The sequence below is a fragment of the Conchiformibius steedae genome (assembly GCF_014054725.1).
Lineage (GTDB): Bacteria > Pseudomonadota > Gammaproteobacteria > Burkholderiales > Neisseriaceae > Conchiformibius > Conchiformibius steedae.
The window spans coordinates 1891744-2006272 of record NZ_CP059563.1 but is presented as its reverse complement, the minus strand read 5'-3'; the positions used below and the strand labels follow the sequence as shown (position 1 = coordinate 2006272).

The 114529-nt window shown below is 52.8% G+C and carries 111 protein-coding genes, 1 tRNA gene and 1 pseudogene (2 of these 113 running past the window's edge); 53 read left to right on the top strand and 60 right to left on the bottom strand.

Annotation, left to right across the window (positions count from 1 at the left end; genetic code table 11):
- On the top strand, positions 1-485 hold the 3' portion of the coding sequence (locus tag H3L98_RS10240; RefSeq protein WP_027021946.1) for a DNA adenine methylase. Its footprint begins 346 nt before the window's first position; 485 of the gene's 831 nt are visible here — the last part of the coding sequence; the start codon falls outside the window, past its left edge; the stop codon is at positions 483-485.
- A gap of 51 nt (positions 486-536) precedes the next feature.
- On the opposite strand, the gene H3L98_RS10235 is transcribed toward H3L98_RS10240, so the two are convergent.
- A complete protein-coding gene (locus H3L98_RS10235; protein ID WP_027021945.1) occupies positions 537-905 on the bottom strand; it encodes a hypothetical protein in 369 nt (122 codons plus the stop codon).
- Between the two features lie 144 nt (positions 906-1049).
- Here H3L98_RS10235 and H3L98_RS10230 point away from each other — a divergent pair, with 144 nt between their 5' ends.
- Complete coding sequence (locus H3L98_RS10230) at positions 1050-1781, top strand: tetratricopeptide repeat protein (RefSeq protein ID WP_084481864.1); 732 nt, start codon at positions 1050-1052, stop codon at positions 1779-1781.
- Here the strand turns inward: H3L98_RS10230 and H3L98_RS10225 are convergent.
- The gene (locus H3L98_RS10225) at positions 1778-2632 is read right to left on the bottom strand and encodes a mechanosensitive ion channel family protein (protein WP_051532040.1); all 855 of its coding nucleotides are present in this window, start codon (positions 2630-2632) and stop codon (positions 1778-1780) included. The genes H3L98_RS10230 and H3L98_RS10225 overlap by 4 nt on opposite strands.
- Before the next feature lie 177 nt (positions 2633-2809).
- Here H3L98_RS10225 and miaB point away from each other — a divergent pair, with 177 nt between their 5' ends.
- From miaB to H3L98_RS10205, 4 genes are all read left to right on the top strand, one after another.
- Entirely contained in the window at positions 2810-4129 is a 1320-nt protein-coding gene (gene miaB / locus H3L98_RS10220) for a tRNA (N6-isopentenyl adenosine(37)-C2)-methylthiotransferase MiaB (RefSeq protein ID WP_027021943.1), read from the top strand.
- Between the two features lie 34 nt (positions 4130-4163).
- Positions 4164-4931: an ankyrin repeat domain-containing protein gene (locus H3L98_RS10215; RefSeq protein ID WP_084481863.1), complete on the top strand. Its 768-nt coding sequence runs from the start codon at positions 4164-4166 to the stop codon at positions 4929-4931.
- 147 nt (positions 4932-5078) lie between these two features.
- Positions 5079-7043, top strand: coding sequence for a DNA topoisomerase IV subunit B (gene parE, locus H3L98_RS10210; protein ID WP_027021941.1), 1965 nt, complete (start codon positions 5079-5081; stop codon positions 7041-7043).
- A gap of 31 nt (positions 7044-7074) precedes the next feature.
- A complete protein-coding gene (locus tag H3L98_RS10205; protein ID WP_051532039.1) occupies positions 7075-7644 on the top strand; it encodes a hypothetical protein in 570 nt (189 codons plus the stop codon).
- Between the two features lie 104 nt (positions 7645-7748).
- On the opposite strand, the gene H3L98_RS10200 is transcribed toward H3L98_RS10205, so the two are convergent.
- The 7 genes from H3L98_RS10200 to ybeY all read right to left on the bottom strand — a co-directional run bounded on the left by H3L98_RS10200 (position 7749) and on the right by ybeY (position 11950).
- Positions 7749-8225, bottom strand: coding sequence for a DUF4303 domain-containing protein (locus H3L98_RS10200; protein ID WP_051532038.1), 477 nt, complete (start codon positions 8223-8225; stop codon positions 7749-7751).
- 105 nt (positions 8226-8330) lie between these two features.
- Positions 8331-8810 carry a hypothetical protein gene (locus H3L98_RS10195; RefSeq protein ID WP_027021939.1) on the bottom strand — a complete coding sequence of 160 codons (480 nt, stop codon included), beginning with the start codon at positions 8808-8810 and terminating at the stop codon, positions 8331-8333.
- A 26-nt stretch (positions 8811-8836) separates the two neighbouring features.
- A complete protein-coding gene (locus tag H3L98_RS10190; RefSeq protein WP_156932256.1) occupies positions 8837-9418 on the bottom strand; it encodes a hypothetical protein in 582 nt (193 codons plus the stop codon).
- Between the two features lie 31 nt (positions 9419-9449).
- Positions 9450-9929, bottom strand: coding sequence for a hypothetical protein (locus H3L98_RS10185; protein WP_027021937.1), 480 nt, complete (start codon positions 9927-9929; stop codon positions 9450-9452).
- 18 nt (positions 9930-9947) lie between these two features.
- Positions 9948-10436 (bottom strand): hypothetical protein, encoded by a 489-nt coding sequence (locus H3L98_RS10180; RefSeq protein ID WP_027021936.1) that lies wholly within the window; start codon positions 10434-10436, stop codon positions 9948-9950.
- A gap of 42 nt (positions 10437-10478) precedes the next feature.
- A complete protein-coding gene (locus H3L98_RS10175) occupies positions 10479-11315 on the bottom strand; it encodes an HlyC/CorC family transporter (RefSeq protein WP_027021935.1) in 837 nt (278 codons plus the stop codon).
- A 116-nt stretch (positions 11316-11431) separates the two neighbouring features.
- Entirely contained in the window at positions 11432-11950 is a 519-nt protein-coding gene (ybeY, locus tag H3L98_RS10170) for an rRNA maturation RNase YbeY (RefSeq protein WP_034333185.1), read from the bottom strand.
- Positions 11951-12041: 91 nt separating this feature from the next.
- On the opposite strand from ybeY, the gene trmB reads away from it, so the two are divergent.
- From trmB to galE, 3 genes are read left to right on the top strand one after another with little or no spacing between them, the layout of a single operon-like run.
- Positions 12042-12755 (top strand): tRNA (guanosine(46)-N7)-methyltransferase TrmB, encoded by a 714-nt coding sequence (trmB, locus tag H3L98_RS10165; protein ID WP_027021933.1) that lies wholly within the window; start codon positions 12042-12044, stop codon positions 12753-12755.
- 41 nt (positions 12756-12796) lie between these two features.
- On the top strand, positions 12797-14104 hold the full coding sequence (gene mltA, locus H3L98_RS10160) for a murein transglycosylase A (protein WP_027021932.1): 1308 nt from the start codon (positions 12797-12799) through the stop codon (positions 14102-14104).
- 29 nt (positions 14105-14133) lie between these two features.
- On the top strand, positions 14134-15150 hold the full coding sequence (gene galE / locus H3L98_RS10155) for a UDP-glucose 4-epimerase GalE (RefSeq protein ID WP_027021931.1): 1017 nt from the start codon (positions 14134-14136) through the stop codon (positions 15148-15150).
- 228 nt (positions 15151-15378) lie between these two features.
- Here the strand turns inward: galE and H3L98_RS10150 are convergent, their stop codons facing one another.
- From H3L98_RS10150 to H3L98_RS10125, 6 genes are read right to left on the bottom strand one after another with little or no spacing between them, the layout of a single operon-like run.
- Positions 15379-16797, bottom strand: a complete 1419-nt coding sequence (locus tag H3L98_RS10150) for a leucyl aminopeptidase (RefSeq protein WP_027021930.1) — start codon at positions 16795-16797, stop codon at positions 15379-15381.
- A 54-nt stretch (positions 16798-16851) separates the two neighbouring features.
- Positions 16852-18390, bottom strand: coding sequence for a DUF4178 domain-containing protein (locus tag H3L98_RS10145; protein WP_027021929.1), 1539 nt, complete (start codon positions 18388-18390; stop codon positions 16852-16854).
- A complete protein-coding gene (pdxH, locus tag H3L98_RS10140; protein ID WP_027021928.1) occupies positions 18387-19022 on the bottom strand; it encodes a pyridoxamine 5'-phosphate oxidase in 636 nt (211 codons plus the stop codon). The genes H3L98_RS10145 and pdxH overlap by 4 nt, the downstream gene beginning before the upstream one ends.
- A gap of 45 nt (positions 19023-19067) precedes the next feature.
- Positions 19068-19508, bottom strand: a complete 441-nt coding sequence (nusB, locus tag H3L98_RS10135; RefSeq protein ID WP_027021927.1) for a transcription antitermination factor NusB — start codon at positions 19506-19508, stop codon at positions 19068-19070.
- Between the two features lie 26 nt (positions 19509-19534).
- Positions 19535-20002: a 6,7-dimethyl-8-ribityllumazine synthase gene (ribH, locus tag H3L98_RS10130; RefSeq protein WP_027021926.1), complete on the bottom strand. Its 468-nt coding sequence runs from the start codon at positions 20000-20002 to the stop codon at positions 19535-19537.
- Positions 20003-20044: 42 nt separating this feature from the next.
- Positions 20045-20365: a DUF2185 domain-containing protein gene (locus H3L98_RS10125; protein WP_027021925.1), complete on the bottom strand. Its 321-nt coding sequence runs from the start codon at positions 20363-20365 to the stop codon at positions 20045-20047.
- Between the two features lie 209 nt (positions 20366-20574).
- Here H3L98_RS10125 and rpsO point away from each other — a divergent pair, with 209 nt between their 5' ends.
- From rpsO to glnE, 8 genes are all read left to right on the top strand, one after another.
- On the top strand, positions 20575-20844 hold the full coding sequence (rpsO, locus tag H3L98_RS10120) for a 30S ribosomal protein S15 (RefSeq protein WP_027021924.1): 270 nt from the start codon (positions 20575-20577) through the stop codon (positions 20842-20844).
- A 123-nt stretch (positions 20845-20967) separates the two neighbouring features.
- Positions 20968-21516, top strand: a complete 549-nt coding sequence (locus H3L98_RS10115; RefSeq protein WP_034333180.1) for a glutathione peroxidase — start codon at positions 20968-20970, stop codon at positions 21514-21516.
- Positions 21517-21518: 2 nt separating this feature from the next.
- Entirely contained in the window at positions 21519-22472 is a 954-nt protein-coding gene (locus tag H3L98_RS10110) for a D-2-hydroxyacid dehydrogenase (protein ID WP_027021922.1), read from the top strand.
- A 169-nt stretch (positions 22473-22641) separates the two neighbouring features.
- Complete coding sequence (gene minC, locus H3L98_RS10105; RefSeq protein ID WP_027021921.1) at positions 22642-23574, top strand: septum site-determining protein MinC; 933 nt, start codon at positions 22642-22644, stop codon at positions 23572-23574.
- Positions 23575-23720: 146 nt separating this feature from the next.
- Positions 23721-24533: a septum site-determining protein MinD gene (minD, locus tag H3L98_RS10100; RefSeq protein ID WP_027021920.1), complete on the top strand. Its 813-nt coding sequence runs from the start codon at positions 23721-23723 to the stop codon at positions 24531-24533.
- 3 nt (positions 24534-24536) lie between these two features.
- Positions 24537-24821 carry a cell division topological specificity factor MinE gene (minE, locus tag H3L98_RS10095; protein ID WP_027021919.1) on the top strand — a complete coding sequence of 95 codons (285 nt, stop codon included), beginning with the start codon at positions 24537-24539 and terminating at the stop codon, positions 24819-24821.
- A complete protein-coding gene (locus tag H3L98_RS10090; protein WP_027021918.1) occupies positions 24818-25744 on the top strand; it encodes a LysR substrate-binding domain-containing protein in 927 nt (308 codons plus the stop codon). The genes minE and H3L98_RS10090 overlap by 4 nt, the downstream gene beginning before the upstream one ends.
- A gap of 66 nt (positions 25745-25810) precedes the next feature.
- Complete coding sequence (glnE, locus tag H3L98_RS10085; RefSeq protein WP_246327819.1) at positions 25811-28483, top strand: bifunctional [glutamate--ammonia ligase]-adenylyl-L-tyrosine phosphorylase/[glutamate--ammonia-ligase] adenylyltransferase; 2673 nt, start codon at positions 25811-25813, stop codon at positions 28481-28483.
- 274 nt (positions 28484-28757) lie between these two features.
- Here the strand turns inward: glnE and H3L98_RS10080 are convergent, their stop codons facing one another.
- Positions 28758-29924, bottom strand: a complete 1167-nt coding sequence (locus H3L98_RS10080; protein ID WP_034333500.1) for a polyamine ABC transporter substrate-binding protein — start codon at positions 29922-29924, stop codon at positions 28758-28760.
- A gap of 282 nt (positions 29925-30206) precedes the next feature.
- On the opposite strand from H3L98_RS10080, the gene H3L98_RS10075 reads away from it, so the two are divergent.
- On the top strand, positions 30207-31349 hold the full coding sequence (locus H3L98_RS10075) for an ATP phosphoribosyltransferase regulatory subunit (protein ID WP_027021914.1): 1143 nt from the start codon (positions 30207-30209) through the stop codon (positions 31347-31349).
- A 60-nt stretch (positions 31350-31409) separates the two neighbouring features.
- Here the strand turns inward: H3L98_RS10075 and H3L98_RS10070 are convergent, their stop codons facing one another.
- The 3 genes from H3L98_RS10070 to H3L98_RS10060 all read right to left on the bottom strand — a co-directional run bounded on the left by H3L98_RS10070 (position 31410) and on the right by H3L98_RS10060 (position 35075).
- Positions 31410-32813 (bottom strand): dihydrolipoyl dehydrogenase, encoded by a 1404-nt coding sequence (locus H3L98_RS10070; protein WP_027021913.1) that lies wholly within the window; start codon positions 32811-32813, stop codon positions 31410-31412.
- 88 nt (positions 32814-32901) lie between these two features.
- Positions 32902-34380 (bottom strand): 4-hydroxy-3-polyprenylbenzoate decarboxylase, encoded by a 1479-nt coding sequence (ubiD, locus tag H3L98_RS10065; protein WP_027021912.1) that lies wholly within the window; start codon positions 34378-34380, stop codon positions 32902-32904.
- A gap of 26 nt (positions 34381-34406) precedes the next feature.
- Positions 34407-35075, bottom strand: coding sequence for a hypothetical protein (locus H3L98_RS10060; protein WP_156932252.1), 669 nt, complete (start codon positions 35073-35075; stop codon positions 34407-34409).
- 136 nt (positions 35076-35211) lie between these two features.
- Here H3L98_RS10060 and H3L98_RS10055 point away from each other — a divergent pair, with 136 nt between their 5' ends.
- On the top strand, positions 35212-35778 hold the full coding sequence (locus tag H3L98_RS10055; RefSeq protein ID WP_027021910.1) for a DUF1877 family protein: 567 nt from the start codon (positions 35212-35214) through the stop codon (positions 35776-35778).
- A 61-nt stretch (positions 35779-35839) separates the two neighbouring features.
- Positions 35840-38080 carry a DNA internalization-related competence protein ComEC/Rec2 gene (locus H3L98_RS10050; RefSeq protein WP_027021909.1) on the top strand — a complete coding sequence of 747 codons (2241 nt, stop codon included), beginning with the start codon at positions 35840-35842 and terminating at the stop codon, positions 38078-38080.
- 52 nt (positions 38081-38132) lie between these two features.
- On the opposite strand, the gene H3L98_RS10045 is transcribed toward H3L98_RS10050, so the two are convergent.
- The 4 genes from H3L98_RS10045 to H3L98_RS10030 all read right to left on the bottom strand — a co-directional run bounded on the left by H3L98_RS10045 (position 38133) and on the right by H3L98_RS10030 (position 43454).
- Positions 38133-39431, bottom strand: coding sequence for an adenylosuccinate synthase (locus H3L98_RS10045; RefSeq protein ID WP_027021908.1), 1299 nt, complete (start codon positions 39429-39431; stop codon positions 38133-38135).
- A 149-nt stretch (positions 39432-39580) separates the two neighbouring features.
- Positions 39581-40582, bottom strand: a complete 1002-nt coding sequence (locus H3L98_RS10040; RefSeq protein WP_338025823.1) for a PDDEXK family nuclease — start codon at positions 40580-40582, stop codon at positions 39581-39583.
- Positions 40583-40635: 53 nt separating this feature from the next.
- A complete protein-coding gene (gene tilS, locus H3L98_RS10035) occupies positions 40636-41940 on the bottom strand; it encodes a tRNA lysidine(34) synthetase TilS (protein WP_051532037.1) in 1305 nt (434 codons plus the stop codon).
- Positions 41940-43454 carry a polyamine aminopropyltransferase gene (locus H3L98_RS10030; protein WP_027021906.1) on the bottom strand — a complete coding sequence of 505 codons (1515 nt, stop codon included), beginning with the start codon at positions 43452-43454 and terminating at the stop codon, positions 41940-41942. Before H3L98_RS10030 ends, tilS begins: the two co-directional genes overlap by 1 nt.
- A 112-nt stretch (positions 43455-43566) precedes the next feature.
- Between H3L98_RS10030 and tpiA the strand changes: the two genes are divergently transcribed.
- The 3 genes and pseudogenes from tpiA to H3L98_RS10015 all read left to right on the top strand — a co-directional run bounded on the left by tpiA (position 43567) and on the right by H3L98_RS10015 (position 45006).
- The gene (gene tpiA / locus H3L98_RS10025) at positions 43567-44343 is read left to right on the top strand and encodes a triose-phosphate isomerase (RefSeq protein ID WP_027021905.1); all 777 of its coding nucleotides are present in this window, start codon (positions 43567-43569) and stop codon (positions 44341-44343) included.
- A gap of 3 nt (positions 44344-44346) precedes the next feature.
- Positions 44347-44679, top strand: a pseudogene (gene secG, locus H3L98_RS10960) (preprotein translocase subunit SecG); the annotation flags it as partial.
- 241 nt (positions 44680-44920) lie between these two features.
- Positions 44921-45006, top strand: a tRNA-Leu gene (locus H3L98_RS10015).
- A 48-nt stretch (positions 45007-45054) separates the two neighbouring features.
- Here the strand turns inward: H3L98_RS10015 and H3L98_RS10010 are convergent.
- The 5 genes from H3L98_RS10010 to H3L98_RS09990 all read right to left on the bottom strand — a co-directional run bounded on the left by H3L98_RS10010 (position 45055) and on the right by H3L98_RS09990 (position 49462).
- Entirely contained in the window at positions 45055-45240 is a 186-nt protein-coding gene (locus tag H3L98_RS10010; RefSeq protein ID WP_027021904.1) for a PspC domain-containing protein, read from the bottom strand.
- 37 nt (positions 45241-45277) lie between these two features.
- Positions 45278-46282, bottom strand: coding sequence for an SPFH domain-containing protein (locus tag H3L98_RS10005; protein ID WP_027021903.1), 1005 nt, complete (start codon positions 46280-46282; stop codon positions 45278-45280).
- A gap of 33 nt (positions 46283-46315) precedes the next feature.
- Positions 46316-46714 carry a DUF350 domain-containing protein gene (locus H3L98_RS10000; RefSeq protein ID WP_027021902.1) on the bottom strand — a complete coding sequence of 133 codons (399 nt, stop codon included), beginning with the start codon at positions 46712-46714 and terminating at the stop codon, positions 46316-46318.
- A gap of 133 nt (positions 46715-46847) precedes the next feature.
- Positions 46848-47870 carry an ABC transporter ATP-binding protein gene (locus H3L98_RS09995; protein ID WP_034333174.1) on the bottom strand — a complete coding sequence of 341 codons (1023 nt, stop codon included), beginning with the start codon at positions 47868-47870 and terminating at the stop codon, positions 46848-46850.
- Positions 47867-49462 carry an ABC transporter permease gene (locus H3L98_RS09990; RefSeq protein ID WP_034333172.1) on the bottom strand — a complete coding sequence of 532 codons (1596 nt, stop codon included), beginning with the start codon at positions 49460-49462 and terminating at the stop codon, positions 47867-47869. Before H3L98_RS09990 ends, H3L98_RS09995 begins: the two co-directional genes overlap by 4 nt.
- Before the next feature lie 187 nt (positions 49463-49649).
- On the opposite strand from H3L98_RS09990, the gene H3L98_RS09985 reads away from it, so the two are divergent.
- From H3L98_RS09985 to H3L98_RS10840, 13 genes are all read left to right on the top strand, one after another.
- Positions 49650-50642: a Fe(3+) ABC transporter substrate-binding protein gene (locus H3L98_RS09985; protein WP_027021900.1), complete on the top strand. Its 993-nt coding sequence runs from the start codon at positions 49650-49652 to the stop codon at positions 50640-50642.
- Between the two features lie 93 nt (positions 50643-50735).
- Positions 50736-50930, top strand: coding sequence for a hypothetical protein (locus H3L98_RS09980; RefSeq protein WP_182078432.1), 195 nt, complete (start codon positions 50736-50738; stop codon positions 50928-50930).
- Positions 50908-52836 (top strand): molecular chaperone DnaK, encoded by a 1929-nt coding sequence (gene dnaK / locus H3L98_RS09975; RefSeq protein ID WP_027021899.1) that lies wholly within the window; start codon positions 50908-50910, stop codon positions 52834-52836. Before H3L98_RS09980 ends, dnaK begins: the two co-directional genes overlap by 23 nt.
- A 189-nt stretch (positions 52837-53025) precedes the next feature.
- A complete protein-coding gene (locus H3L98_RS09970) occupies positions 53026-54459 on the top strand; it encodes an MBOAT family O-acyltransferase (RefSeq protein ID WP_027021898.1) in 1434 nt (477 codons plus the stop codon).
- Positions 54446-55582 (top strand): SGNH/GDSL hydrolase family protein, encoded by a 1137-nt coding sequence (locus H3L98_RS09965; RefSeq protein WP_051532036.1) that lies wholly within the window; start codon positions 54446-54448, stop codon positions 55580-55582. The genes H3L98_RS09970 and H3L98_RS09965 overlap by 14 nt, the downstream gene beginning before the upstream one ends.
- 130 nt (positions 55583-55712) lie before the next feature.
- On the top strand, positions 55713-57038 hold the full coding sequence (locus tag H3L98_RS09960) for a GDSL-type esterase/lipase family protein (RefSeq protein ID WP_246327818.1): 1326 nt from the start codon (positions 55713-55715) through the stop codon (positions 57036-57038).
- 64 nt (positions 57039-57102) lie between these two features.
- Entirely contained in the window at positions 57103-59115 is a 2013-nt protein-coding gene (locus H3L98_RS09955) for a prolyl oligopeptidase family serine peptidase (RefSeq protein WP_027021896.1), read from the top strand.
- Positions 59112-60884 (top strand): DNA primase, encoded by a 1773-nt coding sequence (gene dnaG / locus H3L98_RS09950; protein ID WP_027021895.1) that lies wholly within the window; start codon positions 59112-59114, stop codon positions 60882-60884. The genes H3L98_RS09955 and dnaG overlap by 4 nt, the downstream gene beginning before the upstream one ends.
- Before the next feature lie 319 nt (positions 60885-61203).
- Positions 61204-62874, top strand: coding sequence for a formate--tetrahydrofolate ligase (locus H3L98_RS09945; RefSeq protein WP_027021894.1), 1671 nt, complete (start codon positions 61204-61206; stop codon positions 62872-62874).
- A 112-nt stretch (positions 62875-62986) separates the two neighbouring features.
- Positions 62987-63226, top strand: a complete 240-nt coding sequence (locus tag H3L98_RS09940; protein WP_027021893.1) for a hypothetical protein — start codon at positions 62987-62989, stop codon at positions 63224-63226.
- Positions 63227-63372: 146 nt separating this feature from the next.
- The gene (locus H3L98_RS09935; protein ID WP_034333170.1) at positions 63373-63816 is read left to right on the top strand and encodes a hypothetical protein; all 444 of its coding nucleotides are present in this window, start codon (positions 63373-63375) and stop codon (positions 63814-63816) included.
- 248 nt (positions 63817-64064) lie between these two features.
- Entirely contained in the window at positions 64065-64682 is a 618-nt protein-coding gene (locus H3L98_RS10845) for an ABC transporter permease (protein ID WP_246327817.1), read from the top strand.
- A complete protein-coding gene (locus H3L98_RS10840; protein ID WP_211247096.1) occupies positions 64679-65575 on the top strand; it encodes a glycine betaine ABC transporter substrate-binding protein in 897 nt (298 codons plus the stop codon). Before H3L98_RS10845 ends, H3L98_RS10840 begins: the two co-directional genes overlap by 4 nt.
- A 130-nt stretch (positions 65576-65705) precedes the next feature.
- On the opposite strand, the gene H3L98_RS09925 is transcribed toward H3L98_RS10840, so the two are convergent.
- From H3L98_RS09925 to H3L98_RS09865, 13 genes are all read right to left on the bottom strand, one after another.
- Positions 65706-66281 (bottom strand): hypothetical protein, encoded by a 576-nt coding sequence (locus H3L98_RS09925; RefSeq protein ID WP_027021889.1) that lies wholly within the window; start codon positions 66279-66281, stop codon positions 65706-65708.
- 141 nt (positions 66282-66422) lie between these two features.
- Entirely contained in the window at positions 66423-67205 is a 783-nt protein-coding gene (gene fabI / locus H3L98_RS09920; RefSeq protein WP_034333167.1) for an enoyl-ACP reductase FabI, read from the bottom strand.
- A 37-nt stretch (positions 67206-67242) separates the two neighbouring features.
- The gene (locus H3L98_RS09915) at positions 67243-67947 is read right to left on the bottom strand and encodes a beta-ketoacyl synthase chain length factor (protein WP_182078431.1); all 705 of its coding nucleotides are present in this window, start codon (positions 67945-67947) and stop codon (positions 67243-67245) included.
- The gene (locus H3L98_RS09910) at positions 67910-68923 is read right to left on the bottom strand and encodes a beta-ketoacyl synthase N-terminal-like domain-containing protein (RefSeq protein WP_027021887.1); all 1014 of its coding nucleotides are present in this window, start codon (positions 68921-68923) and stop codon (positions 67910-67912) included. The genes H3L98_RS09915 and H3L98_RS09910 overlap by 38 nt, the downstream gene beginning before the upstream one ends.
- Positions 68913-69185: an acyl carrier protein gene (locus H3L98_RS09905; protein WP_027021886.1), complete on the bottom strand. Its 273-nt coding sequence runs from the start codon at positions 69183-69185 to the stop codon at positions 68913-68915. Before H3L98_RS09905 ends, H3L98_RS09910 begins: the two co-directional genes overlap by 11 nt.
- A gap of 29 nt (positions 69186-69214) precedes the next feature.
- Positions 69215-70459 (bottom strand): ABC transporter permease, encoded by a 1245-nt coding sequence (locus H3L98_RS09900; protein ID WP_027021885.1) that lies wholly within the window; start codon positions 70457-70459, stop codon positions 69215-69217.
- On the bottom strand, positions 70453-71361 hold the full coding sequence (locus H3L98_RS09895) for an ABC transporter ATP-binding protein (RefSeq protein ID WP_027021884.1): 909 nt from the start codon (positions 71359-71361) through the stop codon (positions 70453-70455). Before H3L98_RS09895 ends, H3L98_RS09900 begins: the two co-directional genes overlap by 7 nt.
- Entirely contained in the window at positions 71358-72362 is a 1005-nt protein-coding gene (darH, locus tag H3L98_RS09890) for a BtrH-related acyltransferase DarH (RefSeq protein WP_027021883.1), read from the bottom strand. The genes H3L98_RS09895 and darH overlap by 4 nt, the downstream gene beginning before the upstream one ends.
- Positions 72362-72790: a DarG family dialkylresorcinol biosynthesis protein gene (locus tag H3L98_RS09885; protein WP_027021882.1), complete on the bottom strand. Its 429-nt coding sequence runs from the start codon at positions 72788-72790 to the stop codon at positions 72362-72364. Before H3L98_RS09885 ends, darH begins: the two co-directional genes overlap by 1 nt.
- On the bottom strand, positions 72780-73931 hold the full coding sequence (locus tag H3L98_RS09880) for a beta-ketoacyl-ACP synthase III (protein WP_246327816.1): 1152 nt from the start codon (positions 73929-73931) through the stop codon (positions 72780-72782). Before H3L98_RS09880 ends, H3L98_RS09885 begins: the two co-directional genes overlap by 11 nt.
- A gap of 56 nt (positions 73932-73987) precedes the next feature.
- Positions 73988-74899, bottom strand: a complete 912-nt coding sequence (locus H3L98_RS09875) for a hypothetical protein (protein ID WP_027021880.1) — start codon at positions 74897-74899, stop codon at positions 73988-73990.
- Positions 74900-75100: 201 nt separating this feature from the next.
- Complete coding sequence (locus H3L98_RS10955; RefSeq protein ID WP_027021879.1) at positions 75101-76036, bottom strand: hypothetical protein; 936 nt, start codon at positions 76034-76036, stop codon at positions 75101-75103.
- A 58-nt stretch (positions 76037-76094) separates the two neighbouring features.
- On the bottom strand, positions 76095-76814 hold the full coding sequence (locus H3L98_RS09865) for a 16S rRNA (uracil(1498)-N(3))-methyltransferase (RefSeq protein ID WP_027021878.1): 720 nt from the start codon (positions 76812-76814) through the stop codon (positions 76095-76097).
- 113 nt (positions 76815-76927) lie between these two features.
- On the opposite strand from H3L98_RS09865, the gene H3L98_RS09860 reads away from it, so the two are divergent.
- On the top strand, positions 76928-77719 hold the full coding sequence (locus H3L98_RS09860; protein WP_027021877.1) for an inositol monophosphatase family protein: 792 nt from the start codon (positions 76928-76930) through the stop codon (positions 77717-77719).
- A gap of 159 nt (positions 77720-77878) precedes the next feature.
- Here H3L98_RS09860 and H3L98_RS09855 read toward each other — a convergent pair whose 3' ends face one another.
- The gene (locus H3L98_RS09855) at positions 77879-78661 is read right to left on the bottom strand and encodes a TrmH family RNA methyltransferase (RefSeq protein WP_027021876.1); all 783 of its coding nucleotides are present in this window, start codon (positions 78659-78661) and stop codon (positions 77879-77881) included.
- Between the two features lie 177 nt (positions 78662-78838).
- Here H3L98_RS09855 and trkA point away from each other — a divergent pair, with 177 nt between their 5' ends.
- The 7 genes from trkA (at position 78839) to H3L98_RS09825 (ending at position 84319) form a co-directional block, all read left to right on the top strand.
- Entirely contained in the window at positions 78839-80245 is a 1407-nt protein-coding gene (trkA, locus tag H3L98_RS09850) for a Trk system potassium transporter TrkA (RefSeq protein WP_027021875.1), read from the top strand.
- A 63-nt stretch (positions 80246-80308) separates the two neighbouring features.
- Positions 80309-81271 carry a hypothetical protein gene (locus tag H3L98_RS09845; RefSeq protein WP_034333163.1) on the top strand — a complete coding sequence of 321 codons (963 nt, stop codon included), beginning with the start codon at positions 80309-80311 and terminating at the stop codon, positions 81269-81271.
- Positions 81268-81597, top strand: coding sequence for a manganese efflux pump MntP (locus H3L98_RS09840; RefSeq protein WP_051532034.1), 330 nt, complete (start codon positions 81268-81270; stop codon positions 81595-81597). Before H3L98_RS09845 ends, H3L98_RS09840 begins: the two co-directional genes overlap by 4 nt.
- The gene (locus H3L98_RS11060; protein WP_420838873.1) at positions 81585-81755 is read left to right on the top strand and encodes a manganese efflux pump; all 171 of its coding nucleotides are present in this window, start codon (positions 81585-81587) and stop codon (positions 81753-81755) included. The genes H3L98_RS09840 and H3L98_RS11060 overlap by 13 nt, the downstream gene beginning before the upstream one ends.
- A gap of 176 nt (positions 81756-81931) precedes the next feature.
- Positions 81932-82669 (top strand): methionine ABC transporter ATP-binding protein, encoded by a 738-nt coding sequence (locus H3L98_RS09835; RefSeq protein WP_034333485.1) that lies wholly within the window; start codon positions 81932-81934, stop codon positions 82667-82669.
- 21 nt (positions 82670-82690) lie between these two features.
- Positions 82691-83356, top strand: a complete 666-nt coding sequence (locus H3L98_RS09830; RefSeq protein ID WP_027021874.1) for a methionine ABC transporter permease — start codon at positions 82691-82693, stop codon at positions 83354-83356.
- Positions 83357-83383: 27 nt separating this feature from the next.
- Positions 83384-84319: a MetQ/NlpA family ABC transporter substrate-binding protein gene (locus H3L98_RS09825; protein ID WP_027021873.1), complete on the top strand. Its 936-nt coding sequence runs from the start codon at positions 83384-83386 to the stop codon at positions 84317-84319.
- A gap of 53 nt (positions 84320-84372) precedes the next feature.
- Here the strand turns inward: H3L98_RS09825 and H3L98_RS09820 are convergent, their stop codons facing one another.
- The 4 genes from H3L98_RS09820 to upp all read right to left on the bottom strand — a co-directional run bounded on the left by H3L98_RS09820 (position 84373) and on the right by upp (position 87230).
- On the bottom strand, positions 84373-85167 hold the full coding sequence (locus tag H3L98_RS09820; RefSeq protein WP_027021872.1) for a thymidylate synthase: 795 nt from the start codon (positions 85165-85167) through the stop codon (positions 84373-84375).
- A 1-nt stretch (position 85168) separates the two neighbouring features.
- The gene (gene gshB / locus H3L98_RS09815) at positions 85169-86113 is read right to left on the bottom strand and encodes a glutathione synthase (protein WP_027021871.1); all 945 of its coding nucleotides are present in this window, start codon (positions 86111-86113) and stop codon (positions 85169-85171) included.
- A 131-nt stretch (positions 86114-86244) separates the two neighbouring features.
- Complete coding sequence (locus tag H3L98_RS09810; RefSeq protein WP_027021870.1) at positions 86245-86565, bottom strand: DUF2322 family protein; 321 nt, start codon at positions 86563-86565, stop codon at positions 86245-86247.
- Positions 86566-86594: 29 nt separating this feature from the next.
- On the bottom strand, positions 86595-87230 hold the full coding sequence (gene upp / locus H3L98_RS09805) for a uracil phosphoribosyltransferase (RefSeq protein WP_034333480.1): 636 nt from the start codon (positions 87228-87230) through the stop codon (positions 86595-86597).
- 251 nt (positions 87231-87481) lie between these two features.
- Between upp and H3L98_RS09800 the strand changes: the two genes are divergently transcribed.
- Positions 87482-87907 carry an MliC family protein gene (locus tag H3L98_RS09800; RefSeq protein WP_027021868.1) on the top strand — a complete coding sequence of 142 codons (426 nt, stop codon included), beginning with the start codon at positions 87482-87484 and terminating at the stop codon, positions 87905-87907.
- 63 nt (positions 87908-87970) lie between these two features.
- Here H3L98_RS09800 and H3L98_RS09795 read toward each other — a convergent pair whose 3' ends face one another.
- The 7 genes from H3L98_RS09795 to dksA form a co-directional block, all read right to left on the bottom strand.
- A complete protein-coding gene (locus tag H3L98_RS09795) occupies positions 87971-89263 on the bottom strand; it encodes a sigma-54-dependent transcriptional regulator (RefSeq protein ID WP_027021867.1) in 1293 nt (430 codons plus the stop codon).
- Positions 89264-89265: 2 nt separating this feature from the next.
- Positions 89266-91377: a sensor histidine kinase gene (locus H3L98_RS09790; RefSeq protein ID WP_027021866.1), complete on the bottom strand. Its 2112-nt coding sequence runs from the start codon at positions 91375-91377 to the stop codon at positions 89266-89268.
- Between the two features lie 127 nt (positions 91378-91504).
- Positions 91505-92146 carry a DUF4390 domain-containing protein gene (locus H3L98_RS09785; protein ID WP_246327815.1) on the bottom strand — a complete coding sequence of 214 codons (642 nt, stop codon included), beginning with the start codon at positions 92144-92146 and terminating at the stop codon, positions 91505-91507.
- Positions 92147-92387: 241 nt separating this feature from the next.
- The gene (gene rsmB / locus H3L98_RS09780; RefSeq protein ID WP_027021864.1) at positions 92388-93650 is read right to left on the bottom strand and encodes a 16S rRNA (cytosine(967)-C(5))-methyltransferase RsmB; all 1263 of its coding nucleotides are present in this window, start codon (positions 93648-93650) and stop codon (positions 92388-92390) included.
- 76 nt (positions 93651-93726) lie between these two features.
- Positions 93727-95523 (bottom strand): BCCT family transporter, encoded by a 1797-nt coding sequence (locus H3L98_RS09775; RefSeq protein WP_034333159.1) that lies wholly within the window; start codon positions 95521-95523, stop codon positions 93727-93729.
- Positions 95524-95621: 98 nt separating this feature from the next.
- A complete protein-coding gene (hpnC, locus tag H3L98_RS09770; protein ID WP_027021863.1) occupies positions 95622-96431 on the bottom strand; it encodes a squalene synthase HpnC in 810 nt (269 codons plus the stop codon).
- Between the two features lie 5 nt (positions 96432-96436).
- On the bottom strand, positions 96437-96853 hold the full coding sequence (dksA, locus tag H3L98_RS09765; RefSeq protein WP_027021862.1) for an RNA polymerase-binding protein DksA: 417 nt from the start codon (positions 96851-96853) through the stop codon (positions 96437-96439).
- Positions 96854-96866: 13 nt separating this feature from the next.
- Here dksA and H3L98_RS09760 point away from each other — a divergent pair, with 13 nt between their 5' ends.
- Positions 96867-97064 carry a hypothetical protein gene (locus tag H3L98_RS09760; RefSeq protein ID WP_027021861.1) on the top strand — a complete coding sequence of 66 codons (198 nt, stop codon included), beginning with the start codon at positions 96867-96869 and terminating at the stop codon, positions 97062-97064.
- Here the strand turns inward: H3L98_RS09760 and H3L98_RS09755 are convergent.
- The 5 genes from H3L98_RS09755 to tsaD form a co-directional block, all read right to left on the bottom strand.
- Positions 97054-98481 (bottom strand): hypothetical protein, encoded by a 1428-nt coding sequence (locus tag H3L98_RS09755; protein ID WP_051532033.1) that lies wholly within the window; start codon positions 98479-98481, stop codon positions 97054-97056. The two genes, H3L98_RS09760 and H3L98_RS09755, sit on opposite strands and share 11 nt — an antisense overlap.
- A gap of 34 nt (positions 98482-98515) precedes the next feature.
- The gene (locus H3L98_RS09750) at positions 98516-98980 is read right to left on the bottom strand and encodes a hypothetical protein (protein WP_027021859.1); all 465 of its coding nucleotides are present in this window, start codon (positions 98978-98980) and stop codon (positions 98516-98518) included.
- A 54-nt stretch (positions 98981-99034) separates the two neighbouring features.
- Entirely contained in the window at positions 99035-102532 is a 3498-nt protein-coding gene (gene smc, locus H3L98_RS09745) for a chromosome segregation protein SMC (protein ID WP_027021858.1), read from the bottom strand.
- A gap of 106 nt (positions 102533-102638) precedes the next feature.
- A complete protein-coding gene (locus tag H3L98_RS09740; RefSeq protein WP_051532032.1) occupies positions 102639-104081 on the bottom strand; it encodes a CAP domain-containing protein in 1443 nt (480 codons plus the stop codon).
- 273 nt (positions 104082-104354) lie between these two features.
- A complete protein-coding gene (tsaD, locus tag H3L98_RS09735) occupies positions 104355-105401 on the bottom strand; it encodes a tRNA (adenosine(37)-N6)-threonylcarbamoyltransferase complex transferase subunit TsaD (protein WP_027021857.1) in 1047 nt (348 codons plus the stop codon).
- 186 nt (positions 105402-105587) lie between these two features.
- Between tsaD and murC the strand changes: the two genes are divergently transcribed.
- The 7 genes from murC (at position 105588) to H3L98_RS09700 (ending at position 112894) form a co-directional block, all read left to right on the top strand.
- The gene (gene murC, locus H3L98_RS09730; protein ID WP_027021856.1) at positions 105588-107000 is read left to right on the top strand and encodes a UDP-N-acetylmuramate--L-alanine ligase; all 1413 of its coding nucleotides are present in this window, start codon (positions 105588-105590) and stop codon (positions 106998-107000) included.
- Positions 107001-107040: 40 nt separating this feature from the next.
- Positions 107041-107964 carry a D-alanine--D-alanine ligase gene (locus H3L98_RS09725; protein WP_027021855.1) on the top strand — a complete coding sequence of 308 codons (924 nt, stop codon included), beginning with the start codon at positions 107041-107043 and terminating at the stop codon, positions 107962-107964.
- Positions 107951-108781 carry a cell division protein FtsQ/DivIB gene (locus H3L98_RS09720; protein WP_051532031.1) on the top strand — a complete coding sequence of 277 codons (831 nt, stop codon included), beginning with the start codon at positions 107951-107953 and terminating at the stop codon, positions 108779-108781. The genes H3L98_RS09725 and H3L98_RS09720 overlap by 14 nt, the downstream gene beginning before the upstream one ends.
- A 15-nt stretch (positions 108782-108796) precedes the next feature.
- On the top strand, positions 108797-110131 hold the full coding sequence (ftsA, locus tag H3L98_RS09715) for a cell division protein FtsA (protein ID WP_034333154.1): 1335 nt from the start codon (positions 108797-108799) through the stop codon (positions 110129-110131).
- A gap of 149 nt (positions 110132-110280) precedes the next feature.
- Positions 110281-111501 carry a cell division protein FtsZ gene (gene ftsZ / locus H3L98_RS09710; protein WP_027021854.1) on the top strand — a complete coding sequence of 407 codons (1221 nt, stop codon included), beginning with the start codon at positions 110281-110283 and terminating at the stop codon, positions 111499-111501.
- Between the two features lie 74 nt (positions 111502-111575).
- Entirely contained in the window at positions 111576-112364 is a 789-nt protein-coding gene (gene trpC / locus H3L98_RS09705; RefSeq protein WP_027021853.1) for an indole-3-glycerol phosphate synthase TrpC, read from the top strand.
- A 29-nt stretch (positions 112365-112393) separates the two neighbouring features.
- A complete protein-coding gene (locus tag H3L98_RS09700) occupies positions 112394-112894 on the top strand; it encodes a hypothetical protein (protein WP_051532030.1) in 501 nt (166 codons plus the stop codon).
- Between the two features lie 50 nt (positions 112895-112944).
- Here H3L98_RS09700 and H3L98_RS09695 read toward each other — a convergent pair whose 3' ends face one another.
- Both H3L98_RS09695 and murA read right to left on the bottom strand, forming a co-directional pair.
- Positions 112945-113274, bottom strand: a complete 330-nt coding sequence (locus H3L98_RS09695; RefSeq protein WP_027021852.1) for an FKBP-type peptidyl-prolyl cis-trans isomerase — start codon at positions 113272-113274, stop codon at positions 112945-112947.
- 8 nt (positions 113275-113282) lie between these two features.
- A protein-coding gene (gene murA / locus H3L98_RS09690; RefSeq protein WP_027021851.1) for a UDP-N-acetylglucosamine 1-carboxyvinyltransferase crosses the window boundary here: on the bottom strand, positions 113283-114529 show its 3' portion. Its footprint extends 7 nt past the window's final position; 1247 of the gene's 1254 nt are visible here — the last part of the coding sequence; its start codon lies beyond the right edge, outside the window; it ends in the stop codon at positions 113283-113285.

Sequence of the window (114529 nt, the reverse complement as noted above, 5' to 3'; positions counted from 1 at the left end):
GTTACTTGGATTTGGACTGTTTGGCGGCATGGCTGTTGTTTAGCGGCAAGACCGCACGCGATTTACCTGATTTATACAGCCATCAGTTTTACCACTGCGTGCGCCAGCACGATTACCCCGATGCCACCGACTATTTAGACGGGCTTGAGATTGTCAGCCAGCCCTATCACGAGCTGCTTCCGCCGCACCTGGACGACCCCAAAACCCTGCTGGTATTAGACCCGCCTTATGTCTGTACCCAGCAGGGCAGCTACCGCAAGGCAGGTTACTTCGGCATGGTACAATTTTTGCGCCTGATGCGGCTGGTGCGACCGCCGTTTGTGTTCTTTTCATCAACGCGCAGCGAGCTACTTGAGTATTTGGATTTGGTGATTGGCGATAAGATGGAGGGCTGGGACAGGTTCAAGGACTACCAAAAAATCAGCCTGACCACCCATATTAACCAACAAGCGGTTTACGAGGATAATTTGGTTTACCGCTTCTAGCGGGATTCAGACAGCCTGAAAAAACGGCAGGGTGTTACCCCTGCCGTTGTCTTATGCCTGTATTAACCTGCGGCAACCCAGATATGCCGTTCTTAAAAAATCCGTGCTGCGTGGGCGCGGGCTTACAGCATCTGCCAGCCAATCAGCACAAACGCGGTCAAGCGCACTTTGCAGTGAGACAAGTGCATCGGGCTTGTCCCAATCATAACCGCTGCCTTGTTCATTCAGATAATACAATAAGTCGGCAGCAAAATCGCCACCGTCGCAGCCGTCCAAAAATGCAGCAGCTTCCGCTTTAGATACACCCTGCAGGTGCTTTTGCAACGCGGCGGCGGCAAGGTCAAACGGTACTTCGTACACTTCCACGCCCACATCAAACAGGTGTTTGCAAAAGCCGTTGTAAATATTGTAAGCCAGCATGGTCAGCCCCTAATTGGTGATTAACGATAGGTGCATGATGCTTTATCGGGGCGACAGAGCCAAGCAATAGTATGGCTATTGAGTGGCATATATAGCAATAGCCCTGCTTTAATAGCAGGGCTGATTTATTTTCCAAGATGAGCAATGGGCTTTAAAATTTTGCGATTGTTTTGTCATGTGCTGTATGACAAAATTAACGCAAAAACGTGTCAAAATCCGCGCAAATTTATAACAAAAAATTATCAAACCGCGAGACAATGGTTTGAAAAATCGGCTGCTCAGGGTAATTCTGATGCTCAAGTTGGATTGGGTATTTTGTATAAAGACGGATTGGGTGTAGGGCAAAACTATCCAAGTGCTTATCAGTGGTTTAGTAAAGCAGCGGCACAAAATCATGCTGAAGCACAATACGCACTGGGTATATTGTATGAGCATGGCTGGGGCGTAAAGCAAAATTATCAAGCTGCGCGTCAGTGGTTTGAAAAAGCTGTTGCACAGAATCATGCTGGCGCACAAAGTAATTTGGGTAATTTATATGTACATGGGCGTGGTGTAACACAAAATTACCAAACAGCACGTCAATGGTTTGAAAAGGCGGCTGCGCAAAATCATGCTACTGCACAACATAATCTAGGTAGTTTATATGCGCTTGGCTGGGGGGTAAAGCAAGATTATCAAGCTGCGCGTAAATGGTATGAAAAAGCCGCTGCGCAAAATCATGCTGTTGCGCAATATGGGCTTGGTAGTTTGTATTATAACGGGTATGGTGTGGCGAAAAACGACCAAACAGCACGCCAATGGTTTGAAAAAGCCGCTGCACAAAACCATGAAGATGCTAAAAAAGCCTTGGAAATTTTAAAATCTCAAGGTCATTAAGGATTTAGCAAACGGTATTGTACCCGAATAAACTCATCCAATACCGCTTGTTGAATATCCACCCGCAAGCCCACGGGCGCAGCAAAGCGCACCGCCAAGTTATATACTTTGTCATCATAAGGCACGCGGCTGATGCTGGGTTGTGCGGGTGGGGTAATAAACAGTTTCTGCACCTGCACCGCTTCCAAATGCGCCGAAATTTCATCAATATAGGGCGAACATTTTTCCAAAAGCACCGCTTCCAAGCGCGGCACAATCGCATCCGAATCCAAATGAATCGGCACGGGAATATCAAACATATGCACCACATAGCTGCCCAAAATATTGTCGCGGTAGAGCGGAAAACTCAGCAGCAGGCTGTTGGGAAAAGAAACGGTTTTGCCTGATAAACGCCCTATTAGCGGATTCGGTCCAATTTGCATCACCAAAGTATTCAATAGGTTAATATCAATCACGCGCCCGCGTATGTGGTTGATTTCAATGTAGTCGCCTACGGAATATTGTTTATTGGCAAAGCGCACCAAGCTGCCTGATAAACACATAATCAGTTCTTTTAATGCCAGCACCGCTGCCGCCGCCAATGCCACCATGGACAGGGCGAAAGTTTGAATCTGCGTTGCCCACACCAAAAACAGCACGAAAATACAGAGCATTAAGGTAATGTTGCGACCCATCACCACAATGCGGCGTTTTTCGTCAATTTCCAATTCGGGATGTTGGCGGAAATGCAGGCGCAGCAGCACCAGTTTGGTCAAAATAATGGTGGGAATCAGGATAATGGTGTACAGCCATTCGCGCGACAAGGGGATTTGGCGGATAACTTCTTGGCTTTCCCGAATAAAATCAATCATGATGTTTTTTCCTTGTGGGCGTAACTATCGGCGGATAAAAACCGATATAATACGCGCTTTTAACCGTTCAGGCTGCTTGGAAGATTTCAGGCAGCCTGAAATTATCGTTTGTTGCGCTTGTGGCGCGGCAAACCGTCAGCCCCGCAATTACGGGAATCCTGAAAGAGATTGAAAACCATGAAAAAAGTATTTATCCGCACTTTCGGCTGCCAAATGAACGAATACGACAGCGAAAAAATGTTGTCCGTTTTGTCGGAAGGCGAGGATTTGGAACAAGTTGCCACCGCCGAAGAAGCCGATATTATTCTGTTTAACACCTGCTCGGTGCGCGAAAAGGCGCAGGAAAAAGTGTTTTCCGATTTGGGACGGGTGCGCCCGCTAAAAGAAAAAAATCCCAAGCTGATTATCGGCGTGGGCGGTTGCGTGGCATCGCAAGAGGGCGAGGAAATTGTCAAACGTGCGCCTTATGTGGACGTGGTGTTTGGTCCGCAAACCCTGCACCGCTTGCCGCAAATGATTGCCGACAAGGAAACCAGCGGTTATTCGCAAGTGGATATTTCCTTTCCCGAAATTGAAAAATTTGACCACCTGCCGCCTGCGCGTGTGGACGGCGGCAGCGCCTTTGTTTCCATTATGGAAGGCTGTTCCAAATATTGCAGTTTCTGCGTGGTGCCTTATACGCGCGGTGAAGAATTTTCGCGCCCTTTAAGCGATGTGCTGACCGAAATTGCAGGCTTGGCACAGCAAGGTGTTAAAGAAATCAATCTATTGGGACAAAATGTAAACGCCTATCGCGGCGCGATGGACGACGGCGGCATTTGCGATTTTGCTACTCTGCTGCGGATTGTGCATGAAATCCCCGGTATTGAACGGATGCGCTTTACCACCAGCCACCCGCGCGAGTTTTCCGATGCGATTATTGAGTGTTACCGCGATTTGCCGAAACTGGTTTCGCACCTGCATTTGCCCGTGCAAAGCGGTTCTGACCGCGTATTGGCGGCGATGAAGCGCGGTTATACTGCTTTGGAATACAAATCCATTGTGCGTAAATTACGCGCCATCCGCCCCGATTTGTGCTTGAGTTCGGATTTTATTGTCGGTTTCCCTGGTGAAACCGAGCGCGAATTTGAGCAAACCTTAAAACTGGTAAAAGACGTGGCGTTTGACTTGAGCTTTGTATTTATTTACAGCCCGCGCCCCGGCACGCCCGCCGCCAATCTGCCCGACGACACCCCGCACGCCGAAAAAGTGCGCCGTTTGGAAGCCTTGAACGAAGTGATTGAAGCCGAAACCGCCCGCATTAACCAAACCATGTTGGGTACGGTACAGCGTTGTTTGGTAGAAGGCATTTCCAAAAAAGACCCCGACCAACTGCAAGCGCGTACCGCCAATAACCGCGTGGTTAATTTTACGGGTACGCCCGATTTGATTCATCAAATGGTGGATTTGGAAATTACTGAAGCGTTTACGTTTAGTTTGCGCGGAACTTTAGTTTAAACTTTTTACACCACTACACATAAGGAAAAACAAAATGTTAAATAAAAAAATCTTGGCAGTTGCTACTGTGTGCTTGTTTCAGACAGCCTGCACCTTGCCCGAAGCGCAAACTGCTGCCGCTTCACAGCCGCAAACCCAAAGCGCAAAAAGCCAAAACGGTTTCCGCTTCAGCATGGAAGAAATGCAAGACATCGCCAATCCGAAAAAACTGTCTTGGCGCATTTTTTACGACAAACCCTCTGAAGGACCTGATGCCGCTTGGTTTGATGCCGTGAAACGCGGCGATTTGGCAACGGTAAAACGCATGGTGCAAAACGGTCAGAACTTGGAGGCCAAAGATGAAGCTTCTCTGGGGCAAACCGCTTTGGGTTGGGCGGCGTTTATCGGCTATGAAGACATGGTGGACTACCTGATTGCCCAAGGCGCGAGCCTGCAAGCGACTGACCGTGGCGATGTGTATAATGTGTTGAAATCCGCCGTTTTGGGTAAAAACACCAATATCGTCCGCAAAGTTTATGCGCTGCTGAAAGACAGCACCGATTTAAACGACCAAAGCGTAGAAAGCGACGGCGAAACCCTGCTGATGGTGGCTGCCAGCAACAACCGCATTGAAACGGTGAAATATTTATTGTCTTTGGGCGCGAACCCGAATTTGGTTACCACCACCCAAGACACCAAATTGGGCGCGTATAATCAAAGTGCTTTATCGTATGCCTGCACGCGTAACCACCCCGAAATGCAAAAGCTGCTGATTGAGCGCAAAGTGATTAACCATCGCACGGGCAAATCCAGCTGCGAATAAGGTTTTTTAACTGATACGCAGAAATCTACCGATGCTGCTGCCGTCATACGGGCGCAGCATCGGTATTTTTACAGGCAAAACGGGAATCGCTTTTTGCCGTTTTCGCGTAAAATACGCCGTTTTTCTTTTTCTCACACGCGCAACAGCATGAACGCCTATTCTGAAGCCAGTATTCAAGTATTAAAGGGGCTGGAACCCGTTAAACAACGCCCCGGTATGTACACCCGCACCGACAGTCCCACCCATATCTGCCAAGAGGTGATTGACAACGCTGCCGATGAAGCATTGGGCGGTTTTGCCAGCGAAATTGACGTACACATTCATGCAGACGGTTCGCTGTCGGTGTGCGACAATGGGCGTGGTATTCCCACAGGTTTGCATCCTGAAGAAAATATTCCTGTGGTGGAACTGGTGTTTACGCGCCTGCACGCGGGTGGGAAATTTGATAAGCAGTCGGGTGGTGGTGCGTATGCGTTTTCGGGCGGTTTGCACGGTGTGGGTGTGTCGGTAACCAATGCGCTTTCGCAACGCTTGGAAGTGACGGTGCGCCGTGACGGGCGTGTGTGGCGCATGGTGTTTGCAGGTGGGGAAGTGATTGAGCCTTTGGCGGAAATTGACCGTTGCCCCATTAAGGAAACGGGAACGGAAATCCGCGTGTATCCCGACCCGCGCTATTTTGACAGCTCCCATTACAATATCGCCGAACTGGAACGGCTGTTACGCGCCAAAGCGGTGCTGTTGCAAGGCGTAACCGTGCGTTTAACCCGTCCTGTTAAGGGCTTGCCCGAAACGCAGGTTTGGCGTTATCCCAACGGTTTAACCGATTATCTGCACGATTTGTTAAACGGCGCGGAAACGGCTGTTCCTGTGTTTGCGGCGGAAAATTATGTGTCTGCCAATATGCCCGACAGTCCGTTTAGCGCGGGCGAGGGCGCGGCGTTTGCGCTGACTTGGCTGGAAGAGGGCGCGTGTGCGGGCGAAAGTTATGTAAACCTGATTCCCACGCCCTTGGGCGGTACGCACGAAGCGGGGCTGAAACAGGCGGCGTTTCATGCGGTTGCCAATTTTGTGCAACACCACAACCTGCTGCCGCGCGGGGTAAAACTGCAAAGCGATGATGTGTTTGCGCGGGCGTGTTTTGTGTTGTCGGCGCGTTTGCTGGACCCGCAGTTTCAGGGGCAAACCAAGGACAAACTCACCAGCCGCGATGCGCTGAAGCTGGTGGCAACGGTGTGCGGCGACCCGCTGGAATTGTGGTTAAATCAAAATATTGCCCACGGTAAAAAAATCGCAGAACTGGCGATTAGTCAGGCGCAGGCGCGTTTGCGTTCGGTTAAGAAAATTGAAAAGAAAAAAGGCAGCGGCGTGGCGGTGTTGCCCGGTAAGCTCACCGATTGCGAAAGCGAAGACATCCGCGAAAACGAATTGTTTTTGGTGGAAGGCGATTCGGCAGGCGGTTCGGCGAAACTGGCACGGGACAAAGCCACGCAAGCCATTTTGCCTTTGCGCGGCAAGGTGTTGAACAGCTTTGAGGTTCACCGCGACCAATTATTCGGCAATGCCGAAATTCACGATATTGCCGTGGCAATCGGTGTGGATCCGCACGGCGCAGATGATGAAGTGGATTTAAGCGGTTTGCGTTACGGCAAAATCGCCATTTTGTCGGATGCCGATGTGGATGGGGCGCATATTCAGGTGTTGCTGCTGACGCTGTTTTACCGCCATTTCCCCAAACTGATTGAACACGGGCATATTTATGTGGCGCAACCGCCGCTGTTCCGCGTGGATGTAAACGCGCAGGGCAAAAACCGTCCTGCCCGCAAGCTGTACGCGCTGGACCAAGCCGAATTGGACAGTATTTTAGCCAAGCTGCACAAAGAAAAAATCAAAGAAAACGCCTACAGCGTCAGTCGTTTTAAAGGTTTGGGCGAAATGAATCCCGACCAGCTCAAAGACACCGCCATGCACCCCGACACCCGCCGTTTGCTGCGTGTGCAAATCAATGATACCGATACCGAAGCCGTTTTTGTCAAATTGATGGGCAAGGGCGAAGCAGCGGCGCGGCGGGCGTGGATGGAAGCCGAAGGCGACCGCGTGGAAGCGGATATTTAAACACACACCATTCATCAAGGAATATAAAACCATGAATATCAGCCAATTTTTTAGCGATGCGGGACAGGTGTTGCGCCTGCGTTTCCGCGAAGCGGGCGAATACCATTACCCGCTGCCGCTGTGTTTGGCGGTGCTGGCAGCGGTGGGCGCGGTACAAACCCCTGCTGCTGTCCCTTTCTTTGGCAGCGGACACGCCACGTTAGCGTTTATTATGCTGTTGTCGCTGCTGCGTTGTGTGTTGCTGGCGCGGACGATGTCGGCGGTGCTGGCGTATTTTGGCGGAACGCGCCTGCCGCTGTTTGGTTACAGCGTCCTGACCGAAGCATTGATTCTACCCATTGTGCTGGTGTTTTATTTGCCACAAACTGCGCCTGTGTGGGTGTTTTGGTTGTCGTGGATATTTTGGGTGCAGTGCATTGGTTTTTACCACATCGGTAAACAAGGCGCAGGCAAGGTTTTATTGGGCTATTTGGCGTATTTTGTTGTGGCTATGATAGCGGGTTCGCTGTTGTTGTCGCTGTTTATCATGGCAGGCTGGTTTGATTTGGCGGTATTAGAGGAAAATATGAAGATAATCAATACCCCAAAACCCAAGCTTTAACAGCAAAGTATAGGTAGGTTGGGTTAGGCAAAGCCGTAACCCAACTTTTTCAAATAAAATAAAAATGTCGGATTTGTGCTGCGCTTCAACCCAACCTATCTATACTATAATTGTTCCAAAACCACATCAGGGCTTTCATCGTGGTCTAAACTGAATGCAATAAAATCCGCTGTTTTCGGGATGGCGTGATAAGTGGGCGTTTGGGTAAACGCAGCCAAACAATCAGCAAAAAAATCATTCAGTTCTTTTAAAAAAGCCTGTAATCTCTCATCATTATCATCATGCAGGAATCGCTTGAGTTCTGCTTCAATTTCTTGTTCCCAAACATATAATGTATCAAAACAGGCGTATGCCCAATCGCCTGAGTGGTATTTTAGCAGTAGCTGTTGTTCAGCTTGGTGGTACGTTTCGGGATCATGTGTTTGATAATCTTGCAAAGTTTCAGCAAATGCCTGTTCAGTATTAAAAGACAGATTAATCTCGCCATATGCCATATTTAAATCATAGCAGAAGGCATAAAAGCTTAAATCGGGGGTGTTGTTGCAAAAATTGTGCCACTGCTTTTTCGGTAAAGGCGACAATTTGTTGTTTGACTTGCGCTGGATGGGGTAAATTCATCTTTTTTCCTAGAGTAATCAATATGCATGCCATTGTAACGCATACGCAATTAAATGGGGAAGCAAGGTTCAACCCACCCTGACCAAATCTGCTACAGGAAGCAATTTTTGTTTTAAATCATATTTTTTGCCCTGATGGATTAAGGTGTGGCGGATTTCGGCATAAGCCACATGGCGGCAGTTTTGCGCATAAAACAAAGTGACGGTATAACTGCCGCCGCGACTAAATAGCTGATATTTTGAGAAATCAGGGTCGCTGCGCGAATTGGGGTAATCCAAGGCAAAAGCCCTGTCGCGCAAAGAAAAACGGTAACGGTTGCTGCCAAGGGCGCGCACACGCACAGGACGGTATTTGCTGTGCAAGGGTTTTACTCTCCAGCCGTTTCGCGTGATGATAATGTCGCTGACGGGAAAAAACGGCGCATCGGGGGCACTGAGAATCAGCCACTGGTGTTGGCGTGTGGCAAAATCAATGTTGCGCCAATGGCAAGATTGCGCCGCTGCTGTAACGGGCAGCAGCCACAGGATAAAGCCATATTTTTTCAACATTATTCACTCCCTAGGTCTGTTGGTATTTATCTTAAACGGAATGTTTTTAATAAATAATGATAAACATCTGTATCTGAAGCAATATGCTTTTGAAGCAATTGTTTTAAATCAGCGTTGTCGTTGTCGTATTGGGTCAGATACAGTTTGTTTAACTCATTAACGGTGTGGGCAAGCACCAACCGATTGTGGCGGGGGTCTGCTGCCAATTGCTGTAACAGACGGTATTGGGTATTCAAATAATCGGGACAATGCTGTGTTTGAGTGGTGTCGTCAGCTATGTGAACAGACCAATGTTGCTGCAAAGCAAGGGTGGGTTCGGATAGCGGTACAGTATTCAGTAACGACAATACTTTTTTGGCAAAATCTTCGCGCCATGTGTTGAATTGTTTGCGGGAATAGTTTTGTATTTTGACAAAGCGAATATTCTTTATTGTGGGCGCGGTATTTGGGGGCGAGTAATCCCGAATAGCAGGGGTGGCAGTATGGGCGGATTGGGGTGCAGTATCGCCGCATATTGGCGAACGGTGAAAACCGCTGTGTAAAACCACTTCGGCGTATGTGCTTGGACACATCAGCAGCAGACACAAGCCAAATATGTGAAATCGCATATTATATTCCTTTGTATCACAAAATATATGATTACATCATCTTCATCAGTTCGTTATCGGATTGCAGGCGTGTGAAAAATCCTTGTATATCATAAGGAATATAGTGTTTGTCGCCCATGTGTCGGCGGTTTTCTGTGGTGGCATCGCGCAAGGTTTGCAGCAGCAGTTTGGCGCGGTCGCGGCAAGCCAAATCATCTGCTATTTTGGGGGGAATAATGGGGCGCAGCGGGGAGGTGGCAGCGGGCGCATCCGCTAAAAACGCTTGGGCTTGGGTAAGCAGCCATTGCTGAACGGTTTGCATATTGGCTGGTGGCGAATATTCGGGATGAACGCTGATGACGGTTTCGGTTTCGTGTATTTGGTATCGTTTTAAATCGGGATTGCCCGTTTCGGTATAAGTGCGTTGATGGCAGGCAGGTGTAAATCCGCCCGTTATCACCACTTTGGCGGGTGCGGATAAGGGCAATAAAAACAGTGCAATCAATAAGGACGGGTATTTTATAGCAGACATGGATTGACCCCTTTCTTGCTATTGCAATATTTTAATTAATTCGTCATCGGATTGTAAGTGTGTAAACCATCCTTGAATATCATAAGGGATATAATGTTTGTCGTCCATGTGTCGGCGGTTTTCGGCAGCGGCATCGTGCAAGGTTTGCAGCAGCAGTTTGGCACGGTCGCGGCAGGCTAAATCATCTGCCATTTTGGGGGGAATAATGGGGCGCAGCGGGGAGATGGCAGCAGGGGCATCCGCTAACAACGCTTGGGCTTGGGTAAGCAGCCATTGTTTTACCGTTTGGCTAAACGGCTGTGGCGGCTGGTTGTCAAAACTTAATGCGGTGGCATGTTCGGTTTTGCCTACCACTACGGTGCGGATGAGTGAGGGATTGCCTGTTTCGGAATAAAACCTGTTGTGGCAGTTGGCGGGATAAAAGCCGTTAATCAGTAAAACTTCTGCTGGAGCTGTGCTGCAAACTACCCAACTGAAAAGCAGTAGGGTGTATCGGGCAGATGGCATGGTTTGATACCCTTTTGGTGTTGATGAAAGAGATGATTGTTTTTAATTGTCTGAATCGCTTTGTGCTTGGTCGTCTTTGGTGCGGGTTGCCATCAGGGTGTGCAAACGGCGGTTGTCGGCGCGGGCTACGGTAAACAGCAAATCGCCCAACTGTACTTTTTCGCCACGCACGGGCAGGTGTCCCAATTGCTGAATCACCAGTCCGCCGATGGTATCGGCTTCTTCGTTGCTGAACTGTGTGCCGAAAAATGCGTTGATGTCGCTGATTTCGGTAGCGGCGTGGATGCGCCAGCGTTCGGACGACACGGGAAAAATATGGTCGGCGCTGTCGTCTTCGTCAAACTCGTCTTCAATTTTGCCAACAATCTGTTCAATCAAATCTTCAAAGGTAACCAAACCCGATACGCCGCCGTATTCGTCCACCACCACTGCCATGTGGTGTCGTCCGCTTTGAAAGTCTTTGAGCAGGGCAACCAGCGATTTGCCTTCGGGAACAAACACGGCGGGGCGCAACACGCTTTCCAAACGGAAGGCTTCGGGATTAAGCGTGTATTTAAGCAGGTCTTTGGCGTGCAAAATGCCTAAAACGTGGTCTTTGTCGTCTGCGATGACGGGAAAGCGCGAATGGGCGGTTTCGGCAACATAGGCGATGATGCGCTCGATGCTGTCGGTGGTTTTGACAACGTCCATTTGGGCGCGGGTCATCATGGCATCGCGCACGGCGAGTTGTTCAAATGCCAGCAGCGATTCGATGTGTTTGAGGGTGTCGCCGCCGAGCAGTTCGGGCGATTGGCGCAGCAGTTGCAGCAGTTGCGGGCGGGTGTGCGGGGCAAAGCGGCGTGCCAGCCATTGTTTGAGGGCGTGGAAGGGGTTGTTCATCTTGTTCCTTTTTGTGGTTTGAAACCCTGTTATTTACGGCGGTAAAATCCGCTTGTGTTCGGGCGGGGCGTTATTCCGTCTGAATCAGGGCAACACATAGAACCATACTTTATGTGTTAGCTGTGTGTGGAAACGTAGGGATTGGCAAAGCCCAATTGTGCCATGGTACGGATTTCAAGGGCTTCCATGATTTCGGCGTCGCTGTCGTTTAAGTGGTCGTAACCGAGCAGGTGCAGTGCGCCGTGTATGGCAAGATGGGCGAAATGGGCGGTTGGGGTTTTGCCTTGTTCGGCGGCTTCGCGCAGCACCACTTGCGGGCAGATAATCAAATCGCCTTGCAAGGTATTGGTGTGGTCGTAACCACTTTCAAAACTCAAAACATTGGTGGCGTAATCTTTGCCACGGTAGTCGCGGTTGTAGCTGCGGGCTTGCTCTTCGTCAAACAGCATCAGGCTGATGTGGACGCGGCGGCAATGGGGTTTGAGTGCCTGCCACAACCAGCGGTAAAAATCGGCTTCGGGGGGGACCGCAAGGCTGCTGCGGTTGTCAAAATACAGGATGAAGCGTTGGCGCAAAATGCGGGAAAAGGGAAAATCACGGCTGCGTTTGCGGGCGCGGGGGTGGAATCGGGGCATGATGATGCGGGGAAAAAACGGGGATTGTTACAAATATTCGGGCAATCGTCTATAATCGCCGCCGTTTTTCCATTTTTATGCCGATAAAATCATGAAGTCTGACACACCTGCCGAACATCTGTCCGTTTCCGAACCCGAACACCGCCGCAGCATCAAATCGTTTGTGTTGCGCCAAGGGCATATGACTGCGGCGCAACAACGCGCCATTGATGAAAACTGGGCGCGTTTGGGCTTGGATTACCGCGCGGAAGCGGTGGATTTAAACCGCGTGTTCGGGCGTGATGCGCCCAAGGTGTTGGAAATTGGTTTTGGTATGGGTACGGCAACGGCTGAAATCGCCCGCCGTTTGCCCGATTATGATTTTTTGGCGGCAGACGTGCATGGTCCGGGGGTGGGCAATTTGTGCAAGTTGTTGGCAGAGCAGGATTTGCACAATGTGCGGGTAATGCGCCACGATGCGGTGGAAATTGTGGAAAATATGTTGTCCGACAACAGCCTGCGCGGGATTCATATTTTTTTCCCCGACCCGTGGCACAAAAAACGCCACCACAAACGCCGTTTGATTCAAACGCCTTTTGTTGCCAAGCTGTTGCCCAAGCTGCACAGTGGCGGCTATATTCATTTGGCAACGGATTGGGAAGAATATGCGTTGCAAATGCTGGAAGTGTTGAGCGGTTTTGCCGAGCTGAAGAATACGGCGGCGGATTTTGCGCCCGTGCCTGCTTACCGTCCCGAAACCAAGTTTGAGGCGCGGGGCAAGCGTTTGGGGCACGGGGTGTGGGATTTGGTGTTTGCTAAGTTGTAATATATTGTATTTTAAGAAATAGATAAGTAGTGGTTTTCGGTATGAATCAAAAATCTTTGTGGCGTTATGCCTGCTGGGGTGTGGCGGCAGCGGTGTTATCGGGCTGTTTTTGGGGAGGGGGTATTAGTCGTCCCGATACGGGTGGCGGAACGGTTGCGCCGCCTGTGGGTACAGCACCGCCTGAAGGCTTTGTGCGTCAGGGCGCGGGCGGGGCGACTTTCCGTGTGGTGTCTTACCAACACTTGCCCGAATGGCACAGCCAGCCTTTTGCCGCTTCTTTAGACGCATTCCGCAAAAGCTGCATGAAGCTGGCATCACGCGCCGAATGGGCGGGGGTGTGCCGTCAGGCAGCCGCTACGCCACCTGACCACCGTGCCGCCAAAGCCTTTTTTGAACGCTACTTTACTGCGTGGCAGGTAAGTCAGGGCGGTAAGACACAGGGCTTGTTTACAGGCTATTACGAACCTGTACTCGGTGGCGATGTGCGCCCGACTGCGCGTTCGCGTTTCCCGATTTACGGCGTGCCTGCCGATTTTGTATCCGTGCCGCTGCCGCCGTCTTTAAAAGGCAGCCGCGCCACCGTGCGCGTTAATCCCACCGCGCCCAATACAGGCGCAATTATGGCAAACGGTGCTTATACGGCGGATTTGTCTAAATTTTCGCCCGTTACCAACACCACCCATCTAAAAGGACGTTTTGAAGGCAACCGCTTTGTTCCCTACTTTACCCGCCACCAAATCAACGGCGGCGCATTAGACGGACGTGCGCCGATTTTGGGCTATGCAGACGACCCTGTAGAACTGTTTTTTCTGCATATTCAAGGTTCGGGGCGTGTGCGTACCCCCAACGGACGTTTTTTGCGTTTGGGCTATGCCGATAAAAACGCCCATTCCTATGTTTCCATTGGCAAATACATGGCAGACCGCGGTTATTTGCCGTTGTCGCAAACGTCCATGCAAAACATCAAATCGTGGTTGGCTGCCAATCCCGGCCGTTTGGCGGAAGTATTGGGACAAAATCCCAGCTATGTCTTTTTCCGCCCCTTGGAAGGCGCACCGCACGAAGGACCGATTGGCGCATTGGGCGTGCCTTTGAGCGGTGGTTTTTCGGGCGCGGTGGACCGTCAGTTTATTACCTTGGGCGCACCGATTTTTATTGCCACCACTCACCCTGATACCCGTCAAGGTTTAAACCGCCTGATTGTGGCGCAGGACACAGGCGGCGCGATTAAAGGTGCGGTGCGTGTGGATTTTTTTTGGGGCTATGGCGATGCGGCAGGACAAACCGCAGGCAAAATGAAATACCCCGGTTATGTGTGGCAGCTGCTGCCCAACGGCGTAATGCCTTAATATCCAATTAAAAAATAAGGAATCCAAGCATGAATATTTTGGTAACGGGCGGTTGCGGTTTTATTGGCGCACACACGGTTGTTGAACTGCTGGCGGCGGGGCACACCCCGATTATTCTCGATAATTTGGTCAATTCGTCTGCCAAGGTTTTGCAACGCATTGCCCGCATCAGCGGGCACACGCCCGTGTTTTATCAGGGCGACATCCGCGACCGCGCCTTATTGCAGCGCGTGTTTGCCGAACACAAAATTGACAGCGTGATGCATTTTGCCGCCTTAAAAGCCGTGGGCGAAAGTGTGCAGAAACCTTTAGCGTATTACGACAATAATGTAGGCGGAAGCCTGATTTTATTGGAAGAAATGGAAAAAGCGGGGGTGCGTAGCATAGTCTTCAGTTCGTCTGCCACCGTGTATGGCGACCCGCAGCGCGTGCCCATCAGCGAAAACGACCCCACAGGCGCAACCACCAATCCTTACGGCACGTCCAAGCACATGGTGGAGCGTGTGTTGCAGGATTTGGCGGCGGCAGATGCGCGTTGGAGCGTGATTTTGTTGCGCTATTTCAATCCTGTTGGCGCACACGAAAGCGGACAAATCGGCGAAATGCCCAATGGTATTCCCAATAATCTGTTGCCCTATGTGTGCCAAGTGGCGGCAGGCAAACTGGCGCAGTTGTCGGTATTCGGCAGCGACTATCCCACGCCCGACGGCACGGGGGTGCGCGATTATATTCATGTGGTGGATTTGGCGCAGGGGCATGTGGCGGCTTTGGAACGCAAAGGCAGCACAGCGGGCGTACATATTTATAATTTGGGAACGGGGCGCGGTTATTCGGTGTTGGAGATTGTGCGGGCGTTTGAAGCGGCATCGGGGCAAACTGTGCCTTATGCCTTGCAGCCGCGCCGTGCAGGGGATATTGCCGTGTGTTATGCTGACCCCGCCAAAGCCGCTGCCGAAATCGGTTGGCAGGCGCAACGCGGTTTGGACGAAATGATGCGCGATGCGTGGCATTGGCAGAGTGGCAATCCGAACGGATATGAAGATTAAGGGATAATTTTTTCTTGCCATAAACTTATTCCCTCCCCCGCGAAAGTGGGGGAGGGCTAGGGTGGGGGATATTGTTGATATAACTAAACACTTTACCCCCACCCCGACCCTCCCCCGTTTGGACGGGGGAGGGAGTAATGTGCAGGGTATTCAAACATTGTTGGCGAAAAAACAAAAGCGCAAGCATGGATTGTATCCTGCTTGCGCTTTCTTAATGGTACAAAAGGCTTATTGTGCCGCTGCTTGGCGCAGATACTGCATCAGCAGCGGTACGGGACGACCTGTCGCGCCTTTGTCTTTGCCTGATTTCCATGCAGTGCCTGCGATGTCCAAATGCGCCCACGGGTAGTTTTGGGCGAAATGGGCAAGGAAAGTGGCGGCGGTAATCGTGCCTGCGGGACGTCCGCCAATGTTTTGCAAATCGGCAAAATTGGATTTAAGCTGTTCTTTGTATTCGTCAAACAGCGGCAATTGCCATGCTTTGTCGTCGGTTTCGCGGGCAGCGGCGAGTAGGGCATCTGCCAAATCTTGATTGTTGGCGGTTAAGCCGCTGGCAACGTGTCCCAAAGCGATAATGCACGCGCCTGTCAGGGTGGCGGCGTCAATCACGGCGCGGGGGTTGAAGCGTTCTACAAAAGTCAGCGCATCGCACAGCACCAAACGTCCTTCGGCATCGGTGTTCAGGTTTTCTACGGTGGTGCCGTTCATGGTTTTCACAATGTCACCCGGTTTGGACGCGCCGCCATCAGGCATGTTTTCGCAAGTGGCAATCACGGCTTTCAGGTTAATCGGCAGCTTGGCTTTAACGGCGGCAACAAATGCACCAATCATGCCGGCTGCGCCACACATATCGTATTTCATTTCGTCCATGCCTTCACCGGGTTTCAACGAAATACCACCACTGTCAAAGGTCAAACCCTTACCCACCAGCACAATTGGGGCTTGTTCGGGGTCTGCTGCGCCCTGATAGCTTAATTCCAACAGCTTGGGTTCTTGTACGCTGCCTTTTGCCACGCCCCAAAACGAGGGCATGTGTTCGCGGATAAAGTCGCCGCCGTAAATTTTGGCTTGTGCGCCACATTTTTCGGCTTCGGCTGCGCCTGTTTCCGCCAAATAAGTGGGTGTGCAGACATTAGACGGGGCATTACCCAAATCTTTGCACAGGTTTACGCCGTACAACAGGGCTTGGGCATCGGCAAGTGCCTGTTCCAAAATCTGACCGTGTTCGCCGTGAACGAACTCAAGCTGTTCCAGCGCGGCGGGTGTGGCAGTGGATTTAAAACGGTCAAAACGATAAACGGCTTCGCCCACAGCGGCAACCAGCGCAGCGGCAAGGCGAGGGGCGTTGATGTGGCAGAAAATATTGGCTTCTACCGAAACGGTGTTTTGTTTTTGCGCCCACGCAGCGGCTTCGCGCGCGCCTTTGTTTAAGGTGGCGGTTTGCACGTCTGCCAAACGCAGCACGGCACGCGCCTGCAATGCGCCGTCAGTGGGGATTTGGGCGGCGGTAAAGGTTTCGCCTTCGCCCAAACTTGCCAACAGCAAACGGTCAATTTCATCGGTGGCTTGGTCTTGTGTGCCTACGGTGCAGACAAACAAACGGGCGGCGTGGGGCAGGGCGCTGTGTGCAGATACGCTCAATTGCATGGTTTTACTCCAAATGTGTTTACAGAAAGGGGCTTTTGAAAATCAATTACGGGTTTAATCATCATCATTATCATCATCGCCCGCAAATAATACTTTAAAAACAATGTAGCTGATCATACCGCTGATAAACAGTGCGTTAATGTCTTCGTGTACCAGAATAATCGTCCACCATGCGGGGATATTGATAATGAGATAAGCAGCCCAAAAAACTTGGCGCAGCTTGTTGCTGACGGCAGGTGTACGGGAAGATTGGGGCGTGGTTTTTTTGTGCGGCGACAGCTTAAACGCAGGGGCGATTTCCTGATTAAAATCAACGGGCGTGCTGCGACTCCATGCCAGTTCGTTGCGGCTTTGTTCGGCGCACAGCTTGCCTTTGCCGTCTGAATAATCGCTGTAATGGCTGACATCGCCCGCGCGGATGTGCCAGTAAAACGCACCTGCGGCATAGCTGACCCGTCCGCCGTAGTGGTAAAGCAAACGGCTGCCCTGCGGTTTGCCGTGCGTGTCCAAACGGGGGAAATGGGCTAGGGTTTCCGAGACAAACCAACCGTCTTCAGGTGTTTCCACCAGCCAGATAAAGCCTTTTTCGGGCGAATGCAGCAGGTATTCCCGCCACCAGCCCACAGGCGTGGCGCGGGTAGCTTTGCCGTCTATCAGGGCGAGTGCGTCGTTGCTTTCCAGCTCTTCATAACGCACCGCGCCGACAACGGTAACGGCAGTACCGCGCCAAGTGCCTTGCAGACCAATCGGCAGGGTAAGTGCCTGCTGTTGGGCGTGGCGCAGGGTGTTGGCGGCAATCAGTTCGGCTTTGCCCGAATCCACCGCCAATTCGCTGTTACAGGCGGGACAAATCAGGGCTTGCGTTAAACCGTGAGGCCAACGCACGGGCGAACCGCAGTTGGGGCAGCGGTCGCTGCTGCGTTCGCCTTTTAATTTGCCTGCGGCTTGGCGGATTTGGTGGTTGTCGCGGGTGTGGGTGAGTGCCAAGCTGTTTAAATCCACCACCACGCCCAAAAACGCCAAGGGGGGATTTTGGCTGTAATCCAATGTGAGAAAGTGGTTTTCGCAACGCCAATCTGCCACGCGGTTATGCCATTGGGCGGGCAGGGCAAAAGGCAGTTCGCCCTGTGCGGCGGCGTTAGACAGGGTAATGTCGCGCACATCGGCAGCAATAAAGGTTTTGCTGTAATGTACTTGTGTTACGCCTGCGCGTATGTCTTGGAATTCGGGATAAGTGTCGGGGGGTGCGGCGGCGCGTACCAGTACATACAAATCGCCCGCTTCACTTAACCAGCCGTGGCTGCCGTCTGCAAAACGGACATACCATTCGCTCCACACGCCCGCATCGTAACGCGCCTGAATACGCCCGATTAACACAAAATCCAGCGTGCCAAAATGCCCTTGCGTGCCGATTTGCAGCGGGCTAGCGTCTTCAATCAGCGCAGAATCGCGCCCCGTGTCGTTTAACGCGCCGTTTTCCAGCACCAGCATGCTGTTGCAATAGCCGCAAACCACGGTAACGGCGGTGGGCGAAGCCACATCCACCGGCGCACCACAAGAAGGGCAATCGGTATGAAAGAAAGTTTGGCTCATGGTGCTAAACGCTCTTTCTGCCAACTGCCGTCGTCGTTCAGGCGGTAGCGTATGCGGTCGTGCAGGCGGCTGGGGCGTCCCTGCCAAAATTCCACTAGGTCAGGTATCACGCGGTAACCGCCCCAATGCGGTGGGCGCGGTACGTTTAAGGCATATTGCGCCGCAAATTTCGCTGCCCGCGCCAACAACACGCTTTTGCCTTCAATCACGCTGCTTTGCTCGCTTGCCCAAGCACCGATGCGGCTGGTGTGCGGGCGTGAAGCAAAATAGGCATCTGATTCGGCGGCGGGTAGGCGTTCCACCCTGCCTTGCACGCGCACCTGCCGTTCTAATTCCGCCCAAAAAAAGGTTAACGCTGCTTGCGGCGTGTGCGCCAACGCCCTGCCTTTTGCGCTTAAATAATTGCTGAAAAACACAAACCCGCGTTCATCGGCTTCTTTTAACAGCACCATACGCGCTTCAGGTAAACCATCGGGCGACACTGTGGCAAGGTTCATGGCGGTGGCTTCGTTTGCCTGCGCCGACACCGCTTCATCCAACCAGCGGGCAAACTGCGTCATCGGATGGTCGGCACACTGGCTGCGGCTGAGGCTTTGTTTGCTGTATTCGGCGCGGATGTCGTGCAGGTTCATGGCGGTTTTCCTTATGGGTTAAACAAAGCAGACAAAACGTCAGGTTTATGGGGCGCGTTTGATTTCGTGGGGGCGTAGCGATACTGCCAATTTGTCCAAAATCCCATTCACAAAACGGTGGCTGTCCGTTCCGCCAAAGGTTTTGGTGACTTCAATCGCTTCGTTGATAATCACGGGATAGGGGGTTTGTGGCATTTCTTTCAGCTCGTAAACTGCCATCAGCAAAACGCTTTTTTCAATCGGATTGACGGTTTTTAAATCGCGTTCGATTAAAGGCGCAAGTAGATTGTCGTAATCGGCGCGGTTTTGGTGTGCGCCAAAAAAAATCTGCGTAAACAAATCGGCATCGGCTTGGACAAAATCGCGGCTGGCGCGGATATTGGCGGCGATTTCGGGCGCGGGCGTGTGGTTGATGGCAGACTGATACAGTGCCTGTACCACAAATTCGCGCGAACGGCGGCGGCGCGGGGTTTTGGTTTTATTCATTTTTTAATATTTAATTTCGGATAGGGTTAATCTTCGGCAATCTCGTCCCAATACTGAAGCTGGTTTGCCATTTCTACCACCACTACAGCGGCATCTTCGGCTTTTTCGCGCACCCGCGAATGGGCTTGCGAGTCGTTTTCGGTGGTTAAAATGGCATTGGCAATCGGAATGCCGAAATCCAAGCCCACGCGGGTTACGCCTGCGCCCGATTCGTTGGCAACCAATTCAAAATGATAGGTTTCGCCGCGAATCACCGCGCCCAATGCCACCAGCGCGTCAAACTGTCCTGAAGCCGCCATGCGTTGCAGCACCAAAGGCACTTCCAAAGCGCCCGGAACGGTGGTAACCGTAATATCTTCGTCTGCCACGCCCAAATCCAGCAGTTTTTGGCGGGCGATGGCAAGCATGGCGCTGCCGATTTCGTTAGAAAAACGGGCTTGGACAATACCGATTTTTAAATTTTGACCGTTGTGGTTGGGGGCGATGATTTGCATGATGAACAATCCTTTTGTGTTTCAAGGTGAGATAACGTTGATTTAATCTTGCGGCTGCCAGTCGGCGGCGGCGACATAGGCTTGTGTGTGGTCGCACCATTCCCATGCGCCTTCGCTTTCGTGCAGCAGCGCGGCGATTTCGGGGTGGGCAGACGCCACTTCCTGCACAGGCAGGGTATCAAAATTGGCAGCGTCGTCACAAAATTCGTCGCTTTCGCCGCCGCTGAAAAAACGCCAGCCGCTGTCGTGTTCAAAAGCGGGCGCTTCGCGGTAGGCAAAACCGACAGCGGTGCTGTCGTCCAAATCGCGGCTGACCACCGCATAGCTTAAAGCCGTGGCAAGGGCTTGGGCAAAAGTATTCACAATCCGTCCTAAACAGGCAGTCAAGATAAAATAACGGTGGCGATTATACGCTATTTTTTGCAAAAAAATTCTGTATTGCTGCGGCGTGTTGTGGCATAATCGGCGCCGTTGCCGCCATGTGTGCGTGCAATATTTCGGAGTTTGCAGGGGTTTTTATCCCGCTCGGCAAACTTGTCGCCGCAAGGCTTGTTTTGATTAGGATTTTAATTATGGCTCTGACCGTAGAACAAAAAGCAGAAATTATCAAAGACTTCCAACGCAAAGAAGGCGATACGGGTTCTTCAGAAGTGCAAATCGCGCTGCTGACTTTCCGCATCAACGACTTGACCCCCCACTTTAAAGCCAACCCCAAAGACGTACACAGCCGTCGCGGTTTGCTGAAAATGGTAAGCCAACGCCGCCGTTTGCTGGCGTACTTGCGCCGCACCGATGCGGACACCTACCGCAACGTGATTACCCGTTTGGGCTTGCGTAAATAAGCGCCTTGCGCCGCAAAATGCGCCCGTAAGTACACCAAAGGCCGTCCCTGCTAGTCTTGCGGACGGTCTGTCTTGCATTGTATTTACCCGTCTCTTATTTTTAATTTTTATAAGGAAAAAATCATGGCTTCTGTTTACGATTTTAATGTTAATACCTTGGATTACGAAACCCGTTCTTTGGGCGACTACCGTGGCAAAGTGCTGCTGATTGTCAATACCGCCACCAAATGTGGTTTAACAGGACAATACGAGCAACTGCAAGCCCTGTATGCCAAATACCGCGAGCAAGGCTTGGAAATCTTGGATTTCCCCTGCAACCAGTTCCGCGAGCAAGCCCCTGAAGAAGGCAAAGAATACGCCCAATTGTGCCAAATGAAATTTGGTACAGAATTTACCATTTTTGAAAAAATTGAAGTTAATGGCGACAACGCCCATCCGCTGTATGTGTATTTGAAAGAACAACAACCCGAAGACCAAGGCAATGCCAAGTTTCAAGATTTGTTGATTCGTTTGGCATCTTTGGGCGAAAAGCGCGAAGGCAGCGACATCAAATGGAATTTCACCAAATTCCTGATTAACCGCAAAGGCGAAGTGGTGGCGCGTTTTGCCCCCAGCACCGAGCCTGAAGAAATCGTGGCGGATATTGAACGCTTGCTGGCAGAGTCAGCCTAATTATCAGCGGCATGAATATTGTTTTTCTTGACCGCGATACCTTGCCCGCGCGGGCGTTGCGTTTCGGTTTTGAACATTGTTATACCGAATATCCCGTAACTGCGCCCGCGCAGCTGGCAGAACGGATTGCCGATGCCGATATTGTGATTTGCAATAAGGTGATGTTTGACCGCGCTGCTTTTGCTGCTGCGCCACGCCTGAAACTGGTGGCACTCACCGCCACGGGTTACGACAATATTGATTTGGCAGCGGCGCAAGCGGCAGGGGTAACGGTGTGTAATATCCGTGCCTATGGCAATGAAAGTGTGGCGGAACACGCTTTTATGCTGTTGTTGGCACTGATGCGTAATCTGCCTGCTTATCAGCGCGATGTGGCGGCTGGCGTATGGCAAAACGCGCCGTTTTTCTGCCATTTTGGTGCGCCTGTGCGTAATCTGCACGGTAAAACTTTGGCAATATTCGGGCGCGGTAATATCGGGCGCACCTTGGCGGGGTACGCGCAGGCATTTGGTATGTGCGTATTGTGGGGCGAACACAAGGGCGCAGCAACGGTGCGTGAAGGCTATACGGCGTTTGACGAAGCCTTGGCGCAGGCAGATGCGGTGTCGCTGCATTGCCCTTTAAACGAACACACCCGTAATATGATAGGCGAGCGCGAACTGCAATTGATGAAGCCCGATGCGGTGCTGATTAATGTTGGTCGTGGTGGTTTGGCAGACGAACAAGCGGTTTTTGCGGCATTGAAATACGGGCAGTTGGGCGGTGCGGGCTTTGATGTGTTGAGCCAAGAGCCGCCGCGTGAAGGCAATCCGCTGTTGTCGCGCCTGCCCAATCTGATTGTTACGCCCCATGTGGCATGGGCTTCGGCGGAAGCCTTGGAAAACATGACCACGATTTTGGAAGCCAATATCGAGGCTTTTGTTGCAGGTACGCCGCAAAATACGGTGTCTGTGTAAAGCGGTTTTATGGATTAATCAATTGTTTTATTTTATAAAAAATTGTGGATTTGCAGGGTGTGCGGGCAAAGTGTCCGCACACGCGCCGCTGCGCCTGCCGCGCTATTGAACAAGGTGCTTAAACAGGGTACACTTCAGCCATTAAATAAAACAATCGCCATTAAAAAATATGAAACCTGCGTTTAATGTCAAGTCTGCGCGTTTGGACGCGCTGGCGGTGCAGCTGCACGATTGCGATTTGGCGCATGTGCGCGAAACCTTGCAGCAAAATATTGAAAAATATATCCGATTTAAAAGTCTGCCCTTTGTGTTGGACATTAGTGCTGTTGAGTCGCCCGAAAATTTGCCCATAGGCGAAATTGCCGCCCTGTTTGCTTTGTATGAAATCAATATTGTGGCTTTGCGCCATAGCGATGCCGCAGTAGCCGCCTTGGCAGCGAAACACGAATTGTCGTTTGTGGCAGCACAACGTAGCGAAGTGTCGGCGGATTTGGAAGCAGAAACCCGTTCTGCCGATGCCGAAAACACCGAATCAGAAGAAGCCGATACGGAAGGTTACGAAGCCGTTGCGGAAGAAGAAAACGCCAAACCCGTGCGTGATGACGATATGCTGTACAACGACAACGATGCCGTCAAAACCGTGGAAATGGCAAAAGAAGCCGATTTACTGGACGTTACCGCCGAAGCGCCTGCCACCTCTATGGATGTGGCAGATGCCCCCGAAACCGAAACGGCGTGTGAAAAAGTCAGCGTCAATGCTTCCAAACCCACGATTGTGGTGTCTGCGCCCGTGCGTACAGGACAACAAATTTACGCAGAGCAGGCAGATTTGATTGTATTGGGTTCGGTTAGCCCTGGTGCGGAAGTGATTGCCGACGGTAATATCCACATTTACGCCCCTTTGCGCGGGCGTGCGCTGGCGGGTGCGTCTGGCGATACCAATGCGCGGATTTTTGTTCAATCCATGCAGGCAGAGCTGGTGTCTATTGCAGGTATTTACCGTGTGTTTGAGCAAAGCCTGCCGCAACACCTGCACCGCAAACCCGTGCAAATCGAGTTGCACGATGACCGTTTGGCGATTGGCGCGATTCACACCGAATAAACGCCGCTAAACCGCGCCCTTCAATCAAGCACGGCTGCCGAAAAATTGATTTTGCGGCAGTTTGCCCCATATACGGCGCAAGCATTTTTCAAGGCCCGCACGCCTGCTGCGGCGGGCGCGATATTTTTAGGATAAGGAGCCCCAAAGTGGCAAAAATTATTGTAGTAACTTCCGGTAAGGGCGGAGTAGGCAAAACCACCACCAGCGCCAGCATTGCCAGCGGTTTGGCATTGCGCGGACACAAAACCTGCGTGATTGATTTTGACGTGGGTTTGCGTAATTTGGATTTGATTATGGGCTGCGAACGCCGCGTGGTGTACGATTTGATTAACGTGATTCAAAAAGAAGCCACCTTAAATCAGGCACTGATTAAAGACAAACATTGCGACAACCTGTTTATTCTGCCTGCTTCGCAAACCCGCGACAAAGAAGCCCTGAACAAAGCAGGTGTAGAGCGCGTGTTGGCGGAGCTGATTCAAAGCCTGCGTTTTGAATATGTGATTTGCGATTCGCCTGCGGGTATTGAAACAGGCGCATTGATGGCACTGTATTTTGCCGATGAAGCCATCATCACCACCAACCCCGAAGTATCCAGCGTGCGCGACTCTGACCGTATTTTGGGCATTTTGCAAAGCAAATCCCGCAAAGCTGAGCGCGGTCAAACCGTTAAAGAGCATCTGCTGATTACCCGTTATTCGCCCGAGCGCGTGTCTAAAGGCGAAATGCTGTCGGTGCAGGATATTCAAGACATTCTGCGTATTCCGCTGTTGGGCGTGATTCCCGAATCGCAAAGTGTATTGCAGGCTTCCAATGCGGGTTCGCCTGTGATTCATCAGGACAACGCCACTGCCGCCGAAGCCTATAAAGATGTGGTGGCGCGTCTGTTGGGTGAAAACCGCGAAATCCGCTTTGTCGCGCCCGAGAAAAAGGGCTTCTTCAAACGCTTGTTCGGGAGATAAGCCATGTCTATTTTTGAGTTTTTGTTCGGTAAAAAGACCAAATCGGCGAATTTGGCACGCGACCGTTTGCAAATCATCATCGCCCAAGAGCGCAACACCCGCGATACCGACAACGAAACCCCTGATTTTCTGCCTACTTTGCAGAAAGAATTGCTGGAAGTGTTGTCCAAATATGTGAAAATCGAATTGGACGACATCAATATCGCGCACGAAAAACGCGACGGCATCGATATGCTGGAATTGAATATCACTTTGCCCGATAACAAAAAAGAGGTAACACTGCAATGACACTGACCGAGTTGCGCTATATCGTGGCGGTGGCGCAGGAACGGCATTTTGGTCGTGCTGCGCAACGCTGCCATGTAAGCCAGCCGACTTTGTCGATTGCCATCAAAAAGCTTGAAGAAGAGCTGGGGGTGATTTTGTTTGACCGCAGCAGCAACGAAGTCATCACCACCGATTCGGGCGAGCGCATTGTCGAGCAGGCGCGTAAAGTATTGAACGAGGCGGACGTTATCCGCCAAATGGCCACTGAAGAGCAAAACGAGCTGGAAGGCGCGTTAAAGCTGGGGCTGATTTTTACCGTGGCACCGTATCTGCTGCCGAAGCTGATTTTGTCGCTGCGCGATATTGCCCCGAAAATGCCCCTGATGCTGGAAGAAAACTACACCAATGCACTGACCGAATCGCTTAAACGCGGGGAGTTGGACGCGGTTGTGGTAGCAGAGCCGTATCATGAAGCGGGTGTAGAGGTGATACCTTTGTATGACGAGCCGTTTTTTGTGATTGTACCGCGCGGGCATCCGTTTGAGGATTTGGATGCGGTATCGGCAAAAGAGCTGGAAAAAGAACGCCTGCTGCTGCTGACGGAAGGCAATTGTATGCGCGACCAGATTTTGGGCAGCTGTAGCGAGTTGGCGCAACGTCAGCGCATTCCGGGCTTAACCAGCACTTTGCAGGGCAGTTCCATCAACACCATCCGCCACATGGTGGCAAGCGGTTTGGGCATCAGTGTGTTGCCTGCTACGGCATTGACCGAAAACGACCATATGTTGTTTTCGATTGTGCCGATTGCGCAACCTGCACCGCAGCGGCGCATTGTGTTGGCGTACCGCCGCAATTTTGTCCGTCCCAAGGCTTTGGCGGCAGTGCAGAACGCGATTGTCAATGCCCAACTGGCGGGCGTGAGTTTTATTGCTTCTACTACCTGATGATTAAAGGTTTTTTGCAGCCGCTTGAAACGGAGGGTTTCCGTTTTCAAACGGCTGTTTTGTTTTGTGAAAGGGAAAACCGTGATACACCCCGATGCCGTGCGTAACCATTCTTTGTGGCTGTCGCGCCAAATAGATAACGGATTATTGGACGAAGCGTGGCTGCAGGCACATTTGCCGCAGCCTTTGAGCGAAGCGGATTTTGCGGCGTTTGCCGATTGGCAGGCTTTGGACGAAAGCGAATTGGCGCAGCAATTGCGCCTGTTGCGCCGTCATGTGCTGGCGCAGGTGATGATGCGCGATTTGTGCGGTGCGGCGGATTTGGCGGAAGTGTGTGGCACGGTTACCCGTTTGGCGGATTTTGCCGTAAATGCGGCGGAACAAGCAGCACACGCAACGTTTGCGGCGCGTTACGGCGAACCTGTGGGGCATTACAGCGGCGAAAAGCAGCGTTTGAGTGTGGTGGCGATGGGCAAGGCTGGCGGATTTGAATTAAATGTTTCGTCTGATATTGATTTGATTTTTGTTTATCCCGAAAACGGCGACACAGACGGACGGCGCAGCATCAGCAATCAGGAATTTTTTACCAAAGTAGGTAAAAAAATCATTGCCTTGCTGGACGATATTACCGAAGACGGACAAGTGTTCCGCGTGGATATGCGTTTGCGTCCCGATGGAGACAGCGGCGCATTGGTGTGCAGCGAAGCGGCTTTGGAACAATATCTGATTACACAGGGGCGCGAGTGGGAACGTTATGCGTGGTGCAAGGCGCGTGTACTGACCCCGCATCGGCACGGTTTGCGCGATTTGGTGAGACCGTTTGTGTTTCGTAAGTATTTGGATTACAACGCTTATGAAGCCATGCGCGATTTGCATCGCCAAATCGCCGCCGAAGCGCACAAACGCGGCGCGGAAGACAACATCAAAATCGGCACGGGCGGCATCCGCGAAGTGGAATTTATCGCCCAAATTTTTCAAATGATACGCGGCGGACAAAACCGCGCCTTGCAATTAAAAGGCACACAGGAAACCCTAAACTGCTTGGCGCAACACGGCATTTTACCCGAACAGGACGTGCGCGATTTATTGGCAGCCTACCGTTTTTTGCGCGATACCGAACACCGTTTGCAATATTGGGATGACGGACAAACACAAACCCTGCCCGCCACGCCCGAACAGCAGCACAGTTTGGCGCAAAGCATGGGATTTGCCGATTATGGCGTGTTTAGTGATGCTTTAAACGCGCACCGCCGCCGTGTACACCGCTTGTTTGCCGATATTCTCGACACCCCCGACACCGAACGCAACAGCAGCCACAGCCTTGATAATATTTGGCAAAACAGCGATGACGAAGGCGAAACCGCCGCGCGTTTGCGTGATTTGGGCTATGCAGCGGCAGACGAAACCGCCGCACGGCTGGCGCGTTTGAAAGCGGGCAACCGTTACCGCCGCCTGTCTACCCACGCCCAGCCGCGTTTTGATGCCGCCGTACCGCGTTTGATTGAAGCCGCTGCCCGTTGCGCCAACGCCGATGAAACCTTGTGGCGTTTGCTGGATTTTTTAGAAGCTGTCAGCCGCCGTTCTGCTTATTTGGTGTTTTTACAGCAATATCCCGCAGCGTTGGCGCAATTGGCGCAACTGATGTCGCAAAGCGCGTGGTTGGCAGATTATCTGCAACGGCATCCCATTTTGTTGGACGAATTATTATCGGCACAACTGATGGCGCGTTTGGATTGGACGGCATTGGCAGACGAATTGGCGCGGCGTTTGGCAGCGTGTGATGATACCGAAAGCAAAATGGACACGTTGCGCCATTTTCAACACGCACAAACCTTCCGTTTGGCGGTACAGGATTTAGCGGGATTGTGGACGGTGGAAGCCTTGAGTGATGAATTGTCGCAGCTTGCCGATACCGTATTAAACGCTGCTTTGCCCGAAGTGTGGCGCAGCATCCCCAAAACCCACCGTCCCGACCCGCAGTTTGCCATTATCGGTTATGGCAAATTGGGCGGAAAAGAATTGGCGTATGCTTCTGATTTGGATTTGGTTTACCTGTATCACGACCCCCACCCCGAAGCCGCCGAACATTATGCCAAACTGGCACGCCGTTTAAATACATGGTTAAGCGGCAGCACGGGCGCAGGCACGTTATACGAAATTGATTTGCGCCTGCGCCCCAATGGCGAAAGCGGTTTTTTGGCGCACAGCTGCGCCGCCTTTGCCCACTACCAGCGCGAACAAGCATGGACATGGGAACATCAAGCATTAACGCGGGCGCGTTGGGTATGCGGTGCGCCTGCTTTGGCAGACGAATTCAATGCCTTGCGCGATGAAATTCTGTCACAGCCGCGCGATGAAACCAAATTAAAACAAGAAATTATAGAAATGCGCGACAAAATTTGCGCCACCCATCCGCCGCATGAACACGATGTGAAATATGCGCGTGGTGGGATTGTAGATGTAGAATTTATCGTGCAATACGGCGTGTTGGCGCACGCGCACCGCTATCCCGAACTATTAGAAAACAAAGGAAATATTGCTTTGCTGCAACGCATGGCGCAGCGCGGTTTGTTGGACGGTGCAGCGGCACAGCGTGCTGCCGAAGCCTATCGCCGTTTCCGCCATATCCAACACGCCGCTTCTTTGCACGATGGTAAAACCGCGCCACCCGATGCCGAACGCCAAGCCGATTACGCCGCAGTACGCGCATTGTGGGTGCAGGTTTTCATTAAAGATTGATATTCAATAAAATATTTTTAAATTAAGCTGCCTATTTTTCGCCGCAATGGGTAGCTTGCCATGTATTGGCATCAGAAAGGAAAAAAATGCTGCAGGTAAAAAATGTATGGGTAACAGAGTTTTTTGTTTCTGATGAACTGCACCACAAATTAAAAGTAGAGAATCTTGATGAAGGTTGGCGAATGCGTATTTGTCAATTGGTTTAACCATTGGATGGTAAAAACGGGCATACCCTGTGCGGTACGCCCGTTTATTATTTAAATCAAATCATTATTTATTTGCCTGCTTTCAAGCCTTGCCAGAGCTTGGTTTGCAGTTTAATGGCTTCAGGCGATTTGGGCAAAACCACATAGCTGTTGGCTTTCACTTCTTCGCTGGGGAAAATAGACGCATCTTGGGCGAATTCGGGCTTCATCAGTTCACGCGCTTGCTTGGCAGCGGGGGCGTAAGTCACAAAATCGCCGTTTTTTGCTGCCACTTGCGGGTTGAGCGTGTGATTGATGTATTTGTGGGCGTTGGCGGTGTTTTTGGCATCTTTGGGAATCATAAAAGCGTCAATCCACAAGGCCACGCCTGTTTTGGGGGTGAGTACGCTGATGTCAATGTTGCCACCTGATTCTTTGGCGCGGCGTTTGGCGATGTTCAAATCGCCGCCGTAACCAATGGCAACGCACAATTCGCCTTTGGCAAGGTTGTCGATATAGCCTGACGAGCTGAAGCGTTTGATGTCGCCGCGCACGGTTTTCATCATGGCAGTGGCAGCTTCCAAATCTTCGGGTTTTTCGCTATTGGGGTCTTTACCGATGTATTTGAGGGCTAATGGGAATTGCTCAACAGGGCTGTCGAAAAAGCTGATGCCGCAGCTTTTGAGTTTGCTGGTGTATTCGGGATTAAACACCAAATCCCATTCGTTATCGGGCAGTTTGTCGCTGCCGATGGCTTTTTTAACGGCGGCGGTGTTGATGGCGAGTGTGTTGACACCCCAAAAATAGGGAACGGCGTATTTGTTACCGGGGTCCACTTGGTCCATCAGTTTCATCAGTTCGGGGTCAAGGTTGTTGTAGTTGGGAATTTGGCTTTTATCAATGGGTTGGTATGCACCTGCTTTGATTTGACGGCTGATATTGGACAGCGAGGGCGCGGTTAAGTCAAAACCTGATTTGCCTGTGAGGATTTTGGCTTCTAATACTTCGTTGCTGTCGTAAAAGGCTTCGTTTACTTTTACGTTGTTTTCTTTGGCAAAATCGGCAATAGTGGCGGGGTCGGCGTAGTCTGACCAGTTGTAGAGGTTTAACTCGGCGGTGGCGGCTTGGGCGCGGGGTGCGGCGGATTCGGCGCTGCCTGAAGCCGAAGCGGCGGTGTGCTGGCTGCCGTTACCGCCGCCGCAAGCCGCTACACACAATCCGCCAATCAGACCAACCAACAGGGATTTTGCTTTCATGTTTTGTTTTCCTTTAAAAATCAATTTATCAAGCGCAAAAACGCGCATATTTGGGTTTTTGCCGTTCGGAAAACACCGAGTCCCAAACACACTTGGACGGCAGGCGCGATTAAACGAAAAAAACACCTGCAATGCAAGGGGTAAAGCCGATTTTCTGACCCGAAAAAATGTAAAATTCCCCTGCGCCGCCGCTACGTTGAAAACGGGGGGCGAAACATGGTAAAGTCCGCCTGTGGCAACCGCCGCGAAAATTGAAAAAACCACATAGGAAAACAGATTGTTATGCAAACTTGGCAGCTTCCCGAATACATCGCCGACATCCTTCCCCAACGCGCCCGCCATCTTGAACAGGTTAAAGCCAATGTGCTGGCTTTGTTCGGACGACACGGCTACGAATTGGTGTATCCGCCGCTGCTGGAATACAGCGATGCACTGCTTACCCATATTGACAGCGGTTTGTCCTTAAAAACCTTGCGTTTAAGCGACCCCATCAGCGGCAGACAATTGGGTATCCGCGCCGATATTACCCCACAAGTGGCGCGGATTGACGCCCATTTATTGTCTGCCAATCAAGGGATTAACCGTTTATGCTACGCTGCGCCCGTGTTGCACGCCCAACCTGATGGCTTTTTAACCACCCGCGAGCCTTTACAAACAGGCGCGGAACTATATGGCTGTACTGACATCGCCGCCGATATTGAGCTGATTGATTTGATGTTAAAAACCTTGGAAATGGTGTGTGGTGGCAAAATGATGTTGTCTTTGGGGCATATCGGTATTTTCCGAGCTTTGGCGCGCGCCGCCGCTTTAAACGAAGCTCAAAGCCAAACCCTGTTGGCATTATTGCAAAACAAAGACCGTGCCGAAGTTGCTGCGCATACCCGCGATTGGCAATTGGACGCGATTTGGGCACAAGCATTTGATTCGCTAACCGAACTATATGGTACGCGCAACATCACGCAAACCGCCCGCCAACGCCTGCCCCAGCTTGCCGCCGTTACCCAAGCTCTGGACGAATTGGAACGCATTTGCCAAGCCTTCCCCGACCAAGCCGTACACATTGATTTGGCAGAAGTCCGCGCCGACCGTTACCACAGCGGTTTGCTTTACGCTGCTTATACCCCCGCCCATCATGATGCCGTTGCCCGTGGCGGACGTTATGACGGCTTGGGTGCGTATTTCGGACGCGCCCGCCCCGCCACAGGCTTTAGCTTTGATTTGCGCCGTTTTGCAGGCGAACACGCGCAAACACCTGCCACCGTTGCCGTGGCACAGCAAGATGCCGCCGCTGCCCGCGCCGCCGTAGAACGCCTGCGTAGTGAAGGCGTGCGCGTGGTGATTGATTACGGTTTGCCCGACAACAGCGGCACACGCCAAGGACGTTTACTTGAAGAAAACGGCGAATGGGTGGTTAAAAATATTTGATTCAATCAGATAAAAGCTGTTCCCAAGTAAATCGGGAACAGCTTTTTAATCTTTAGGAAATTAAGGTTTTAACTGCTTTGCCACATCGCGCAAAGCGGTACGCAAACCTTCTTCAATTACAGGATGATAGAAAGGCATATCCAACATTTGCGCGATGCTTAAACCTTGCTGGTGCGACCACGCCAGCAGGTGCGCCAAATGTTCGGCGGAAGGTCCGATGGCTTCCGCACCCAAAAAACGCCCGCTGTTTTTGTCGGCATACACGCGCATACGTCCTTTATTCACCAGCATCACGCGGCTGCGCCCCTGATTTTCAAACGACACCTGCCCTACCGCCAAATCATCGCCATATTGCGCCAGCAAATCGGCATAACGCGCCCCCACCACAATAATTTGCGGGTCGCTGAACACTACCCCAATCAGGCTGCGGCGCAAACCTTGATGCAAATCGGGATAACGTCCTGCGTTGTCGCCCGCGATTTTGCCTTGGTCAGAGGCTTCGTGCAGCAGGGGAATTTGGTTGGAGGCATCGCCCGCAATGAAAATATGCGGAATAGAGGTTTGCATCAAATGCGGGTCGCGCACGACAGGCACGCCGCGTTTGTCGCGCTCAATATTCAAGTTTTCCAAACCGATATTATCTACATTGGGGCGGCGACCTGCCGCTGCCAACAGGTAATCGGCTACCCATTCGCGTGTTTCGCCGTTTTCTGTCCAACGCAGTTGCACTTTGCCTTCTGAATTTAAAGCAACATCGGTTTGGGTGTGCAAATGCAGCGGGAATTCGTTGGTAAAAATCTTTTGTGCGGCTTGCAAAACTTCGGGGTCGGAAATCCCGCCCAAGCTGCCGCTGCGCCCAAACACTTTTACCTGCACACCCAAACGTGCCAATGCCTGTCCCAATTCCAAACCAATCACACCTGTTCCCATAACCGCTACGCTTTCGGGCAAGGTGTTCCATGCAAACACGTCATCATTTACAATCAAACGGTCGCCCAAGGCATACCATTCGTTTTGCACAACAGGGCGCGAACCTGTGGCAATCACAATGCGTTCGGCGCAGATTTGGGTGTGGTCGTCAATTTGCACGGTGTGCGCGTCCACAAATTTGGCGTTGCCCATGATACGGCGTTCTGCAGGCCATGCTTCTACATCTTCCAGCACAAACCCGACAAAACGGTCGCGCTCGCTTTTGACGCGGCGCATCACAGCTTCGCCATCTACGCGCACGCTGCCGCTATCTACATACACACCAAAAGGCGCGGTGTGTAAAGCGTGGTAACGCGCTTCGGCAGCAGCAATCAGCAGTTTGGACGGCATACAGCCCACGCGGGCGCAAGTGGTGCCAAATTGATGGTTTTCCAGCAGATACACGTTTTCGGTGTGCAAACGGGCGTTGCGGAACGCCACCATGCCCGCCGAACCGCCCCCAATAATCACCACATCGGCGTTGAGTTGTTTCATTTGTTTACTTTCTGATTATACGGTTGAAATAATGTTTTCCCATCAAACAGCAAGTACTGCTGCCGTATGGACAATCGGATATTTTATCTTATAAACCCAACTCCCCCCACATCGCATCCACTTGTTTTACCGTTTCCGCATCGCGTTGAATCACGCGCCCCCATTCGCGCGAGGTTTCGCCTGCCCATTTATTGGTGGCGTCCAAGCCCATTTTTCCGCCCAAACCGCTAACGGGACTGGCAAAATCCAAGTAGTCAATCGGCGTGTTTTCAATCAGCACGGTATCACGCACGGGGTCCATGCGCGTGGTAATCGCCCAAATCACTTCTTTCCAGTCGCGGCAATTGACATCGTCGTCCACCACCACAATAAATTTGGTGTACATAAACTGGCGCAAAAACGACCAACAGCCCATCATGATGCGTTTGGCGTGTCCTGCGTATTGTTTTTTAATGGAAACCACTGCCATGCGGTAGGAACAGCCTTCGGGTGGTAGGTAAAAATCCACAATTTCGGGAAACTGTTTTTGCAGCAAGGGCACAAACACTTCGTTTAACGCCACGCCCAAAACGGCGGGTTCATCTGGTGGTTTGCCTGTGTAGGTGCTGTGGTAAATCGGATTTTCACGCATGGTGATGCGTTCCACCGTCAGCACGGGAAAACGGTCTTGTTCGTTGTAATAGCCCGTGTGGTCGCCGTACGGTCCTTCCAGCGCGGTTTCATCAGGATAAATCACGCCTTCCAACACGATTTCGGCACGCGCGGGAACGTGCAAATCGTTGCCAATGCACTTGACCAATTCAGTACGCGAACCGCGCAATAATCCTGCAAACTGGTATTCGCTCAAGGTGTCGGGAACAGGCGTTACCGCGCCCAAAATGGTGGCGGGGTCGCAGCCCAACACCACGGCAACGGGGTAAGGCGTGTCGGGATACAGCTTTTTGTGCGCCTGAAAATCCAATGCGCCGCCACGGTGCGCCAGCCAGCGCATAATCAGTTTGTTTTTGCCAATCAGTTGCTGACGGTAAATGCCGAGATTTTGGCGTTTTTTATGCGGTCCTTTGGTAACGGTTAAGCCCCAAGTGATTAAGGGGGCAACATCGTCTTTCCAACAATGCTGAATCGGCAGTTTATTTAAATCAACGGCATCGCCTTCCCACACGATTTCTTGGCAGGGCGCGTTTTTAACGATATTCGGCGCCATGCTCCAAATGTCTTTTAATAAAGGCAGTTTGGAAAAGGCATCTTTAATGCCTTTGGGCGGTTCGGGTTCTTTCAGGTAGGCAAGGGTGTGTCCGATTTCGCGCAATTTGTCCACGCTGTCTGCGCCCATGCCCATTGCCACGCGTTCAGGCGTGCCGAACAAGTTGGCAAGCACGGGAAAATCATAGCGCGTACCGTCTGAACGCACGGGCTGTTCAAACAGCAGTGCAGGACCTTCGGCGCGTAACACGCGGTCGGCAATTTCGGTCATCTGCAAATGCGGTGAAACGGGCGCAGCAATACGCTTAAGCTTGCCTTGGTTTTCCAGTTGTGCGATAAATCCGCGCAGGTCTTTATATTTCATATATTTTCTTTGATATGATTATTGGTTTAACGTTCAGGTTTGCGTATTTTATAACGTTTGGATGGCTTGGATAACGGGGATTGTGCGGGGACAAATTTTTCCAGCAGTAAATACCACGCTGCAGAAAGTACTAAACCATACGGGTAAAGAAATGCCAAATACAGCAAGAAAGAAGCGACGCTGTATCTGGTGTGGTTAAGCCCGCGCAAGGTGGTATCGTTGCCCAAATCCATGATCTGAAGTAAAGGTTGCCACCACCAACGATAAAGCAGCGGATACAGATAGTCTGCCAGCCAATAGGATAATGCCATGGTGGTGAAACCTGTTAGCAAAAAAGCGTTACAGCGGACTAAAGCACGGGGGTGCCCGCGTTGGTATTGCCACAGCAATATCACGGCAATCCATATTTGTAGGGCAAAGGCTGCGAGCAGCCAAGTAATATTCCATTCGTTAAAACGAGAGATTTCGGGATTATATTCTATATTGTGTGAAGCGGTTGCCAGTAGCCCGTACCACGCAGGCAGCCACAATAAATGAAACGGCACGGCAAGCCACCATGCACGGCTGCGGAAAGGCTGCGGTTGTTTCCACATTTTACGCAACAGCATGATAACAGGCGAGCAGAAAAACAACGTTATCGCTGCGATGGTTGCATAATACACAATGGCAAGAATGATGAATTTAATGGTTTCCATGTTATTCTTACTCGCGCATGCCAGTTGGTATGTGTGGGGAAACCGTGATTATACTGCTGCTGTGTATGTGGACGGGGCTGGCGTTTGGGTTTACACTGTAAGCATTTGTTAAATGCTACAACAAAGGACGAATCCCATGACCAATTTGGTTTATACGGCTTATCCCGAAGCCGATTTGCGCGAAATTGCCGATACGTTGAACCACCGCCGCGCCGATAAGGGCGAAGTGGTGCGCCGTTTTGGTTTGCCTGAAGACCAAAGCCGCCGTTATTTGAAAGTGCCGCAACTATGGCGGGTGTTGCAGGCGGTGTTTACGGGTGCAGACACGCCCGACAATGCCCAGCTGATTGCCGCGATTGACGGTATTGAGTATTTGGATGGCTGGAGCGATATGGGTGCGGCGTATATTCTGCCCGATGATACTGCTGCCATTGCCGCAGCCTTGGCAAAAGTGGACTTTGCGGCGCGTTTGGCGGCGTTTAACGCGGATTTGGCGCAAAATGCCGAAGAGCTGTCTGCCGAAGCGGATTTGGCGGCGTTTGCCGAAGCCTTTCATATTCGCGGCAGCGAAGAGTTTGACCACAGCGACAGCCCCGAACGCGCCGAAGAACTGGGCGCGTGGTTTGCGCGTTTGTGCGGGTTTTACCGTGCGGCGGCGGCAGACGGCTGCGGTGTGATTGTGTCGTTTGTGGAACACGTTTAAGTACAATTTTTTCAAACAGGGCGGAAGGGGTTTCCGCCCTGTTTGCAATGGGGGAAGGCTTATGCGCTATGGTTTGTGTGTGCCTGCGTTCTGCATCGGTGCGGCGGCGGCATTTTTTTTGCCCGAACGCGGCGCGTGGGCATGGTGGGCAACAGCATGGTTTGCCGCAGCAGCAACGGCAGCAGGCGCGTATTTTTGGGAACGGCAGCGGCTGTTGGCAATGGCACTGACGCTGTTTTGCCTAATAACGGGCGCAGTGTATTCGCTGTGGCGCACCGAAACGGCATTGCAGGCACAATGGCAGGTAGCGCAGTCGCCACAATCGCAATTATTGGACATCACGGTAACGGGTTTGCCCGAACGCAGCGAAGACGGTCGCAGCCGTTTTACCGCCACGGCGCGTACCGAGCAAGGCAAAGAATACCGTTTCTTATTTTACGATTACAACAAACGCGATTGGCACACGGGCGAGCGTTGGCGCATTAAGGCAAGGGTACGCGCACCTTTGGGTATGCGTAATCCTGTGGGTTTTGACCGCGAGGCGTGGGCGTTGGCAAACGGGATAGACGGTTTGGCTTCGGTGGGGCGCGAGCGGGAACGTTTGGGCGATGCGCCCGTGTGGAATGCCAATGGCTGGCGGGCGCGGATTTCGGCGGCGTGGCAGCGCACGGGCAAAGAAACGGCACACGGCGCGGGACTGATGCGAGCGCTGGCGGTGGGCGACCGTTCGGGTTTGCCGCCTGAAGCATGGGCAGCGTTCCGACCTTTGGGTTTAAACCATTTGGTCAGTATTTCGGGTTTGCATATTTCTATGGTGGCGGTGATGGCGGCGCTGTTGTGCAAATGGCTGATGCGGTTTTTACCGCGTGTGCCTGCCCGTCCGAGAGTGTGGCAGTTGGGCGCAGGCGTGGCGGCAGCGGCGTTTTACACGGCATTGGCGGGATTCGGCATTCCCGCTTTACGCAGCTTGCTGATGCTGACGGTGTTTGCATGGGCATGGCTGCAACGCGGCGTGATGACGGCGTGGCAGGTGTGGTGGACAGCGTTGGCGGCGGTGCTGCTGTTACAACCTGCAGCGGTATTGGCGGCGGGATTTTGGTTATCTTTCGGTTTGGTGGCGACTTTATTGTGGACTTTGGCGGCGCGTTTGCCCGAAAACAAATGGCGACAGGCATGGCGCGGACAATGCGCCGCCACTTTGGTGGGTGGCATTGGCGCAGCGTATTTTTTCGGCACGTTTCCCGTGTTCAGCTTGCCCGTGAACGCCGTTGCGATTCCGCTGTTTTCGTGGATACTCGTGCCTGTGGCGTTGGCGGCTTCGCTGTCGCCGTTTGACTTTGTGCGCGACCTTGCTGCCTGGCTGGCGCAATACACCGCAGACGTGCTGTTGTGGTTGGGGGCGCGTGTTCCCGATTGGGCGTTGGCACACGCGCCCGCACCTTTGCTGATGGCAGCATTGGCGTGTGCTTTATTGCTGTTATTGCCACGCGGTGGCGGTTGGCGACCTTTAGCGTGTTGCGGCGTGCTGATGTTTACCCTTTACCGTCCGTCTGCACCCAAAACCGATTTAAATGTTTATGTTTGGGACGTGGGACAAGGTTTGTCGGTGCTGCTGCAAACCCCGTCACAAAACGTTTTGTTTGACACAGGCACGCCCGCTGCCGAAATGTCGCTGCTGCCCAATTTACGCGCCTTGGGCATCAAACAATTAGACGCGCTGGTGTTGTCGCATCACGATGACGACCACGACGGCGGTTATCCCGCACTTGCCAAAGCCATTCACATCAAAAAACTATGGGCGGGACAACCCGAGTTTTACCCCAAAGCACATCACTGCACCAATGGTACACGTTGGCAAAGCGGGCGCACCGTTTTTGAATTTCTCACCCCGCCGCCGCTACCCCATGCCAAAGACAATGAAAAAAGCTGCGTTTTGCGCGTGATTGCAGACGGGCGTGCCATTTTGATTACGGGCGATTTGGGCGTGGCAGGCGAACGCACCATGGTTGCCCAATATGGCGATGCCCTGTATAGCAATGTGCTGGTGTTGGGACATCACGGCAGCAAAACTTCTACTTCAGACGAACTGCTGAACGCTGTTGAACCCGAAATTGCCGTTGCCAGCAGCGGTTTTGCCAACGCTTTCCGACACCCACACCCCGATGTGCTTGCCAAGCTGCAAACGCGTGATATTCGCGTGATTCGTACTGACCACAACGGCGCGTTTGCTTTTTCTTTTGGCGGCGGCGAAATGCGCGAACAGCGTTTTCCGCGCCAATGGTGGCAACGTAAGCCATTGTAAAAAACGCCCGCGCCAGAAATTCATCAGGCGCGGGCGTATAATTTAAATCCGATTAGGCAAACGGATGATGTACCACAATGGTTTCTTCGCGGTCAGGACCTGTGGAAATCATGGCAACAGGCGCACCACAAACTTCCTCAATCCGCTTCAGATAACGTTTGGCGTTTTCGGGCAAGTGTTGATAGTCTTTAACCCCGAAAGTGGGTTCGTCCCAACCCGGTAGGGTTTCGTAAACAGGCGTACAGCCTGCTACCGCATCTGCACCAAAGGGCAAAATATCGGTTTGCGAACCATCGGGCAAGGTGTAACCCGTGCAGATTTTCACTTCTTTCATGCCGTCCATCACATCTAATTTGGTGATGCACATGCCTGTAATGCCGTTGATTTGAATGGAACGCTTCAACGCCGCTGCATCAAACCAGCCGCAACGGCGCGGACGACCCGTTACCGAACCGAATTCATGTCCGCGCTCTGCCAAACCTGCGCCGATGTCGTCAAACAATTCGGTGGGGAACGGACCCGAACCGACACGGGTGGTATAGGCTTTCACAATCCCCAGCACATAATCCAGCATTTGCGATGGCACACCTGCGCCCACCGAAGCCGCACCCGCCACGCAATTTGAAGAAGTAACAAAGGGATAAGTGCCGTAATCAATGTCCAGCAGCGTACCTTGCGCCCCTTCAAACAGCAAACGTTCGCCATTTTGGTGTTTTTGGTACAGCGTACCCGCCACATCGTGCAGCATGGGCAACAAACGCTCGCGGAAGCTGCGGATTTTTGCCATCACTTTATCAAAATCAACGGGTTCAACACCGTGTAGATGTTGCAATTGCACATTGTACAGGGCAAGATTGGTTTTGACTTTTGCCGCCACTTTGTCCAAATCCGCCAAATCACCCGCGCGTACCGAACGACGCGCCACTTTGTCTTCGTAAGCAGGACCGATGCCGCGCCCTGTCGTACCGATTTTGCCTGCGCCACGCGAAATTTCACGCGCTTGGTCAAGGGCAATGTGGTAGGGCAAAATCAGCGGGCAGGTGGGGGCGATTTTCAAACGCTGTTCCACATTTTGCACGCCCGCTGCCAACAGCTCGTCAATTTCGCCGAACAGGGCTTCGGGCGACAACACCACACCCGAACCGATGTAGCAATTGAGGGTTTCGTGCAAAATACCGCTGGGAATCAGGCGCAAAATGGTTTTTTTACCGCCCACCACCAAAGTGTGTCCGGCATTGTGTCCACCTTGAAAACGCACCACGCCGCCAGTTTGTTCTGCCAGCCAGTCCACGATTTTGCCTTTGCCTTCATCGCCCCACTGCGAGCCGATGACTACGATGTTTTGTGCCATAGGTTTGGTTGCCTTTAAAAAAGGGTTGGAAAATATCGGATTGTAACCCACACAACAGGCAAAATGCCGATTATCTGCCTGTTTGTTTTAGGGCGTGTCCCTCTTTGCTTTGCCAAAAATACCGCCGCATCAGTCAATAGGGACACGCCCTACATAACTTCCTGCAAATAGGCAGCAAGCGACTGCGGGGTCACAAAAGTCAAATCATACATTGCCCGCAGCGATTTGGCTTGGCTTTCGTCAATATCGGTAACCAAAATCATAAAATGACAGGCGTCAATTCCTAAACGTTTTTTTAAATTTAAATACTTATCCAAATCGCGGCGGTATTCGCCCGTTTTGCATTCGATAACCAGCGGTGCGCCCGCAGCAGGCAAAAAGACCACGTCCAATTCATGCAAATCCTGATTGTCAAAACGGATATTGACCGAACGGGCGCAGGAAAACGTATATTGCTGACCGCGTTGTGCCGCTTGTGCCAGCAGTTTGCCCAAAGCAAACCACTCCAGCCAGCCACCGGTAAAAAACTGACGCACGGGCGGGGCGCTTTGCAACTTCAGGTTAAGCAGTTTTTCGGGTTTTTGGTAATGATAGCGGGAAAACAGGGTATGACTGTAAAACTCGCGGCAGATGCGGTTCAGGGTTTGCGCGTCTTTTTGACTGTATTTTTTCAAATCAAAATTGGCACCACTGTGGTTGTTGCGGTATGCCCAATTGATTTTACTCAAAACATCTTTAAATAAATCATAATGTTTGCCGATGGCGGCGGCAGCTTCGTCATAATAACCGCTCATATCCACTTTGCCGTAATCAAAATCCGCCTTAATACGGTGTTTGGCAAACCATTGTTCCAAAGGGCGATGTTGTGCGGCGTTTGCCAGTATGTCGGTTTCGGAAAAATCCTGACCGGCAAGGGGATTCACATGACCGTCCTGTTCACGGGCAGCTTCGGCAGGTTCGCCGTCATCTGCACATTTTAAGGCTTCCAATTCGCGCAAAGCCGTGCTGTATCTGGCAAGTATCTGATTAATAAAAAATACCGTATCATACAACTTGGTTTCGCTACCGCATTGGGCGCATTTGCCGATACCGACGGGCGCAGTGTGTTCACCCAAATGTTTGCAATGGGAACAACGGTATACAGTCATCATTTTCTCCAAAATATTGAGTGGGTTGGTTTAAATAATGTGCTTCCAGCGGTTAATTATTGCTGTTGGCGGTTAATAAAATAATTTTCCCAATCAGGTAAATAGGGAATTAAACCCGAATCAACGGCAACCGTATCACTCACGCCGATACCGCTGATGGCAAGGCATTCGCCGTGCAGATTGCACCAAATCGGAAAAATCGGGCGCAGGCGTGGCGGTACGCTGTGTTCTTGCAAAATGCGTTTGACGGTTTTGCGCGTGCCGCGCCACATCATGCGGTCGCTGGGGACAGGCGGGCGCAGTTGTAGGGTGTGTTGCAATATATCGGGGGCAAAACCGCGCCCCGTACGCCACTCCATACCGCAGTTTTGCGCCAATTGCGCTGCTGTGCCGATTAGGGGTTGTTTTAACCAAGGTGGGTGCATCAGCGCATGGGGAACGGGCAACAAACGCCCTTGATGTGCCACAGCAGTGCCGTGTGGTAAAGACCATTCGGCGTGCTGGGTTGGGGCGGCGGCGAGTGTGCGCTCAAAGGCATAAACGGCAGCGCGGCTAGGGTTGCCTAAATTGTGCTGTTTAGCAAAATCGTGTAACAGGTTGCGGCGGCGCAGTTCCGACAATTCGCGCCAACGCAAGCACTGAAACACGCCATCGACACAAACATATTCGCGGTCGCTGCGGGTAAATTCGTCCAATAATGCCAAATCTTGTTGGGCAGCGGCAACGGCAGCGTCTAATTGTTGCGGCAGTTGCGGCAAGCGTTGCAAGGCAAACGGCAGCAGTTGATGGCGCAACCAGTTTCTTAAAAAACGCGGATTGCTGTTGCTTTCGTCTTCAATATGCGTAACGGCGTGGGCGCGGGCGTAATCGGCAAGTTCGGCTCGGGAAACGTTTAACAAAGGGCGCAGCAAACGGATGGCAGACATTTCCGCCGCCACAGGCATGGCAGCCAAAGCGCGTGTGCCACCACCGCGCAACGCCGCCAGTAAAAAGGTTTCGCGTTGGTCGTCTGCGTGGTGGGCGAGTAACAGGGTTTCGGACGATACGTCCGCCAATGCCTGATAACGCGCTTTTCGCGCTGCGGCTTCCCAGCCTTCGCCACGGTTTATCACTTGCACTTTAAGTAAGTGAAACGGCACATCGTGTGCCGCGCAAAAGTCTTGGCAAAAACGCGCCCACGCATCGGCATTGGCACTCAAGCCGTGGTGAACGTGCGCGGCGGAAAACGGCATGCCCGTATCAGCGCGACACCGCAACAGCAGGTGCAGCAACACCATAGAATCCAATCCACCGCTTAATGCCAGCGTGGGACGGCTGTCGCGCAAACGCTTCCAAACAGGCTGTAAACGCTGATATAACATTAACGTATCACTTCGCGCCAGTCGCGCTCAAAATACGCCACCAGTGCTTGATTGTTCAAATAATTGGCTGCCACTTCGCGCCGTGCCATATCGGGCGGAAAACGGAACATTTGCGCGGCGGTTTCGGGGGTGAGGTAATGTGCAGGCACATCAATGCGTTGCGGCGGGCGCAAATCGTTTTGCTGCGATGCCAACACAAATCCCCATTCGCCAAATGAAGGCACATACACATGATAAGGCGCGGTGTGTAAACCTGCCTCTTCCAATGTTTTTACCACCGACCAATAAGCATTGGGCGCAAAATACGGCGATGTGGATTGAACGGCGATTTTTCCGCCGTCTGCCAAATGGCGTGCCACCAAACGGTACATCGGCACGGAATACAGCTTACCCAATGAAAAATTGGACGGGTCGGGCAAATCAATAATAATCACATCAAAACGTTGGCTAACGGTTTCCAGCCATTTGGCGGCATCGTCATTGACAATTTTGAGTTTGGGATGATTGAGGGCATTGGCGTTCAGTTTGACCAATTCGGGCGCGGTGCGGAAAAAATCCGTCATTTGCGGGTCTAAATCCACCAATGTAAGCTGTTGAACGTCAGGATATTTTAATACTTCACGCGCCGCCAAGCCGTCGCCGCCACCCAAAATCAGCACTTGGGCGCGGGAAGCGGCGTTTTGCATGGCAGGCAACACCAAGGCTTCGTGATAACGGGCTTCGTCTTTGGCGGAGAACTGTAAATTGCCATTGATATACAATCGGATATCGTTTTTCCAGCGGGTCAGCACCAAACGCTGGTAGGGCGAATGGCTTTGATAAATCACAGGGTCGCCAAAATAATGCTGTTCGGCGCGGAAGGTAATGCGGTTGGCATAGGCAAACGCCAGTATCAGCAAGGCCAGCACCAGCACGGCGCGGCTTTGCAAACCGCGATACGCCTGTAAACGCGAACGGAACAGATACGCCGTTATCATGGCAACCGCCGCGTTTAAAATGCCGAATAATAAGGCAGAACGTGCCATGCCCAATTTAGGGGCGAGTACCAAGGGAAACAACAGCGACACCGCCAATGCGCCCAAATAGTCAAACGTCAGCACCCGCGCCACCAAATCTTTAAACGATGTTTGTTGTTCGTGCAACACGCGCATCACCAGCGGAATTTCCATGCCTACCACCGTGCCGACAATCAGCACCAGCGCATACAGCAGGGTGCGGAACGGCGCAGCCTGCATACCGAATGCCACAAACAAAAACAACGCCGACACCCCGCCAATCAAGCCCACCAGCAACTCAATTTCAATAAAGCGTTTAAGTGTATCGCCATCGCCAATGTAGCGCGTTAGGTGTGCGCCAATACCCATCGCAAACAAATACAGCCCGATAATGGAAGAAAACTGCAAAATACTGTCGCCTAAAAGATAACTTGCCAGCGCAGCCATCACCAATTCATAAGCCAAACCGCAGCTGGCAACAATAAAAACGGAAATAATCAGAACGGCTTGAGGCTTCATGGGAAAAATCGGGGCAGTGTTTGCAGGAAGGACACATTATAACAAACCCTGTAAACGCCGCCGTAATTGCGCTAAAATAAGCGTTTTGTTTCAAAACACAGGAATCGGCACCATGCAACAAGGCGTTTGGCAGCAAAAATGGGTTATCGGTAATTGGAAAATGAACGGCAGCAGCGCACAAAACACGCGTTTGCTGGAAGAAATTTGCGCTTTACCGCAGGCAGATAAAGTATGCGTGGGCGTTGTCCCGCCTGCTTTGTATTTGGCACCCACTGCCGCACAGCTTGCCGCTGCAAATTCCGCCAATCCCATTTGCTTGAGCGCACAAATGGCAAGCCGTTTTAATGGCAGCGGTGCGTATACGGGCGAAATTTCCGCACCCATGCTGGCAGATGTGGGCGTGAAGCTGGTGTTGGTCGGACACTCCGAGCGCAGCCTGTATTTTGCCGAAACCGCCGAACAACGCCGCAGCCAGTTGGAACATATTTTGGCAGCAGGTTTGCAGCCTTTGCTGTGTGTGGGCGAAAGTTTGGCGCAGCGCGAAGCAGAACAACATTTTGACACAGTAGCGGCGCAGTTGGCTGTGTTAAAAGATTTATCGTTTGCCAACGGTGTGGCGGTGGCTTACGAGCCTGTGTGGGCGATTGGCACGGGAAAAACCGCCACGCCCGAGCAAATCGGCGAAATGCATCAATTTATTTACGATACACTATTGTCTTTGCTTGGCGGCAGTGTTAATATCCGCATTCTTTACGGCGGAAGCGTAAACGACCAAAACGCCGCAGCCATTTTCCGCGTCGCCCATGTGGACGGCGCATTGGTGGGTGGCGCATCGCTGAAAAGTGAAGCGTTTGCCGCTATTATCCGAGCCGCTCAGGAAACCGACTAACCCATGGAAGCCTTTAAAACCCTTATCTTAATCGTTAATATCTTCTCATCGCTTGCCATTATCGGCTTGGTGCTGATGCAGCACGGTCGTGGTGCGGATGCGGGGGCGAGTTTTGGCGGTTCGGGCAGCGCACAGGGCGTATTCGGTTCGGGCGGTAATGCCAATTTCTTAAGCCGCATGACGGGCGTGGCTGCAACGGTATTTTTTGCCACTTGTTTGCTGTTGGGCTATATCCACAGCCAACGCGGTTCAAGTAGTGGTTTGGATTTTAGCAATATCCAACAAAGCCAAAGCGCACCCGCAATAGAAAGCACGTCAGCACCTGTTCCCATGCAGGATAGCTTAAGTGTTCCGTCTGCTGCTTCTGCGGCAAGCAGTGCCGGCGAAGCTGCCAAACCCGAAGCCAAAGAAAGCAGTTTTTCTGCGGGTGAAGCAGCATTGGCGGGCGCAGCTGGCGCAGCAGCTGCCAAAATAGCAGCTGATAAAGTTGCGGACAATAAAGATAAAAAAGCGGCAGCAAGCCAATCCAAAAGTAAAAAATCAGATAAAGATAAAAAATCCAAAAAATAAGTTTTATGCCGACATGGTGGAATTGGTAGACACGCTATCTTGAGGGGGTAGTGACCGCAGGTCGTATGAGTTCAAGTCTCATTGTCGGCACCAGATAAAAAAACAGCCCGTTTGGGGCTGTTTTTTTATTGTCTGGCGGAGTTACTTGGCGGGCAGAATAAAGCCCATGGCAACATACAAAATCAGCATGGGAAAACCAAAGCTGATTAAGCACAATGCCACGCAAACCACACGGACGAGACTGGGGTCGGTATTAAAATGCTCTGCCAAGCCGCCGCATACGCCGAACAGCATTTTATTTTGGCGGGAACGGTGCAGTTTTTTCATGGTTGTTTCCTTTCTCTTGAATGGGTGTTAAGGGGGTTCAGCCAATCAGTTGTTTTAACACTTCGTTTTTGGCTGTGTCGTAGTCTTCTTGCGAAATCAGATTGTTATCCAGCAGGGTTTTGAGTTTGGCTAATTTGGCTTGCGGGTCTTCCGCAGCGGGGGCGGGCTGGGTTGCGGCTTGGGGCTGCATCATGCCTGCCATTGCGCCCGCCATCGCCTGACCGATGCCTGCGCCCACGCCCAATCCTGCGCCGATGCCAGCAATGCCGCCTTCGTTTTGCGCTGCCAAGGGAATGGCTTGTGCGGTTTGGAACTGGGTGTATTTGCCCAAATCGCCGACAATACCCATGCTCATGCGGCTGTCGAGGGCTTTTTGTACCGCTTCGGGCAGGGTAACGCTTTCTACGGTAAAGTTTTCCAATGCCACGCCCAATTTGGCAAATTCGGGGCGCAGGCGTTCGGTCATGGTTTGCGAGAGTAAAACCTGATTGGCCGCCATGTCCAAGAACGGAATGCCCGATGTGCCGAATGCGGCAGCCAGTTGGGTCATGGCGATGTTTTTCAACTGGGCTTCCAATTGTTCGCCGCTGTAATGTTCCACCACGCCCGACACTTCTTTAAAAAAGGCAACGGGGTCGCTGATGCGGTAGGCAAACATGCCAAAAGCGCGTAATTGCACCACGCCGAATTCGGCATCGCGCACGGTAACGGGTTGTGCCGTTCCCCAACGTCGTCCGAGCTGTTGGCGGGTATTGAAAAAATACACGTCGGATTTAAACGGCGATTGGAAGAATTTGTCCCAGTTTTTCAGATTGGTTAAAACGGGCAGGGTTTGGGTGGTGAGGGTGTAGCGTCCGGGGGCAAAGGCATCGGCGGCTTTGCCTTCATCAACAAACAATGCCATTTGTGCTTCGCGCACGGTAAGGCTGGCACCGTTTTGGATTTCTTGGTCGGCAACGGGAAAACGCCACACCAAAGTTGCTTCATTGGGGCTTTCCCATTGGATAACGTCGATAAACTGTTTGCGGATAAAGTTAAACATGGCGGTTTCCCTTTGTTCGGATTGAAAAGCGGCTTAAGTCAGGCAGGCGGCGTTCAGCAGCCCGATAGACAGCGACAGGGCGCATAAAAACGCGCCCACGGCAACATTATTGTTTTCCAGTTCCACGGCGGCGTTGGGAATCAGGCGGGCAGCGGCAAAATACACGCCGATTTGAATCACGGCAGCCGCCAAACCCCAAACGATAAAGTCAAAAAACGACAGGCTGTGGGCAATGCTGGAAGCCAGTGCCGCGCAAAATCCCACCAGTGCGCCGCCCAAAGACAGGGCGCATGCCAAATTGCCGTTGCGGATTAGGTACAGCTCGCGGGCAGGGGTGATGCGGATATAGACGGCGGCAAACAACACCAGCATCAGTATGCCGCCCAACATGTATTTTAAATACAAAAAATATTGTGTCAGCGATAACAGCATAAACTCAAACTATCTTTACGGATGGGATAGGGGGATTATGCCACAATGCGGCGGTGCGTGCCTGTGCATTTTTAACGCGGCAGACGCGGATTTGTGCCAAAAATACCGTTGTATAAGCAGATGGGGACACGTCCTAAATATTAAAGGCTGCGGGTGCGGCGGCTTCGGCAAAACACAGGCGGATGCGGCTGTCGGCAGGATGGTGCTGGCTGTCGAGCCAATACAGGCTTTCGCCGTTATCCAAGGTGAGCAGGTAACGGAAATGGCTGCCGGTAAAGGTGCATTCGCTGATGTGGGCGTTGGTGTGGTCTTCGGCGGCAGACAGGTGTTCGGGGCGCACCAGCAGGCGCACGCTGCCGCTGTGTTGTGCGGGCAGGACGGCGGCAGTGCGCCCCAAAGCGGTTTCTACCGTGCCGTCTGCGGCAACTATGCCGTTCAGCCATGCGCCTTGTCCGATAAAGGCGGCAACATCGGGCGTGGCAGGGTGGCGGTACAGGTTTTGCGGATTGTCCCACTGTTGCAGCGTGCCGTGCGCCATCATGCCGATTTTGTCTGCCATGGCAAAGGCTTCGTTTTGGTCGTGGGTAACCAGTATCGCGCTGGTGTGTTCTTGTTTGAGCAGTTGGCGCACTTCTTGCGACAAACGGGCGCGTAAATCGGCATCAAGGCTGGAAAAGGGTTCGTCCAGCAAAATCAAATCGGGGCGCGGGGCAAGGGCGCGGGCGAGGGCAACACGCTGTTGTTGTCCGCCTGACAGCTGGTGTGGGTATTGTTTGCCGTAGCCTGTCAAACCAATCAGTTCCAACAGTTCATCTACACGGCGTTGGCGGTCGGGTTGTTTGGCGATGCCGAAGGCGATGTTGGCAGCCACGTTTAAATGTGGAAACAGGGCGTAATCCTGAAACACCATGCCGATGCGGCGGCGGTGCGGGGGGATGTTTTCGCTGCCTGCGGCAAACAGGGTGCGACCTTTTAAGGCAATGCTGCCCGAAGCAGCGGTTTCAAAACCCGCAATACAGCGCAAGGCAGTGGTTTTGCCACAGCCTGAATGTCCCAGCAGGCAGGCAGTTTCGCCTTCTGCCAAGGCAAAGCCAAAGCCATTTAATACGGGTTTGCCACCAAAGGCGAGGTTTAAGTTGGAAATTTCTAAAATCATGATGTTTGCTCGGCGCGTGAAAACAAAATAACGGGAAGCAGTCCCGTCAGCACAATCAGCAGGGCGGGCAGCGAGGCTTGGGCAAACAGCCCTTCACCGGTAAACGAGTAAATCCGCACCGCCAAAGTGTCCCAATCATAAGGGCGCATCATCAGCGTAATCGGCATTTCTTTCATAATGTCCACAAATACCATCAACACGGCAGTTGCCCCCGCGCTTTTTAACAGCGGCAGATACACCCGCCGCAACACGCCCCAGCCCGTGCAGCCCAGCGAACGCGCCGCTTCTGCCTGATTGGGGCTGATGCGTTCCAAACCCGCTTCCGCCGAGGCATACGCCACCGCCAAAAAGCGAATCAGATACGCCAGCAGCAGCACCGCCAGCGTGCCTTTAAATATCGCCGTGGTTTCTTCGGGCAGTTTGAAAAAGGCGATTAAGGCATTGTCTAACGCCGCCACAGGCACAAACACCCCCACCGCCAACACCGTCCCCGGAACAGCATAGCCCAAAGTCGCCAGCCGTGCGCCAACAGCAGCAAAACGGCTGTGGTCGGCGCGTTTGGCAAGTGCCAGCAAGATGGCGGTTATTGCCGTGAATCCCGCTGCCATCATGCCCCCTGCAAACGAATGCCACGCCTGCGCCCACAATTCCGCGTTAAACACTTCATTCCACGTTTCGTGCGCCCACCACACCAATTGCAGCACGGGTAGGACAAACGCCGACAGCAGCACCAGCCCGCAATACGCCGCCGCCGCCCATGCTTGCCAACCGCGTAAAGGCTGACGCGGACGGTTACCGCTGTTGTCGCTGCGGTGAAAACGCCGCGCCCCGCGCCCCAGCTGTTCCAACACCAATAACACAAACACACCCGTAATCAGAATCGCTGCCAACTGCTTGGCGGTTTCCAGCGAAAACATACCGAACCAAGTATCGTAAATGGCAGTGGTAAACGTATCGTAACCGAACACCGATACCGTACCGAAATCCGCCAAAGTTTCCATCAGTGCTAACACCGTTCCCCCCGCAATCCACGGACGCGCCATCGGCAACGCCACTTTCACAAACGCTCGCCACGGCGACAAACCCAAAGACGCGCCCGCTTCCAAAGCCTGTCGTCCCATGCCCGAAAACGCATTCCGTGCCAGCAAATACACATACGGATAAAAGCTTAAACTCATCACCAGCACCAGCCCCCAGCCGTTGCGGATATCGGGAAACACCCAGCTGTGGCTTTCGCGCAGCCAAGTGGCAAACGGACTGCTGTAATCGGTAAAACCGATTTGCACAAACGCCAACACATAAGCAGGCACTGCCAAAGGCAGCATCAACGCCCAAAAAAACACGCGCCGCAGCGGAAAATCATATACTGCCGTCAGCCACGCCAATGATGTTCCCAGCAGCGTCACCCCCACGCCCACGCCCAATGCCAGCAGCAGCGTGTTTTTTAACAGCAAAGGCAGCTGGTGTTCCAATAAAAACGCCCAAATTTCGCGGTCAAATTCGCCCCAAGCGGCCACAATCACGCCGATGGGAATCAAAGTCAGCAACACACACAATAGCAGCCACAGACGCGGCAAAGTTTTGGCAAACATGGTGTCAGGCAGTCGGGAAAAACAAAAGCGCGATTATAGCGTGTCAAGCCTAAAGTGCGGAAAAAAATGATAACGTCTCTTGTTCGCAACAAGCATTTACATTAGAATGCCCCCTGCCGGTGCGCCTGAAGGCGCATCCATGCCGCAATCTTGCGCTTTTTATTCTCAACCCAAGGAATGACCCATGATTCGCAAAGCCCTTGCCGTATCCGCCGCCGCACTGTTTGCCGCCGCCCCCGCTTTTGCCGCCGAACTGGTGGTGTATTCTTCACGTTCTACCGAATTGCTGAAGCCCATTGCCGCCAAATACGAGCAAAAAACGGGACACAAAATCAAATTGGTGGAAGACAAAGCTGGTCCGCTGATGGCAAAACTGAAAGCCGAAGGCAGCAACAGCCCCGCCGACGTGTTTATTACTGTAGATGGCGGCAATCTGTGGCAGGCCACCCAAATGGGTTTGTTGCGTCCGATTCAGTCTAACACCCTGAAAGCCAATATTCCCGCCCACCTGCGCGACCCCGCTAACCGCTGGTTTGGTTTGTCTGTACGCGCCCGCACCATTATGTACAACCCCACCAAAGTGAAGCCTTCCCAGCTTTCCACCTATGCCGATTTGGCAGACCCCAAATGGAAAGGCAAACTGTGTCTGCGTACCTCTAACAATGTCTATAACCAATCTTTAGTTGGCACCATGATTGCCAACAAAGGCGAAGCCGAAACCGCCCGCATTGTTAAAGGCTGGGTGGATAATTTAGCCGCTGCACCGTTTTCCAACGACACCCAATTATTGGAAGCCATTGATGCAGGGCGTTGCGACGTAGGCATTACCAACACCTACTATTTGGGACGTTTGCTGAAGAAAAACCCCTCTGCCAAAGTGCGTCCTTTCTTTGCTGACCAAAAAGCACGCGGTACGCATGTCAACGTATCGGGCGCGGGCGTTGCCAAACACAGCAAACAACCTGCCGAAGCGCAAAAATTCATTGAATGGCTCAGCAGCCCCGAAGCACAAAACCTGTTTGTGGACGAAAACCGCGAATACCCCGCCAATCCCAAAATCGCACCGCATGCCCAAGTGGCTGCTTGGGGCAAATTCAAACAAGATGTTATCAATGTATCCATCGCAGGTGCCAATCAAGCAAAAGCCATTATGTTGATGAAAAAAGCAGGTTTTAAATAATTAGCCTGTTGAAACGGATAAAACCGTAATGCCAAACCCGTTGCATTTTAAAGTGCAACGGGTTTATTTTATTCAATTTTTTGAATATGGGGCGTGTTTGTAGAAAAAACTTTGCTGATGGCACTTGAAAAGTGCAGCCTGCCCCCTATTTTGCAGACATCACAGATGCAGCAGCGGTTTATTTCAGATAAAAAGCAGTTGAAAACCGCCGCCTGTATCCCCATTATACAAACATCAGTTTTTAAATTTTCAGGAGCAAAACATTATGGCAAAAGTCATCGGTATTGATTTGGGTACCACCAACTCTTGTGTAGCGGTTTCCGAAAACGGTCAAACCAAAGTGATTGAAAACGCCGAAGGCGCGCGCACCACGCCTTCCGTGATTGCTTATTTGGACGGCGGCGAAATTTTGGTGGGTGCGCCCGCCAAACGCCAAGCCGTTACCAATGCCAAAAACACCATTTACGCCGCCAAACGTTTGATTGGTCACAAATTCTCTGATAACGAAGTTCAACGCGACATTGAAACCATGCCTTTTGACATCATTGCTTCCGCCAATGGTGATGCATGGGTAAAAGCGCAAGGCAAAGAATTGTCGCCGCCGCAGATTTCCGCCGAAGTACTGCGTAAAATGAAAGAAGCCGCCGAAAGCTATTTGGGCGAAAAAATTACCGAAGCGGTGATTACCGTTCCCGCTTACTTTAACGACAGCCAACGCCAAGCCACTAAAGACGCAGGTCGTATTGCGGGTTTGGACGTAAAACGCATCATTAACGAGCCGACTGCCGCTGCTTTGGCATTTGGTATGGACAAAGTATCGGGCGGCGACCGCAAAATTGCCGTGTACGACTTGGGTGGCGGTACGTTTGACATTTCCATTATTGAAATCGCCGATGTAGATGGCGACAAACAGTTTGAAGTATTGGCAACCAACGGCGACACTTTCTTGGGTGGCGAAGATTTTGACCAACGCATTATTGACCACATCATTGCTGAATTCAAAAAAGAACAAGGCATTGATTTGAAAAATGATGTAATGGCATTGCAACGCTTGAAAGAAGCAGCAGAAAAAGCCAAAATTGAGTTGTCCAGCGGTCAGCAAACCGAAATCAACCTGCCTTACATCACCATGGATGCGACAGGTCCGAAACACTTGGCAATGAAAATTACCCGTGCCAAATTTGAATCTTTGGTAGAAGATTTGGTGGCGCGTTCCATCGATCCTTGCCGCATTGCCTTGAAAGACGCAGGCTTGAGCGCATCGGATATTGACGATGTGATTTTGGTGGGTGGTCAAACCCGTATGCCGAAAGTACAAGAAGCCGTTAAAGCCTTCTTTGGTAAAGAACCGCGCAAAGACGTGAATCCCGATGAAGCTGTTGCCGTGGGCGCAGCCATTCAGGGCGAAGTATTGGGCGGTGGTCGTAACGACGTATTGCTGTTGGACGTAACCCCCTTGTCTTTGGGTATTGAAACCATGGGTGGTGTGATGACCAAACTCATCAACAAAAACACCACCATTCCCACCAAAGCCAACCAAGTGTTCTCTACTGCCGAAAACAACCAAAGCGCGGTAACCATCCACGTTTTGCAAGGCGAGCGTGAGCGTGCGGCAGCGAATAAATCATTGGGTCAGTTTAATTTGGGCGATATTCCGCCCGCACCGCGTGGCGTACCGCAAATTGAAGTGACTTTTGATATTGATGCCAACGGTATTTTGCACGTTTCCGCCAAAGATAAAGGCACAGGCAAAGCCGCCAACATTACCATTCAAGGTTCTTCAGGCTTGAGCGAGGAAGAAATCGAACGCATGGTAAAAGATGCGGAAGCCAATGCCGAAGAAGATAAAAAACTGGTGGAATTGGTGTTCAGCCGTAATCAGGCAGAAATGATGATTCACTCAGTGAAAAAATCGCTGGAAGAATACGGCGACAAACTGGAAGCGGATGAAAAAGCCCAAATTGAAACCGCTTTGGCAGAAACCGAAGAAGCCGTAAAAGGCGACGACAAAGCCGAAATTGATGCCAAAACCGAGAACTTGGGTACCGTTAGCCGCAAGCTGGGCGAGATGGTGTACGCACAGGCGCAAGCCGAAGCAGCCGCCGACCCCGCCAACGCCGATGCGCCCAATAAAGGCAAAGATGACGATGTGGTAGATGCCGAATTCCAAGAAGTGAAAGACAAAAAAGGCTAATTCCTGTCTGATAATCTGAAAGCACACCCCGAAACCCTAGGTTTCGGGGTGTTTTTGTTGCGGCGCAGCGGTGCGGAAAGGACAAAATATGTTACCATCACGTTTTTAGAACCCGTATTCGTGCGTGTTACTGGCGCGAATGGGGTTTGGTTTTTTATTTTTGACCCCTTTGCCCGCCGCGTGTGAATCATGTCGTTTTTATCTATTGAGTTTGCTGTATTTTTTCTTTGCCTGTTTCCGCTATATTGGGCTTTGGCGGAAACGCCGCGCCTGCAAAACCTGTTGCTGTTGGTTGTGGGTTTGGGCTGTTTGGCAGCGGTCAATCCCCTGTTTGCATTGGCGGTGGTGCTGTTTGCCTCGGCGGTGTATGTGGTTACGGAAAAAATGGCACTCAGCCGCGATGATTTGCAGCGCAAATACTGGCTGCGCGTGGGCATTGTGCTGTCCTTGGTCAATTTGGGCTTTTTTAAGTATTTTGACTTTTTCCGTCCGCAGTTGCGCGAATTATTGGGCGCGGGCGTGGTGGATATTCTGATGCCTTTGGGCATTTCGTATTATACCTTTCAGGCAATTGCCTATATGGTGTCGGCAAGCAAACGTCCCGCTGCGCGTTTGCAATGGCACGAGCTGTTGTTTCACTTGAGCTTTTTCCCAACCATTACTTCAGGTCCGATTATCCGTGCCGATGATTTTAAAACGGTAGATGGAATTCAAACGGGTTTTGCGGCGCAAATCCGCGCCCCGCGCCGTACTGTGATTAAACCCGCTTTGGCAATCAGCTTGATTTTATTGGGTTTGATTAAAAAATGGTGGTTAGCGGGCACGTTAAATGAAGGCTGGGTGGTGCCTGTATTTGCCAATCCGCTGCAATACGATGCGTGGGCGGTGCTGGCAGCGGTGTACGGTTATACGGTGCAGTTGTTTTTGGATTTTTCGGGCTATACGGATTTGGTAATCGGTATGGCGATGCTGTTGGGCTTCCGTTTGCCGCAAAACTTCCGCATGCCTTTGCATGCGTCCAATATCCGCAGCTTTTGGGAACGCTGGCACATTACGCTTTCTACTTGGATTCGCGATTATATTTATATTCCTTTGGGCGGCAGCCGCATCAGTTTTACGCGCACACAAATCAATGTGATGGCGGCGATGCTGTTGTCGGGCATTTGGCACGGCTACGGCTGGAACTTTTTGTTGTGGGGCTTTTTGCACGGGCTGGCGTTTGTGGGGCTGAACCTTGCCGACCGCCGTTTCGGGCGTGAAGCCTTGGCATTGTCGTTTCCGTGGGGACGTGCCGTGGGCATTTTTACTACGGTAAACTTTGTTTGCTTTACCTTTGTGATTTTTGCCACGTCTTCTTTGGGCGACGCGGGTTTGGTGTTTAAAGCCCTGTTGGGCGGCGGGCGCGGTTGGCACATGCCCGATTTGGGCGTGCTGGCGGTGCTGGTGCTGATGGCATTGGCATTGCTGTTTTACCGTAAGCTGGTGTGGCTGTTCCGCCGTTTTGTGCGGATGTTGGCGCGGCTGCCGTATTGGGCGTGGCCGTTTCCGATTGCTGCGGTGTTGTTTTTTCTGATGATTGTTGCCCCTGCGGGCATTCCGGGGTTTATCTATGCTCACTTCTGACGACAACGGTCAAGCCAAAACCGTGCTGTTTCCCGCCAAACGCCGCCGTAACAAACGCTATTCGTTTGCCAAACGGCTGTTGTGGCTGTATTTTGTGCTGATGAGTGTGGCATGGCTGACCATTTGGTTCGCGCAAAAATCCATCAGTGCGTATTGGCAGCAAACCTATCATACCGACAGCCCGTTTTTGGCATTGGAAACCATACCGCTGTGGCGGGCAGGCGGACAGCTGCAAGACAGCCTGAACGGTGCTTACGATAATTTGCGTAACGGCTTTAGCGAGCAGAACACCCAATGGGTGGCGCAGTGGCGTGTCCCCGAAGCCCCCAAGCCCGTTCACACCGTTAAAACAAAAAAACCTGCCAAGCCCGAAGTGGACAAGCTCTATCCCACCCATCAGGCTGAAGAAGCGGCTGCTGCCACACCTGCTGCGTCTGCACCCGCGCCCAAGCCTGCCGCTACTGCCGACAAAACCATTTTGCTGGCACCGGGCAATAAAGTCTTGTTTGCGGGCGATTCCATGCTGCAGGGCGTGGCACCGCATCTACAAAAAACCTTAAAAAGCCAGCATCAAATCGATTCGCTGAATTTAAGTAAACAAAGCACGGGTTTGGCGTATCCCAAATTTTTTGACTGGCCCGCTACCATCGAGCAGCATTTGGCGGAAGACGACACCATCAAATTGCTGGTGGTGCTGATTGGCGCAAATGACCCGTGGGATTTCCCCAATCCCGATAATCCCGCTGCCAAATATTTGAAATTTGAATCGCAGGAATGGGAAGAAGAATACGCCAAACGCGTGGCGCGGATTGTGGCGGCTGCCGACAAAGCAGGCGCGAAAATCGTGTGGTTGGGTGTGCCGCGCATGAAGCGTGAAAAGTTGGACAAACAGATGATTTATGTGAATCAAGTATTAGCGCGAGCTTTAAAAGACAAATATCCGCACGTTTTGTGGCTGGAAACCGCCGATTGGTTGAGCGACCACAGCGGAGAATATCAAGATTCGATTACGGTGGAAGGCGAAACCGTGCGCGTTCGCAGCAAGGACGGGATTCACTTTACCACGCAGGGTCAGCAGTTGGTGGCGGATTTTATTGAACGGCAGTTGTCGTATCAACAATAGGGTTTGCCCTCACTTTAAAATCGCGCCGTCTGATGTTTTTTTCAGACGGCGCGATGTTTTTTGCGGTGTTAAAGCTGCGGGGTAAACGGGCATTGTTCTAAAATGAGAATTTTTGGATAGGAAAACAATCGTGAATTGGGGTCAATATATTGGGCGTGGTGTGGCGGTGGTGTGTGGTTTAACGGTGGGTACGGCGGCGTTTGCCGATAGTGTGCAGGATTACGGCGCAAATCCGTCTGCACCGTGGCGACAGAAGCTGGCGCAGTTGGAACAGGGCGAAAATGTAGTATTCCGTGTGCTGCAATTGGGCGATTCGCATACCGCAGGCGGATTTTTTACTGATGAACTGCGCCGCCGTTTGCAGCAGCGTTGGGGCGACGGTGGCATCGGTTGGGTGTTTCCACAAAGCGTTAAAGGACAACGGGTGACAACGGTGCGTTATCAAAACGGTTGGCAAACGCTGGATATGCGTAAAAGCCGTTTGGATTTTCCTTTGGGCGGGGTGGTGGCGCGTTCGCAGGCAGGCAAAACGTTGGCTTTGGCGGCGGCAGAAGCGCGTGCATCGGCAGACACACAATCCGTGCAACTGGTGGCGCGGCGGGTGGCGGGCGACGGTGCTTTATTGCTGCGGGACGGGCAGGGCAGACATACCGAAACCGCAGCAGCGCAGGGTTGGCAACCGATTGCCGTAGAAGCGGTGTTGCCCGTGCAGTTTAGCGTGCCAAAGGGTAGCGTGTGGGACATCGGCGCGGTGGGTGTGGAAAACGGCAAACGCGGTGCGGTGGTGTCGGCGCTGGGGATTAACGGTTCGCAGTTGTCGCAATGGTCTGCTTGGCGACAAGATTGGCAACAAGATTTGGCGCAAACCCGTGCCGATTTGGTGATTTTGGCGTATGGCACCAATGAAGCGTTTAACGCCCGTTTTGACCCTGCGGCGGCGGAAACGCAATGGCGCAACAGCATACGCCGTATCCGCGACACCTTGCCTGAAGCGGCGGTGCTGATTGTGGGTGCGCCCGAATCGCTGGTTGGTAAACAAGGGCGTTGCGGTACGCGCCCTGCCAAGCTGGATGCCGTTCAGTCCATGCAAAAACGGGTGGCGGAAAGCGAAGGCTTGCTGTATTGGTCTTGGCAACAGGCACAGGGTGGCGCGTGCAGCATGAATGCTTGGGTAAAACAGGGTTTGGCAGCCAAAGATGGCGTACATTTTAATGCGGAAGGCTACCGCCGCGCCGCTGCGGATTTGGCGCAAGGTTTGTCGGCGTTGGCACAGCCTGTTTCTAACGATTCCGTTGAATATTTGAAAGAGCCTGTTCGTGACGATTCTGTTGAATATTTGGAAGATGTGCTGTTTAAACCTGCATCTACGCCTGTAGAAAATCAGCCTGTGGAAAATGAAGCAGACAAAACCCGTTTTATGCCCTTGGAAACTGCGCCGTTTTCCCTTGACGAATAAAGGCGCGTTTGGCGTGAACAGGGCAAGGGCGATACAATACCGTTTTTGATTGCCGCTTGCCCTTATGATTGCCCACGATGAATTTTCCGCTTTGGAAAACCTGAACGACCCCGCTACTGCCGCTTTTGCCCGTGAAGCCCACGAAAGCACGTTGGCGCAGTTTGGCGATGAAGCTTATCACGCGCTAAAAGACGATATTGCTGCGATGTTGCGCGATGAAAAGCAGATTCCGTTTTGCCAAGAACACCGCGCCAAAATGTATCACTTCCACCAAAGCGCGGCGCACCCGAAAGGCGTGTACCGTGTGTGTTCATCTGCGTCTTACCGTGCGGGCATACCCGATTGGCAGGTGTTGTTTGATGTGGCGGATTTTGATGCGCTGTTGGGCGATGATGTGTATTTGGACGGGGTGTCGCATTGTGTGGAACAGCCTGAACGGGCTTTGCTGACTTTAAGCGCGGCAGGCGGCGATGCGGCTTATACTTTGGAATTTGATTTGGCAGCGCGGGCGTTGGTGGAAAACGGTTTTCACTTTCCCGCTGCCAAAAGCCATATTGCTTGGCGCGATGTGGACAGCCTGTGGGTTTGCCCTGCGTGGGACGAGGAACAATTAACCGAATCGGGCTATCCGCGCGAGGTGTGGCTGATGCGGCGCGGACAGGTGTTTGAAGACGCGCAATTGGTGTTCCGCATGGACGCGCAAGGGGTAATGGTACACGCATGGCGTTATTTGGACGGTCAGGGCGCGGCGGTGGATTTGCTGGAAGCGGCAACGGGCTTTTTCAGCAAAACGTATTACCGTATCGCGGCAGACGGTTCGGTACAGGCATTGAATCTGCCGCAAGATGCGGAAATTTGCGGGTATTTGGCGGGACAGTTGTTGGTGCGCTTGAAAACGGCTTGGCAGCGTGCCAACCGCCGTTATGCTGCGGGGGCGTTGCTGGCGGTGCGTTTGGACAAATACGGTACGGGCGCGGCTCAGCAGTTGTTTGTACCTGATGCGGGGCAGGCGGTGGAAACGGTGGAAACGACCAAGCGTTTTGTGGTGGTGTCGGTGCTGGACAATGTGGCGGGACGGTTGATGGCGTGGCGTTGGCACAACGGCGAATGGCTGCCGCAGAACGTGCCGCAGTTGGACGGCGGTGCGGTGGAAATGACCGACCAGCCTTGGGGCGGCGATGTGCTGTATTTGGCATCCAGCGGTTTTTTAAGTCCTTTAACGCTGTATGCCTTGGATTTGAATGTGATGGAATTGTGCGTGTTGCGCCGTCAGCCGCAGCAGTTTGACCCTGCGGGCATGACGGTGGTGCAGCATTACGCGCAGTCGGCAGACGGTACGCGCATTCCCTATTACCGTGTGGGGGCAGCTGCGCCCGCGCCCACGCTGGTGTATGCCTATGGCGGTTTTGATGTGGCGGAACTACCGCATTATTTGGGCAGCATCGGCAAGCACTGGTTGGCACAGGGTGGGGCGTTTGTGTTGGCGAATATCCGTGGCGGCGGCGAATTTGCGGGTTGGCACGCAGCGGCAGTGCGCGAAAACAAACACAAAAGCGTAGAGGATTTGCTGGCGGTGGCGGAAGACTTGTATGCACGCGGTTTGGCATTGCCCGAACACACGGCGTTGCAAGGCGGCAGCAACGGCGGTTTGGTGTGCGCCGCTGCCTATATCCGCGCCCCACAACGCATTGGTGCGCTGGTGTGCGAAGTACCGCTTACCGATATGCTGCGCTATCACCGCTTATCGGCGGGTGCAAGCTGGTTGGAAGAATACGGCAATCCCGACAACGAACCCGATTACCGCTATCTTGCCGCCTTGTCGCCCTATCACAACCTCAATCCCGACACTGTCTATCCGCCCGCGCTGATTACCACCAGTTTGAGCGACGACCGCGTTCACCCCGCCCACGCCTTAAAGTTTTACGCCAAACTGCGCCAAACCCGTCAGCCGCAAACATGGCTGTATGCCCCCGACAGCGGCGGACACACGGGCAACGGCACACAGGACGACACCGCTGCCGAACTTGCCTGCGTACTGCGTTTTTTAAACCGTTATATTGTGCCTAATCCAACATGATTCCATCTGGTTTTATTGACGAACTGCTTGCCAAAACCGATATTGTTGATGTGGTTGAGCATTACGTCCCGCTGAAAAAAAGTGGCGCGAACTATATGGCGTGCTGTCCTTTTCATAAGGAAAAATCGCCGTCTTTTTCCGTCAGTCCGTCCAAGCAGTTTTACCATTGCTTCGGCTGCGGCGCACACGGTTCCGCCATCGGTTTTGTGATGGAATATCAGGGCTTGGGCTTTGTGGAAGCGGTGCGTTTTTTGGCAGAACGCATTGGTTTGAGCGTGCCGCAAGATGCGTCTGCGCCCGATGCTGAAGCCCGCGCTGCCCGCAAAAAACAGCAGCAAACCCTAGAGCAACACACCGACACCGCTGCCCGTTTTTACCGCGAACAATTGGGCAAATGGCCACAGGCGCAAACTTATCTCGCCCAACGCGGCTTAAACGCCGAAATCATCGCCCGTTACGGCTTGGGTTACGCCCCCGATGCGTGGCAACCCTTGGCGCAAGTGTTTGAAAACTATCCGTCTGCCCAATTGGTAGAAAGCGGGCTGGTGGTGGAACACGAAGACAGCAAACGCCATTACGACCGTTTCCGCAACCGTATTATGTTCCCCATCCGCAGCAGCAGCGGACAAATCATCGGCTTTGGCGGGCGCGTGTTGGGCGATGCCAAACCCAAATACCTCAATTCCCCCGATACCCCTTTGTTTGAAAAAGGCAAACATTTATACGGTTTGTATGAAGCGCGTACCGCTATCCGTGAAGCAGGGCGTATTTTGGTGGTGGAAGGCTATATGGACGTGGTGGCATTGGCGCAGTCGGGCATCGGCTATGCCGTGGCGGCTTTGGGAACAGCCACCACATCCGACCACATTAAAATCTTAATGCGTCAAAGTGATGAAGTGTATTTTTGTTTTGACGGCGACCAAGCGGGGCGCAGTGCAGCGTGGCGGGCTTTGGAAAACGCCTTGCCGCAGCTTAAAGACGGCAAATCGCTGCGTTTTCTGTTTTTGCCCGAATCGCACGACCCCGACAGCTATGTGCGCGAATACGGCAGCGCGGCATTTGAAGATGCCCTGCTCAATCAAAGCGAAGCCCTTTCCGTGTATTTTTGGCAGGCACTGACGGCGCACACCGATTTAAACACCCAAGAAGGCAAAGCGGATTTGGTTAAGCGCACCGCGCCGCTGCTGGAAAAAATCCAAGCCCCCGCGCTGGCGTTTTTGTTTCAGCAGGAATTGGGACGTTTAACGGGCATTGCCGCACCCGATTTGGCCCGTTTAATCGGACGGGCGATGCCGCCGCGCCACGTCGCCGCCAAACGCTACACTTTGCCCGAACGCAGCGCCCGCCCCGAACCGCTGTTCAGCTTGGCGCAAAAGCAAATCCGCGATTTGCTGTTTTGTCCGCAGTGGGCGAAACATGTGGTTTTCCCCGATTATTTGGCGGTAACGGGCGAAGCGGCGTGTTTGACGGCGGTGGCGGAATATTGTCGCAGCCGTTCCGATGCCGCACCCGCGCAAGTGTGGGAACATTTCCGCCACAGCCCGCACGCTCCCTTATTGCAACAAGCATTGGCACATCCGCCTGTTGATGATGACGACAGCGAAGCCGCACAAAACGTGCGCGAACAAGCCTTTTGCGAGGGCAACAGCCGTTTGATTAGCCAAATCAAACAAGCCCAAATTGAAGCCCTAAAACAAAAAAACAGCACCCAAGGTTTAAGCGCGGAAGAAAAACAACTGATGCTGTATCTGCTGACAGCGAAATCATGATGTTTCCCCCACCTAGCCCTCCCCCACATTGGGGGAGGGGACACTGTAAATATCACGCCTATGATTATACTCCCTCGCCTATGTACAGAGGGCATAATACACGCCTGAAATGTGTTACTCCCTCCCCCGCAAGCGGGGGAGGGTAGGGGTGGGGGAAAGTCCAATAAAGAAAAGGATATTTTGAAATATTTCAACACACAGGCTTATCCATCAAGCACAGCCCGATGTGTTGCCCTGATTGGGACGGGTGATGCCCAATCCGAATAAAAGCCGATTTTACCGCCCGAAACGGCGGGTTTGCCAACCGAAAAGGAATAAAATGAATACCGATGCCGAAATTGCCCGCGCCGCTACCATGCGCCCGATTGATGAAATCGCTGCTGCGCTGGACTTGCCAGCCGATGCCCTTGAACATTATGGCAAATACAAAGCCAAACTGGACACTGCCGCTGTGTTTTCCCGCCCTTCGCAGCAAGGCAAACTGATTTTAGTGACTGCCATCAACCCCACCCCTGCGGGCGAAGGCAAAACCACCGTTACCATTGGTTTGGCAGATGCGCTTAACCGTTTGGGCAAACGCGCCGCCGTTGCCATGCGCGAACCGTCTTTAGGACCTGTATTCGGCATTAAAGGCGGCGCAGCGGGTGGCGGTTATGCCCAAGTTGTGCCGATGGAAGACATCAACTTACACTTTACGGGTGATTTTCACGCCATCGGTGCAGCCAATAACCTGCTTGCCGCGCTGTTAGACAATCACATCCACCAAGGCAACGCCCTGAATATTGACCCCAAACGCGTGTTGTGGCGGCGCGTGGTGGATATGAACGACCGTCAATTGCGCCATATTGTCAGTGGTTTAGGCAAACCTGCCGATGGCGTGATGCGAGAAGACGGTTTTGATATTACCGTGGCATCCGAAGTGATGGCGGTATTTTGTCTCGCAAACGGTTTGGCGGATTTAAAACAGCGTTTGGGCGACATGGTGGTGGCGTACACCCGCAGCGGCGAGCCCGTTTACGCCCGCGACCTGAATGCTCAAGGCGCGATGGCAGCTTTGTTAAAAGACGCACTCAAGCCCAATTTGGTGCAAACGCTGGAAGGCACACCCGCGCTGGTACACGGCGGACCGTTTGCCAATATCGCCCACGGCTGCAATTCTGTTACCGCCACCCGCGCCGCACTGCATTTGGCGGATTTCGCCGTAACCGAAGCAGGTTTTGGCGCAGATTTGGGTGCGGAAAAATTCTGCCATATTAAATGCCGTTTGGCAGATTTGCGCCCCGATGCTGCCGTGATTGTTGCCACTGTTCGCGCCTTGAAATACAACGGCGGCGTTGCCAAAACCGAGTTAAACACCGAAAACGTTGCCGCCGTACAAGCAGGTTTACCCAATTTGTTGAAACACATTGACAATATGAAGAACCTGTTCGGTTTGCCCGTGGTGGTGGCAATCAACCGTTTCCACAGCGACAGCGATGCCGAATTGGCAGCCGTGCGCCAAGCCTGTGCCGAACATGGCGCAGAAGTCTCGCTGACCGAAGTATGGGCGCACGGCGGCGCAGGTGGCGAAGATTTGGCGCGTAAAGTCTTGTCTGCCATTGAAAACCAGCCCAATCAATTTGCCTATGCCTATGATTTGGCAGACAGCTTGCCCGAGAAAATCCGTGCTGTGGCACAAAAAGTGTATGGTGCGGCAGATGTTGCCTTTTCTGCCGAAGCCACCGCCGAGCTGGAACGTTTGCAGCAGTTGGGTTTTGGAAAACTGCCCGTGTGTATGGCGAAAACACAGTATTCATTAAGCGACAATGCTGCACTATTGGGTCGTCCGCAGAGCTTTGTACTGAATGTGCGCGGCGTAACCCTTGCCAACGGCGCAGGTTTTGTGGTGGTGCTGTGCGGCAATATGATGCGGATGCCGGGGCTGCCCAAATCTCCCGCTGCCGAACACATTGATGTAGATGAAAACGGCGTGATTAGCGGATTGTTCTAATAATAGTGGTGTAGATTGGGGGGTGAGTGCAGCGTAAACCCATTCAAGAAAACGTTGGGTTACGGCTTTGCCTTAACCCAACTTATACTTGCTTAATTGATGGAGTAAAGAAATGACACAACCTTTAACCTTTGAAGTAATGGTTATGGATGACAATATCTTACTTAAAGCGATTAATGAATTTAATATGCATTTTAATACTGATTTTAAAATTATTCATACGGAATATGATGAAGTTATATTTTGCACCATAGAAGTTTCTAACTGGACATATGAGGAGTTATTTAATTTAGGTCATTATCTATCAATAGTAGAGCATGAAATGCGTGAACGTGGTGAGTTTGATTGGTAATCAAGTAAGCATAGGTTAGGCTGAAGCAAGTGTAGGTTGGGTTGGAAACCCAACATGATTTTATTTTCAATGCATTATGTTGTTTATGTTGGGTTTGCGCTGTGCTTCAACCCAAGCTACGGTACTAATATGTTTGGTGTTGAAAAATGAATTTAAATATATTGGACATTGGATTTATTTTATCCAATGATTTAGATTGGTATGCAAGAGATGGTCAAAAAATTGCACATTTTGCTTCGGGTGGTACTGACTTATTACCAAAATCTGTTGTAAACGACAGACTTGGTTGGGAAGAAATATGCACATACTTTGATGAACAAGAAAGCAATCCCATTGAAATTGAAGTCTGTGAAGATAATTTACCATATTTTAATAACGAACAAGAAAAAAGTCGTTATTTATCATCTTTTATTGTTATGGCTCATAAGGGATTATATAGCTATGATATTGATTTTAAGGAAAATAATTATAAGTTGATAGCTTATCCAAAATATGAAGTGCCGACCGTTGCAAAGCAGTCAATTTTAAGTAAGCTCCCTTGTATTAAATTAACGACAATAATAGAGGGTTTCATGATTATTGTAGCATGATTTTTGTGTGAAACTAAAGCAAGTGTAGGTTGGGTTGGGAACAAAATATTATTTTATTTTCAATATATTGTGTGGCTTGTGTTAGGTTTGCGCTGCACTTCAACCCAAGCTACGATACTTTCAGATAGACGGCTTAAAACAAAACAGCTGCCCGAATCGGGTATAATTCCCGTTTTATTATTCTAAAAAAATCATTATGATGCACACATTCTTTCTATTGGGGCGGCGCAGCGATGTTTGACGGACTGATGAAACTGCTGCTGTCGCGCCCCGAATTTTTTCTTGCACTCACAGGCGAACACCTGTTGCTGTCGGGCTTGTCGCTGCTGATTGCCACCGTGTTCGGCGTGGCATTGGGGCTGTTGATTAGCGAATACCGTGCCTTTGCGCCGTGGGTGCTGCAAACCAATAATTTGATTTACACCATTCCTGCTATTTCCTTGTTTGGTTTGCTGATTCCGATTAGCGGCGTGGGCAACACCACCGCCGTGATTGCCTTAAGCCTGTACGGGTTGCTGCCGATTACGGCGGGAACGCATACGGGTATCACGCAGGTCAATGCAGGCATGAGCGAAGCGGCAACCGCTTTGGGTTTAAACCGAATGCAGATTTTGCGTTATATTACTCTGCCTTTGGCGTTGCCTGTGATTGTGTCGTCGTTGCGTACCACCGCCGTAATGACTATTTCGCTGGCGGGGATTGCTTCCTTTATCGGCGCAGGCGGATTGGGCGTGGCAGTATATCGCGGCATTACCACCCAAAACACCGCCATGACTTTGGCAGGCAGCCTGCTGATGATGCTGATTGCCTTTGCCGCCGACCGCCTGTTTGCCCTGTGGCTGAAACGTTTAAACTGGAACGCATGATGAGAAACCTGAAAAAATACCTGATTTTATTGGGCTTAAGCGCAGTATTGGGCGCATGTACGCCGTCTGCAGAAACACACACCGTCAAAATCGCCGCCAAACCCATGACCGAACAATTTATTTTGGCGGAAATGCTGGCATTGCTGATTGAAGAACATACCGATTTAAAAGCCGAAATCACAAAAGGCATCGGCGGCGGCACTGCCAATATTCATCCTGCGCTGTTAAAAGGCGAATTTGACCTTTATCCCGAATACACAGGCACCGCGTGGCTGTATGTACTCAAACGCCCCGAAGCCGCCGCAGGCAGCGATATTTTCCCCCAGCTCGCCCAAACCTACCGCCAGCAGTTCCAACTGGAATGGGTGGGCTTATACGGTTTTAACAACACTTTCGGGCTGGCGGTGGCACGCGATTGGGCGCAAGCGAATCAGGTTCGCAACTATTCCGATTTGGCGCGTTTCAGCCCGCAACTGCGCTTTGGTGCGGAATACGATTTTTACGAACGCAGCGATGGTTACGATGCTTTAGTCAAAAGCTATGGTTTTCAATTTAAAGAAAAACGTGATTTGGATATCGGCTTAAAATACCGTGCTTTGGCAGACGGGCAGATTGATGCCGTGAATATTTTTACCACCGATGCGGCGCTGGCAGGTGGAAAAGTCGCCGTGCTGACGGACGATAAAAAACTCTATCCCGATTATTATGCAGGCACGGTAATACGCGCCGAAACCCTAGCTAAATACCCTGAATTAAAAGCCGTTTTGGAAAAAATGAACCGCGTGTTAAGTAATGACGAGATGGCGCGTTTAAATGCCGAAGTGGAAAACGGCGGGCAGGACGAACGCAGTGTGGCACAGGTGTTTTTGCGGGGTAAGGGTTTGATTCAGTAATGGGAAACCGCGCGGTGGGGCGCGGTTTTTTAGTGGGGCAGCTTGGATTGAAGAGTAATATAAATCCAACATATTTATTTTATTTAAAAATATCTGATTATGGCTTTACCTAACCTAACTAATCCTACGTTTACTGCATTAACTGAATCTTGATATTTTTCCCTTTTGTCGGAATAAATAATTCCGTTGATTGCAGTTGCTTTGTGCCTTTGATAATAAATTGATGCAATAAATCTAAGCCGAAAAGATACATAAGCTTTCTGGACGGAAAAGTTAAGTAAGCATGATTCTTATATAAATTACTGTCTGCAAACAAGAATAATTGGTGATTAAACGGTTCTGTTTGCAGTTGGGTAAGCTTGAAATCTTTCCCGATAAATATTTTGTTTGGAAGTTGGGCTTCGGGAATTTCATCATAAAAAATAAATAAAGTTCCGCTGTTTACGCCCATTCTTACCCCGTCAATAATACATAAATAGCCGTCATCTTCCATTAAGGGCTGGAAACATTTTTCGCTGATTTGTCCGTAAACGGCTTCCTGAATGAGAGACAGGCTGAATTGGCGGATGGATAAGGCTGATGAGAATATTAGGTGGATAGTTCCGTGTAAATCAATATGGGAAATTAGGTAATGTTTTTTGTCGCCTTCCAATTCTTTGGGGAATAATTCATCTGCGTTTTTGGTTACTTGAACAGTTAAATCCATAACATAACCTTTTGTTTATTTAATAAATGTGTGGTAAGTGTCAGTCGGATTTTAAAGCACAAAACAAACGTAATAATTAAACAGATAAATGATTTTCAGGCTGCCTGAAACGTTTAAATTCCGTTTCAGGCAGCCTGAACATTATTCGCCGTCGTTTAGGGCATTGATGCTGTAACCGCCGTCCACATAGGTGATTTCGCCTGTAATGCCCGATGCTAAATCCGACAGCAAAAAGGCGGCGGTGTTGCCCACTTCTTCAATAGTCACGTTGCGGCGTAGGGGATTTTGGGCGGCAACGTGTCCCAATAATTTGTTGAAATCGGCTATGCCTGAAGCGGCAAGCGTTTTAATCGGGCCGGCGGAAATGCCGTTGCAGCGGATGCCTTCTTTGCCCAAGCACGATGCGGTAAAGCGGATGCCTGATTCCAAGCTGGCTTTTGCCATGCCCATCACGTTGTAATTGGGAACGGCGCGCACTGCGCCCAAATACGATAGGGCAACAATGGAAGCGTTACGGTTTTGCATCAGCGGACGGGCGGCTTTGGCGAGCGCGGGCAGGCTGTAGGCGGAAACTTCGTGAGCAATATTAAAGGCTTCGCGGCTGATGCTGTCTAAAAAGTCGCCGCCGAGCGATTCTTTGGGGGCAAAGGCGATGGCGTGTACTAAGCCGTCCAAGCCGTCCCAATGCTGTGCTAATTGGGTAAAGGTGGCGGCGATTTCTTCATCGCTTTGTACGTCGCAGCGGAACACCAGTTGTGAGCCGAAACCTTCTGCCAGTTTGCGCACGCGGCTTTCCAGCTTATCTACCACATAGGTAAATGCCAGTTCTGCGCCTTGGGCGTGGCAGGCTTGGGCGATGCCGTAGGCGATGGAACGTTCGGAAATCATGCCGGTAATCAGAATTTTTTTGCCTTGTAAAAACATGGTGGGTGTCCTTTTGTGAATCGGGGTAAACGGGTAATTATAGCGGATTCGGGCAGGGGATTGAGGGTGGCAGTTGCAGTTGCAGGGTAGGGCGGGCGGCGGTGGCGGGCAGCTGTAAGGCGCGGTGTTGTTGCAGGCTGTGGTGCAGGTGGGATGCGGCGCGGGCAAAGTCGGATGTGTGGTCGGGACGGAACAGGGGGGCGGGGTGCGGTGTGGGGGCAGCGGGGCGAAGGTGCCACCATAAACTGATTTCGGCTTCGCCTGCTTGGCGGGATTCGTTTGCCCAGCCGAGCAGCACGGCGGGAACGGCTTGGGCGGCAAGGGCGTTGGCTGCCAGATGTAGGATGTGGGTCAGGCTGTCGGCTTCGGCAATCACAAACAGGCTTTCGCCGTGCAATCGGGCGGTTTGCGCCAGATGAAACAGGGGAGCGTTGTGCAGTTGGGCAGTAAAATCCAGCGGCGATGCCTGTTGCTGTTGTGTCCATTTGTTGGTCATGCGGGCAAAACGCTGTGGCGAACCGAAGGGCGAGGCAAGATACAGGGCGCTGTGCGGGGGCAGTGCGGCACACAGGGGCAGTGCGCCCGCCAATGTGAGTTGGCTGATGCGGCTTAAACGGCGCGGGGAAACGCCATAGGGCTGTAACAGCGGGGAAAGGTCGGACGGCGGCGGCAGCAGCAGGCTGGCGGCGCACACGGTCAGGCAGTTAATCGGCATGGGGGGATTCCAATATCCAAGCGGCATGGCTGCCGCCGAAACCGAGAAAAACATTGGCATACGCGCCTGCGGGCAGGGCAGTTTGGTCGGGCAGACGGCGGTGGCGCAAACAGGCTGCCAGCAGTACGGTTTCGGCTACGCCCGCCGCGCCCAGCGTATGCCCCAAATAGGGCTTGAGCCGCAGCAGGGGGCAGGACGGGTGCAGGCGTTGCCAAAGTTGCCGTTCGGTTTGGTCGGATGCGCCACCCGTACCGTGAAGTTTAACCCCCGCCAAACGGGGAATGTCGTTCAGCAGGCTGTGAATCAGCTGCGACAGGGCATCAGTATCGGGCAGGGTAAGGGCGTGATAGTCGGTTTGCGCGGTGCAGCCGTGCAGTCTGACGACACCCTGACGGGCGCACACCACCACGGCGGCAACGGCTTCGCCCAAGGTCATGGCATGGCGGTCGTCGGGATGGCGGGCAAGCAGGTTCATGGCATCAAAATGTGCCAAAGTGGTGCGGTTAAAGGTTTCTATGCCTGCTGCCACGGCGCAACCGCCATGTAAGGCAACGTGTCTTACTGCCTGAATTAGGGCATGGGCTGATGCGGTGCAGGATGTGGCAAGGGCGCAGATATCGGGATTGCGGAAACGCCGGCGCAGGGCAGCGGCGGTTTCGTCCAAACGGTAACTGCTGCCGCCGTTTTGTTCCCAATCGGCAAGCACATACGTCCCCGAACCGATAAACACGGGCAGCTGCGACAGGCTGTTGTCGGGCAGTCCCGCATCGGCAACGGCGGCGCGGATGTGTTGTTCTAAAAGCACAAACTGCGCGTTTTTGCTGCACAATTCGTTGGGAAATGCCGCAAAATACGGCAAATCTCGTGTCTGTCCAAACGGTGTAATGCGGCGCAACACGCGGTTTGCCCACGGCTGCCAAGCGGGCAGGCTGCCGCCGATGCGGATGCTGCCTTGGGCGCATTGCAGGCTGCCGCCGCGCAAGTACACACTTTTACGGTTCATGTTTTTGTTCAGAAAGGATAAAATCCGCCAACGCGCCCACCGTCATCATGTGTTTGCGTACCATGCGGTCGCCGTTTAAACGCACGCCGTAACGCGCTTGCAGGGCAATGCTGATTTGCAGCGCGTCCAAGGAATCCAACCCGACACGGCTGCGTTCGCCGAATAAAGGTTCGTTGTCGTCTATTTCTTGTGGATTTAAATGGTCTTTTTCGGTTTCGCTAACAATCAGTTGCTTGAGCTGCTGCTTGAGGTCGGAAGACATGGATAATCCTTTGTTATCAATAAAATGGTTTAAAAACGCGCAGCGCGTGTCAATTGTCGGCGGTACAGCAAGGCGGCTATTGTCAGCGCCGCTGCGCCAAAACCCGCCAATTTCAACAATTGCGGACGGATTTGCATCACCGAATCATGATTCAGCAGCAGCTTTTGAAACGCATCCAAGCCCCAGCCCATCGGCGACCATTCGGCGATTTGGCGCATGGTGTCGGGCATAATGTGTACGGGCACCATAATCCCGCCCAATGCCGCCATAATAATAATGCCGCCGCCGCCCAACACCACAGCTTGTTCGGTACTGCGGGCGCACACGCTTACCAGCAGCCCGTAGCCCAACGCCGCCGCACTTACCGCCGCTGCCAGTAGCGCGTAAGGATGCCATGCCCCTGTTAGCGTAAAAGCAGGCATATTCAGCGCGGGCAACACGGTATAACCCAGCAGCACCATGCCGACAAACTGCAATTGGTTAATCAGAAAATAGGGAATGATTTTGGCTGCCAACAATGCCGAAGCGGGTGCGCGTGCCATGCTCAAACGGGTGAGCGTATTGGTTTGGCGTTCTGCCGTCATCACGTTAGACAGCGGAATCATAATAAAAAACATACCAAAAATCAGCCACGCGGGCACGCTGTGCTGTACCGAATTGGGGCGTTTAACGGCTTGCCCCTGACGGTTTAAATAGGTTTCCTGCCATAGGTTTTGCTGTAGGTGGTTTTGTACCTGTTTGCGTGTTTGTTCAAACGATTTATCCACTTGCTGTTGGATTTGGCGCACGGGGGGCGATTGGGCGTTGTCCAAACGGATTTGCCGTTCGGCTAAAAAACTGTCCAAGCGAATGCGGGTGTAGTGTTGGCGCAAAACGCCTTTGGCACCGAGCAGCCAAGCGCGGTCGGCATCGGGGCGCAGCCACAGTTGCAGGGGCTGTTCTTTTTCTAAAGGGGTGTCGCTGGTGTTGGGGTTGGCAACCAGTAAATCGGCTTGTCCGTTTTGCAGTGCCTGCTGCCATTTTTTTAAATCGCTTAAGGGTGCGGCATACACGCGCCAGCCTTCTACTTGTAGGGCTTCTTGCAATTTGGCATCGGTGTCGCCGCCGTTGCCCAGCAAGATAATTTGGGCGTGAGGGCGCAGATTGTCGCTGTCGCTGCTGAGTGCTGCCGACATAATCAGCATAAACACAATGGGCATCACAAACAGCACCGCTACGCCGTGCAGGTCGCGGGACAACAGTTTGAGTTCTTTGATAACGGCGGCGGCTAACATGATGGGGGGCTGTCCTGTGCGCTGTCGGCGCGGCGCAAAAAGTCCAAATAAAAATCTTCTAAAGAGGGTTTGCCGAAGCGGCAGGCGGCAATGCGGTAGCCTGCGGCGTATAAAAACGGCAATACCTGTTCGGGGCTGTGGTGGGCGGGCAAACGGTAGCCGCCTGCGGCGGGCGTGCCGCCCAGTTGTGCCAGATGGCGGCTGCTGAGCGGCGGTTCAGTACGCAGCCACAAACCTTCTTGCGTGGGTAAGTCGTCCAAAGCACCGTCAAACGCGATTTGTCCACGGTGCAAAACCGCCAAACGGTTGCACAGGGTTTCAATTTCGTTCAAATAATGCGAGGTATAGACCACGGTTACGCCCTGTCGTCCCAAGGTTGCCACGCTGTCTAACACAAATTGGCGCGATTCGGGGTCAATGCCTACGGTGATTTCGTCTAAAAAAATCAGGCGGGGACGGTTAATCAGCCCGATGGCGAAGTTTAAACGCCGTTTCAATCCGCCTGAAAGGTGTTTGGCGGCTTTGCGGCGGTGGGGGGCAAGCCCTGTTTGTTCCAACAGGCTGTCGGTAAAAGCGCGGTCGCGCACGCCGTATAAAGCGGCAAAAAACGCCATATTGTCGCGCACGCTCAATTGCGGATAAAAGGCAAAGTCTTGCGGAACAAGGGAAATTTGGCGGCGCACGCGGCGGTGCAGGCGTTCCAGCGGCACACCGTCAAAGGTAATCAAACCGCTTTGTACAGGCTGTAAACCCGCCATCAGCGACATCAGCGTGGTTTTGCCTGCGCCGTTGGGTCCCAGCAACCCCAGCACCGTCCCCGCCGCAATGTGCAGCGACACCTGTTCCAAGGCAGGCACAGCGGCGGCGGGATAGCGGTGCGAAACGTTTTCTACGGAAATCATGTTTTTGACCAACTGTGTAAATGTTTCCAAAACGCGCTTTCGCGTTCTGCCAAGCTGTGCAACGCGGCGGCGGTTTCGGCATAGCCCTGCGGCTGCGCCTGACGGCATTGGCGCACACATTGTCCCGCAAATTCGCGCCAACTGTCGCCAATGGCAGTCAGCTGTTCGGAAGCGGTATGTAGGGCATCATCGCCGCAAATTTCGCCAGCCTGCTGTAAAAAATAGGCATACAGATAACGGAAACCCGCCCCGCCTGTGCCGATTTCTTCCTGCATCCGCACCATATGCCCCAAATAACGGGCGCAATAAGCAGCATCGTGGCGTTGCGGCAGTGCCTGAATGCGGCGGGCGAGCGTGTGCATACCGCGTACCCCCACAAAAAAGACAGGTGGCGACATTTGACGCGCATTTTTGGCAATGGCGCGGCGCACCAGCGCGGGCAGGCGTTGCGGCAAATCGCGCAGCGCAGAGGCATCGCTTACCGTGTACATCAAGCCTTTGGGGGCAAGTGCGCCTTTGGCAAAGCGGGCGTGCTGCAAATCGGCGGCGGAACAGCTTTGTACCGTTTCAAACACAGGGTCGCTGAGCAGATAATCCTGTCCGCGTTTACCATAAACCAGCAGATTGTGCGCGTTAAAATGAAAACGCATTTCAGGCGGAAAATAAGGCAGCCAAAACACCGAAGTCTGAATGCCTGCCACCCCGCCTGTTGCCAACACCTTATCCAAAGCATTCATGCCCTGTTCGGCAGAACGGAAACGCTGCATCTGCAAACGTACACCCAACAGCGCACAAGCGTTTTTAATCATGCGCCCCGGTGCAATGCGATAGGAAATCAAAGGCATACCTGCCAGTTTAACCACAGGGATATAAGCAAACGCCAATCCCGCAGCTAATCCGAACACCATGGCTTCGTCCAAATCGCCACCGTGATGGCGCAGCAGTGCCGACAGCGTACCGCTTTCGCAGTGCGCCGTGTGGCGGTGGGGAAAATCGTCCATTAAAGCGGTTCTCCGAAAGGGGAAAGTTCGGCGGCAGACGGCAGTGTACGCAGCGCGTTGACAGGCATGTTCAGGGCGCGGGCGTATTTTTGCAGACAGCGGTCGGACAGTTTGGCAAACACATCGGGGCGCAAATGGCGGCGCAACTGCCAACGCCACACCCCCGCACTCTGCGCCAGCGACACTTCGTCGTGGCGGTAGCGAAACATATGGTAATACAGCGGCGAACGCTTGCCCGCAGCCGCTTCCGCATAAGCCTGTTGCGCCCACGCCGCCCAATCTGCCACAGCTTGTTCGGTGGCATACGTTTCGTCTTGCCAACCGCTGGATGCCGCGCTTTCATAACGCCCCTGACGGGTGGCATACAGGATTTTGCGCTGCCCGCGGTAAATACGGCTGTCGTCCTGCGGCACGTCCTTAACGTCCATCTACTGCCTCCAACAACATAAAACTGCTGGAAAAACGCCCGCTTTCAGGCACATAACACAATACCGTGTCGCCCGTTTGAATATCGCTGCGGCGCATAAATTCTTCCAAAATAATATAAATGGAAGCCGAACCCGTATTGCCTTTTTGGTGCAGATTGGTAAACCACTTGTCTGCCGCGATGGGCAAACCAATATTGTCCAGCCCCTGCGCCACACGTTCGCGGAAAAATTCAGATGAATAATGCGGTAAAAACCAATCAATCTGCTCGCTGTGCAGCGCGTATTTGTCTTTCAACGCCTGCAAGGGTTTTTCAACGGTATAACGGATAATTTCGGCGTTTAGCAGTTTCACATTTTGTTTAACCGATAAAATATTGGCGGGAATATCGGCGGCGCGTTCTTTAAAGCTGCGCCATTGTCCCTGCGGGTCGAAATCTGCGCCCGCATACATACACACAGGCATTTGCCCTGCGTAAGAAAACAATTCTATCCAACGGATTTTAAAGTTTAAACGTCCTTTTGTGGGTGCGGACGACAATGCCAGCGCCCCTGCGCCGTCTGACAACATCCAACGCAAAAAATCCTGCTCAAACGCCAATTCGGGCGTGCTTTGCTGCCAATCACGCGGTGCGGTTTCAAAACACGTTCCGCGCATTACTGCCGAAGCGTTTTCTGCCGCACACGCCACTGCCACGCCCGCACCGCCACAGCGTATGGCACGGTAGGCGTGTAACAGCGCCCCCATGCCCGCCGCGCACACCCCCGCATGGCTGCCGATTTCGCAAGGGGGGATTTCGGGCAGCAAACCATGCACCATAGCAGCGTGCCCTGGCATGATTTGGTCGGGATAAGAAGTGGCACACGCCAGCAGCGATACCGTATTGGGGTCAATACCTTGCGCCAGCAAAGCGCGTATGGCTTCGGCGGCGAGTTGGGCGGCGTTGTGGGTGGCTGCGCCAGTTTGCGGGTTCACAGCGTAATAACGGCTGCGGATGCCGTTGGCGCGTAAAATCATTTTGCGTACCCGTGATGGCACGCCGCCGATTTGTCCCAACACGGCTTCCATTTCATCGTTGCTGACGGGACGGTTGGGCAAAAACGCCGCCGCGCTGTTGATGTACACATCGGATAAGGCGTTCACAGCATTCCTTATTATTTTATGGATTTGAAATTATGGGAAAAAAGGTAAAATGCCCGCTACTCGCCCGAAGGCGCACCGTAATAGGCTTTTTCGCGGCGGATGCGTTCGCGCAACAGGGGTGTCAGCAGGCGTTTGAGCAGCGCGGTCAGCGGTACAATAGTTAAAATGACTGCCACTAAAAACACAATATAAACAGATAATAATACGCGCCGCAGCCGTGGTGAACGCCGTCCTGCCGCCATCAATAGTTTGCCCCACAGCCAAAAGCTGCGGTGGGCGAAACGCTCGCTGAAAATCAGTTTTTCGTTTACGCGCACCGCGCCCATGTTTTGTAACAGGGTTTCGTCCAAAACCGCGCCGCTGTTTAAGGCTTGTGCGGTTTTTGCGCCAAAACGGGCAGCATCGGCAATATCGGTTTCGGCAATGCCCGCTTCAGGCAGCCAAGACGCGGCTTTGCGCCGTCCTGTCAGCATCCACACGGGCGTGGTGATAAAGCTGGCGGCGGTGCTGCTGCGGTCGGTTTTCACCACATTGCCCACCAGTTTTGCCCCTGCCTGTGCCAAAAGTTTTTTGACTTTTTCCTGTGCCATCAGCCACATATTGCGACAACCAATCAAGGTAATCACAGGCGTATCACGCAATAGGGCGTGTGCTTGCGCCGATTGCAAAAACGCGCACACAGGCTGCGAGGGCGACAAAAACCATACTGTGTAGGCAATCACCACCACATCATAATGTTGCCGTTGCAAGGCAAGCGGGGCAATCGGGCGCGGTTGCAGATGCACGGTTTCGGGAAAGGTATTAAAAAACTCGCCAAAACGCCACGGAAACGCAAAATCAGGTTCGGGGCGGATGTGGGCTTCTTCCACGTTTACGCCCTGCGCCCGCAGCCCGTCTGCAAACGCAGCCGCCAAACGCGCCAGCTGCCCTGTTTGCGAATAGGAAACCAGCAACACATGTTTGCCCATAAAATAGATGTCCGTGCCAAAAATGGGGCGATTCTAGTGTTGCCGCTTTGCGCTTGTCAAACAGATTGGGGTGTCGGACAGGGCGTGATCCCGTATCCGACACCCCAAGGGGTAAGGGTGTGCCACCATTTGCCTTGCATAGGCGGATTTCTACTCAAAAAACCGCTTGGCAAAGCCAATAGGAACACGCCCTAGCTGTAATCAATACTGCTCTTGGCGCAACTGCTTAAACGGTCCTGAATAGCCCGCCAAATCGGGTTCATCGCTGCTTTGACGTGCTTTCCAGTATTTACGCGCTTCGCTAATCAGTTTGGCGGTTTCGCTATCGGGGCGTTTTTCGCTGACACGCGCCCATGATTTATCCACGGCGGATTCCAGTTTGCTGGCTTTACCGTTTTCGTCAAAATCGGCAACGGGTGTATTGTCCATGCCGAACAAATAGGCGTGGCGGTATTCGGTTAGCACTTTACGCGCGTCTTTTTGACGGGGGCTGTCTGGATATTCCATTTCCCAATCTTCCCATGCGGCAATGCGTTGTGCCAATTCGTCCCATTCAAGGGCTAAAGCACCATCGTTAGAAATGGGGTCTGCGCCGTCTTTGGCTTGTAATTCTAAAAAGCCTTTCAAGGCATCATCGGCGTGTTTGCCAAACAGTTTCAAATAGTAATCATCGGCAGGGGCAACTTCTGTAATGGCTTCGCCCATGTCCACATATTGCAAACCTGCGGCGGCGATTTTTTTCTGTTCGCTGCGGCGTTCTGCATCGGATTTGTCAATAAAACCTTCTAGGAATTTGGCTTGTTCTTCGTTGATTTTTTCAAGGATTTTTTCTACTTCGGCTCGGTGTTTGCCGTATAGTTTGTCGGCATCTTCGCCATCGGCAAGGGCTTGTTTCACGCGCTTGCTGGCTGCTACAAACTGTTTGACAGCGCCGCTGTGTGCGCTGTCTGAAGCGTCGTCTTGGGCTTCTTCCGCTACTTCTTCGGCTTCGGTGGTTTCTTCGGCGGCTTCGTCTTGGTTTTCGCTATCGGCGCGGCTGCTTTTTTCGGCAACGGGTTTGGCGGGTTCGGCAGCGGGTTTGTCTTGGCAGGCGGCAAGCAGCAGGGCGGCGAGCAGCAGGCTGACGGGTGCTTTCATGTTTTATCCTCAACTATGTTTTAAAAAACGGTATTTTACAGCAAGTTTCAGGGAAATGTTAAATAAAGTCGCCCCACAGGGTTTGCATCGCCGCCAAAGCGGCTAAAGCGGCGGTTTCGGTACGCAGCACGCGCCCGCCCAAGCTAAACGCCTGACAGCCTGCTTCTTGCGCGGCGTGTTCTTCGCTGCTGTCCCAACCGCCTTCTGGTCCTACCAGCAGGGCAAGTTGTGCGGGCGCAGAAAAGTCTTTCAGGCTGCGGGCGCGGTGCAAGCTCATCATCAGATGGGGGATATTGGGGCGTTGTGCCAAATAGTCGGTAAAATCCAACACGGGCAACACGGGGGGAACGGTGTTGCGCCCGCATTGTTCGCAGGCAGAAATCACAATTTCCTGCCAACGGGCTTGACGTTTGTCGGCGCGTTCGCCGTGTAAACGCACCACGCTGCGGCGGCTGATAACGGGCTGAATGGCGTTTACACCCAATTCCACGCTTTTTTGCAAGGTAAATTCCATGCGTTCGCCTGCGGAAACGGCTTGCACCAAGGTGATGTTTAAGGGGCTTTCGGCTGCGCCTGTGGCGGAAGCGTTTATGTGGCACAGGACGCGGCGTTTGTCTATTTGGGTCAGTTCGGCGGCAAGGGCATTGCCTGCGCCGTCAAACAGGATAATATTGTCGCCCACGCGCAGGCGCAAAACGTGAATATGGCGTACCACTTTGTCGGGCAGGGCGGTTTCGCTGCCGATGGGGGGCAGTTCGGGCAGATGGAATCGGGGCATGGTTGTTGCCAATGTGAAAAATCGTTAATATCGCCGATTTTAACAAATGATGCGCCGCAGTGCTTGCGCTGCGGTTGCCGTTTTTCCACCGATTCAGCCCCACGATTGCGCCTATGCTCACCCGACTTCAAACCCTGATTCACGACATTGCCCACAGCGAAGTCATGCCCCGTTTTTTACATGCCGAAGGCATACGCAAAGCAGACGGCAGCTTGCTGTCGGCGGCGGATTTGGCGGCGCAGGCAGCGTTTGAACGCCATCTGCCCGATATTGTCCGCGCCCCCGTGTTGGGCGAAGAAATGCCCTTAATGCAGCAAAAAAACCTGTGGCAAAAACAGGCGCAAACGGGTTTGTGGGTGGTGGACCCCATAGATGGTACGACCAATTTTTTAAACGGTTTGCCGCATTTTGCTTTGTCGGTGGCGTTTGTGCGGCAGGGGAAGACCTTGTTTGGTGCGGTTTACAATCCCGCCACACAGGAAATGTTTGCCGCTGCGCAAGGCAGTGGCGCATTTTTAAACGGACGACCTTTGCCGCTGCGTATCGGACAAAAACGTTTGTTTGAAGCAGTGGCAGGGGTGGAAGTCAAACGCCTGCGCTCGGGTAAGTTGTCCAGCCGCATCCACACTTTATCGCCTGTACGCAGTATTCGCAGCTTGGGCAGCAGTACGCTGGATTGGTGTTATTTGGCGGCGGGGCGTTACGATGTGTATGTTCACGGCGGACAAAACCTGTGGGATTACGCAGCGGGCGCATTGATTTTAACCGAAGCGGGCGGACAGCTTGCCACTTTGGAAGGCGACGAATTTTGGAGTGGCGAACACGTTTTTCAACGTTCGGTAATTGCAGCGGTTGAACCCGCGCTGTTTGACCAATGGCTGAAATGGGTACGCGCCAATCAGTAAGAAGCTGCAAGCAAATCAAACTATCAATCTTATCCATACAGGTTCTATAGTTGATAAAAATAAAAACGAGACAAGGCGACAACGCCCGCCGTGTACGAGTAGTCCATCAGGGCGTTGGCAACGCGGTATCGTTGCGATTTTAATCAACTATATTTTGACCTAACGGCGTTGGCGTTGCTGCTCAAACAAACACACCGCTGCCGCCGCCGCCACATTCAGCGACTCACTACCCGCTGCCATCGGAATCACCGCGCACACATCGGCACTTGCCTGTACCGCTGCGCTCACACCTGCCCCTTCATTACCGAAAATCCACGCACACGGGGCGCGTAAATCCACATCATACACACACACACTCTGCGCCGATAACGCCGTGGCAATGCGCGTGTCGCGGTAATCCGCCAACCACGCGGGCAAATCGGCGCATTCGTACAGGTGCAAGGCAAAATGTGCGCCCATGCCTGCGCGTAATACTTTCGGCGACCACGCATCGGCACAGTTTTTGCTATAGACAATCTGTTGAACGCCTGCTGCTGCCGCATTGCGTAAGAGTGTACCCATATTACCAGGGTCTTGAATATCGTCTAAAACCACACAATCGCCGTGCAAGGGCAGCGGTTTTTGGGTGTGGTCGGGCAAGGCAATCAGCGACAATACCCCGTCTGCTTCATTTAATGCACTGATTTTATTGAGTGCCTGTGCTTGTGCCAAATAAATATTCTGCGGCGGCAAACGCGGTAGCAGAGCTTGCACGTCGGGATGATGCACACGCTGCGGCGACAGCCACACCTGTTCGGGCAGTGTGCCCGTGTTTAAATAGGCTTCCAGCAAATGCACGCCTTCTGCCACGCTTTGACGGTGTTTGCGGCGGGTTTTGGCAGAAGTTAATAATTTGGCTAGGTGTTTGAGATGGGGATTTTGGGCAGATTCTATGGTTTTCATCAATATTCCTGATTGTTTGGTTTAATGTCTTGTGCGTGAGACGGGTGTCGCAAAGCCGCAACAGTGGCAGAAGTGTGGGGCGATTATACTGTTATAATCGCTGTTTTTTATGCCGAATGGAAAAAGTATGATATTGGCGGCTAAACTGCGGAGCGCGCGCGCACGCGCGGAAAACTTGTGAAAATCCTGATTTTGGGCGGCGGGCAGGTGGGTTCGGCAATCGCGCAAGAACTGTCCACTTTGCAGGGGCACGACATTACCGTGATTGACACGGACGAACACGCCTTGTCGAATTTGGGTAGCCAAATGGACGTGCAAACCATTAACGGCAACGGCGCGTCGCCCGTGGCATTGAAACAGGCAGGCGCGGCAGATGCGGATATGTTGTTGGCGCTGACCCGCAGCGATGAAACCAATTTGGTGGCGTGCAAAATCGCCGCCGCGCTGTTTAATGTTCCCAACCGCATTGCGCGGGTGCGTTCGGCGGATTATTTGGACAGTCAAAACGTGCAGGCGGAAGACAAAATGCCCCCTGCTTTGGCGGCGTTTGACATTACCGATTCCATTCACCCCGAAGAGCTGGTTACCGAGCATTTGGCGGGTTTGCTGCATTATATCCGTGCCTTGCAGGTCTTGCCTTTTGCACATGAGCGTGTGCAGATGGTGGTGGCACAGGCAAAAAACCGCGATGCCTTGATTGGCAAAACTGTTGCCGAAATGGTGGCGTTGCTGCCCGAGCGTACCGATTGCCAAATCTGCGCCATTTACCGTAATAACCGCCTGATTGTGCCGCAGGCATCCACGCTGGTGGAAGAGGGCGATGAAATTTGTTTTGCTGCCGATGCGCGACACGTTTCGGCGGTGATGGCGGTGTGGTTTTACTACGAACACAAACCGCGCCGCGTGATGATTGCAGGCGGGGGCAATATCGGTTTTCGCTTGGCGCGACAGCTGGAAGAAAACTTTAACATCAAAATCATTGAATTGAATCCGCAACGTGCCGAATGGCTGGCAGAAAATTTAGACCAGACTTTGGTGTTGCAAGGTTCGGCTTCCGATGAAAACCTGCTTGCCCGCGAATATATTGACGAAATTGACGTGTTTTGCGCCCTGACCAACGACGATGAAAACAATATTATGTCGGCGCTGTTGGCAAAAAATCTGGGCGCAAAACGGGTGGTGTGCATCATCAACCGTTCCCGTTATGTGGATTTGATTACGGGCAACCAGATTGATATTGTGGTGTCGCCGCATTTGATTACCATTGGCAGCATTTTGGCGCATGTGCGCCGTGGTGACATTGCCGCTGTGTATCCCTTGCGCCGAGGCACGGCGGAAGCGATTGAAGTGGTGGTACATGGCGACCAACGCACTTCATCGCTGGTGGGACGGCGCATTGACGAAATCAAATGGCCTGCTGGTTGCCACATTGCCGCCGTGGTGCGCGGCGACACCGTGATGATGGGGCGCAACCATCATGAAACCGTTGCCGACGGCGACCACCTGATTTTATTTGTTGCCCGCCGCCGCGTTTTGCGCGAATTGGAAAAACTGATACAGGTCAAAATGGGCTTTTTCGGCTGATGCCAGTGCATTTTTGCCGATAATGCCCCGAATACACACACATATTTACCTCAAATTCCGCTTATGTTTACCCTGATTTTACCCGCGCTGTTGCGCCCCGATGCCGAACACCTGCCCGAACCGGACACGCCGTTTTTAGACAAACTGCTGCGTTTTGCCCGTTTTGAGCCGCAGCCCAGCCCTTTGGGGCGTTTGTATGCCGAGCATTTGGCGGTGGATTTTTCCCTGCCCGAACACTGCGTGTATGCCAGCCCTGTGTGGCAGCAAATGGGTATGCACAGCATGAATTTGTTAGACGGTGCGGCCGTAGGCATTAACGAAGAAGAAGCCGAAGCCCTGTGCAGCGGCTTAAACGAGTTTTACCGTGGACAAGCGCGTTTTCGTGCCTTGCGCCCCGATTTGTGGCGTATGCTGTTGCCTGCATCGGTTGATTGGCAAGCCCCGCCTGTGTTTGACGTACTCGGTCAGATTGACGGCTCGGTACGCGCCGAAGGCACAGGCGCGGCGCAATGGCTGCAAATGCAAACCGAAATTCAAATGTGGTTGCACGACCACCCCATGAACCGCCACCGCCGCAACCACCAACAACCGCCGATTAACGGCATTTGGCTGTGGAATGCCCCCGTTTATCCCAGCGCAGCGGCAGAAACCGCGCCTGCGCTGATGGGTTGCGACAGCCCGTGGACAGCACAAAGCCCCTTAAACCTTGTCCCTGCGCCCGCCCGTTTTCAAGATTGGCAGCAATATTGTGATGATGAAGGCGTGGCTATTGGCAATACCGCCGTGTGGTTAGACGGTTTAACCTTATCCCGCCAAACCAACGACACTTGGGCGTATGGCGATGTGTTGGCGCAATGGGACGAGACCTTTTTCAAGCCCCTGTGGGAAGCCTTATCCGAAAAACGCATGGATTCGGCGCGTATTATTACCGATGGCGAAGCAGGCGGAACGCTGTGGCTGCAAAAACCGCCGTTGTTCGCATGGTTTAAAGCCAAACGCCATTTTAACGGACGCAGTTTATTGTGAGTTTTTCCGCTTTATGGGTGCTGGCGGTGGGGATGTCTATGGACGCGTTCGCCGCCGCCGTGGTTAAAGGGGCGCAACAACGTCCCACGCCCGCGCAAACGGTGCGTACTGCGCTGCTGTTTGGCACGGTGGAAGCCGTTGCCCCTGTGATTGGCTGGTTGGGCGGACAAGCCGCACAAAGCCTGATTCGCCATTGGGACCATTGGATTGCTTTTGGTTTGTTGTCGTTTTTGGGCTTGCGTATGCTGTACAGCGGCTTGTCGCCCGCTGCTGACAATCCAAGTATTTCTGTCCGCCATGCCGAACGCGGCGCGTGGCTGCGTTGATGATTGGTGTGGTAACGGCGTTGATGTGTGCGTTAGGCATGGTGTTGGGACGGGTATTGGGTGCAGCGGCGGGACAGCGTGCCGAAATCGTAGGCGGGCTGGTGTTAATCGGCATTGGTGCGAATATTTTGTGGGAACACCTGCACGGCTTGGCATAAGCCATATTGCCCGATATTCCAAAGCGCGGCTTGACAAGTTTTGCCGCTTCCCTTACATTTGCTGCTACAAAATTTACGCCGATTTGACACAGCTTGCGGGCGTTAAAACAGCTAAAGCGTTGTGGTTTCAAGCCCGTTGTGTCGCACATCGGGCTTTATTGTATTGAAAGAACACTATGATTATTTTGGAAAATGTTTCCAAACGATTTCAAAACCGCGACAAATCGTGGTTTGCTGCCGTTGAACCTACCGATTTGCATATCCGTGCAGGCGAAATTTTCGGGCTGATGGGCTATTCGGGCGCGGGCAAATCCACGCTGCTGCGCCTGATTAACCTGCTGGAACGCCCCGACAGCGGGCGTGTGGTGGTCGATAAACAGGATTTGACCGCGATGTCGGAAGCGCAGTTGCGCCGCGCCCGTCAAAATATCGGTATGATTTTTCAGCAGTTTAACCTGCTTGCCAACCGCACGGTGGCGCAAAATGTGGCGTTTCCTTTGGAAATTGCGGGCTGGCAGCCCGAAGACATCCGCAAGCGTGTGGCAGAATGTTTGGACGTGGTGGGCTTAAACGAACGCGCCGAACATTATCCCGCCCAGCTTTCAGGCGGACAAAAACAGCGTGTCGGCATTGCCCGCGCCCTTGCCCCCAAACCGCATGTGATGCTGGCAGACGAACCCACATCCGCGCTTGACCCCGCCACCACCCGCAGCGTGTTGGGCTGTTTGCAAGACATCAACCAACGCTTTGGCGTAACCATTGTGATTGTTACCCACGAAATGAGCGTGATTCGCCGTTTGTGCCACCGTACTGCTTTGTTAGACAAAGGCAAACTGCTGGAAGTGGCAGAAGTGAAAGACGGCGAGATTTTGGCACAGTCCGAAATCGGGCGCGAATTGTTGCGCGAAGATTAAATTATTTATATTCAATAAATTATGAATACCGAAAACCTTGTCAAACTGCTTCCTGATTTTTACACTGCGCTGTGGCAAACTTTAACCATGGTTGCCGTATCTGCCACCTTCAGCATTGTAGCGGGGGGATTATTGGGGGTGTGGCTGTTTACCAGTGCCAAAGGACAGATTTTTGCCAATGCCCCGCTGAACCGCGCTTTAAGCTGGCTGGTTAGCTTTATGCGTGCTTTTCCCTTTGTGATTCTGATGATTGTGCTGATGCCCGTTACCCGCATGATAGTCGGTACATCGTTCGGACCTTTGGCGGCTTCCGTGTCGTTAAGCATTGCCGCGAGCTTTTATTTCGCCCGCTTGGTGGAACAAAACCTAAACGACGTTCCCAAAGGCGTGATTGAAGCCGCACAAGCCATGGGCGCATCGCCTGTTACCATTATTTTCAAAGTGTTGCTAAATGAAGCCCGTGCAGGCTTGGTATTGAGCATCACCATTTTGATGATTGCCATTTTGGGCGAAAGTGCGGCGGCGGGTTTGATTGGCGGCGGCGGTATTGGCGATTTGGGTATCCGTTACGGACACCAACGCTATATGCCTGATGTGATGGCAGCGGTGGTGGTGTTGCTGACCGCGCTGGTGGTAGCGATTCAAGCGGCGGGCAATTTCCTGTCCGCCAAATTAGACAAACGTTAATTTCCTATTGATTCAGGAGCATCTGTTATGAACACAGCATTCAAACTTTCTTTGGCAGGCGTGATTGCCTTGGCACTGTCTGCTTGCGGACAACAACAACAGCAGGCACAAACCCCTGCCGCTTCAGGCACGGGCGCAGCGTCTGCCGTAGCCGTAGAAAAAAGCGAAATCCGCATCGGCACGACCCCCGGTGATTTTGCCGATATGGTAAAAGAGCAAATCCAACCTGCTTTGGAAAAACAAGGCTATAAAGTTACCTTAACCGAATTCCCCGATTACGTTACCCCCAATAAAGCCTTGGCGGAAAGCGCGATTGACATCAATGTGTTCCAGCACAAACCCTATTTGGACGGTTTTAAAGAAGAACACAAATTGGATTTGGTGGAAGTCTTCCAAATTCCCACTGCGCCTTTGGGCATTTACGCAGGTAAAATCGCCAAATTGGAAGAGGTAAAAGACGGCAGCACCGTAGCCGTGCCGAACGACCCGTCTAACTTTGCCCGTGCTTTGGTGATGATGGACGAATTGGGCTGGATTAAGCTGAAAGACAATATTGACCCGCTGAAAGCCTCTAAAGCCGATATTGCTGAAAACAGCAAAAACATCAAGCTGGTGGAAATGGAAGCCGCCAACCTGCCGCGCAGCCGTCAAGACGTGGATTTTGCGGTGGTAAACGGCAATTACGCCATGTCTTCAGGCATGAAATTGACCGAAGCACTGTTCCAAGAGCCGAGCTTTGCCTATGTGAACTGGTCTGCCGTGCGTACCGCCGACAAAGACAGCAAATGGGTAAAAGATGTGGAAGCAGCGTATAACAGCGACGAATTTAAAACCTATGCCAAAACCAAGTTTGCAGGTTATAAATACCCTGCTGCTTGGGGCGAACAGGGCGCGGCTGCGGCAGTGGCCGAAGCGTCTGCGGCTTCAGTAGCGGCATCTGTAGCCGCTTCTGCAGCGAAATAAATTGGTTTGATGGATTAAAAAATCCCTATGCTAATCATGGCATAGGGATTTTTTTAGACGGAAACCGCTGCTTTAATATGCGGATGGGGGTCGTAATCCTGCAATTCAAAATCGTCAAACTGAAAAGCAAACAAATCATCAATTTGTGGATTGATTTTCATCACGGGCAGTTGGCGCGGTTCGCGGCTAAGCTGTAATTGCGCCTGTTCAAAATGATTGCGGTACAAATGCGCGTCGCCCAAAGTATGCACAAACTCGCCTGCCTGCAGCCCGCACACTTGCGCCACCATCATCGTCAGCAGCGCGTAGCTGGCAATATTAAACGGTACGCCCAAAAATACATCGCCGCTGCGCTGGTAAAGCTGGCACGACAAACGCCCGTTTGCCACATAAAACTGAAACATGGCATGACAGGGCGGTAACGCCATTTCATCTACCAAAGCAGGATTCCACGCCGATACCATCAGGCGGCGCGAATCGGGATTGTGTTTAATTTGTTGGACAACATGGCTGATTTGGTCAATGCTGCTGCCATCGGGCGCAGGCCAAGAACGCCATTGATAGCCGTACACGGGACCCAGTTCGCCGTTTTCGTCTGCCCATTCGTCCCAAATGGATACTTGGTTTTCTTTCAGATAACGGATATTGGTGTCGCCGCGCAAAAACCACAACAATTCGTGAATAATGGAACGCAAATGCAGTTTTTTGGTGGTGAGCAGGGGAAAGCCTTGCGCCAAATCAAAGCGCATCTGATAGCCGAAAACAGAGCGTGTGCCTGTGCCTGTGCGGTCGGATTTGTCGGTGCCGTTATCTAAAATATGGCGCATTAAATCAAGATATTGTTGCATATTACGCTGCCTTGCCCCGTTGTTCAAGTGCATCAACAAATACCGCTGCCACGTCAAAATCTTTTTGTTTCATAATCTCTTGGAAACCTGTGGGGCTGGTAACATTGACTTCGGTCAGGCAGTCGCCAATCACGTCCAAACCCGCCAGCAAAATGCCGCGCCGCAGCAGTTCGGGGGCAAGGCTTTCGGCGATTTCGTGGTCGCGCTCGGACAATTCTTGCGCCACGCCGCGCCCGCCTGCCGCCAGATTGCCGCGTGTTTCGCCGTTTTGAGGAATGCGGGCAAGGGCGTAGGGAATGACTTTACCGTTAATAATCAAGATGCGTTTGTCGCCGTGCACAATGGCGGGCAGGTAGCGTTGCGCCATAATGGTACGGCTGTCCAACTGCATTAGCGTTTCCAAAATGCTGCCTGTGTTGGGGTCGCCTTCGCGCAAACGGAAAATGCCCATGCCGCCCATGCCGTCCAAAGGTTTGACGATAATGTCGCCATGTTCCTGTAAAAATTGTTTAATTTCAGATGATTGGGTGGAAACCAAAGTGGGCGCGGTAAATTGGGGGAAATTTAAAATCGCCAGTTTTTCGTTAAAGTCGCGCATCGCCTGCCCGCTGTTAAACACTTTAGCGCCGTGCTGTTCCGCCAAACTGAGTAATTGGGTGGCGTACAGGTATTGCAGGTCAAACGGCGGGTCGGTACGCATAATCACGGCGTCAAAACTGCCTAAATCGGCGCTTTCGGGCGCGGCTGCCTGAAACCATGTTTCGCCATTTTGGAACTCAAAAGCAGCAGCTTGGGCAAACACGCGTCCGCCGCGCACGGATAAATCGCTGCTTAATGTATGAAACAGCCGATGTCCGCGCCGTGCGGCTTCGCGCATCATGGCATAGGTGGTGTCTTTATAGGTTTTGAATGTGTGCAGGGGGTCGGCGATAAACAGCAGATTCATGGGGGAAACTTTCGGGATTGGGTAATGTCTTACAGTACACGATAAATTTTTTCGTGCTGAAACACCGCTCCCTCCCCTGTTTTACGGGGGAGGGCTAGGGAGTGGTATGGTGGGATTCAAACAGTCATTTTTTACGCTGCCAGCGGTTTCAGTTGCAAAACCAAACCTTCATCGCGCACGCGCAGCAGCAAATCAATATTGGGATGTTTGCCTGCGTGTGCCTGTGCATCGGCAAGGTGTTCGGCAAACCAGATTAAACCCTGCTCGGCGGCTTCGGCGTTTAATACATTGTTAAAACGCTGCGCCAGCGCGTGATACAGTTTCAGGCTGCCCAGCTTGCCTTCTACGGCGGGAATATGGTGCACAACGGTGTTGTCGGCATCGCATACGTCCAAACCGCGCAAATGGGCGATATCGGGCATGGCGGCAAGGTTTTCGGCAAAAGTACTCATGTTTTTTCCTGTGTAATTAAATAAACGGTTTAGCCGTGTTTCGTACCAAAGATTTTATCCCCCGCATCGCCCAATCCTGGAATAATATAGCCGTTTTCATTTAAATGGCTGTCCAGCGCAGCGGTGTAAATCGGTACATCGGGGTGGGCATCGTGTACGGTTTTTACGCCTTCGGGCGCAGCCACCAGTACCAGGGCTTTGATATGGCAACAGCCTTTGGCTTTCAACAAATCAATGGTTGCCACCATCGAACCGCCTGTTGCCAGCATTGGGTCGAGAATCAGCGCGGGGCGTTCGTCCATTTTGTCCACCAGCTTTTCAAAATAGGAAACGGGTTGCAGAGTTTCTTCATCGCGCTGCAAACCCACTACGCTGATTTTGGCGGTGGGAATCAAATCCAGCACGCCATCCAGCATACCCAAGCCCGCGCGTAAAATCGGCACTACAGTTAAGGTTTTGCCTTTGATGCGCCTGCCTTCAATTTCACCGCACCAGCCGTTAATGGTGTGGGTTTCGGTTTCAAAATCGCGTGTGGCCTCGTATGCCATCAGACGCGATAATTCTTTGGTTAAAATGCGGAATTTTCCCGTGCTGCAATCGGCTTCGCGCATCAGGGTCAGTTTGTGGTGAACCAGGGGGTGGTCGATAATGTGAAGCTTGGTCATCATGGCAAAGGGTAAAAATTGAAAAAACGCCGTATTATAAACTTTCGCTGCCTGCTGTGCGACAGGCAGTCGCTTAACATGCTTTAAGATTTTGATGTATCTTTTTGATAAAAATTGATTTTATTGATAATGCGCGTAAATTCAAGTTAAAGCAGATTACAGCGGCGCATTTCGTGGTTAATATGGCGTTTTACAGGGCAACGGCTTGAGTTGCCATGTGTGTTTAACCTTTTTACTTGAAGGGATTTGTTATGAACATCAAACTTTTTGCCGCTGCTGCCGCTGCCGTATGTGCTTTGGCTGCCTGCCAATCCAATGCCAAGCAAGACAACGGCATGAACCAAGCCCATCATCACAATGTGAACAAACAGCAAGGCAATTTCCAGCCCACACCGGTAAATATGCCTAACGAGCATTACAGCTGCCGCAACGGTATGGGTGTGACCATTCAATACATCGGCAACGACCGTATTGCTTTGAGCCTGAATACCGATAATAAAGCCCGCGCCGTATTGTCGCAAACCCGCGCCGCTTCCGGCGAACTGTACACCGCTGCACAAGGCTTGTACGGCAAACCGACCGAATGGCATCAAAAAGCAGGCGAAGCCGTATTTGCGTTTAGCGACCCTTACGGCAACAAAACCCAAACTTTCTGCCGTATTCCCGTAAAAAAATAATTTAAATCATTAAAAATTAAGGTTTAATCAAACAGCCGCAGGGCGTTATCCTGCGGCTGTTTTTTATTCGCTGTGTTCGCCGTGGCGGGCAGCGGCGCTGCGGCGCGTTACGCTAATGCCCAACTGCTTGAGTTTACGGTATAAATGGGTGCGTTCCAATCCCACTTTCTGCGCCACGCGGCTCATGTTTTGGTTTTCGCGGCGGATATGGTATTCAAAATAACGCCGTTCCAATTCTTCACGCAATTCGCGCAGCGGCAGGTTGAAATCAAAGCCGTTCACCATTTCGCCGTCGTTTTGCTGCATAAACTGCCCCAGCATTTTGTGTACTGCCTGTTGTCCCACTTCGTTGCCTTCGCTGTTTAAAGCAAGGTTTTTGACCACGTTTTTAAGCTGTTCCAAATTGCCGGGCCAATCGTATTGGCACAAACGCCCCACCGCATCGGCACTGAAACGCACGGGCGCGGATTTTTGCGCCTGCGCCAGTTCGTTGGTAATCTGATTGACTAAAAACGGAATGTCGTCTAACTGCTGGCGCAGCGGCGGCAGGCTAATCACCAGCGAAGACAAAACGTTAAGCAAACGGTTGTCCTGCGTGGGACTGCTGACCAATTCCGATAAGGGCTGGCTGCAAGTACACACCACGCGGGCATGATAACGTTCTGCCTTGGTCAGCAAAAAGGCGATGCTTTGCTGTACGCTTTTGTTGTATTGGGCAATATCGCCCAAATACAGCACGCCGTTGGCGGATTTTTGCAGCAGTTCCAAAGGCGAATCGGTGATGTGGTCGGGGCGGACGGGTTCAATCCACGGGGTGTGGTTTTTGTGGAAAAAACGTGCCACTGCTTCAAACGGCGAACCCGATTCGCCCAACAGCAGAATGGGGCTGTTGTGGGCGGAGGCGCGTTCCAGCTGTTTGCCCAATTCTTTGATGACGTTGCTGTTGCCCAAACGTTCCAGCGATGCGCCCGCTGCCGATTGGGTTTCGCCTGTTTTGAGGGCGCGTTCTACCGCGCTGAACAGCTTTTGCAGCGGAATGGGTTTTTCCAAAAAGTCTAATGCGCCGATTTTGGTGGCTTCTACGGCGGTATCAATGCTGCCGTGCCCGCTCATCATCACCACGGGCATGGTTAATTGACCGTTGCTTGCCCATTCTTTGAGCAGGGTAATGCCGTCGCTGTCGGGCATCCAGATGTCCAACAGCACCATGGCAGGACGGGTTTGATTGCGTAATTGTCGGGCTTGTTCGGCGTTTTCTGCCAACGCCACCGAATAGCCTTCGTCTTCCAGCGTTTCCTGAAGCACTTCCCGAATGCCGATTTCATCGTCCACGATAAGAATGTCGGTACTTCGCATGATTAGGGGGTTTCCGTAGTGAATTTGAGGTATACGCACGCGCCGCCGCCGTCTTGGTTGGACAGGCTGATTTTGCCTTTGTGGTCGTCCACGATTTTTTTCACAACCGACAAGCCCAAACCTGTGCCTGAGGCTTTGTCGGTGGTATAAGGCTCGAAGGCGTTTTGCAACATGGCTTTGCTGAAACTTTTGCCGTTGTTGGCGATGGTCAGGCAGGCGTTGCCTGTTTCATCGGTATAGGTGCGGATGCTGACCTGCGGGTGCGGGTCGGCTTCGGCAGCTTCGGCGGCGTTTTTCAGCAGGTTGTGCAAAACCTGACGCATGGCGGTAGTGTCTGCTTTTAACAACAAGGGTATGGTACTCAATTCGGCATCAAAGGTGCAAGGATTACTTTCATAGAGTACCAGCACTTCAGACACGAGCTGGTTGAGGTTGATGGTGTGCATTTTCAGCGAGGGGGCGCGGGCGTAGTTGCGGAAGGCTTCTACCATCTCTTTGAGCGCGGCAACCTGCTTGATAATGGTATCGGTTGATTTTGTTAAGATTTGTTCGTCTTTGTTATCCAATTTGTCGCGCAATTTGTGCGCCAAACGCTCGGCGGAAAGCTGAATCGGGGTGAGCGGATTGCGGATTTCGTGCGCCAAACGCTTGGCAACTTCGCCCCAAGCGGCTTCTTTTTGTGCCAAAACAAGTGTTGTAATATTGTCAAAAACGAGAACGGTGCCGCTGCCGTTTTCGGGGGGCAGGCTGATGGCTTTACCCAATAAAATGCGTGTTTCGTCTGCGCCCGAATAGGAAATTTCGGCAGCTTCGCCGCTTTTGGCGGTGGCAAGCAGGGTACGCAGTGTGTCTGCCAACACATTGTGTTGGGCGGAACGGTGTTTCCAATCGCGGCGGTGCTGACCGACCAAATCGCTCAAAGGCAAATCGACAATGGCTTCGGCGCTGCGGTTGTAGGTGTTGAGTCTGCCTTCGGCATCAAGGGTAATCACGCCTGCGCTTAAGCTGTCGAGTACGCGCTCAAGAAATTGGTGCGAGGCTTCTAATTCGTTGCGGTGCTGGGTGTCGGCTTGTTTGGCGATGGCAAGCTGTTCGGTCATGTGGTTAAACAGATTGCTCAAACGTCCAAATTCATCGTTGCGGATAATGGTCAGGCGTTGGTTGAACTCGCCTTGGGCAACGTGGCGCGCGCCGTTTGCCAGTTGCAAAATGGGTTCGACAAAGCGTTGGGCAAAATAGAGTGAGCCTGCCAGTGCCAGCAAAATGGACATCAGCGCGGCAATCACCAGCGTAATCACAAAAAAGGTTCGCAGTCCTTTTTGTGCGTGTACCACTTCTTTATATTGGCTGCGGGCGTCTTCAATCAGTTGGGTGTTGCGGGCGATGTCTGCGGGAACGGCTTGGCGGAAAAACAGGGCGTGGGCTTCGCCGTTGTAATGGGGCAGCAGCAGCCAGCCACGGGCGTACAGATGGTTGTTCAGGTGTTCGGGACGGCGCACCACGCCGTCTTTTAAGAGATAAGCAATGGTGGTTTGGTCCAATTCGGGGGTGTGCAGTTGGTGGGGATTGCGTTGTTTGACGATGCGGCGGCTGCTTAAATTCCATACGACCAGTTGGTCAAACTGTTTGGCGTGGGCGGTCAGCAGGGCAGGGGCGATGTCTTGCTGTTGTTGATATAGGGTGGTGATGTCGGTGCGGATGCGGTTGGCTTCGTTGGCGATTTGTGCCACGCTTTGATTGAGGGCAGATTGACTTAACTGTAAACCGCGGTCTAATGCTTCTTGAGTGTTTTCGTTAAACCACGAATCGATGTTGTGGGTAATCATTTGCAAAGACACCATCATGATGCACAAAGACGGAATCAGGGCAACGGTGGCAAACATGGCGGACAGTTTGCGGGCGATTTGCGAGCCGAAAACGCGGCGGTGTTTTTCGCGCACAATCCGAATGATGTAGTGCGTGATGATGCCGAACATGGTAAGGGCGAGCAGGGCGCAAAATACAAACAACGCCCAAAAAGACATGGACAGGCTGCTGTTTTGGTTGGTGGAAAGCGTGAGCGTATATAGGGCGAGAAATGCCGCAATGCCCGAAAAAATAAAAAAACGCTGCATAATGCCGTACTTTATAAAGAAACTGATTTGAAAGGTGAGCCGACAGAAAGGGCTTTTCGCTTGCGCAGGCGCTATTTTACGGCAAGCGCGGGGGGATTTGTATCTGTCGGCGGAAAAGAAATGTGGGTTAGCGGCGGATGTCCAGCCGTTTCCAGCCCGAATCCAGCTGCCAATTGCCTGCGTGTATGGCGTTAATCTGGAAGGGCTTGGGCAGTTGGGCAGTGCTTAAATGCAGCCTGATTTTGACCCGTATGTGTTTGGTGTCGGTATCGGACAGCGCACCAGGGTCAAGCACTTGCCAGTTGGCAATCGCGCCCACGCTTTTGAGCGCAGCTTCCAGCGTTTCGTATTCGTGGGAAAACGTCCCCACGCTGACACGGTAGCGGTTGGTGAGCGGGTGAAACGATAAGCGGTAGCTAACGGTGGTTTGGTCGCTGCCGCCTATCCAGTTTGCCAAACGGTAGCGGTAAGAGGTTAAACGCGGTTTTTCCAAACGGTAGTGCAAATCAAAATCCAAAGGTACGCCTTCTTTTAAGGCGTTTTGCAGATTGGGCGGTAGGTTGGTTTGAAAGCGCGTGTGTATCGACAGGCGTCCGTCTTGCAGGATTTGCCCGTCGTGGCGCAGGGGAATAATGCTTTCGCTTTGCGCTTGAACGGCGGTGGCGAAAGCCAAATAGAGAACAGGCAGCGCCAGCAGCAGCTTGAGGGCGCGGACGCGCCGCGCCCAAGTGTGGCGCAGGCGATACATTTGGGGGCTGGTGTTTGTCATGTTGGTTTATGTGTGTTGTTTGTGTGGTACGGGCGTAAAACCGTGGCGGCGGCACGCGGCAAAAATGGCGTGGTGCGGCTGAATCGAGGTGGGTTGCGCCGCGTGCGTGCGCGGGGCATTTTTATGAAGCGTATGCCCAAAAACAGTTAATACCGTTTCTTAAATCATACGGTTGGCAAGATTAAACCAATTCCGCCGCCGATGCACGGTTTGCGGTGCGGCGGCGGCGGATTAGTCGGCTTTATACAACACTTTTATACAACAGGGCATAGTAAAAACCGTCTTGACGGGCATCGGGCAGAAGCTGTTCTTCGTGATGCAGCATGGCATCGGGGTGGCGGGCGAGAAACTGACGGCATTGGTCTTGGTTTTCTTCGCGAAACAGCGAACAGGTTGCCAACAGCATCCGTCCCTGTGGGCGCACGGTGCGCCACAATGCGTCCAGCAATGGGATTTGTTGGGCGGCGGTGCGGGCGGCATCTTGGCGGCGGCGCAGGTGGCGGATATCGGGATTGCGTTTGAGCGTACCCGAAGCGGTACACGGCACATCTGCCAGCACTGCATCAAATAAAGTGCCGTCGTGCCACTGTGCCAACTGCTGCGCGGGGGCGCAATGCAAACGCGCCGACACACCCAAACGTGCCAAATTGTCTGCCACGCGCTGCAAACGCTTGGGGTCAATGTCCAGCGCGGTTAAATCACAATCGGCACGTTCCAAAATATGCCCGCTTTTTCCCCCAGGGGCAGCACAAGCGTCCAACACCTTTTCGCCTGCCTGCGGATTGAGCAACACTGCCGCACGTTGCGCCCCCCAATCCTGCACCGACACCGCCCCTTGCATAAAATGCGGAATCTGTTGCACGGGCATGGCTTGTGCCAACATGACTGCCGTGTCGTCCAAAGCTTCTGCCGTGATGCCGTGCTGCGCCAGTTCCGCCAAATAGTCTTCCATGCGGTAACGGCGCAGGTTTACCCGCAAAGTCAGCGGCGGATGGCGCATACAGTCGGCAGCGATGTCGCGCCACTGCTGCGGGTGGTCGCGGCGCAATACGTCCAACCACCACGCAGGCAAGTTGTAACGGCTGCTGTCGCGGCGTTGGCAAGCAGTGGTCAGTTCGGGCATTTCGCGTTGAAAACGGCGCAGCAGCGCATTGGCAAGGGCGCGGTAACGCCCGCGGGCAATGCCACCAATATGGCGCACCGCTTCATTGACCACGGCGTGCGGCGCGTTGCGGGTATGCCAAAGCTGATACAACGCCACTTTTAACAAGGCAATCAATTGCGCGTTTTGCGGCGGTTTGGCGAGCATTTGCGCCAGCAGCGCATCTAAAGCAAAACCGTAACGCTGTACGCCGTAGGCAATATCTTGCAACATGCCTTTGTCTTGCGGGGAAAGTTCGGGGTGTTCAGCAAGCAGCAGTGCCAATTCGTCTGCCAGATTGCGCCCTTGGGCAACGGCTAACACGGTCTGCGCCGACAGGGTTTGGATATGGGAAAGCGACATGATTTTCTATCCGTAAAACTTTAAAAAAACCGTCCGCAGCGTGGTGGCGGACGGCTTGGCTTGGGATTATATCAATTTAACGCTCTTTTCCTGCTTCTTGGCTGTCGGTATTTTCCGTTTGGGATTGCTGGCGCAGGGCTTCATATTCTGCCTGTTGTGCCAATACCGAGCCTTCGGGGGCTTCTGAAGTTTCGCCGTGTTCCCAAGGGGAATTGTCGGGCAATTCTTCAATATAAATGGTTTTCAGCGAATAATCAGGCTGATAATGCAAATCGTATTTTGCCGCTTTAATCAGCGACAACATCATCATCGACATAATAATCAGCAAAGGCGCACCCGCAAAAATAGACGCGGTTTGCAAAGTAGATAATCCGCCCAAAAACATCAGCACCGCAGGCATAAAGCACAGCGCAAACGCCCAAAACAAACGGTTCCAACGGTGTGGTTCGTCATCTACTTCGCGTTGAACCACCGAAGCAAGAATATAGGAAATGCTGTCAAAAGTGGTGGCGGTAAAAATCACCGACAACAGCACAAACACCGCCATTACCAGTTTAGGCATAGGTAATGTACCCAATACGGTAAAAATCGCCGCCGTTGCGCCTTTGTCGTTCAGTACCGACACCACGTCCAAACTGCCCGACAATTGCAGCCACAAACCATAGTTACCCAGTACGATAAAAAACACCGCACAGCCAAGCGAGCCGAAAAACATGGAACCCACCACCATCTGCCGCATGGTGCGCCCTTTGGAAATTTTGGCGATAAACAAACCGATGGTCGGCGCAAACACCAGCCACCACGCCCAGTAAAACACCGTCCAATCGCGGGGGAAATTGGTGTGGCGGAAACCGTGCGATTCAAAATGTCCGAATGATTCCAGCCACGTCATCATGGTAACCATGTGGGAAACGGCGCGTCCCATGCTTTCCAAGCCCACATTTAAAATAAACACGGTAGGACCTGCCAGCAGCACAAACAACAAAAACAGCATGGACAGGTAAAAATTGATGTTGGATAAAAACTGAATGCCGCCGCGCAAACCTTGATAAGCACTGTAGGCAAAAATCATGGTGGTAATCAACAAAACGGCAAGCTGTGTCCACAAATGGTTGGGAATGCCGAACAAGGCATACAGCCCTTCGCCTATCATCGGCGAAGCCAAGCCCAAAGTGGTTGCGCCGCCGCCTATCATGCCGAATACGAAAAAAATATCAATCAGCTTGCCCCAGCGGCTTTTGGCGAGTTTTTCGCCCAGCAGCGGCATCAGGGTTTGACTGACTTTTAACACGGGCGAATTACGCACATGGGCAAAATAGGCAATTGCCGAAGCGGGAACAAGGTAAATCGCCCACGCCACAGGTCCCCAGTGGAACATGCCGTAGGTACTCGCCCAACGCACGGCATCAGGCGATTTGGGGGCAATGCCGAAAGGCGGCGATTGATAATAATACATCCATTCTACAATCCCCCAATACAGAATACTCGCGCCAATGCCACCGCAAAACATCATCGCCGCCCACGAGCCTGTTTGAAATTCCACTTCGTCTTCGGGTTTGCCCAGCTTGATGTTGCCGATGTCGGACATGGAAATGTAAATCACAAACAAAACCGACAACACACCAAATGCCAGATAAGCCGCGCCGAAGTTGTCGGTTACAAAGGTTTTTGCCAAAGCCACCCAATCTGCGCCTTGCTGCGGAAACATCACCAAAGGCAGGGTAACGCCCAGCAGGATAATCAGCACGCCAAAAAAGGTAAATTTATCAATGCGGGTATCTGCCTGCGGGGTTTGCCCGTGCTGGCGGAAGTTGGCATCGGAATTGAATGTGCCCAAATGGACGGCTTTGGGTTTGATTTTGGGTTTTGCCATTATCTGTTCCTCAAAGTTGGGTATTCGGAACAAGATTATAGCATAAATTTATATGATTGATTTAAATTGATTGGTTGAATAGGGAAAGTGTTGCACAATCAACGCAACGCCTGCCACGCCAAGCGCAGCCAATCGCGTTTGCCTAAAGTGGGACGGCGGCGGAATACGTCGTATTGCACTTTGTCCAGTTTTTGTAACACGGTTTGTCCGCCCAATACGATTAAACGCAGTTCGTAACCGATGCGCCCTTTGAGTGTGCGTCCCAGCGGCGAACCTGCTTTCAGCATATTAAAGGCGCGTTGGCACTGATAAGCCATTAGTTGTTGGAAAGCGGCATCGGCGCGGGCTTGGGCGATGTGTTCTTCGCTGACACGGAAACGCTGCAAGTCGTTTTGTGGCAGGTAAACGCGCCCTTTCTGCCAATCGTGCGCCACGTCTTGCCAGAAGTTAATCAGTTGCAAGGCGGTACAAATGCCGTCGCTGCGGGCAATGCTGACGGGGTCGGTTTGCCCGTACAGGTGCAGCATCAGCCTGCCCACGGGGTTGGCGGAACGGCGGGCGTAATCCACCAGTTCGCCAAAATCCTGATAACGGGTTTTGACGACATCTTGACTGAAGGCACTGAGCAGGTCGTAAAACGGTTGCAGCGGCAGGGCAAAGGGTTCAATGGCTTGCTGTTGCAAACGCTGCATCAGTTCGCTGTGCGGGGCGTGTCCGCTGCCGATGCGCTCCAGTTCTTGCTGCAAGCCTTGTAGGGCGTGTAAACGCTGTTCGGGTGCGGCATCGCCTTCGTCCGCCAAATCGTCGGCGTGGCGGGCAAAGGCGTAAATCGCGTGAACGGGACGGCGCAAACGCGGCGGCAACACCAGCGAGCCGACAGGGAAGTTTTCGTAATGATTGACGGACATGGAAATCAGTCGGCAAATTGTTTTTTCAGGCGTTCGCGGCGTTCTTGGGCTTCTACCGACAGGGTGGCGGTGGGGCGTGCCAATAGGCGTTTGAGTCCGATGGGTTCGCCCGTGTCTTTGCAAAAACCGTATTCGCCTTCGTCAATATCGCGCAGCGAGGCTTGGATTTTGGACAGCAGTTTGCGTTCGCGGTCACGGGTACGCAGTTCGAGGGCGTATTCTTCTTCCTGCGAGGCGCGGTCGGCGGGGTCGGGGGCGGATTCGTGGTCCTGCATGCTGCTGGTGGTTTCGGCGGCGCGGTCAATCAGTTCGTCCTGCATTTGGGTAAGCAGCTTGCGGAAAAAGGCAAGCTGGTCATCGTTCATGTAGTCGTCTTCAGGACCGTCCCAATTTTGAATATCCTGTTCGGTTAAGGTAGTCATTTTTTCTTTCCTTATGATTTTAAAAGATAAAGTGAAAGGTGGTGTGTCAAAGGCGCGAATCATATCATGTTTGCGAACAGCGGGCTATGCTGTTGCAGGCGCAAGGGGAAAGGTGTTTGCTTTTGTAGACAGTTTGGTGGGAAAAATAAACAAACGCCGCTTAATGGGTTTAAGCGGCGTTTTCAGTTGGCAAGGGGAAATTAGGGTTTAACGCGGATAATGCCGTTCATGGTGCCTTGCCAATAGCTGCGGTCAAAGCCGAAATTACCTGCGGTTTGAAGCGGGTCAGACAGCAGCCCAAAGCTGAAGTGGACGGACGCGCGTTTTTGTCCGCTGTTCCAGTCAATGGTAACAAATTGGTAGCTGTCAACTGCGCCTGCTTTCTTGCTAGGACCACTGCGCTCAACAGTGTAAATGAGATTGTCGGCGGTAGACAGTTTGGGTAGGGCGGCAGAACGGATGGTGTTGGTCCATTTGGTTTGACAGCCCGAACCATCGGGTTTGACATCCACACGGGTCATACCGCCCACAAACGGGGCTTTGTCGGGAATGGAACGTCCTGCGCCATCGGGATATTTGGGATAAGGATAGCCGTAGGTGGAATTAACCACGATGGAACGTCCGAAGGCGATAGAGGAATCTTCCGTACCGGAATTGTTGTTGCCAAACAGGGGCACTTTGCACACTTGTGTGCCGTTTTCGCTGCGGTACACCAGCAAATTCATGCGTTGGGCGTTGTCGGTAATGGTAACAAATTCATCGTTATTGGCGTTCGTACCGAAAAAGGTGGGGGTTGCGCCTGTGCCCCAGCTTAATTGTCCCGGTTTGCGGGCAATGCCGCGGTCGTAGGCTTGCCGCCATTTGATAACGGGATTGCCATTTTCTTTGGCAATCAGGTACAAAGCGCGGTTGGTGGCAACGGCGGCGCGGTTGGCAGAGGCGGTGGAAAAGGAATTGGCAATGCTTTCTCCGTTGCCTAGCTTAACGTGGCTGACACGGCGGCTGACGCGGTCGGCAATGCCGACAACGCCGTGTTGGGTGGCAAACCAGATGTCGTTGCTGCTGCTACCAGGGTTGATGGCAACCACGCTGTCGCAGCCTTTGCGTTTGCCGCAGTGTCCGAGTACGGTGGGCGCGAGCGGAACGGCCATGCCACGCACGCGGTTTAATTGCCAGCGTCCGCCCGTTTGGCTTAATTGGACAAAATGCAGCATGTGTTGGTCATCCACAAAAACAATGCGGTCGCGTTCGTCTGCATAAGCATACACGCTGCCAAGCAGGCTGGCAGAACTGAGCATGATTTGGGCAAGTTGTTTGCCTTGTGAATCAAATACGGTGAGCTTGGGACGACGGGTCAGGTAGTCCACACACATGGCGGCGACTTTGCCGTCTGAGAGCACCATTAAATTGGGGCAGGCAGCAGAAAGGGAAATCAGTTGCAGTTTACCCGATGGGCGGGCAGGACCTGCACGGTAGCTGGTGTCGGAAGACAGGGTGTCGCCGTGGCTGGTTGCCCCGCCCGACCGCCCCAAACCGGGAAAAAACGGTACGGGTGCAGCCGCTGCGGCGGTAGAAGCAAGGGCAGCCGCCAATAATGCGGCAGAACGCAGTTTTGAGGGAAGCATCATGATTTTTTCCTTATGGCAGTTGATATTGAGGAATTTATGCAGCAATACAGTGGCGCACCACGTCGGCTTCTTGAATGTTTAAGTTGCTGTTGCCTGCGGCGGCGGCACGCGCTAAAGCATCTTGTGCGGCTTGGCACAAATTGCGGCGGTTTTGTTCTTGTGGGGAAACGGGTTCTGCTGCTTCGGTGTTGTTTGGAGCGGGTGTGGGCGAAACCGACACCACAGCCGATGCAGCAGCGGCATCGTCAAGATAGGCGTTGTTTTCTTCGGTTTGGGCTGGTGTTTTGACGGGCAGTTGCGGTTTGGCGTAAACGGGTTCAGACAATTTACCGTTGCGCGGGTTAAAGGTTTGCACATTGTGCAAACGCAGTTGCGGGGGCGTATCGGAATAGATGCTTGTGCCTTTTACTTTCCAAACGGTTTGGGCGTGGGCGAGAACGGCAGCGTAGCCCAAACATACAGCTAAAGTGCGTGTGTGTGAGAATAGGGCGGATTTCATAAACGCTATTTTAGAAAAAAAGTTTTTTTGCGTCAATGATGTATTGAATTGTAGTTAAGGTGTATTGTCGTTGGTGCGGGCAAACTCGGCGGCTTGGCGGATGTCCACCGCCACCATGCGCGACACGCCTTTTTCCTGCATGGTAATGCCGATAAGCTGTTCTGCCATTTCCATGGTCAGGCGGTTGTGCGAGATGTATAAAAACTGGGTGTTTGCCGACATTTGTTTTACCAAACGGCAAAAACGCCCTGTATTGGCATCGTCTAAAGGGGCATCTACTTCATCCAGCAGGCAGAAAGGCGCGGGATTTAGGCTGAACAGGGCAAACACCAAACTCATGGCGGTAAGGGCTTTTTCGCCGCCTGAAAGCAGTTGGATGGTGCTGTTTTTTTTACCGGGGGGGCGGGCGTGGATGCCAACACCGCCGTCTTGAGCCAGCACCAGCGCGGCTTCGCCGCCGCCAAACAGGGTAGGGAAATAATGCGCCATGTGGCGGTTGGCTTGTTCAAATGTATCGCGGAAACGGCTTTCGGTTTCGCGGTCAATTTGGGCGATGGCTTGTTCCAGCAGTTCGGCGGCTTGTTGTAAGTCGTCGTTTTGATTGCGGTAATAATCGCTGCGTTCTTGCGCCTGTGCCAATTCCTGCAAAGCGGCAAGATTGACTGCGCCCAAGGCTTCTATACGGCGGCGCACGGCGGCGGCGCGTTGTTTGAGCAGGCTGGGGGCGGGGGCATCGGCAGCGGCGGTTTTCAGGTGCGCCCAAGTGTGTTCGGGATTGTCGGGTTCGCTGCCGTGGCGTTCTACCAATTCGTTGTAATGCTGTTTGGCGGAAAGCAGCGACTGTTGTTGCAGCAGCAGGGCATCTTGAACGGCGTTTTGGCGGTGGGGAAGCTGCGCTTGCAGGTGACGGCGTTGTTGGTCGGTGTGGTGAAGCTGTTGTTGCAACTGCTGTAATTGTTGTGCCAATTCTGCTTGTTGTTCTTCGGCTTGGGCTGCCATTTCGTCCAAGCTGTCCAAACGCAGCAATTGTTCTTCGTAATCGGGCCAATGTCCTTGTTGGGCTTGGCTTTCGTCTAATAAGGCTTGTTGATGCGCTTGCTGACGGCGGTTGTCGGCAAGGGCTTGGCTGTGCTGTTGGTGCAGACTTTGCCAATACGTTTCTTGTTCTTGGGCGCGGCGGTGGGCATTTGCGCTGTGTTCGGCGGTTTGACGGGCGTGTTGCGCGGCTTGTTCGGCTGTGGCTAATTCGTTTTCGGCGGCGCGTGCCTGTTGTTCGGCGGTGGCGGCTGCGCTTTGGTGTTGGGCGAGTTGGGCGCGGACTTGGGAAAGACGGTTTTCTGCGTCTTGGTATTCTTGCTGCGCCTGTTCTTGTTCTGACTGTAAACGGGCGAGTTGTTGCGCTTGCTGTTCGCAACGTGCCTGCCATTGTGCGGCGTGCTGTTGGGCGCGGACAAGTTCGGCAGCGGCTTGGCGCAAGGCTTGTTGCTGTTCGGCTAAATGCTGCTGATGCGATTGGGCGCGGGCGCGTTGCTGCTGCCAGTGTTGTTCGGCAAGCTGGCATTCATCGGCAAGGGCTTGGCTGTGCTGTTGCAAACGGTCCAGTTCGGCAGCGCGTTGGTGGTGCGGGTTGGGTGTGCCGTTTAGATACACGCCGATGCGGTCGATGCGCTGACCTGCGGGGGTGAGCCAGCTTTCGCCGTCTGCCAATTCGTGCCGCCGCGCCCATGCCTGTTGCCAATTGTCGGCACAACGCACATCTGCCAACCAGTGTGCAAGGGCGTGAGTAAAGGGGCTGTGGTCGGGCAGACGGATGCGGTTTAACAGGGCATCATCGGCGGCGCGTACAGAAGCAGCTAAAGGGGAAGGAGACGGATGCAGCCACACCGCTTCGCCTGCGGGCAAATCCGTTAGGACGGGTTCTTCGGCGGGGGCGCGGGCGTTTAAACGCGCACCCAGCAGCACATACACGGCTTGCCGCCAAGTCTCGTCCACATCCAGCTGCTGCCACAGAATCGAACCGCAGTCGGGCAGGTGTTGCCAAAAATCGGTTTGTTCGTCCTGCCATTGCGCCAAGGCGTGTGCTTCTGCCTGTGCCTGTAGCCAGCGGGCGTGCACATCGCGGTAGGCGTGTTCGGCAGATTGGCAGTGCTGGTGCAACTGTGCTTGTTCGTTTTCTAACTGTAATACCGCTTCGGCGAGGGTGTCGTGTTGGTGTTGGCGGGTGTCGGCTTCAGTGAGTGCCTGTTGTGCGGCGAGGGTGTGGTCGTCTTGCTGATGCTGTTGCGCCAAACGTGCCAAACGGGTTTGCCGTTCGTGTAGGTTGTGTTCGGCGTATTGCACTTGCTGTTGTGTCAATTCTGCCTGATGACGGGCATGCTGCTGTGTGTTTTGGCATTGACGGGCGTGGTCGCGGCGGTTTTGGCAATGGGCTTGGGCGGCTTCGGCGGCGCGTTGCTGCTGCTCAAGGGTGTGGGCGAGTGCGTGGCTGTCGCGCTGGTGTTCTTGCAAATGGGCGTGGGCGTGGGCAAGTTGCTGTTGCAGGGCATCGGCTTCCTGCGCCAACACTTGCAAGGCGGCTTGGGCGTGGCTGCGCTGTTGCTGTTGTTGTTCGCGGTGGCGGCGTTGGGCGTGCAGTTGTTCTTCCAAACGGGCTTTTTGCTCGCGCAACAGGGCGTGTTCGCGGTTGAGGCTGTGGCGTTGCTGCTGGTGTTGTTGTTCTTGGGCGTGTAATTCGGCGTATTGGTCTTCCAGCGTGTGCAACTGTTGTTCGCTGTGTTCGTATTCGCTTTGGGCGGTTTGATGACGTGCTTGGGCAAGGTCGGCTTCGTGTAGGGCGTGTTGCCACAAAATAAAATCTGCCAAATCTTGTAATTGTGCCAGTTCGCGGCTGAGTGTCTGATGTTGTTCGGCGGCGGCGGCTTGTTCGCGCAGCTTGTCGGTTTGACGGTCCAGCTCTTGGCGCATATCCGCCAAACGCTGCAAATGGGCGCGGGTGTCTGCCAAGCGTTGGGCGGTTTCGCGGCGGCGTTCTTTGTATTTGGACACGCCTGCGGCTTCTTCCAAATAGCCGCGCAATTCTTCGGGACGGGCTTCAATAATCCGCGAAATCATGCCTTGTTCTATTACGGCATAACCGCGCGCACCCGCGCCCGTGCCGAGAAACAGCTCGGTAATGTCGCGGCGGCGCACGGTTTGCCCGTTAATCAGATAATGCGACTCGCCCTGCCGCGACAATTGGCGTTTGATGCTGATTTCGGCATACTGCCCCCACGCCCCGCCCAATGTGCCGCTGTTGTTGTCAAACACCAGCTCAACCGAAGCGCGGGCAGCGGCGCGGCGTGTGGCTGCGCCGTTAAAAATCACGTCCTGCATGCTTTCGCCGCGCAGCTGTTTGGCGGAACTTTCGCCCAACACCCAGCGCACTGCATCCATCACATTGGATTTTCCGCAACCGTTAGGACCAACCACCGCCACCAATTGCCCCGGTACGGGAATGGTGGTGGTTTCGGCAAACGATTTGAAACCAGAAAGTTTGATGTGGGTAAGGCGCATACGGCGGCAGAAAGACATAAAGCGGCGATTGTAGCCCAAGGCAGACGGATAAGCAAAACCGCCCCAAGCGGGGCGGTGGGTGGTATCCAGTGAATATTATTCAGGCTTAACGGCGTGTAGCACCAAATGCGCCTTGTGTGCCTTGGCGGTCGTCAAACGTACCCGCCACTTCTGCTGCATTTACACCAAAAAATCCGCCTTGCGTGGCAACTTTCGCCCCAATCGGGCTAACAAAAGTATTGCCGCGAATAATGGCATCAATACCGAAACGCTGTTGCGCGTTGCTCAAGCTGCCGTTTAAGGTTTTGCGGTCAAAATCAGCGGTAAAATCCGCTTGTAGATAGCGTTTTTCCACGCCCTGCGCGGCAATGCCCTGACCCTGATAACGGATGACACCTGCTTGGGGCATGTCTGCCAAAGCAGTCGGCAAACCCTGATGGAAGCTGCGGTATTGCCCTTCGTTTTCGGCTTTCACCACACCGTAACGGCTAAACACGGTATTACCGCCAAATTCGCCCGTGTAGCCTTGTGCCTTGATGGTGTGCCAATCGCTGTTGCCCGAAATCGTCAGCGGCAGTGTGCGTCCGTCAATTTTCAGCGTGGCAAGTGCATCAAGGGCATCTCGTTTGACGGGAATCATCAACGCGGAACGCATCATATTGTTAGGACTGATAAAGTGGTAATCGCTGGTGGTGCTGTCGCTGCCGAAAATCTGCACCCAGTAATAACCGTGCTCGCTGTTGGGAACATACACCAAACCGATGCCGATGCGGGTGTAATTGCTGTTAATCATATTGGCGTAATGCCCCGAACTGTTGCGCCATTGGTCTAATACGGTTTTGTCGGCAGTGGCACTGCCTGCTGCGATGTTTTCGCCGCTGTAACCGCCTTTTACGCCAGTGCTCCACGATTCTCCGTCTGGGCGGGTGTGTTTAAACAGCTTAACGATTTCTTCGGCGCGTTTTTGCGCGTAGGCAGACAGGTTGGGGTCGTATTGCAGCGCGGGCAAGCCTTTTTCGGCGCGAAGTTTGTTGGTATTGGCAACGGCTTTGTCAATTTCGGCTTTTTGCGCGGCGGCAGGCGGGGTAACTTGGAATGCAGAAGGGGTAGATGGGGTGCTTGTGCCTGTTCCGCTGTCGTTTGAGGGGGTGGACGGATTGGCTGTGTCTGCTCCGCTGCCATTTGACGGGTTAGACGGATTGGCTGTACCTGTTCCGTTGCCATTTGACGGGTTAGACGGATTGGTTGTGCCTGTTCCGCCACCGTTTGAGGGGTTAGATGGATTAGCTGTGCCTGTTCCGCTGCCGTTTGAGGGGTTGGACGGATTGGCTGTGCCTGTTCCGCCGCTGCCTTGTGAAGGCTTGAACGGGTTGTTGTTGCCGTTTGACGGTTGGTTGCCGTTGGGCTTGGATTGCGGCTTATTGTTGTTGGGTTGCAGGTGCGAAGGCATGGTGCTGCTGCTGAGGACGACATCGTGTCCGCCGCTGCCGCAGGCACTCAAACCCAGTAATGCCAAAAGACCCAACATCAGGCTGTGTCTTGCGTTCATGGTGTTTCCTTGTGGTTGGTTAATCAGGGAAAAGATAAAACTTTGCCATCTTATCATAAAGTTGGCGGGATGAAACGGAATGAAGGCTGGGGCAGGCGACGGTTGTGGCGAAAAAAAAGCAGTGATGTTTCAACACACAGGGAAACCCATCAAGCACAGCCCGATGTTGTTGCCCTGATTCGGACGGGCTGACACCCCGCCCGAACAAAAATTTATTTTACCGCTGTAAACGGCAGGTTCTCAAACCGAAAAGGAAACTTGATGAAGGAAAGATTATCGGCTGCGTTGCAAATCGCTTAAGGCCCAGCGCGGGCGTACGGTAAAGGCGGCGGCGGGCGCGGGGGCTTGGATTTGATGTTGCAAACGCATGGCGGCGGCAAAGGCAATCATGGCACCGTTGTCGGTACACAGGGCAGGCGGGGGGAAATAGCTGTGTACCGGTTCGCCTTTGATGCTTAATTGGGCAAGCTGTTGGCGCAGTTGCCAGTTTGCGCCTACGCCGCCTGCCACCACCAGTGTGCGCCAGCCTGTTTGTTGCAGCGCGGTGCGGGCTTTGGCGGTTAATACGTCTGCCACGGCATCTTGAAAGGCGCGACAAATGTTGTTACGCACGGGGTCGGGCAGGGTGTTGCCGTGTTGGGCGCGGGCTTTTTCTACGGCGGTGAGCACGGCGGTTTTTAAGCCTGAAAAACTCATCTGCAAATCGCCCGAATGCAGCATGGGGCGCGGAAAACGGTAGGCATCGGGCGTGCCGAGTTTGGCGAGTTCGGACAATTTTGCCCCCCCCGGATAGGGCAGTCCGAGCAGTTTGGCGGTTTTGTCAAAGGCTTCGCCTGCGGCATCGTCCACCGTTTCGCCCAGCAATTCGTAATCGCCCACGCCGCGCACCGCCATAAATTGGGTGTGTCCGCCTGAAACCAGTAGGGCGACAAAGGGAAAATCGGGGCGTTCGTCTGCCAGCAGCGGCGAGAGCAAATGTCCTTCCAAATGATGCACGGGCAACACGGGTTTGTTTAAGGCAAACGCCAACGCATTGGCATAAGACGCGCCCGCCAGCAGTGCGCCGCCCAAGCCCGGACCTTGTGTGTAGGCAACGGCGTCCACATTGGCAAGGGTGATGCCTGCGTCTTGCACACAGCCTTGTGTCAATGGAACCAAGCGGCGGATGTGGTCGCGGCTGGCGAGTTCGGGGACAACGCCGCCGTATTCGGCGTGCAGTGCCATTTGAGTGTGCAAACGTTCGGCGATTAAGCCGCGTTCGCTGCAATATAGGGCGACGCCAGTTTCGTCGCAGGAAGATTCAATGCCGAGTACCAACATAGTGTTTGCGATAGCTGAAAAATCAAAACCGCCATTTTAAGACAGGAAAACCGCATTTGCCGCCCCTGCCGATAAATTTTTACAAAAAAGCATGGCGCAAGCGGCTTAAGCCCTTTAAAATATCCGCTTTTTGGCAACGGCAGCCCGACTGCACTTCCTAGCCAAATATTAGGGAACGTTAAAACCATGAAAAACAGAGTAAACAATATTCATTTTGTCGGCATTGGCGGCTCGGGTATGTGCGGCATTGCCGAAGTGCTGCACAACCTCGGTTTTCAGGTTTCCGGTTCCGACCAAGCCCAAAGCGCAGTAACACGCCATTTAGACGGCTTGGGCGTGCGCGTTTTTCCCGGACACACCGCCGAACACGTTAATGGCGCCGATGTTGTCGTTACTTCCACCGCCGTCAAACCCGATAATCCCGAAGTAGAAGCAGCATTGGCACAGCATATTCCCGTGATTCCGCGTGCCATGATGTTGGCAGAACTGATGCGTTTTCGCGACGGTATCGCCATTGCGGGTACGCACGGCAAAACCACCACCACCAGTTTGACTGCATCTATTTTGGGCGCAGCAGGTTTAGACCCCACTTTTGTGATTGGCGGCAAACTCACCGCCGCAGGCACCAATGCTAAATTAGGCAAAGGGCAATATTTGGTGGCAGAAGCCGATGAAAGCGATGCCTCGTTTTTATATTTGTCGCCCGTGATGTCGGTGATTACCAATATTGATACCGACCACATGGACACCTACGACCACAGCATCGACAAACTGCATCAGGCGTTTGTGGATTTTGTCCACCGCATGCCCTTTTACGGCAAAGCCTTTTTGTGTACCGACAGCGAACACGTCCGCGCCATTGTGCCGAAAATCAAAAAACCGTTTGCCACCTATAATATTGATGACGACAGCGCCGATATTTGCGCCACCCGTGTGCAGGCAGACGGCGCACAAATGACGTTTGACGTACGCGCCCGCCACAAACATGGCGTACACGAATTTCCCGTGCGTTTGAACCTACCGGGGCGACATAATGTATTGAATGCCTTGGCAAGTATTGGTGTGGCATTGGAATGCGGCGCGAGCGTGGCGGCAGTACAGCAGGGTTTGGCACAATTTGGCGGTGTGGGACGGCGTTTCCAAAGCTATGGCGAAATCAATCTGCCCGAAAAAAAGGGCAAGGCATTGATTATTGACGATTACGGACATCATCCTGTAGAAATGGCAGCCACTTTGGCGGCAGCGCGTGGCGCGTATCCCGATAACCGCTTGGTGTTGGCGTTCCAACCTCACCGCTACACGCGCACCCGTGATTTGTTTGAAGATTTTGTGCAAGTATTGGCATTGGCAGACAGCGTGGTGCTGACCGAAGTGTATGCGGCGGGCGAAGAACCGATTGTTGCTGCCGACAGCCGCGCTTTGGCACGCGCCTTGCGTGTGTCGGGCAAGATTGAGCCGATTTATTGTGAAGATGTGAACGCACTGCCTCAAACACTGTTGGGCGTATTACAAGACGGCGATGTGGTGCTGACCATGGGCGCTGGCAGCATCAACCGCACCGCGCAGGCATTGGCAGATTGGCAAAAAAACGCTGCTTAAGCAAACACGCATATTGTGATGAAATAGTTAGGATAAAATCATGCAGAATTTCGGCAAGACAGCCGTATTGGCGGGCGGTTTTTCCGCCGAACGCGAAGTGTCGCTGTCCAGCGGCGCGGCGGTGCTGGCAGCCTTAAAAAGTAAAGGCATTGACGCGCACCTGTTTGACCCTGCTGCCACCGATTTAAGCGAACTGAAAAATCAAGGTTTTACTGTGGCGTTTAATGTGTTGCACGGCACTTACGGCGAAGACGGCACGGTGCAGGGCGCGTTAGAGGCATTGGGTATGCCCTACACGGGCTGCGGCGTGTTGGCGTCTGCCTTGGGCATGGACAAATACCGTTGCAAACTGATTTGGCAGGCTTTGGGCTTGCCCGTGCCGCCGTTTGCCGTGTTGCACGACAACAGCGATTTTACTGCTGTAGAAGCGCAATTGGGTTTGCCTTTGTTTGTCAAACCCGCCGCCGAAGGCAGCAGCGTGGGCGTGCATAAAGTGAAACAGGCAGGCGAGTTGGCGCAGGTTTACCATCAGTTGCGCGGGCAAAAACTGCACGGCGAGATTTTGGCAGAGCAGTTTGTTTCGGGTGGCGAATACACCTGCGGCGTATTAAATGGCGAGCCCATGCCCACCGTACGGATTATTCCGCAAACCGAATTTTACGATTACGAAGCCAAATACCTGCGTAACGATACCGTTTACCAATGCCCGTCCGATTTGCCGCCCGAACGCGAAACCGAAATGCGCGATTTGGCGGTACGCGCCTTTGCCGCTATCGGTGGGGCGAACAATTGCGGGCGTGTGGATTTTTTGCGCGGAGAAAACGGCGAATTATACGTTTTGGAAGCCAATACCCTGCCCGGCATGACCGACCACAGCCTGATTCCCAAAGCCGCCGCGCAGTCGGGCATCGGTTTTGCCGATTTATGTGTTAAAATTTTAGAAACCGCTTATGAAAAATCCTAAACGTTCTGCGAACAGCTGGGCTGTCAGGGCATTATACGGTGTGGTTATCGTGTTTTTATTGGGCGCGGGCTTGCGCTGGGCGAGCTACCACAGTTATTTTCATATTGCCACTGTTGATGTGGTCAACGTGCATGCGGGCGAGCCGCTGCGCTATGTGGACAAACAAAAACTGTTTGACACCGTCAAACCCTATTTGAGCGGCAGTTCTTTTTATGTGGATTTGGACGCGGCGCAAGAAACAGCACGGCGTTTTACTTGGGTAAGCGATGTCAAAATCGAGCGCACATCTTACAATACCATTACCCTGACCGTGAAAGAACACGAACCCGTAGCGCGTTGGGTGCGCCAAGGGCATACGGCGGGTTTGGTGGACGCCGACGGGCAGATTTTTCAGGCGGATTTTGACGCGCCGCTGCCCGAATTTGACGGCGCAGCCGAAGACCAGCCGCAAATGGTTACCCAATACAGAAGTTTTTCAAATGAGTTAAAGCCTTTGCGTTTGCAGATTCTGCGTTTACAATATACCCCGCGCTCATCGTGGTCGATGATGCTCAACAACGGCATCGAGCTGCGTTTGGGCAAGCAGGAAGTGAATACACGCATGAACCGCTTTGTGAATGCGTGGCAGCATTCCCTGCGTGAAAAAGCCCTGCAGTTGGATTATGTGGATATGCGCTATCCGGACGGGTTTGCCACCCGCAACCGTGCGCGTGCCGCAAATAGTGCCACCGAAGCGCTGGAAATGGCTTTGGCTGCCGACAGGGTCGGGGAAGAAGAAGCAGCGTCCGCCCCGAATTCAGATGATTTACCCAATTAACCGAGATGAATAAAAATGGCTGAAAACAAACAATATATCAGTGCGTTGGATATCGGCACATCAAAAGTCATCGCCCTAATCGGCGAGCTTATCGATGATGAAATCCATATTGTCGGCATCGGACAAGCCCCTTCGCGCGGATTAAAAGCGGGCATGGTTACCAATATCGACGCCACGTCGCAGGCCATCAAACAGGCAATGTCGGAAGCCGAACACATGGCCGATTGTAAAGTAACCGGTCTGATTACCGGTATTGCCGGCAACCACATCCGCAGCCTCAATTCGCAAGGCGTGGTGCGGATTAAAGACGGCGAAGTGACCCAAGCCGACATCGACCGCGCCAAAGAAACCTCTAAAGCCGTCAATATCCCCCCCGACCACCAAGTCCTGCACACCGTGGTGCAGGAATACATTATCGACAACCAGCCCGGTGTGCGCGAACCCATCGGCATGAGCGGCATCCGTTTGGATACCCGCGTGCACATTATTACAGGTGCGGTTACCGCCATGCAAAACATTCAGAAATGCGTGCAGCGTTGCGGTTTGGTGGTGGACGACATCATGCTTCAGCCCTTGGCAAGTGCCGATGCGGTACTGACCGAAGACGAAAAAGAATTGGGCGTGTGCGTGGTGGACATTGGCGGCGGAACCACCGATATTGCCGTTTACACTAATGGTGCAATTCGTCATACCGCGGTGATTCCCGTGGCGGGCGATTTGATTACCCGCGATTTGGCACACGCGCTGCGTACCCCGTCCAGCTCTGCCGAATACATTAAAGTGCATTATGGTGTGGCGTTGGCAAATATTGAAGGTTTGGACGATATGGTGGAAGTGCCCAGCGTGGGCGACCGCCGTTCGCGCCAGATTTCGCGCCGCGTATTGGCAAGTGTGATTCAGCCGCGTGTGGAAGAAATTTTGGAACTGACGCTGAACGAGTTGCGCCGTTCCGGTTTCCCCGAAGAAGTTTTGACTTCGGGCATCGTATTAACCGGCGGTGCATCGCTGTTGCGCGGTATGGTGGAATTGGCAGAAGACGTGTTCAATCTGCCTGTGCGTATCGGCGTACCCCCCGAAATGCCTGGTTTGTCCGAGCGTGTCCGCAACCCGCGTTATTCCACCGTAATCGGTTTGCTGCAGGCCGCCAAAGAACAGCACGAGCGCAATCCGCGCGGACGTTCCGTGGTTTCTACCCGCAAGCCCATTCCCGCGCCCAAGCCTGTTGCGTCCGACCCGTTGTTTGACCCCGAGCCGCCCGAAACCGTCCGTTACCAGCAAAACCGTTACGAGCAGCCGCCGCAGCCCAGCCTGTTTGCCCGCATCAAAGAATGGATTAACCGCACCTTGTAAAAGCGGCGCACAAGTGTTGTAAACGCCGCTGCGTGTGAGGGTTGTAAAGAAGTCTTTTTGCCAACGCGATGAGATTTCTTTATAATTAACCAATATTTTTAAATTTGTCTTGACATGCCCCGCCGAGGGTATGAGGAGTTTTTACTGAAATGGAAAAACCGATTTATAACTTTGTCGAAGCCCCCACCGGCCCGGCAGTCATCAAAGTAATCGGCGTGGGCGGCGGTGGCTGTAATGCAATTAACAATATGATTGAAAACCCGATTCAGGGTGTAGAATACATCAGTGCCAACACCGACGCGCAGTCTTTAATGGACAATATGGCGCCGAACAAAATCCAATTGGGTGCCAGCCTGACACGCGGTTTGGGTGCGGGCGCGAATCCCGAAGTGGGTCGTGCGGCGGCGATGGAAGACCGCGAAGCGATTGTAAAAGCCATCAGCGGCGCGGATATGCTGTTTATTACCACTGGTATGGGCGGCGGAACGGGTACGGGCGCAGCCCCCGTGATTGCCGAAATCGCCAAAGAATTGGGCATTTTGACTGTTGCCGTGGTTACCCGTCCGTTTAAACACGAAGGCAAACGCGGCGTGGTGGCGCAACAAGGCATTGAGCAGCTGAAAAACCATGTGGATTCGCTGATTGTCGTGCCGAATGATAAGTTGTTGGCAGCATTGGGTAAAGGCACAACCGTGCGCGAAGCCTTCCGCGCCGCCAACAATGTGCTGCGTAACGGCGTGGCGGGTATTTCCGAAATCGTAACCTGTCCTGGCTTTATCAATTTGGACTTTGCCGATGTGAAAAACATGATGAGCATCATCGGCATGGCAATGATGGGTATCGGCGAATCCAAAGGCTCGGACCGCGCCCGCATTGCGGTAGAGCAGGCGATTTCCAGCCCTTTGTTGGACGACATCAGCCTAAGCGGTGCAAAGGGGGTGCTGGTAAACATTACCACCGCGCCCGACTGTCTGATTTTGGACGAATATCAAGAAATTATGTCAGTGGTGGGCGAATATGCCTCGCCCGATGCCGAACTCAAATTCGGTACGGCGGAAGACATGAATATGCCCGAAGATGCCATTCGTGTGACCATTATTGCCACAGGTTTGCGCGAAAATTCCGAGCGCAGCAGCGATGTTTTGACCCATCGCGGCGGCGGCGGTTTGCGCGGTAATGGCGGTGGCAGCAACCGCGAGCGTGGTTCGGTGGCGGGCAATAATGTTGCCGATATGCTGCCCGGTATGGAAGGCGTGATTCGTTCGGGGCGCAATACCCGCAGCGTCAATCTGGTGGCTGCCGATTTTTCCAGCCAATCGGTATTGGACGACTTTGAAATTCCCGCCATGTTGCGCCGTCAAGGCGACTAAGCAGCGCTTGGTGTACAGGCTGCCTGAAGCAATCTTTCAGGCAGCTTTCTTTTTAAACGGCTTGCTGAAACCCTATGTCTGATATTTTACAAAAAATTCTTGCCACCAAAGCCGCAGAAGTGGCGGCTGCCAAAACCCTGATTGCCCCCGATGTGCTGCGCCGCCAAGCCGAAACCGCGCCGCCGCCACGCGATTTTATCGGTGCTTTACGCGCCAAACACGCAGTAGGCAATGCCGCGCTGATTGCCGAAATCAAAAAAGCCAGCCCATCTAAAGGATTGATTCGGGAAAACTTTAATCCTGAACAGCACGCCCGCGATTATGAAGCTGGCGGCGCAACCTGTTTGTCGGTACTGACCGATACGCCGTATTTTCAAGGTGCGCCCGAATATTTGCAGCAGGCGCGGGCAGCGGTTGCCTTACCAGTGCTGCGCAAAGATTTTATCATTGACGAATATCAGCTTTTTCAGGCGCGGGCATGGGGCGCGGATGCCGTGTTGCTGATTGCTGCTGCTTTAGACACGCCCACGCTGCGCCGTTTGGAACAGCAGGCGCACGATTTGGGCATGGCGGTGCTGTTGGAATTGCACGATGAAGCCGAAGCCGAGCGTTGCGCGGTGCTGAACACGCCCTTGCGTGGGGTGAATAACCGCAATTTGCGTACTTTTGAAGTGGATTTGCAGCAAACCATTAAGCTGCTGCCCTATTTGCAGGGGCAAGTGGTGGTGACGGAAAGCGGTATTGCCACGCCCGATGATGTGGCGATGATGCAAAGTTACGGTGTGCAAACCTTTTTGGTGGGCGAAACCCTGATGCGCCAGCCTGATGTCAAGGCGGCGGTACGGAATTTGTTTGGCAACTAAACCCTTTGTTTGCAAAGGGAATGTATAATATGAAACAGATAAAACTGGTTTTTCCGCTGGCGGTGGGTTTGTTGGCGGGCTGCTCTGCGGAAACAGACGGGCAACAACAAGCCGCTTCAGTGGTGAAAACCACGTTGGCAGACACGGATTTTGCTTCAGCAGCGGCGTCGTCGCCGATTGCCACACAAATTCTCAACAGTCCGCAGGAACAGGATATTTTGTCCAGCAGCCGTCAGGCGATGGAGCAGTTGAGCGCATCGGATATTTTGGCGGCATCGGCGGCGGTAGCGGCGCAGGCTTCCGTGCCGCGCAGCAGCGATGCCCTGATGTTGCCCGCTTTAGCACCGGCTTGCGAGCGTTATTTCCGCCGTGCTGAACAGTGTTTTTCACGTACCGATAACGGCGATGCACTGGTGGACATGAGCCGTGAAGCACAAGAAGAATTGGCGCACGAACAGCCCGATGAAGAATCGTGTTTGGCACTCAACCGCAGCTTTGATGCGGTGGCACGTAATTTGGGTTGTGAATAAAATATAAAAAAACAACGTGTTTTCTGCTTGGAAAACACGTTGTTTTGAGTTTAGTCGGCTACTTTTAACAGTTCCACTTCAAACACCAAAGTGGCATTGGGAGGAATCACCCCACCTGCGCCGCGTGCGCCGTAGCCCATTTCGGGGGGAATGGTCAGCTTGCGTTTACCGCCCACTTTCATGCCCGCAAAGCCTTCGTCCCAGCCCTTAATCACTTGTCCCACGCCCAAAGTAATGGTGAGCGGTTGGCGGCGGTCAAGACTGGAATCAAATTTTGTGCCGTCTGTCAGCCAGCCCGTGTAATGCACGGTAATGTCTTTGCCTTTTACGGCTTCCGCGCCGTCGCCAAGGCTTAAATCTTCAATAATCAAACTCATAATCAATCACCTTATTCGCTGATGCGTTCAATTTTCGCGCCCACGCCGCCGAGTTTTTTCTCGATGTGTTCGTAGCCGCGGTCCAAATGGTAAATTTGTTCCACAATGGTTTCGCCTTCCGCCACCAAGCCCGCGATAATCAGGCTGGCAGAAGCGCGTAAATCGGTTGCCATCACGGTTGCGCCCGACAGTTTTTCCACGCCGTTAATCACGGCAGTATTGCCTTCAGCGGAAATATCTGCGCCCATGCGGCTCAGTTCGGGAACGTGCATAAAGCGGTTTTCAAAAATGGTTTCCACCACTTTGCTGCTGCCTGCTGCCACGGCGTTCAGCGCGACAAACTGCGCCTGCATATCGGTGGGAAAGCCGGGGTGCGGAACGGTACGCAGATTAACGGCTTTGGGACGGCGCGTCATTTCAATGGTGATGCGGTCGGCTTCGGTGTGCAGATTGGCACCTGCTTCGCGCAGCTTGTCCAAAACGGCTTCCATGGTGTGCGGCGCGGCGTGGTGTAGGGTCACTTTTCCGCCTGTCATCGCCACCGCGCACAAAAACGTCCCCGCTTCAATACGGTCGGGAACAACGCTGTGTTCGCAGCCGTGCAGCTCGCTCACGCCTTCAATGGTCATGGTGGACGTGCCGATGCCTTGGATTTTTGCGCCCATTTTCACCAAACATTCCGCCAAGTCAACCACTTCAGGCTCTACCGCGCAGTTTTCCAAAATGGTTGTGCCTTCCGCCAAAGTCGCTGCCATCAACAGGTTTTCCGTACCGCCCACAGTAACCATGTCCATCACCACCCGCGCCCCTTTCAGCTTGCCTGTGGCTTTAACATAACCGTGTTCCTGCGTAATGGTTGCGCCCAAGGCTTCCAAGCCCTTCAAATGCTGCTCAACAGGGCGTGCGCCAATCGCACAACCGCCCGGTAAACTCACTTGTGCTTCGCCAAAACGCGCCAAAGTAGGACCCAATACCAAAATAGAGGCACGCATGGTGCGTACCAATTCGTAAGGGGCGCAGGTATTGTTGATGGTGCCACCGTTGATATCAAAGCTGCTGATGCCGTCTGTGGTAACGGTTGCGCCCATGCCTTCCAGCAGCTTGTGGGTGGTTTTGACATCGGCAAGCATTGGCACATTGTGCAGACGCAGGGTGTCGGCGGTCAGCAAGCCCGCGCACATCAGTGGCAGGGCAGCGTTTTTTGCGCCCGACACGGTAATATCGCCATACAATGCGCCGTTGCCGGTAATTTTCAGTT

Excerpts from the sequence above, each read along its gene's own strand:
- ftsA (WP_034333154.1), top strand. The coding sequence starts at position 108,797 with ATGGCTGAAAACAAACAATATATCAGTGCGTTGGATATCGGCACATCA.
- H3L98_RS10000 (WP_027021902.1), bottom strand. The coding sequence starts at position 46,714 with ATGCTGTTATCGCTGACACAATATTTTTTGTATTTAAAATACATGTTG.
- H3L98_RS09785 (WP_246327815.1), bottom strand. The coding sequence starts at position 92,146 with ATGACAAACACCAGCCCCCAAATGTATCGCCTGCGCCACACTTGGGCG.
- H3L98_RS09865 (WP_027021878.1), bottom strand. The coding sequence starts at position 76,814 with ATGCCCCGATTCCATCTGCCCGAACTGCCCCCCATCGGCAGCGAAACC.
- H3L98_RS09990 (WP_034333172.1), bottom strand. The coding sequence starts at position 49,462 with ATGTTTGCCAAAACTTTGCCGCGTCTGTGGCTGCTATTGTGTGTGTTG.
- ftsZ (WP_027021854.1), top strand. The coding sequence starts at position 110,281 with ATGGAAAAACCGATTTATAACTTTGTCGAAGCCCCCACCGGCCCGGCA.
- H3L98_RS10205 (WP_051532039.1), top strand. The coding sequence starts at position 7,075 with ATGAATATCAGCCAATTTTTTAGCGATGCGGGACAGGTGTTGCGCCTG.
- H3L98_RS10070 (WP_027021913.1), bottom strand. The coding sequence starts at position 32,813 with ATGAAACAACTCAACGCCGATGTGGTGATTATTGGGGGCGGTTCGGCG.
- H3L98_RS10195 (WP_027021939.1), bottom strand. The coding sequence starts at position 8,810 with ATGTTGAAAAAATATGGCTTTATCCTGTGGCTGCTGCCCGTTACAGCA.
- H3L98_RS09775 (WP_034333159.1), bottom strand. The coding sequence starts at position 95,523 with ATGGCAAAACCCAAAATCAAACCCAAAGCCGTCCATTTGGGCACATTC.
- hpnC (WP_027021863.1), bottom strand. The coding sequence starts at position 96,431 with ATGTCCGTCAATCATTACGAAAACTTCCCTGTCGGCTCGCTGGTGTTG.
- H3L98_RS10180 (WP_027021936.1), bottom strand. The coding sequence starts at position 10,436 with ATGCCATCTGCCCGATACACCCTACTGCTTTTCAGTTGGGTAGTTTGC.
- H3L98_RS09700 (WP_051532030.1), top strand. The coding sequence starts at position 112,394 with ATGAAACAGATAAAACTGGTTTTTCCGCTGGCGGTGGGTTTGTTGGCG.
- H3L98_RS10175 (WP_027021935.1), bottom strand. The coding sequence starts at position 11,315 with ATGAACAACCCCTTCCACGCCCTCAAACAATGGCTGGCACGCCGCTTT.
- H3L98_RS10075 (WP_027021914.1), top strand. The coding sequence starts at position 30,207 with ATGCAAACTTGGCAGCTTCCCGAATACATCGCCGACATCCTTCCCCAA.
- miaB (WP_027021943.1), top strand. The coding sequence starts at position 2,810 with ATGAAAAAAGTATTTATCCGCACTTTCGGCTGCCAAATGAACGAATAC.
- H3L98_RS10030 (WP_027021906.1), bottom strand. The coding sequence starts at position 43,454 with ATGAAGCCTCAAGCCGTTCTGATTATTTCCGTTTTTATTGTTGCCAGC.
- H3L98_RS10150 (WP_027021930.1), bottom strand. The coding sequence starts at position 16,797 with ATGCAATTGAGCGTATCTGCACACAGCGCCCTGCCCCACGCCGCCCGT.
- H3L98_RS10010 (WP_027021904.1), bottom strand. The coding sequence starts at position 45,240 with ATGAAAAAACTGCACCGTTCCCGCCAAAATAAAATGCTGTTCGGCGTA.
- H3L98_RS09945 (WP_027021894.1), top strand. The coding sequence starts at position 61,204 with ATGAATACCGATGCCGAAATTGCCCGCGCCGCTACCATGCGCCCGATT.
- H3L98_RS09720 (WP_051532031.1), top strand. The coding sequence starts at position 107,951 with ATGAAAAATCCTAAACGTTCTGCGAACAGCTGGGCTGTCAGGGCATTA.
- H3L98_RS09810 (WP_027021870.1), bottom strand. The coding sequence starts at position 86,565 with ATGAGTACTTTTGCCGAAAACCTTGCCGCCATGCCCGATATCGCCCAT.
- H3L98_RS09925 (WP_027021889.1), bottom strand. The coding sequence starts at position 66,281 with ATGGATTTAACTGTTCAAGTAACCAAAAACGCAGATGAATTATTCCCC.
- pdxH (WP_027021928.1), bottom strand. The coding sequence starts at position 19,022 with ATGAACCTGCACGACATCCGCGCCGAATACAGCAAACAAAGCCTCAGC.
- H3L98_RS10845 (WP_246327817.1), top strand. The coding sequence starts at position 64,065 with ATGAAACTGCTGCTGTCGCGCCCCGAATTTTTTCTTGCACTCACAGGC.
- H3L98_RS09965 (WP_051532036.1), top strand. The coding sequence starts at position 54,446 with ATGCTCACTTCTGACGACAACGGTCAAGCCAAAACCGTGCTGTTTCCC.
- gshB (WP_027021871.1), bottom strand. The coding sequence starts at position 86,113 with ATGAATCTGCTGTTTATCGCCGACCCCCTGCACACATTCAAAACCTAT.
- H3L98_RS09855 (WP_027021876.1), bottom strand. The coding sequence starts at position 78,661 with ATGAAAACCATAGAATCTGCCCAAAATCCCCATCTCAAACACCTAGCC.
- H3L98_RS09820 (WP_027021872.1), bottom strand. The coding sequence starts at position 85,167 with ATGCAACAATATCTTGATTTAATGCGCCATATTTTAGATAACGGCACC.
- H3L98_RS10080 (WP_034333500.1), bottom strand. The coding sequence starts at position 29,924 with ATGAAAGCAAAATCCCTGTTGGTTGGTCTGATTGGCGGATTGTGTGTA.
- H3L98_RS09910 (WP_027021887.1), bottom strand. The coding sequence starts at position 68,923 with ATGAACCGTAAAAGTGTGTACTTGCGCGGCGGCAGCCTGCAATGCGCC.
- ybeY (WP_034333185.1), bottom strand. The coding sequence starts at position 11,950 with ATGCCCCGATTCCACCCCCGCGCCCGCAAACGCAGCCGTGATTTTCCC.
- upp (WP_034333480.1), bottom strand. The coding sequence starts at position 87,230 with ATGACCAAGCTTCACATTATCGACCACCCCCTGGTTCACCACAAACTG.
- H3L98_RS09860 (WP_027021877.1), top strand. The coding sequence starts at position 76,928 with ATGCTCACCCGACTTCAAACCCTGATTCACGACATTGCCCACAGCGAA.
- H3L98_RS10090 (WP_027021918.1), top strand. The coding sequence starts at position 24,818 with ATGACACTGACCGAGTTGCGCTATATCGTGGCGGTGGCGCAGGAACGG.
- H3L98_RS10115 (WP_034333180.1), top strand. The coding sequence starts at position 20,968 with ATGGCTTCTGTTTACGATTTTAATGTTAATACCTTGGATTACGAAACC.
- H3L98_RS09845 (WP_034333163.1), top strand. The coding sequence starts at position 80,309 with ATGTTTACCCTGATTTTACCCGCGCTGTTGCGCCCCGATGCCGAACAC.
- H3L98_RS09725 (WP_027021855.1), top strand. The coding sequence starts at position 107,041 with ATGCAGAATTTCGGCAAGACAGCCGTATTGGCGGGCGGTTTTTCCGCC.
- dnaG (WP_027021895.1), top strand. The coding sequence starts at position 59,112 with ATGATTCCATCTGGTTTTATTGACGAACTGCTTGCCAAAACCGATATT.
- H3L98_RS09905 (WP_027021886.1), bottom strand. The coding sequence starts at position 69,185 with ATGTCTTCCGACCTCAAGCAGCAGCTCAAGCAACTGATTGTTAGCGAA.
- H3L98_RS09795 (WP_027021867.1), bottom strand. The coding sequence starts at position 89,263 with ATGCGAAGTACCGACATTCTTATCGTGGACGATGAAATCGGCATTCGG.
- parE (WP_027021941.1), top strand. The coding sequence starts at position 5,079 with ATGAACGCCTATTCTGAAGCCAGTATTCAAGTATTAAAGGGGCTGGAA.
- H3L98_RS09750 (WP_027021859.1), bottom strand. The coding sequence starts at position 98,980 with ATGAAATCCGCCCTATTCTCACACACACGCACTTTAGCTGTATGTTTG.
- ubiD (WP_027021912.1), bottom strand. The coding sequence starts at position 34,380 with ATGAAATATAAAGACCTGCGCGGATTTATCGCACAACTGGAAAACCAA.
- H3L98_RS09740 (WP_051532032.1), bottom strand. The coding sequence starts at position 104,081 with ATGAACGCAAGACACAGCCTGATGTTGGGTCTTTTGGCATTACTGGGT.
- trmB (WP_027021933.1), top strand. The coding sequence starts at position 12,042 with ATGAAGTCTGACACACCTGCCGAACATCTGTCCGTTTCCGAACCCGAA.
- tilS (WP_051532037.1), bottom strand. The coding sequence starts at position 41,940 with ATGTTATATCAGCGTTTACAGCCTGTTTGGAAGCGTTTGCGCGACAGC.
- galE (WP_027021931.1), top strand. The coding sequence starts at position 14,134 with ATGAATATTTTGGTAACGGGCGGTTGCGGTTTTATTGGCGCACACACG.
- H3L98_RS09790 (WP_027021866.1), bottom strand. The coding sequence starts at position 91,377 with ATGCAGCGTTTTTTTATTTTTTCGGGCATTGCGGCATTTCTCGCCCTA.
- H3L98_RS10060 (WP_156932252.1), bottom strand. The coding sequence starts at position 35,075 with ATGGAAACCATTAAATTCATCATTCTTGCCATTGTGTATTATGCAACC.
- H3L98_RS09800 (WP_027021868.1), top strand. The coding sequence starts at position 87,482 with ATGAACATCAAACTTTTTGCCGCTGCTGCCGCTGCCGTATGTGCTTTG.
- H3L98_RS09760 (WP_027021861.1), top strand. The coding sequence starts at position 96,867 with ATGATTTTAAAAGATAAAGTGAAAGGTGGTGTGTCAAAGGCGCGAATC.
- H3L98_RS09900 (WP_027021885.1), bottom strand. The coding sequence starts at position 70,459 with ATGTTAGCCGCCGCCGTTATCAAAGAACTCAAACTGTTGTCCCGCGAC.
- H3L98_RS09825 (WP_027021873.1), top strand. The coding sequence starts at position 83,384 with ATGAACACAGCATTCAAACTTTCTTTGGCAGGCGTGATTGCCTTGGCA.
- H3L98_RS09915 (WP_182078431.1), bottom strand. The coding sequence starts at position 67,947 with ATGCCGCTTGGATATTGGAATCCCCCCATGCCGATTAACTGCCTGACC.
- rpsO (WP_027021924.1), top strand. The coding sequence starts at position 20,575 with ATGGCTCTGACCGTAGAACAAAAAGCAGAAATTATCAAAGACTTCCAA.
- H3L98_RS09755 (WP_051532033.1), bottom strand. The coding sequence starts at position 98,481 with ATGATGCTTCCCTCAAAACTGCGTTCTGCCGCATTATTGGCGGCTGCC.
- mltA (WP_027021932.1), top strand. The coding sequence starts at position 12,797 with ATGAATCAAAAATCTTTGTGGCGTTATGCCTGCTGGGGTGTGGCGGCA.
- H3L98_RS09895 (WP_027021884.1), bottom strand. The coding sequence starts at position 71,361 with ATGATTTCCGTAGAAAACGTTTCGCACCGCTATCCCGCCGCCGCTGTG.
- H3L98_RS09955 (WP_027021896.1), top strand. The coding sequence starts at position 57,103 with ATGATTGCCCACGATGAATTTTCCGCTTTGGAAAACCTGAACGACCCC.
- H3L98_RS10055 (WP_027021910.1), top strand. The coding sequence starts at position 35,212 with ATGACCAATTTGGTTTATACGGCTTATCCCGAAGCCGATTTGCGCGAA.
- H3L98_RS10215 (WP_084481863.1), top strand. The coding sequence starts at position 4,164 with ATGTTAAATAAAAAAATCTTGGCAGTTGCTACTGTGTGCTTGTTTCAG.
- H3L98_RS10225 (WP_051532040.1), bottom strand. The coding sequence starts at position 2,632 with ATGATTGATTTTATTCGGGAAAGCCAAGAAGTTATCCGCCAAATCCCC.
- H3L98_RS09970 (WP_027021898.1), top strand. The coding sequence starts at position 53,026 with ATGTCGTTTTTATCTATTGAGTTTGCTGTATTTTTTCTTTGCCTGTTT.
- smc (WP_027021858.1), bottom strand. The coding sequence starts at position 102,532 with ATGCGCCTTACCCACATCAAACTTTCTGGTTTCAAATCGTTTGCCGAA.
- trpC (WP_027021853.1), top strand. The coding sequence starts at position 111,576 with ATGTCTGATATTTTACAAAAAATTCTTGCCACCAAAGCCGCAGAAGTG.
- nusB (WP_027021927.1), bottom strand. The coding sequence starts at position 19,508 with ATGAATAAAACCAAAACCCCGCGCCGCCGCCGTTCGCGCGAATTTGTG.
- H3L98_RS10185 (WP_027021937.1), bottom strand. The coding sequence starts at position 9,929 with ATGTCTGCTATAAAATACCCGTCCTTATTGATTGCACTGTTTTTATTG.
- minC (WP_027021921.1), top strand. The coding sequence starts at position 22,642 with ATGAAACCTGCGTTTAATGTCAAGTCTGCGCGTTTGGACGCGCTGGCG.
- H3L98_RS10235 (WP_027021945.1), bottom strand. The coding sequence starts at position 905 with ATGCTGGCTTACAATATTTACAACGGCTTTTGCAAACACCTGTTTGAT.
- H3L98_RS10955 (WP_027021879.1), bottom strand. The coding sequence starts at position 76,036 with ATGAAAGCACCCGTCAGCCTGCTGCTCGCCGCCCTGCTGCTTGCCGCC.
- H3L98_RS09875 (WP_027021880.1), bottom strand. The coding sequence starts at position 74,899 with ATGGGCAAACATGTGTTGCTGGTTTCCTATTCGCAAACAGGGCAGCTG.
- rsmB (WP_027021864.1), bottom strand. The coding sequence starts at position 93,650 with ATGTCGCTTTCCCATATCCAAACCCTGTCGGCGCAGACCGTGTTAGCC.
- H3L98_RS09885 (WP_027021882.1), bottom strand. The coding sequence starts at position 72,790 with ATGGACGTTAAGGACGTGCCGCAGGACGACAGCCGTATTTACCGCGGG.
- H3L98_RS10190 (WP_156932256.1), bottom strand. The coding sequence starts at position 9,418 with ATGCGATTTCACATATTTGGCTTGTGTCTGCTGCTGATGTGTCCAAGC.
- ribH (WP_027021926.1), bottom strand. The coding sequence starts at position 20,002 with ATGCAAATCATCGCCCCCAACCACAACGGTCAAAATTTAAAAATCGGT.
- minE (WP_027021919.1), top strand. The coding sequence starts at position 24,537 with ATGTCTATTTTTGAGTTTTTGTTCGGTAAAAAGACCAAATCGGCGAAT.
- darH (WP_027021883.1), bottom strand. The coding sequence starts at position 72,362 with ATGGACGATTTTCCCCACCGCCACACGGCGCACTGCGAAAGCGGTACG.
- H3L98_RS10840 (WP_211247096.1), top strand. The coding sequence starts at position 64,679 with ATGATGAGAAACCTGAAAAAATACCTGATTTTATTGGGCTTAAGCGCA.
- H3L98_RS10145 (WP_027021929.1), bottom strand. The coding sequence starts at position 18,390 with ATGAGCCAAACTTTCTTTCATACCGATTGCCCTTCTTGTGGTGCGCCG.
- H3L98_RS10045 (WP_027021908.1), bottom strand. The coding sequence starts at position 39,431 with ATGGCACAAAACATCGTAGTCATCGGCTCGCAGTGGGGCGATGAAGGC.
- H3L98_RS09995 (WP_034333174.1), bottom strand. The coding sequence starts at position 47,870 with ATGATTTTAGAAATTTCCAACTTAAACCTCGCCTTTGGTGGCAAACCC.
- H3L98_RS10050 (WP_027021909.1), top strand. The coding sequence starts at position 35,840 with ATGCGCTATGGTTTGTGTGTGCCTGCGTTCTGCATCGGTGCGGCGGCG.
- H3L98_RS10040 (WP_338025823.1), bottom strand. The coding sequence starts at position 40,582 with ATGATGACTGTATACCGTTGTTCCCATTGCAAACATTTGGGTGAACAC.
- tsaD (WP_027021857.1), bottom strand. The coding sequence starts at position 105,401 with ATGTTGGTACTCGGCATTGAATCTTCCTGCGACGAAACTGGCGTCGCC.
- H3L98_RS09935 (WP_034333170.1), top strand. The coding sequence starts at position 63,373 with ATGAATTTAAATATATTGGACATTGGATTTATTTTATCCAATGATTTA.
- H3L98_RS10005 (WP_027021903.1), bottom strand. The coding sequence starts at position 46,282 with ATGTTTAACTTTATCCGCAAACAGTTTATCGACGTTATCCAATGGGAA.
- H3L98_RS09940 (WP_027021893.1), top strand. The coding sequence starts at position 62,987 with ATGACACAACCTTTAACCTTTGAAGTAATGGTTATGGATGACAATATC.
- dnaK (WP_027021899.1), top strand. The coding sequence starts at position 50,908 with ATGGCAAAAGTCATCGGTATTGATTTGGGTACCACCAACTCTTGTGTA.
- dksA (WP_027021862.1), bottom strand. The coding sequence starts at position 96,853 with ATGACTACCTTAACCGAACAGGATATTCAAAATTGGGACGGTCCTGAA.
- H3L98_RS09835 (WP_034333485.1), top strand. The coding sequence starts at position 81,932 with ATGATTATTTTGGAAAATGTTTCCAAACGATTTCAAAACCGCGACAAA.
- fabI (WP_034333167.1), bottom strand. The coding sequence starts at position 67,205 with ATGTTTTTACAAGGCAAAAAAATTCTGATTACCGGCATGATTTCCGAA.
- H3L98_RS10230 (WP_084481864.1), top strand. The coding sequence starts at position 1,050 with ATGGGCTTTAAAATTTTGCGATTGTTTTGTCATGTGCTGTATGACAAA.
- H3L98_RS09830 (WP_027021874.1), top strand. The coding sequence starts at position 82,691 with ATGAATACCGAAAACCTTGTCAAACTGCTTCCTGATTTTTACACTGCG.
- tpiA (WP_027021905.1), top strand. The coding sequence starts at position 43,567 with ATGCAACAAGGCGTTTGGCAGCAAAAATGGGTTATCGGTAATTGGAAA.
- murC (WP_027021856.1), top strand. The coding sequence starts at position 105,588 with ATGAAAAACAGAGTAAACAATATTCATTTTGTCGGCATTGGCGGCTCG.